Consider the following 89,597-nt stretch of genomic DNA (forward strand, 5'->3'; position numbering starts at 1 on the left):
GCCCGACGAGGTAGAGCAGCGCGATGGCGAGCCCGCCGGCGATCGCCGAAGCGATGGCGAGGAACATCGCCCGGCCCGTACCCGCCACGCCCGCAGTGAGCTCGTTGACCAGCAGCATCGTCAGCCATGCCCCGCTCGCGGGCGCGGCGGCCGCGAGCACGGTGAGCGCCAGGGCGGTTGTGGCGGTCATCGGTGCCGACCGGAAGGGCAGCGTGAGCGCCGCCATGCCCGTGCGGGCGGCGGATCGGGTCATGCCACCTTCGCCGGGGCGGTGGTGGCGTCCGCGAAGTCGTCGAGCCGGGTGCCGGACGCGGTCACCACGCCGCTGTGCGTGTGCAGCAGCGTCGGAAACGCGACAACCTCGAACGCGGTCAGCGCGGGGTCGTCGATGCCGATGACCGTGACCCGGCCGAGGACACCGAGCTTGGCGGCCAGCCGCGCGGTGGCGTCGGGGGCGTCCGGGTCACCCTGCACTATGGATACGAACCGGGCCGCCGGCGGGGCGGTGACGAGCGCGTCGGACAGCATCCGGCACGGGCCACAGCCGACCTGGAGGAACCCGACTTGGACTGGGCCGTCGAGGTCGGCCTCGGTGATCGTGGCGCCGTCGGTGTCGGTGACCGAGAACGGGCGGATGACCGTTCCGGGCCTCGGCACCTGCGTGTTGTGGGCGTGGGCGCCGCCGTGCTGCTGCAGTTCGCGGATCCTGGCGACCAGCGCGAACGTGAACAGCAGGTGCACCGCAACCACGACGGCGACCAGGACGACCGCGGTGGTGAGCAGGATCAACGGTTCCTCCCGGCGGGAAAGAGGAGGAACGCGACATCCTCCCAGCGGGTCGTGAGTAGGCCGAGAAACGCTCCGGTGACCAGGGCGACCAGCATGGCCGGGGCGGACATGGGCACGCCACCGGCGAGCGCACCGGCGACGGCGACGGCGACCAGCAGGCCGTTGCGGACGAGGTGCCGCGGGCCGAGCAGGCCGCCGGTCGCGCCGAAGCACTGGCAGCGCACGGACTGCCTGGCGAGGACCGCACGGGCAATGCCAGCGCAGAACACGATGAGGAGCACGGCCGCGAGGGCGTAGCCGGGGAGCCGCGTGCCGGGGACGGCGAGCAGCACCACGGTGGCGGCCTCCCCCGCGACGACCGCGACGGCGGCCGGACCGGCGGGCAGCCACCGTGGTCCGATCGCCGCGACCGAGTCGTGGAACTCGGCGAACCCCTGCCGGGAACGCGTCTTCCCCACGACCGCCGTGCAGAAGACGATGCCGAGCAGCACGCGAGCGAGCAGGTCGAGCACGGCAACCTCCGGACGGATACGGTGGCCGGGGGACACGCGGTGGCCTCCCCGCCGACCGCTCCGGTCAGTGCGTGTTCAGCAGTTGGATGAGCGGGAGGTGCAGCTGCCGTAGCAGTCGAAGCGGTAGCCCTTCTTGCAGCACTGGCCGTGTTCCGGCACGCACGCACCGGCTTCCACTTTGGGCAACACCATCCCGACGAGCCGCTCACCCGCCTGCCGCACGAGTCGCTTCATTCCAACTCCTTCCGTGATCAACAACGCGGACGCCGACCAGGAGATCAGTCATCCCAGCGCCGCGGCCGCGGCAAGTGCCGCACCGTTCGGGATTGCTAGAATTCGAGGCTGTTGCGTCCCCCGGTGGTTGTTGACAAGGCTGCTGTAATTCCCGCGGAATATCGTTAGCGGACAGTCCACATCTTCTTGACGATGTGTCTACGACGCTGCAACCGCGCCATCCTCCAAGCTTGGGGCCGCCGACCGGGGCAGCCACACGGCGGCCGTTCCCGGCCTGCCGGCGATGGATGATGACCAGGCGTATCGGGCAATGGACCTGCTGGCGTCCGCGTCGGCGCGCACATGCGCGCGGAACTCGAAGGAACGGTTTGATGGCCGCCGAGAGCCCCGAGCACGCCATCGAAGTGCACCTGGACCGGCTGCTCGAAGAGCGCGGCATGACTCTGGTCGAGCTGGCCGACAAGGTCGGGATCACCAACGTGAACCTGTCGATACTCAAGAACAACCGCGCCAAGGCGATCCGGTTCACCACGCTGAGCAGGATCTGCGAGGTGCTCGACTGCCAGCCTGGCGACCTGCTGTCCTTCACCCCCGGATCAACCGCCTCCTAGCCTTCCCCCTGCCGCCCGCCTCGCCGCGGCGACCACCCCCCGAGGCCCGCTGTTCATCGACGGCGGCGACCCGGTCCGCGAACTACTCATCCCACGGACCTGAACCACCGCCCACCCGACCTGCCCAGAAAACCGCCGCCAGCCCAAAGATCTTGCTTGCAGCCTGCTAGCATTCCTGTATGGCAACGCTCTACATTCGCGATGTCCCAGAGCAGGTCGCCGAATCGTTGAAGGAACGCGCGGCAGAAGCCGGCATGTCGCTTTCCGCCTATGTCGCCAGAGAACTGACCGATATCGCAGCCCGGCCCACCAACACCGAGATCGTCCGACGGCTGAAGGCTCGGGACCGATCTGACGGGCCTTCGACCGCCGACATCCTTGAGGCCGTAGCGGAGGGCAGACGGTGATCGTCATTGACTCATCCGCGATGGTAGAAGCGCTTACCGGCCGTGAGGCGGACGTGGAGCTCATCGACGCCCTCCAAGCAAGCGTCCATGCCCCGCATCTGCTCGATGTGGAAGTTCTCTCAACGCTGCGAGGGCTCACGCTCGGCGGCAAGCTGAGCGCGACCGCCGCGGAAAACGCGCGGGCCGACTATCTCGGGCTCAACATCGCCCGCTACGAGGGCAAGGGAATCGCGGAGCGGGTTTGGGAGTTGCGACACAACCACACCGCCTACGACGCCTCCTATATCGCACTCGCCGAGGCGCTGGAAGCGCCCCTCTACACTTGCGATGGCAAACTCGTGGGCAGTGGGCACGATGCCGAAGTACAGGTGTTTCCGCGGAGCTAGCCTGGCTCAGCCCAGGGCGGCGCCGATTCCGGTCATGATCGGGATGGACAGGGCCGTGGTCAGCAGGATGGCGCCGCGGGCCAGGCGCCGGCCGGTGTCGTAGGTCACCGCGTAGACGTAGATGTTCTGGGCGGTGGGCAACGCGGCGAACAACGTGGCGGCCAGCAGCGCGCTCCCGTCGAGCCCCAGCGCGAAGCGCGCCGCCAGGTAGGCGACGGCCGGCTGGACGAACGCCTTGAGCCCGACCGCCAGGAGGACGTCCTTACCTGCGCCCTTCGGCCTCCCCGGTGCCTCCTTCTCGCCGGTGGCGTCCGGTGCCTCGGGGGCTCGGCGCTGGGAGCCGTACAGGCTGAGTCCGTACGCGAGCAGCGCCACGGGAACGGCCGCGCCGCCGAGCAACTCGATCGGGCGCATCACCATGACGGGCAGCGAGAAGCCGCTGAGCGCGAACGCCAGCCCGACCAGCGAGGCCACCGTGAGCGGATTCCGCAGCGGGATCAGCAACGCCTCCCGCACCGACCTGGCCCCCTGGTCGAGGATGAGGAAGGAGACCGGGGTGAGCACGAGTAACTGGAACAGCAGGATCGGCGCGACCAAGGCGCCGTCGCCGAGCACATAGATGGAGATGGGCACGCCGAGGTTGCCCGCGTTCACGTACGACGAGGCCAGCGCGCCGACCGTGGCCTCCCGCCGATCCCGCCGCCAGACCAGCCTGGCCACCAGGACGTACACGAGCTGGACGGCTACCACGGCGGCGATCTGGGTCAGGAGCACCGGTGAGAAGAGCGACGTCAGGTCCGCCCTGGACACGGTGGTGAACATCAGGGCGGGAGTCGCCACGAAGAACGCCAGCCGCGACAGCACGAGCTCGTCACTGGTACGCAACAACCCGCCCATGCCGACCAGGTAACCGATCACGGCAACGGACACCAGCGCGACGAACGCCGCAACAACCCCCGACAAGCTCCAACCTCCAAATTTGGACATTCGGAGCGTATCGGGCCACCAACGATCGCCAACGACCGCCCGGCCTACACGCTGTGGGCAGAGCCGCGCCGGGCCGGTCACACCGCCACAACACGGGGCGGCCGACATCTCATTGCCATGTGGATCGTGCCAAATCAGCAACCGACGGCTGATCGCCGGGTCCCTGATGCCAACTCGCCCCCTTTTCCCTCCTTCTCGGCCACCCCGACCCAGCGCAATACGTCCTGGAGCTCACGCAGGAAGCAATCGAGGCCACGACGGACCTTTTCATCGCGCACAAACTCTCAGGAGACGCTGACGACTGGGCGGTGGTCGCCCTACTTGCCACCCAAACCGAGATGCCCGACGTCGCGACCATGTTGAAGTCGGACCAGCTCACGCTCGAGCACATGGCTGGATACGATCAAGGCATCTGGGTGAACTACTTCGCTGTGACGGCGCACGAGGCCGACGTGAGCACGCTGCGCAGACTGGGATTCTTGCTGGCGAGCCGGCCCCTCTCCCCTGCCCTGCGGGCCTACGCGGCCCTGGCCCAGTCCGCCGACAAGGGCGCCGTACGCGAGATCTGACCTCGGGTCAGGCCCAGCCGGCCTCCCCGGCTGGGCCATGCCCGTGCAGCAGGAGTTGGATGGCGGCTCGCTGCCCTGAAGGGGGCGGGCAAATCCGTCAGCCGCTCGGCCCCGAACGCACGCAACAGCTCGTACTCGCGGTAGCGGGGCCGGTTGAGCGGGTCGGCGGAGGTCGCGGCGAGCAGGCCGTGCCGGGTACGCCCAGCGTCGTACAGCCGCCGGTCAGCCGAGCTGGGTCGGGTCGTGCACCGGGACGCACGGCTTGACAGGGCCCTCGATCACCGACGCCTTGAGCTGCGACTTGTACGGCCCCTTCGGGTTCTCGGTGAACTCCAGCGCCACGGTCTGCCCCTTCCCGACATAGCGGGGATCGATGAGGAAACCCTTCGGCCCCGGCCTGGCGACCTTGTAATGCGCGGACTTGCGCCACTCCTCCGGAGTGTCGTATCCGCCGCCGACGAGCGCGCCCCGGTCGTTCTGGCACTTCGTGTAGGGCTTGAGGTACGTGACGTCGGCGGTCACGCCCAGATCCTTGAGGTCCTGCTCCAGCTGGTCGGCGTCCCTGAACTCCTTGAGCTCCACCGTGATGGTGCCGTTGGCGTTCTCGCTCACCGCGTACGCCGGCTCAGGCCCGGTCAGCAGCGGCACCGCCACCGCCGCCACGGCCGCCAGTCCGGCCACCGCCGCCCCCGCGAGCAGGCGGCGGCCGACACGGCGGCTGCGTTCGTTCCGGGCGTTCATCTCGGTTTTGAGGTCCATCAGCAACTGCTCCTCGAATCTCATCGTGGGGTTCCTTCCATGACGAAGGGCAGGTCGCGGAGCGTCTTGCGGGCGCGGTGCAGCCTTACCATGGCGGTCCCCGGCCGGATTCCCAGCGCTACCGCCGCCTCCGACGGCGTGAGCTGCTCCAGAACCACCAGTTCCAGGACAGCGCGCTCTCCGTCGGGTAATCCGGCCATGGCCTCGAAGGCCGCCCTGGCGGGCTGTTCCGCGTCGATCTGCTCTTCCAGCCGGGACATGTCGTCGCCGTCGAGCGGACGCCGCCCGCTCACTCGATGGGTGAGCTGGGACTCCCGCAGCGCCCGCCGCCGCTCGGCCGACAGCGTGTTGCGCGCGACGCCGTACAGCCACGCGATCTCGCTGCCCTTGCCCGGGCGGTACGTGTGCGCCGAGTCGAAGACCGCGAGGAACACATCGGCCGCCAGGTCGGCGACCGTGTTTGGGTCGTCGACCCGGCGTGACAGGAAACGCGTGACAGCATCGATGTGCCGCCTGTAGAAGGCTTCGAACACCACGGGGTCGGTGGCGAGCTTCCCCCGTCTGAGACGCACCGGCCTTGCTCCCTTCGTCGATCTACACCCGTACTTGGTAAGAACCGGCTGAAGGCTTACAAACCAATGGTCAGGACATTCTGGCTGTCGATGGCGCCGCACCGAGATGCCAGAACACATCTCGGCTGGTAAACCGGTTTTGAGCGCGTCCACGGACCGCCGCGCTCGCGTCACCGGCACGGTCGGCGCCTCGAGTACGTGCGCTGCTCGGGGTGGGCTCCCGCCGGCCCACACTCCAGGCGGGCAACGGGCGAGGGCTTGCAAGGGCGCCCGATGCCCCGTTCGGGTTCTCAATACTTCGACGGTCGATATATAGTCGGATGCCATGGCGGGTATGACGGAGGCGACCTACTTCATCCTCGTCGCCTTGATGGAAAAGCCGCTCCACGGATACGGGATCATCAAACAGGCCCGGACCCAGTCGCTTGGCGACGTCGACCTCGCCGTCGGCACCTTGTACAGCGCGCTCGACCGGCTCTCCGAGACCGGCTGGGTGACTCTGGATCACGAGGAGACCGTCAACGGGCGTCTGCGGCGCTACTACCGGATCACCGATGAGGGCGTGTCCGCCGCCCGCGCTCACGCGGCCCGGCTGCAGCGCGCCGCCGCACTCGTCCTGCGGCCGAACGAGGTGACGAGCTGATGAGCCACGTTCTCGAACTACGGTACCGTCGCCTCCTGCGCGCCTACCCCAAGGACTACCGCGCCAAGCACGGCGAGGAGCTGATCGGCACGCTGATGGAGGCGGCCCGGCCGGGGGTGCACCGGCCGTCGGCCCGCGAGGCGCTGCACCTCCTCGCCGGCGGGTTCACCGCCCGTGTCCGGGCCACCCGCGCTTACGGTGTGCCGCCGTGGGCCGATGGCCTGCACCTCGGCGTGCTGATCGTGGCGGTTCTCACCTTTGCGCGACTTCCCGTCCTGCCGTACTTCATCTACCCGGTGTGGACGGCGCTCGGGATCGTCCTGATGGTGGCGCTCGTACGGGGATGGATGCGTGTCGCGGCTCCTCTTGCGGCGGTCGCCGCGGTGGCGACGAGCTGGCCCATGATCCCGGTGCTCGGCAGCCCGGTGCTCGCCCTCGGTCCGCTGTACGGTGACCTCGCGCCGGTCGCGCCCTACTGGGTGGTCGCGGCCGGGTCGGCGGTGCTGGCCGTTCGGCGGGTGGGGGCGGGCCCCACATCCGGGAAGGCCCGGTGGCGGGGCGTGACGATGCCCGCCCGGTCGTCTTGGTGGCTGCTCGTCCCGCTGGCCGGCTGGGCGCTGCAGCTCACGCAGGTGCCGACGTGGGAACCTGTCTGGGTCGTCGCTCGGTCCGGCGTCGAGGTGGTGGCCCTGCTACTGGTGCTGGCCGCCACACTGGCCGTCAGGGACGGCCGCTGGGCGCTGGCGGCCGCCGTCTACCTGCTTCCCGGCCTGGTCTACCTGGCCGAGAACCTGCTTGTGACCAGCGCCCGCGGCTTTCTGTACTGGGGTGTGCTCACCGCCCTCGTCGCGGCGTCCTTGGTCACCGCCCGTCGGGTGCACGCCAAGGCCTGACCTCCTTCCGCAGTGGGCGGTGGTCGGGGGCTCGTTTACAGTGTGCGCATGCGAGTTGTGGTGATTGGCGCCAGTGGGCATATCGGGACGTACCTCATTCCTCGGCTGGTCGACGGGGGGCATGACGTGGTGGCCGTGAGCCGGGGGAAGCGGGAGCCGTACAGCCCGCACGGGGCCTGGCAGCACGTCACGCACGTCACCGCCGATCGGGATGCCGAGGACGGCGACGGGACGTTCGGGCGGCGGATCGTCGAGCTTGAGGGCGATGTCGTCATCGACCTGATCTGCTTCCAGGAAGGTGCGGCCCGGCAGCTGGCCGAGGCGCTCGCCGGGCGGGTGCGGCACTTCCTGCACTGCGGGACCGTCTGGACGCACGGGCACAGCGCCGTCGTCCCGACCACCGAGGACCGCCCGAAGCGGCCCTTCGGTGAGTACGGGCTGCAGAAGGCCGCCATCGAGACCTACCTGCTGGAGAAGGCTCACCGGGACGGGTTCCCGGCCACGCTGATCCATCCGGGGCACATCACCGGGCCGGGATGGGTGCCGGTCAACCCGGCGGGGAACGTCAATCCCGCCGTCTTCCAGACGCTCGCCGACGGGGCCGAGTTGGCCCTGCCCAACTTCGGCATGGAGACCGTGCAGCACGTACACGCCGACGACGTCGCGCGATTGTTCGTGGACGCCATGAACAACCGGGCCGCCGCCCTGGGTGAGAGCTTCCACTCGGTGGCCACCACCGCCCTGACGTTGAGGGGGTACGCCGAGGCGGTGGCGGGCTGGTTCGGGCAGGAGGCGCGGCTGGCGTTCCTGCCCTGGGAGGAGTGGCGGGCCACGGTGTCCGAGAAGGACGCACAGGTCACGTACGACCACATCGCCCACAGCCCGCACTGCAGCATGGAGAAGGCCGAGCGGATGCTCGGGCACCGGCCCCGCTACACCTCGCTCGAGGCCATCTCCGAGGCGGTCGATCGGCTGCTCGAGGCGGGCACCATCACCCGGTGAGAGGCTGTTACCCGACCGTCAGCTGTGGCGCCCCGGCCTCCCCTCCGCGACCGGGCGGGGGGCGTTTCGTCATGTCCCGGCTCGGCGGAGCACGTTGTCCGGCCTGTCCAGCCATATCGACTGCCCATCCGGCGTGACGGTCATCCCGTACCTGTCCCTGCCGGGCTCACCCCACGACACCCACCGGAAATAGGCGTCGGTCACCTCGTCCCAGACGGGCCGGTCGCCGATCTGGAACACGGGCCACTGGCCGGGGTCGGGATCCCACACGGTCATGGCCCGCTCGTCGCCCCGGTCCGGGTTGAGGACCCACACCCGTACGAGGTCATCATCCTGCTCGGCGCTAACGTGCAGTCCAGTGAGCGCCGCGATCGTCAGCGCCGCTCCGGGCGGGGCTTCAGCGATGGTACGCGGATCCACCCGCGTGCTATGCCGGGCAGGCTCGACGTCAGGCTCGGGCGGGTACTCGACGCGCTGCGCCCGGATGGGCATGTACGAGGCGCTGCCACGGAACCGGCCGACCGCTGTCCCGTCGGCGCTGACGACCAGCCGTATCGCGCGACCACAGCCGACGCCCGTCTCGAACGGCGCCACGATCAACCCACCCGGGCGGCATTGTTCCACCCACGTGTACGGCACCCGATAGACGGAGCAGGTGACGTGCACCCGATCGTAGGGGGCGCCGTCGGGGTAGCCGGTCGCGCCGTCGCCGACGACGAGATGTGGCTCGTATCCGGCGACTGAGACGTTCTTCGCCGCCCGCTCGGAGATCGCCGCGTCTATCTCGACAGACGTCACCCGCTCCGCGCCGACCATGTGTGACAGCAGCGCAGCGGTCCACCCGGTTCCGGTGCCCACTTCGAGCACCCGGTGGCCTGGTTTCGTGGACAGCAGTTCGAGCAGTTCCGCGACCGTGTCCGGTGCCGAATTGGAAGACGTGTAGGCGCCGTCGCTGTCGAAGCCCCTGGTGCCGTCGTCGATCTGCGTAATGATCGGGTCCGTCGCGGTATTGACGGCTTCCCACCAGGCGTCGGGGTCGGAGCCGCGGTCGATGACGTACGCCTCGTCTCGGCAGCCCGGGGAGGCCAGGGCGACGTCCGGGATGAACAGGGCACGCGGTACGGCCCGCAACGCCGCCTCAATCGGGGGCAGGAGCGGGCCGACGCGGTCCTCGATGTCGGCGATGAACCGGCCGAGCCGGTCGTCATGGACGGTCACTTGCCACCCTTACCGCCCTTGTCGCCGGATTCGCGTTTGCCACCGCCCTGGGCGAGCCCGTCTCCTTGGTGGGGATCCCGCTTGGGGGTGACCTTCTTGTACTCGTGGGGTTTGCCTTCATGCTTGCCTTCGCTCTTGTCGCCTATTCACCCTCCCCTGTCACTTAAAGTGATGGTACAGCTACATCAGGGGCCGAGTAAGAGCAAGGAAGCAAGCTACACCGGCCAGGGAAGGCGATAACCTTGCACAGCTCGGCGAGATCGAGACACCTGGCCAGGTGGTCGGCGGGGCGTTCCGGGTTCCCTGCGCACTTCCGCGCTCGGCGCGTACCGTGGGCAGTGGTGATGGAACTGCTCTCCCGAGGTTGAACCATGTCGCGCCCTGACGAAGGCGCAAAGCGGATCGGCCGGAACGTACGCGCCGCCCGCCGCGCCAGAGGAACAGGTCTGGTGGACGGCCCGCCTGCGCCATGAGGCCACACCCGAGCTGGTGGTGGCGGGCGTCTGTCCGTACGTCGAGCAGTCCGACCCCATCGCCCTTGCGGCCACGCTCGCGTGGCAGACCTACCTGTTTCACCAGTGGCAGGCGCGCGCCGCGCCGCCCCCATAGTTCCCGCGCCCGGCGTTCGCGGGCATAGGCGCTGGCCGCGGCCGTGTCGGTGTCCTCCGCGTGAGTCCCGGCTCTTCGAACAACGTACGGCGGCGACAAACCAGGCGCCCGCCGCCACACCACAACAGCAAGGCGAGTTCCATTACATGACCACCGGACGCAAAGCGTGCCGCCGCTGCCATCGCGAAGTGATCGTCATCCACCTGCTCAACCGAGACGGGCTCCGGGTGGAGCTCGACCCCGAGCGGGTGGTCGGCGGCCACTACACATTCTGGAACCCCACCTACAAGCTCGACGTCCAGCAGTGGGTGGGGAAATCGAGGCCCGAACGGGTGTCGCCGCCGAACCACCTGTCACATGATCGCCGCCCTCGGCGGGTACTCCGCGCCGCCAGGCCCAGGACCGGCGTCGCAGCGGAGCGGACCCCCTCCGAGGGCGGCCACCCGTCCTTCGGCGGCCAAAAGGAGGACCATGCTGTCCCCGATCAGCCCGTCAGGGGGCCGAATTCCTTGCGGGTGTCGATCACCTGGCCGAACAGTTCCCAGCGTTCGCCCTTGAAGGTCATGAGTTGCATCGACTCGATGGGGAACCCGTCGCCCTGTGCCGTGTCCAGTGTGATCCCGGGCAGCAGCATGTCCACCTTGACGCCCTTGAGGTTGCGCACCGAGTCTCGGAGCCCCTCGCGGGTCATGCAGGTGGCCGCCTCCATGGCCTTGTGGAAGCTGCTGGCGACGGCCCAGCCGAACGTGTGGTAGGGGATGTTCGGGTCGGCGCCGGGCGCGTACTGCTGCATCTTCTGGCGGTACAGCATCATCTCGGGGTCGTTCGCCCAGGTCGGGTCGTTCGGGTCCTTGTAGTACGAGCTCGACACCACCCCCTGGACGTTCTCGAACCCGACGGGCTTGAGGACCGTGATCGAGGAGGCCACGTTGTTGACGATGTGCAGCGGGTTCCAGCTCGTGTTCTTGGCGTCGGCGGCCAGCGCCTGCGAGCCGAACTTGGGCGTGGTGATGTTGAGCAGCACGTCCGCCTTGGAATCGGCGAGGTTGCGCATCTGCGGGTCCACGCTGGGGTCGGACACCTCGTAGCTCTGCTCGGCGACGACCTTGATCTGGGTGCCCTCGATGGCCCGGGTGAACCCGCCGAACAGGTCCTTGCCGAAGTCGTCGTTCTGGTAGAGGACGGCGACCTTGGCCTCGGGCTTCTCCGTCTTGAGGTACTGGGCGTAGACGCGGGCCTCGGAGATGTAGTTCGGCTGCCAGCCGATGGTCCACGGGTGCGCGGTGTCGGTGCCCCACTGGGAGGCGCCGGTGGCGACGAAGACCTGCGGCACCTTCCGCTGGTTCGTGTAGTCCCAGGTGGCCGTGGTGGAGGGGGTGCCGAGGGTCTGGAACAGGGCGAAGACCTGCTCCTGCTCGACCAGCCGGCGTGCCTCCTCGACGGCCTTGGGCGGCTGGTAGCCGTCGTCGCGCACGACGAACTCGACCTTGCGGCCCTTGATGCCGCCCTTCTCGGCGTTGATGTAGTCGAAGTACGCCTTGATGCCCTTGGGGATGTCGCCGTAGGCGGAGGCGGGGCCGGACAGCGGGTAGATGCCGCCCAGTTTGATGCTCGTGTCGGTGATGCCGGTGGTCTGCTGTCCCTGGCACTGGCCCGACGCGGCCGTACCGGTGGTGCCGCCGCCGCTGTCCCGCCCCCCGCAGGCGGCGACGGCGAGCAGGAGCAGCGCCGTGCAGCCGATCGCAGATACTCGCATCCCTCTTACTCCTTCCGGGGAATCTTCTTGATCAAGCGCTCGGCCAGCCCGGCCAGGCCCGTGGGGGCCACGTACATCACCGCGATGATCAGCAGGCCGAAGATGACGCCGGGCGCGGCGTCGTTGATGTCCTGCGAGATGCTGGGCACGAACATCACGAAGAGCGCCCCGAGCAGCGGTCCGAACAGCGAGCCGAGCCCGCCGACGACCAGCCCGGCAAGCAGGGTGATCGAAAGGTTGACGGTGAACGAGTCCGGCGAGACGAACCCGATCACCCACGTGTAGACACATCCGGCGGCCCCGGCGAACATCGCGCTCCACGCGAACGCCAGCGTCTTGTACGACGACAGCCGCACCCCCATGACCTCGGCCGCGATCTCGTTGTCCCGCAGGGCGTGCAGCGCCCGGCCCACGCGCGACCGCAGCAGGCTGTGGGCCAGCAGGAACGCGGCCACGGCGACGGCCAGCGTGAGGAAGTACAGCCACTGGTCCTCGGCCAGGCCGCTCCACGCGGGCGGCACGGGTTTGGTCAGCGTCAGGCCCATCGACCCGCCGGTCAGCTCCTCGAACCGCTTGAGCAGCGGGGCCAGGAAGATCGCCATGGCGAGCGTGACCAGCGCCAGGTACAGGCCGCGCAGCCGTACGGCGGGTACGCCGAAGGCCAGGCCGAGCAGGAACGCCACCCCGGCCGCGACCGGCAGGGTGGCCAGGTGTGGCAGGCCGTCCCAGCGGTCCAGGAGGATCGCGGTGGTGTAGGCGCCGACGGCGAAGAACGCGCCGTGGCCGAGGGAGATCTGCCCGGCGTGCCCGACGAGCAGGTTCAGGCCGAGCAGCGCGACGGCGTAGACCAGCACCATCGTGAGCTGGAAGACGTGGAAGGGGACGAGTTGGAAGGGGGCGTAGCAGGCGGCGGCGAGCAGCAGCGCGACGGCGGCCCACCGCAACCGCGCCGGCACGGGGGAGGCGGGGGCCGGCGTCCCGGGGGTCGCCGGCGGCACGGGCGGCCGCTTGACCTGCGCGGAATCGGTCTCGCTCATGCCCGCCCCACCTCGCACCGGCCCTGCGCGGAATCGCTCTCGCTCATGCCCGTTCCACCACCGCTCGCCCGAACAGTCCCTGCGGTCGCAGCAGCAGCACCACAACGATGATCACCAGGGGTACTCCCACCTTGAGATCGGACCCGATGACCTGGATGTAGGCCCCGGCGAGCGTCTCCGCCACCCCCACGATCAGCCCGCCCACGACCGCCCCGAGCGGGCTGTCGAACCCGCCGAGCGTCGCCGCCGCGAAGGCGTAGATGAGGACGCCGCCCATCATGTTGGGCTCCAGGAACAGCACCGGCGCCACCAGCACCCCGGACACCGCCCCGACGGTGGCCGCGAGCCCCCAGCCGAGCGCGAGCATCCACCCCACCCGGATCCCGACCAGCCGCGCCGAGGACGGGTTGGTCGCCACGGCCCGCATCCCCAGCCCGATCTTGGTGTAGCGGAACAGCGCGTACAGGAGTCCCATGACCACCGCCACCACGCCGAGCACGCCCAGCGTGGAGACGCTGACGTGGATGCCGCCGGCCTCCAGCACACCACCGGGGAACGGGTTCGGGAAGTCCTTGATGAGGAACGTCCAGATCCACCCGGCGGCGGCGTTGACGAAGATGAACAGCCCCACGGTGACGATCACCAGCGTGAGCTCGGGCGCGCCCTCCACCGGCCGGATGATCACTCGTTCGATGAGCATCCCGCCCGCGAACGACACCGCCAGCGTCAGCACCAGCGCCAGCCAGAACGGCAACCCGGCCGCCACGCACTGCCAGGCGATGTAGGTCGAGAACATGGCCAGCTCGCCCTGGGCGAAGTTCACGATCCCGGTGAACTGGTAGATCAGCACCAGGGCCAGCGCCAGGCTGGCGTAGATCGCGCCCGCGCCGAGCCCCTCGACGACCTGCTGCAGGAATCCGGCCATGGGGCTACACCCGGTACCCGAGGTAGGACTGGGCGACCTGCTCGTCGGCCCTGATCTGCTCGGCCGTGCCCGACAGGACGATCCGCCCGGTCTCCAGCACGTGCGCCTGCTGGGCGATGCCGAGGGCGAGATGTGCGTTCTGTTCGACGACGACCACTGTGGTCTGCTCCTCTGCGTTGATGGCCTGGACGATGCGGAACAACTCCCGGGTGACCAGCGGCGCCAGGCCGAGTGACGGCTCGTCGAGCAGCAGCAGCCGGGGGCGCGACATGAGGGCCCGGCCGATCGCCAGCATCTGTTGCTCGCCGCCGCTGAGGCTGCCCGCGGCCTGTTTCATCCGCTCCTTCAGCGCCGGGAAGTAGCCGTGGATGCGCTCGATGTCGGCGCTCACGCCGGCGCGGCCGCGCCGGACGTACGCGCCCAGCCGCAGGTTCTCCTCGACGGTCAGCGGCATGAACGTGCCCCGGCCCTCGGGGACGTGCGCGATCCCCTGCCTGGCCAGGGCGTCGGGCGAGCGGCCCGCCAGGTCCGTCCCGCCCAGCCTGACCCGGCCGCGCGCCTTGATCATGCCCGACAGCGCGCGCAGCAGGGTCGTCTTGCCCGCGCCGTTGGGGCCGAGGATCGCGCAGATCTCCCCCTCGCCCACGGTCAGGCCGATGCCGTGCAGCACCCGGGCGTCGCCGTATCCGGCCGTCAGATCTTCGACCACCAAGGTGCTCATGCGCCCTCCTTCGTCGGCCGCATGGGCGAGTCACCGTCGCCCACGGCCGTCCCCAGGTAGGCCTCGATGACGCCGGGGTCGCGTTGCACCTCGCCCGGTGGCCCCTCGGCGATCTTGCGGCCGAAGTCCAGGCAGACGATCCGCTCGCAGATCCCCATGACGAACCCCATGTGGTGCTCGACCACGATCACGGTGAGGTCGTACTCGGAGCGGATCGCGCCCAGCGTGCCCGCGAACTCCTCCACCTCGGCCGCGTTCAGCCCGTTCACCGGCTCGTCGAGGAGCAGCAGCCGGGGCCGTCCCAGGAGGGCGCGGGCGAGCTCGACCCGCTTGAGCGTGCCGAACGGCAGCCCGGTCGCGGGGTGATCGGACACCCCGGTCAGGCCCAGCCGTTCCAGCACGGCGTCGGCGTCGGCGCGCAGCGCCCGCTCCTCCCGGCGCACTCCCGGCAGCCGCAGGCCGGCGGTGAGGAACCCGGCGCGGCCCCGGTGGTGCGCGCCGACCAGGACGTTGTCGCGGACGGACATGCGCGGGAACAGGCCCAGGTTCTGGAAGGTACGCGCGATGCCCAGTGAGGCGATGGTGTGCGGGGCCACGGACGTCAGGTCCTCGCCCTCGTACGAGATCGTCCCGGAGTCGGCCCGGTAGCGCCTGGTCAGGCAGTTGAACAGGGTGGTCTTGCCGGCGCCGTTCGGCCCGATGAGTCCCACCATCTCGCCGCGCCCCACGTCGAAGCCCACGCCGTCCAGCGCCGTGATGCCCCCGAAGCGAACGGTAAGATCGTGTACCTCCAGCATCCGGCCTCCTGGAGAACAATGTTCTGAAGTTGGGCTCAGCGTAGGATCCGCTCGTCACGGGCCGCATTGGGCACGGTGACCCAAGATGTCTCAGGCGAGTTGTCCTCTGAGCACAGCGCTGGTCTCGGACCGGTTACGACCCGTTGACCGCCCGGCAACGGGCATGGATCATCCCGGCATGGTCAGTGTTCTCAGCACGGAGATGGTCCGCGCTGAACGCGCCCGCATCCTGTCCGAGCTTCTCGGCGATCTGCAGTCGCTGGCCGACGCCGCCGTCGCGGCGATGCGCGAGGAGATCCCGGGCTACGCGGCGCAGGGGCCGGACTTCCACGCCGACGTACGGGATCAGGTGGTCAAGCACTACGGTGCCAAGCTGGCCGTGCTGCTGGAGGAGCGCACGGTGACGTTCGAGGACATCTCGTTCACCCGGCGGGCCGCGATGCGCCGGGCCCGGGCGGGAGTGGCGCTGGCCGACTACATCAACGCGTTCCGGGTCGGGCAGCAGGTGTTCTGGGAGTCGGTGGTCGCGCGGGCCGGCGAGAGGCCCGCCGGGCGTGAGGCGGCGCTGACGCTGGCGGCCCCGCTGATGCGTTACTGCGACTTCGCCAGCACGCACGCGGCGAACGCGTACATGGAGTTCCAGCAGTACGCGGCCGCCGAGGCGGTGCGCGAGAGCCGTGACCTGCTGGAGACGCTGCTGGCCGGCGGGGTGCCGACGCGCGGCACGGAGCTGGCCGCGGCGCAGGCGCACGGCCTGGCGCCGGACGCCCGCACGCCCCTGCTGGTGGTGATCGCGGTGCTGCTCGGCCCGCCCACGGCCGTGGCCGCCGGACCCGACCGGGGCGCCGACGCCCGGCACGCGGCCTGCGCGGCCATCGCCAGGACCGGCGGGAACGGCACGCGCACGCTGTCCGTCGTACGCCAGTCGGAGATCGTCGCGATCCCCGTGCTGGGCCCGCACGCCGGCCCCGAGGAGTTGTGCGACCGGCTGCAGGCGGTGCTGGAGAGCCTGGCGAGCGAGGGCATCCGGCTGGCCATGGGCATCAGCACGGTGTCGGCCGGCCCGGCGCAGATCCCGCAGGCCTACCAGGAGGCCAGAGCGGTGCTGGACTTCGTGCCCGAGGAGGGCGGCGTGGCGGCGCTGCCCAGGATCACGCCGTTCGAGTATCTGGCGCTGAAGGCCGACGACACCGCCCGCCACCTGGTGGACCCGCGCATCACGTCGCTGCTGGCCGAGGACCGGGCGCGCGGCGGCGTGCTCACCGCCACGATCAGGGCGTTCGCCGCCGCCGACCTGAACCTGCGGGCCGCGGCCGAGCGGCTCCAGATCCACCCGAACACGGCCCAATACCGGCTGCGCCGGATCCAGGAGCGTACCGGGCGCAGTCTGCGCTCGATCAACGACCTCGTCGATCTGCTCGTGGCCATCGCGCTGCAGGACGCCCAGCCGGCTCTCGCCGTGCCCGCGCCGAACACCGGCGGGCCGACCAATACCGGGCGAGAAAGACTGGCCACCGCGACCAATGAGAGACGTGGGAGCGCGGACATACGGTCTTTCCATGAACCTCGCTGACCGGCTCCACATCTCCGCCGAGCGGCTCGGTGGCAGGGCGGTTCTCACGCTGGACGAGGCGGAGCTCACCTACGGCACGCTGGAGGAGCTGAGCGCCCGGCTCGCGGGGCTGCTGCTGGCTCGCGGGATCGGGGCGGGCGACCGGGTCGCGATCATGTTGCCGAACGTGCCCGAGTTCGGCGTCGTCTACTACGGGGTGCTGCGGGTCGGGGCCGTGGTGGTGCCGCTCGACCCGCTGCTGAAGCGCCGCGAGATCGCCGCGTACCTGGGGGACTGCGGGGCGCGGCTGCTGGTGGCCTGGCACGCGTTCGCCGAGGCGGCCGAGGCGGGCTCGGCGGGCACGAGGGCCGACTGCTTCTTCGTGGTGCCGGAGGAGTTCCGGCGGCTGCTGCGCGGGGTGGCGGCCGCGCACGAGATCGTCTCCATGGCTCCGGACGACACCGCCGTCATCCACTACACCTCCGGCACGACGGGCCGGCCCAAGGGCATCGAGTTGACCCACGCCAACCTGGGCGGCAACGCCGCCGCCGTGGCCCGCATGCACGCGCTCGGCGTGGACGACGTGGTGCTCGGGGCGCTGCCGCTCTATCACACGTTCGGCCAGACGTGCTCGCTCAACGCGACCGTGCAGGCGGGCGCGCGGCTGACGCTGCTGCGGCGGTTCGAGCCGGGGCGGGCGCTGGAGGTGATCAGGCGCGACGGGGTGACGGTCTTCCAGGGCGTGCCCACCATGTTCATCGCGCTGCTCGACCATCCGGGCGCCTCGGACATGTCGATGTTACGGGTCTGCGCGTCCGGCGGGGCCGCGCTGCCGCTGGACGTGCTGCGCGCGTACGAGGCCCGCTTCGGCTGCGAGATCATCGAGGGGTACGGCCTCAGCGAAACCTCCCCCGTGGCCGCCACCAACCGGGGCGGCGACCACCGCAAACCGGGCTCGATCGGCTGGCCGATCAGGGACGTCGAGATGAAGATCCTCGACGAGGAGGGCGCGGAGGCCCGCCGCGGCGAGATCGGCGAGATCGTCGTACGCGGCCCCAACGTGATGAAGGGCTACTGGAACGACCCGGTGGCCACCGCCGAGGCCCTGCGCGACGGCTGGTTCCACACCGGCGACCTCGGCCGGGTCGACGAGGACGGCTACTTCTTCCTGGTGGACCGCCGCCGCGACGTGATCATCCGCGGTGGCTACACGGTCTACCCGCGCGAGGTGGAGGAGGTCCTGTACGAGCACCCGGCCGTGCGCCAGGCAGCCGTCTTCGGCGTGCCGCACCCCGAGCTCGGCGAGGAGATCGAGGCCGTGGTCGCCCTGCGCGCCCCGGTGAGCTGCCAGGACCTGCGCGACTTCGTCCGTGAGCGGGTGGCCGCCTACAAGTACCCCCGCCACCTGTCGTTCGTGGACGAACTGCCGATGAGCCCCACGGGCAAGATCCTCAAGCGGGCGCTCGCCCGGGAGCCACGAGCCGCGAGCCGCGCCGATCAGAACGCGTGAGTGCGGTTTCCGCGCGCCGGAGAGGCGCCGGAGACGCGCCGGAGAGGCGGCCGAGACACGCCTGAGCGCACAGGTGACGCGCCGACGACGCAGCGGTTACGCAGTTACGCGGTTACGCGCCGAATAGACCACATTATCGGCATTGCCTATCCCAAACCTCCAAACGCGACAAATGGTGAATCAAGCCTTCCGCCGAAGATATGCTGACATAATTCAGTCGGCAAGCATGTGCTACCGGCATAAAACCTTGACTCGGCGAATGGGCGATCTATAGTTCTGGGCAGCCGGCCCTCCGACAGGAGAAGTCCATGCGCGTGCTCATCACCGGCTCCGCAGGCTATGTCGGAGCTGTGCTGACCAGAATGCTAAAAAAGTCCGGCCACGAAGTGACTGGTGTGGACACCCACTTCTTCCGGGACGCCTGTATATTCGATCGAAATAACGGGACAAATCAGAAATCTAGTGACATCCGGCAGTTGCAGGTTACTGATTTACACGAGGTCGACGGCGTAGTCGATCTCGCAGCCCTTTCCAATGACACCCTGGGCAATGTCTGCGCCGCTCTCACGTTCGAGGTCAACCACCTGACGGCCGTACGCACCGCCCGGCTGGCACGGGAGGCGGGCGTCTCCCGCTTCATCTTCTCCTCCAGTTGCAGCATCTACGGGCTCAGCAGCCGTGAGCCGCTGACGGAGGCCGACCCGGTGCGCCCGATGACCCCGTACGCGGTCGCCAAGCACCTGGCCGAGTGCGACATCGCGCGGCTGGCCACCGACGACTTCACCCCCACCTTCCTGCGCAACGCCACCGCCTTCGGCCCCTCGCCCAACATGCGGCTCGACCTGGTGGTCAACTTCCTGACCGCACTCGCCTGCGTCCGCAAGGAGGTGCGGCTGCGCGACGACGGCCTGGCCTGGCGTCCCTTCGTGCACGTGGCGGATCTCTGCGCGGCCATCATGGCCACCCTGGAGGCTCCCCGCGAGGTCGTGCACAACGAGATCTTCAATGTCGGCCGCTCCGACCACTGCCATCAGATCAGCGAGATCGCCGAGCTGGTCACCGCCGTGGTGCCGGATTCGACGCTCGGCGCCACCGTGGAACGCCTGCACGACAACCGCTCCTATCGGATCGACTCCACCAAGATTTTCCGGGCCATTCCGGGCCTCCGGCTGGACCGGACCGTAAGGCACGGCATCGAGGAACTGGTGGAGTTCTACCGGTCGATCGACCTCGACGAAGAGGACCTGGCGAGCGGCAGGTTCGATCGGCTCGCCAGCATTCTCCGGCACCAGCGCACAAAACGGCTGGATGACCGACTGTATTGGACCGGTGCGGCCTGACCGGGCCGATCGCGCAGAAAATGACTTCAGATGCCGTACGCGAACCCGAGCAGATTCAAGCTCCCCATCGTCAGCCCCTATCGCCTCACGGACGACCGGCAGGCGGAGTTCCTCGCCGCCATGGAGGCGATCATGCACTCCGGCACCTACCGCACCGCGGGCGGCTGGTCCCGCCGGGTGGCCGGCTGTGTCGCGGCCGAGCTGCGGCTGCCCGGCTCGTGGACCGTCGTGCCCACCCGCTCGGGAACGGACGCGCTGGTCATGGCACTCGCGATGGCGGGCGTGCGCCCGAACGACCACGTGGCGGCGCCGGACCTGGCCTATCACGCTGTGGGCGCCGCCATCTCGCAGATCGGCGCCGTGCCCCGGTGGATCGACGTCGATCCGGGCTCGTTCAACATGGACGTCGGCGACCTCGCCGCCGCCTGCGACGCGGCGCCGGTGGCCGCAGTGGTCGCCGTGGACAACTACGGCACTCCCTGCGACAGGTCCGGCATCGCCCGCGTGTGCGCGTCCAGGCGGATCCCGTTCGTGCTCGACGCGTGCGAGAGCCTGGGCACCCCGCCGAACACGGAGAACTCCGTGTGCCAGGCCGACTTCGTGGCCCTGAGCTTCAGCTTCACCAAGCCGATCCACGCGGCGGGAGCGGGCGGAGCCCTGTGCGCGCCGCGGCACGTCGTCGAGGAGCGCGGCGGGCATCCCGGGCTCCTCATGCACCCCAGGCGGCTGCCCGAGCTGAACGCCGCCTATCTGGCCCTGGCCTGGCCCGACCTGTCCAAGGTGGTCGGCAAGCTGCGACTGGTCTACGACGCCTACCGCGAGCGCCTGGCCGGGACCCCGCTCAGCGGCCAGGCCGACGGCGGCGAATCCAACAGGATCCACGCGCCGTTCCTGCTGCCGCCGGACGCCGGCCGTTCCGAGCGGGACGCGCTCATCTCCCGGCTGGCCGCGAGCGGGTTCGAGGCGAGGGCCTATTTCGAGTCGCAGAGCAGGCTCTGGGGAACGGCCTCGCCGCTGGTGTCCGCCCGGCTCGCAGGGCGCGTGATCTGCCTGCCGACGGGACCCGGATTCCCCCTCGAGTGCGTCGAAAGCGTGACGTCGGAGCTGAAGCGGGCCCTGGGGGCACGACGGACATGATCGGGCCGCGTTACTGTACGACCATTTTCGCCACCCCTGGCGAGATCCCGCAGGCCCCGCAGGTCTCGGAGCTGTTCGTCAGTGGCGTGAGCCTGATCACCTACACGGCGCTGCGCCTGAAGCCCAACGTGCTCACCTCCGCCCTCGACACGGGCAAGATCGACCAGAACCACGGCGAGAACTCCTATCTGGCCAAGCTCATCGACCACCACGGGCTGCACTACTCCGAGCTGCTCCCGGCCGGCCGGCTGCCCACCGAGATCGCCCTCGCCGCCCACGCGCAGGCCGACGACCTGCACCAGTCGATCATCTGGATGGACGACGAATACGCCCTGCTCGTCATCCCGTGGGTGTTCGCCACGGCCAACCGTACCGACGCCCTGGGCAGCCTGCGGCTCAGCCACGCGCTCCACCTGGACGAGCTCATGCAACTGGTGAGCGTGATCACCAGCAGGAGCGTCTGCGAGAAGGTCGCCAAGCAGGCGGTGACCGCGCTGTACGACCAGGCGATCCTGAGCGACGGCGACGTCATCGAGGCGCGACCGATGTACGCGTTGCCCGCCATCCAGATCTGGGACCTCAACGGGTCCGCGAGGAAGGAGGCCCCCTACGACGGCGTGAACGAGTCCCGGCGCTTCTGCTGGGAGATCTCCACGCTGATGTCCTACGCCACCGACCACGTCAGCAAGGACGGACTGTGGCGCAGGCGCAGCCCGGACCAGGTGTTCAACGACGTGGCCATGGGATACACGGTGCTCGGCGACCACATGGTCTTCGTCAACCCGAACTGCTGCCTGGAGATCTCGCACCTGCCCGTCGACCTGCGGTCGCGATCCGAGTTCAGAATGCGCTACTACGGTTTCGACTCCTCCTCCATTTTCGTGTGGGCGATCGCGAACCTTCGGCAGGCGGTGTCGGAGGGCCTGGAACGGCACTACCGGGCCACGATGGAAACTCTGGTAACAGAGCCCACCATCGCCGCGAAGCGCAACATCAGCATCGCCAAGTCCCAGCTCCGCCATTCCGCCATGCTGACCGAAATCCATAATTTCCGGGACTTCCTGCACGAGGCCCGAAACCGGGCATTTGACGAGGAGCTCTGTCTTTTGCGCAAGTCGGATGAGGCCGCGGCCCGCACGGCCAAGGAGATGGACCGCGTGATCCAGCTCGCCTCCGAGCTCAGCCGGGCACGCGACCAGGTGGTCACGTCGAATTCGAACACGCTGCTGGCGGCCCTGGCCGCCGGTCTGGCCATCGGTGGAATCCCTGAGCTGGTCGAACAAGTGGACGTCTGGGCCCGCCATAAGGATTGGCTGAAGTTGTGCGTCGCGTTGCTCTTGGCAATAATCATCATCGCTGCGATCCTCAGAATATGGAAAGGGCGTAGATGACTATCTGAGCGCCCTTCATCATTTAGGCGGCCATAAAATGACTGTCACGGACAATGCCATCAACGCGATCCCCCGATTCAGCCGCTCATGGACCGAGCGGATCAGGGCCTTCGACAAGTCGGTGACGGAGGTCCGCGCGGTCTCGTCCGCCGACAGCGCCCAGCAGGCCCCGTCCGGCCCCGCATCCGACCCCGCATCCGACCCCGCATCCGACCCCGTGGCCGTCCTGGTGGCCGCGATGGCCGCCGCCGCGCGGGCGGGCCGGCTGGCGGCCGATCCCGGCGGCGACCCGGTCCAGGCGGACGGCGCCCCGCGTCACCAGAGCCAGGGGGCGGTTGCGGCGCGCAAGCGCCGCATCGACGGGCAGGCCACCGCCGCCGCCGAGTCGATTTTGCGCGGCTTCGCCGAGCGCCTGGTCATCGTGGCCGGTGAGGGGCCCGGCGAGCAGATGCCGGGGGCCTTCGTCGGGCAGGAGCTCGGCGGCGACGCGAGCTCCCCGCGCACCTGGAGCGGCGTCTTCGACTACATCGACGGCACCACGCTGACCGCCCTCGGGCTGCCCGGAGCCCTGTCGCTCGGCGGCCTCGGCGAGGGCTTGCGCTCCGTGCCCGACCTGCAGGCCTACGCGGTGCTCGCGCCCGTGTCCATCGCCGACCGGCTGGACATCAGCACCCCGCCGGAAGAGCACGCACTCGACCTGATCGACGCGATCGGCTCCGAGTGCGGCCTGCGCCGGCTCGGCGACCTCCGGGTCGTCACCCACAGCCACGACACCGGGCCCTTCCACCAGACGCTGATCCGCCGGTTGCGGGAAGGCGGGGTCGGCGACGTGGTCGTGCCCGACCCCGTCATCATCGAGCCGCCCTATGTGCTGGCCCGGGCCGGGCTGGTCGAGCCCAGGGTGGACACGATGATCGGGGTGTTCGGCTTTCCGGAGCTGATGTTCGCCTGCCTGATCCTGGAGCTGATCGCGCCGCAGTTCACGTTCGTCTTCAGGCCCGCCTCGCTGAGCGGGCTGCGCAGCGAGTCCAGCACACTCGCGCCGCTGTTCGACTTCGAGGACGAGGAGGTCGGGCAGCTGGCCGACGTCGGGCTCCGGCCGCACGAGCAGTTCGTCGGCTCGCACCTGGTTCCGGCCGGCACGGGGCGGGCGGCCGCGATGTTCTCGGTGACCGGCAGCCCGCTGCTCCACCTGGATCCGCCCGAGTGCCACGACGACTCTGTGTCCGTGGCCGGCCTGCTGCTGGAAAGGGGCAGGATGACCCGGCTGCGGATCACCAGCGAGGTGTAGAGGGGCCGACCGGCGGACCGGGGATCAGTAGACCTTGGCCAGGATCCCGCCGTCGACCACGATGTCCGTGCCGGTGATGTAGGAGGCGTCGTCGGAGGCGAGGAAGGCCACCGCGTTGCCGACGTCGCGCGGGCTGGCGAAGCGGCGCATCGGATATTGGGCGGTTATCGAGCGGCGGGCCGCCTCCGGGTCGGGCTGGAAGTCGAAATAGTCCTTCAGCCCCGGCGTCTCCACGTCGCCGGGGCAGACGGTGTTGAACCTGATGTTCTCCGGCCCGTACGCCACCGCGAGCGAGCGGCACATCGACCGCAGTCCCCCCTTGGTGGCCCCGTACGCGGGCAGGTCGGGATCGCCCACCAGGCCGAGCACGGAGGCAGTGATCACCACCGAACCGCCGCCGGCCGCGCGCATGACCGGCAGCACCTCCTTGATCCCCAGGTAGACGCCCTTGAGGTTGAGGTCGTGCAGGTGGTCCCAGGTCTCGTCGGAGAAGTCCTCCACCCGGCCGAGCAGCGTGACCCCGGCGTTGGCGTGCAGGACGTCGATGCGCCCGTATTCAGCGCAGGCGCGGCGCACCCACTCCCGGTTGCCCTCCCGGGTGGACACGTCGGCCGACACGCCCACGGCCTCGCCCGCGTTACCGCGGATCATCTTGACGGTCTCGTCGAGCGTCGTGGGGTTGATGTCCACGCACACGACGGCCGCGCCCGCCTCGGCCAGCCGCAGCGCGCTGCCTTCGCCGATGCCCTGGCCCGCGCCCGTCACCACGGCGATCTTTCCGCTGAGGTCCATGCCCGCTCCCACCTGAGAGATGCTTCTCCGTGCACCACGGTTATAGCCGCCGAGCTCGTCAACGGGGCTCCCCCCGAGCGCCAAACTCTCCCCCTGATAACGCGAGTACAACCTGCCGGGTGGAGAAGTTTGCCCTGACGGGCTTCAGCGAGGCTCGTTGACGCAGCGCAGCACCGGGTAGGCGGTGAGCGCCGCCGGGTCCAGGTCCCGCTCGGTCGTGACGTGGAAGGTGCGGCTCTCCCCGGGCAGCAGCGTGACGAGCTGCTCGTCCACGCTCGCCGCCGGGTCCAGCCGGTCAGGGAAGAGGGCCAGCTCGCGCAGGATCGTGGTGGCGGTGACGGTGACCGCCAGCCCGCCCTCCTCCGGCTCGACGGCCGCCGCGTACGCCGCGGGCGGGTAGGCCAGCTCCGGGTCCTCGGCCAGGGCGAACAGCGCGCGCTGTCCGTCCAGCTCGGCGGTGAGCAGGGCGGCGTCCGGTTGCCGGGCCTGGTCAGGGTCGATACGGAGCGTGGCGCGGGCCGGGACGGTGACGGGCTCGTCGTTCGCCGCCAGGACCCGCCCCGACAGGTCGCGCAGGGACAGGCCGAGGGTGCCCGCCCACTCCTCGTCCGTGTCGTTGACCAGCACGACGGCCCCGTCCTGCCGGGTGATGAGCCGGTCGGCGAAGGCGCGGCGCAGGGCGTACCAGAGGGGTTTCCTGCGGCCCGCGCCGTCCACGGCGGACCAGGACGTCACCGGCCAGCAGTCGTTGAGCTGCCAGACGATCGTCCCCATGCAGTACGGCATGAGCGAGCGGAACCGCTCCACCCCGAACGCCATCGCACGGGCCTGGTTGAGCTGCGTGTAGTAGTGCCAGTCGTCGAACGTCTCCGGCCGCGGCAGGTGCGCGCCGAGGCCGCGCAGCAGCTTGGCCTCGCCGTCGTCCGCTTTCTGGTGCGAGGTGTCCGGGGTCGGCGGCTCGTCGGAGGAGGCCGCGCGCAGGGTGGCATAGGCGGGCGGCCCCTGGAAGCCGAACTCGGCCACGAACCGCGGCTTGTGGTCGGCGTAGCGGGTGTAGTCCTCGCGGTTCCACACGTCCCAGAGGTGCACGGTGCCGGTCGAGGGGTCGCGCACGTCGCGGTCGGGGGCTCCCGAGTAGGGGGTGCCCGGCCAGTACGGGCGCGTCGGGTCCAGCTCGGCCACGACGCCCGGCAGCAGGTCGTAGTAGAACGCGGCGCCCCAGCTCCGCCCGCCGAGCGGAGCCCGCCAGTCCCAGTGCTGGTGGCCCTCGATGTTCTCGTTGTTGCCGCACCACAACGCCAGGCTCGGGTGGCCGGCCAGCCGCGCCACGTTGTCGCGCGCCTCGGCCTCGACCTCCGTCCTGAACGGCTCCTCCTCGGGGTAGGCCGAGCAGGCGAACGGGAAGTCCTGCCAGATCAGCAGGCCCAGGCGGTCGGCCAGGGTGTAGAAGTCCTCCGACTCGTACAGGCCGCCGCCCCAGACCCGCAGCGCGTTGGCGCCGCCGGCGGTGGCCTGGCCGAAGCGCTCCGCCAGGCGTTCGGGGGTGATCATGGCGGGGAAGCAGTGGTCGGGGATCCAGTTGTAGCCGCGTACGAAGACGGGGCGGCCGTTGACGATCAGGCGGAAGGCGTCCGGGTCGAGCTCGATCGTGCGGAAGCCGATCTCCCGCTGCCACCGGTCGCCGCCCGCGTGGACGGTGAGCGCGTAGAGGCGCTGCCCGCCGTACCCGCGCGGCCACCACCGCTCGGCGTCCGGCACGTCCAGGCGCACCACGGCCGTGCTCTCCCCCTGCTCCAGCTTGGTCTCGGCACGCACGCCGGCCACGTCGGCGGTGACCGTCACGGGCGCGTCCCCGGTCCGCTCGACCCGCACGTGCACGTCCACGCCGTCGCCGCGCACCAGCGGGCGCACCTCCGCCAGGCGCGCGCCCGACCAGGAGTGCAGGCCGATGTCCCGCCAGATGCCGCTGGTCACCAGCGTCGGTCCCCAGTCCCAGCCGAAGTTGCAGGCCATCTTCCTGATGAACGGGTACGGCTCGTCGTACGGCCCGGGGCGCTCCCCGTGCAGCTCGCGCTGCTCCTCGGCGTAGGCGTAGGGGGCGCGGAAGGCCACCCGGAGCGTGTTGGCCCCGGCGCGCAGCAGGCCGCGCACCTCGAACCGGTACGTGCGATGCATGTTGGCGGTGCGGCCCACCTCCTGCCCGTTCACGCTGGCCACGGCGATCGTGTCCAGGCCCGCGCACACCAGGTCGGCCCGCTCGTGCCCGTCGTCCTGCCAGTCGAACGTGGTCTCGTAGACCCAGTCCGTACGCCCGATCCAGCCCAGCCGCGTCTCGTTGTCGTCCTGGTAGGGGTCGTCGATGAGGCCGGCGGCCAGCAGGTCGGTGTGCACGCTGCCCGGCACGCGCGCCGGAATCGCGGCTGGCCCCGCGGGGGCGTCACCGGCTGCGCGGAGGGTCCAGCCGTCGTGCAGCGGACGGTACACGTCGTCTCCCGGTGGTCACTAAACCGAGTAAGCGAGCCGAACTTTACGTCCGTACCCCTAGGTCGTCAACGGTTGGTTAACCGTGAAAGCAAGATCCATGAGAGGCGGATACCAGCTCCGGGTATCGCCCCTGCCCGGGGCGAGCTGTGGGACCCGGACTACCATGGCCATGTACGAGGGCTTGACGGCCCTATACGGGGGCTTGACGTGGAGGGCTGATGGGGGGCGGCAGACGACGATGAGCGACCTCGCCCGTCGTGCCGGCGCCTTCCGCGTGGCCGTCTCCCACGCGCTCGACGGCCGGTCCGGCCGGTTCGTCCGTGGCCTCCACGCGGAGCCGGCGCTCGTGACCAGGGGCGGCACCACCCCTCCCGGACGTTGATCTCACCCATCGATACGATTGGTCTTAACCGGTAAGACATGATCTATAGTCTCGCGTCATGACGCCCTGGGAGATGGTCGCGGTCCTCGCGGCCGGCATCGCGGGCGGCGGCATCAACACCGTCGTCGGATCCGGATCGCTGATCACGTTCCCGACATTGCTCGCCATCGGGCTGCCGCCGATCACGGCCAACGTGTCCAACAACATCGGCCTGGTGCCCGGCGGGCTGGCCGGGGTCCTGGGCTACCGGACCGAGCTGGCCGGGCAGCGGGCCCGGCTGCTCCGGCTGGCCCCCGCCTCCCTGGCGGGCTCGATCATCGGCGGGCTGCTGCTGCTCAACCTGCCGGAGCAGACGTTCACGGCGGTCGTCACCGTGCTGATCGCGTTGTCGTGCGCCATGGTGGTGATCCAGCCCAGGCTCAGCAGGATGCTGGCCAGCCGCCCCCGGCACGCGCACGGCGGCCCCTGGCTGCTGCTGGGCGCGCTCTTGGCCGGCGCGTACGGCGGCTATTTCGGCGCGGGCCAGGGCATCCTGCTCATCGGCCTGATGGGCCTGCTGCTGGACGAGGAGCTGCAGCGACTGAACGCGGCCAAGAACGTGCTCGTCGTGCTGGTCAACGGCGCGGCCGCCGTCCTGTACATCTTCATCGCCGACATCGACTGGGTGGCGGTGCTGCTGGTGGCGATGGGCTCGATGATCGGCGGCTTCCTCGGCGCCCGCATCGGCCGCCGGCTTCCCGCCCCGGTCCTGCGTGCCGTGATCGTGTGCATCGGCGTCGTGGCGATCGCCAAGCTCCTCACCGATTAGCCAGGTATGCCCCCAGCACTACCACCGCCTGGTAGAGGTGGCTTTCGGTAGTCTGCCTCGTTTTGGGACGCAAATCTGCGACGAAGGGACCAGGAACGTGCTCGACGACGCCGGCCTCCAGGCGCTCCGGGAGGCGGCGCGCCTGTCCCCGGACAATCTCCCCCTCCGGCGGCACCTCGCCGAGCAGCTCCTCGCCAAGGGCTACCTGGCCGACGCGGAGGCCGAATTCCGGGCCGCGCTCGTGCTCGCGCCCAAGGACCCGCACGTCACGGCCGGGCTGGCCGAGGCGTTCGTCCGGCAGAGCGCGTACGGGGCGGCGCTGTCCGCGCTGGAGCCGTTCCTGGCCGAGACCGGCTACCCGCCGAGGCTGGGCGTGCTCGCGGCCCGGGCGCTGCTCGGCGAGGGTGACACGGGCAAGGCCGGCTACCGCTACCACGAGGCGGTCTCCCGCGATCCGTCGGTGGCCGACCCCGAGCTGGCCGCCCGCCTGGTGGCCCCCGTGGCGGCAGCGCAGCCGGTCACGTCCTCTCCGGCTCCCGGGCCGGTCGCTCAGGAGGCCGACGGGAAGGTGGACCAGGCGGAGGTCACCTTCGCCGACGTGGCCGGGATGGAGGCGGTCAAGGAGACGCTGCGGGTCAAGCTGCTGCTGCCGCTGCAGCAGCCGGAGCTCTTCGCCGCCTTCGGCAAGCGGGCAGGCGGCGGCGTCCTGCTGTACGGGCCGCCGGGAGCGGGCAAGACCCACCTGGCCAGGGCCGCCGCCGGCGAGCTCGGGGCATCGTTCCTGAGCGTCGGGCTGGCCGACATCCTGGACATGTACATCGGCTCCAGCGAGCGCAACCTGCGTGCCACGTTCGACCAGGCCCGCCGCAACCGCCCGTGCGTGCTGTTCTTCGACGAGGTGGACGCGCTCGCCGCCCGCCGCTCCGACATGCGCCAGGCGCACAACCGGCAGATCGTCAACCAGTTCCTGGCCGAGCTCGACGGCGTGGACCAGCACGCCAACGAGGGCGTCCTGGTGCTGGCGGCCACGAACGCGCCCTGGTACGTCGACGCTGCCTTCCGCCGCCCGGGCCGGTTCGACCAGCTCGTGTTCGTGCCGCCGCCGGACGCCGCGGCCCGCGCGGCCATCCTGCGCATCCTCTGCCGCGACAAGCCGCTGGCCGAAATGGACTTCGACGCGGTGGCGAAGGTCACCGACCAGTTCGTCGGCGCGGACCTGAAGGGCCTGGTGGACCGGGCGGTGGAGGTCAAGCTGCAGCAGTCGATCAGCGCGGGCCGCCCCATCCCGATGTCGACGCCCGACCTGCTGGCCGCCGCCAAGGGCGCCCGGCCCACCGCGGTACGCGAGTGGCTGGCCACCGCGCGCAACTACGTGCTGCACGCCAACGAGTCCGGTGCGTGGGACGAGCTGCTCCCCTACATCAAGCGCAAGTGGTGAACCCGAGTGAGGTGATCCTGCGGGCGGGCACGCTGCTGCGGATGGAGCGCCTGGCCGACGCCGAGCGGGAGCTGCGCGGCCTGCTCGCCGTCCAGCCGGAGCACGTCACGGCACATGCGATGCTGGCGCTGGCGCTGGTGTGGCAGGGCCGGCCGGTCAAGGCGGTGTCGGAGTCGCAGGAGGCGATCCGGCTGGCGCCCGACCACCCGTACCCGCACTACGTCGCCGGCGTGGTGTACCACCGCATCGGCCACACCGACCTTGCCATCGGCGCGATCGAGGCCTCCCTGGCACTGAACCCCGCGGACGCCAGGACCTGGAAGCTGCTGGCCAACGTGCGGCTACAACGGGACCGGTATCACGAGGCGGCCGACGCGGCCCGGCGCGGGCTGGCGCTGGATCCGGAGAATTCCGACCTGGTGAGCCTGCTGGCCAAGATCCACATCAGTCTCGGCGAGGGGGAGCCGGCCAGGGCCGCCGCCGCGCACGCCGTGCGGCTCGACCCGGAGAGCGCCACGGCGCACTTGACGCTCGGCCAGGCGGAGCTGGCTTTCGGCGCCCCCCGGCGGGCCGCCGAGTCCTTCCGCGAGACGCTGCGGCTGGATCCCGGCTTCGACCCGGCCCGGGAGCTCCTGGTGACGGCGCTCAAGCTGCGCAACCCCCTCTACCGGGTGCTGACGAAGTCACGGGGCCACCTCGGCGGGTGGGGGATGCTGGGCCTGCTGCCCCTGCTCCCCCCGCTCATCGCCGTCTTCGTGCTCATCGCGCTGCTGCACTGGGCGGCGTGGGTGGCCGAGTCGGTGACCATGCTGCGGCTGACCCTGGGCCGGGCGACCCGGCTGCTGTTCGCGGGGGTCGAGGCCCGTACGGCGCTGGTGTGCTGCCTGCTCGTCGTGGCCGGCGCGGGAGTGCTCGCGCTGGGCATCGGGCTCGGCCGGGACACGGTCGGCACCGCGGGAGTGGCGGTCATGACGCTGGTCACCGCCGTGCAGGAGGCCGCGCACACCGGCTCGGCGCGGGGGCGCGCGATCCTGTACGGGTGGACCGGCCTGCTGGGGGTGACGATCGCCGGGTCGGTGGCGCTCGGCTCCACGTCGGCCGCGCTGCTCAGCGCCTACGCGGGGCTGGGCACGATCTGGGTGGCCGCCGGGGTACGCCGCCTGCTGCGCGGGCGCCAGGCCGCCACCGTTCAGCCCCTGCGCTGACCGAGCACCTCGGGCGGTCGCTCGGCTACCGCCCGATCCACCGCGACGTCGTCCTTTCCGCCGAGCAGATGGTCGTACATCCGGGCCGGGCTCGGGGCCGCCGGATCGACGCCGGGCGGAACGCGTTCTAGCTCGGGTCACGAGGCCTGTCCCCTTCGCCGCGTACCAGTTGGACGCCACACTACTCGCCAGTACGGACGGGCGGAGCAGCCCGTTAAAGCCCGATCAGCAGGCAAAACAGAACGTGTTCTCGCCTAATTCCGACACAGAGTGACTTTCCATGTCGTACCGGAAATAAGGCCGACTGACCGATGCGCTCAGGGCCGCCGCTGTGCATCCTGGTTGTGGACGGGTCCGGTGCGGGGCCTGCACCAGAGCCGAGAGGAGTTACGAGGGCATGGACAACACGGCAGGCCGCCCTACCGTGATCTTGGACAATGGCGTCGTCGGCAGGGTCATGCTGGCGCATCCGTCCCGGCGCGATCTCGTGCTCGTGCTCGGCATGGACGGCACCCTGCTGAGCTGCGAGCTCGACGAGATCGCCTGCGTGGTGGGGGGCAGGCCGCTCTGCCGCGACGGGTGAGGCGGGATCAACGATGACGCCATACCGAACACCGCGTCGTCGTTCAACAGGTCGGCGGCTGCCGTGCTGCCGCCGATCTTCGTCACCCCCCTCGCGATCATCGCGTACTCCGCCCGCGAGCCGAGCCAGGGCCCCGAGAGCCCGCGTTGGCGCTTTGTGAGGCGTCACAGATTTGACCGCCCATCTTTACCGCGCTGTCCAGTTCACAGAATGACGAGCATCGCTCATCGTTTGTCTGCGACTGAACTGCGACCGGTGGAGACGCGATGCGGCGCCGTACTTTCATCAGCCTTGGAGCAGTGGCGTTCTCGGGGGCGGTGTGGCACGAGGCGGCGGCGTCCGTCTCCGTGTCGGCCGGGGCGAGCCCGTACGGGCCGCTCGGCGTGCCCGACGCGAACGGGATGGCGTTACCGGCGGGCTTCACCGGCGCACGTCGGCCAGCCGGTAGGCGCCCGGCGGCTGCTCGAAGAGCCGTACCACCTCCAGCACCTCCTCGGCCAGCTTCGCCGCGGCGGGCACGCCCGCGGGGTCGGCGAACCCCGCCGCCGCCCACACGGACACGCCCGCCGCCTTGCCCATCGCGGCGGCCAGGTCGGCCACCTCGCACCACCCGGGTTCCGCGCCGGGGAGCGGGACGAGCGCGAACCCGCCGCTGGTGTCCAGCGCCGACAGGACCGGCTCCGCCACGTGTCGCTGGAGGGCGGTCCTGATCCGGCGCAGCTTGCGCCGCCCGGCGATGGCCCCGCCCGGCTCGTCCTCGTCGGGATGCCGGTCCACCGCGACGGCCAGCACCAGGTAGCGGGGCGCGAGCCGGACCCCGGCCAGCGCCGCCCGGTCGCCGCCGAGCAGCGCGGAGACGGCGGCGTGCATCGTGTGCTGCTCGTGGCTGAGCATGCTCTCGCGCTCCTCCAGGTAGGCCGTGCACACGGCGGCCGTGGCCGAGCCGACGTAGAGGAGGACGAGCCGGCTGGCGGCCAGGGCGTCGTCGAGGTCGGCGGGCGTGGCACCGGCGATCAGGTGCTCCCAGACCATGCGCGCCCCCAGGTGGTAGGCCGCGAGCAGGGCCTCCAGCGGCACGCCCTCCTGGGCGCGGAGGGCCGCCGACTCCCGCAGCGGCGCCAGCTCACCCCTGGTCGGTGGGCGGCGGTCGCGGAACATGCGCGAGACCAGCCGCAGGTTGTGCTCGGTGATGGCGGTGATCTCACCGTCGAGCTCTTCCTTCGGTAATCGCCGGTAGAGGGGTATCTGCTCGGCGAAATCGCGGACGAGCCGCCTGGCCAGCTTGGCTGTCTGGCGTTCGAGCAACTCGTACACGGGGCACCCGGCCAGGGTGAGGGCGCGGACCACGCTCGAACCCTGTCAAACGGGTCACCGATCCGCAACGGACGCCGGGCGGGCCCCCGATGAAAGTTTCAGGGTCTCCCGGACCGATGGAGCGAGGCCGTTGACGGGGCGGCGGCGGGAAAGGAGGATCGGATCGCTCCGTGTTATGGGAGCGCTCCCATCCTCCGAAGGACCTCCATGACCCGATGCCGGGCCGCCTTACTGGCCCTCCTCACCATGGTCGCCCTGTCCCCCGTGATCTCGCCCGCCGTGGCGGCGCACGCCGACGAGGGACCCGAGCAGATCGTGAACGGCACCTTCGACGCCGGCACCGCCTCCTGGTGGAGCACCGGCAACCTGACCCCCGCCGTGGACTCCGGACGGCTGTGCGCCGACATCCCCGGCGGCACGGCCAACCCCTGGGACGTCATCATCGGCCAGAACGACCTCGCCCTGGTCGAAGGGGAGACCTACGCCTACCGGTTCAGTGCCTCGGCCACCCCCGCGAAGGTCGGCAGGGCGCTGGTGCAGCTTCCGGTGGACCCGTACACGCAGTATCTGTCGGCCGCCCCCGAGCTGAGTGTCTCGGGCAACGACTACTCCTACACGTTCACCGCCCCCGTGTCGCTGCCGAACGCCCAGGTGGTCTTCCAGTTGGGCGGCAGCGCCGAGCCGTGGAGGTTCTGCATGGACGACGTGTCGCTCAAGGGCGGCGCCGAGCCAGAGGTCCACGAGCCGGACACGGGCCCGCGCGTGCGCGTGAACATGGTCGGCTATCTCCCCGCGGGCCCCAAGAACGCCACCGTCGTCACCGCCGAGACCGCGCCCCTGGACTGGGAGCTGAAGAACGCCGACAAGAGGACCGTGGCCACCGGCCGGACCACCCCCAGGGGCGTGGACGCCAGCTCCGGCCAGAACGTGCACACGCTCGACTTCGGCTCCTACCGCAAGCCGGGCAAGGACTACACGCTGACCGCGGACGGGGAGACGAGCAGGCCGTTCGACATCTCGGCCGGCATCTACGACGAGTTGCCGGCCGACGCGCTGAAGTTCTACTACACCCAGCGCAGCGGCATCGAGATCCTCGACAGCCTCAGGCCGGGCTACGGCCGGCCGGCGGGCCACGCGGGCGTGGCGCCGAACCAGGGCGACGTGAGCGTGCCCTGCCAGCCCGGCGTCTGCGACTACTCCCTCAACGTCAAGGGCGGCTGGTACGACGCCGGCGACCACGGCAAGTACGTCGTCAACGGCGGCATCTCGGTCTACCAGCTCATGGCCGCCTACGAACGCGACAAGGCGGCCTTCCGGGACGGTCAGCTCGACATCCCGGAGAGCGGCAACGGCCAACCCGACATCCTGGACGAGGCCCGTTGGGAGCAGGAGTTCCTGCTGAGCATGCAGGTGCCGGACGGCAAGCCGTTCGCGGGCATGGCCCACCACAAGATCCACGACCAGAACTGGACCGGCCTGCCCCTGCTGCCGCACCTGGACCCGCAGCTCCGCGAGCTGCACCCGACCTCGACCGCCGCCACGCTCAACCTGGCGGCGACGGCGGCCCAGGCGGCTCGGCTGTTCGCCCCGTACGACGCCGCGTTCGCCGCCAGGAACCTCACGGCGGCCCGCAAGGCGTGGGCGGCGGCCAAGGCGAACCCGGCCAGGTACGCCGACCCCAACGACGGCAACGGCGGCGGCGCCTACAGCGACGGCGACGTGAGCGACGAGTTCTACTGGGCGGCGGCGGAGCTGTTCATCACGACGGGCGAGAAGGAGTTCAAGGACTTCGTGCTGGCCTCGCCGCACCACACGGGCGACATCTGGCGCGATCGGGGCTTCGACTGGGGCAACACCGCCCAGCTCGGCCGGCTGGACCTGGCGACCGTGCCCAACGCCCTGCCCGACCGGGCGCGGGTGCGGCAGTCGGTGGTGGACGGGGCCGAGAAGTATCTGGCGACCCAGCGCGCACATGCGTATGGCCTCCCGTACAACCCGCCGGACTTCGACTGGGGCTCCAACAACCTGGTGCTCAACAACATGGTCGTGCTGGCCACGGCCTACGACCTGACCGGGCAGGAGAAGTACCGCGCGGCCGTACGTGAGGGCATGGACTACATCCTGGGCCGCAACGCGCTGAACCAGTCGTACGTGACCGGCTACGGCGAGGTGGCCTCGAAGAACCAGCACAGCCGCTGGTACGCCCGCCAGCTCGACCCCGCCCTGCCCAACCCGCCGCGCGGCACGCTGGCCGGCGGCCCCAACTCCGCCATCCAGGACCCGCTCGCGCAGCGGCTGCTGCAGGGCTGCAAGCCGCAGTTCTGCTACATCGACCACATCGAGTCGTGGGCGACGAACGAGCTGACCATCAACTGGAACTCCCCGCTGGCCTGGATCTCGGCGTTCCTGGCCGACAAGAGCGAGCGGGCCGGCTGCCGGGTGCGTTACTCCGCGCACGGAGCCGGTCCGGGCGCCTTCAACGCCCAGATCGTGATCGAGAACACCGGCAAGGAGAGCGTGGACGGCTGGAGCCTGCGCTGGTCGTTCCTCAGCGGCCAGCGCGTGCGCGCCGGCTGGGGCGCCGCGCTGGCGCAGTCCGGCGCGGTGGTGACGGCCAGGAGCCACGAAAGGATCAAGCCGGGCAGGTCGGCGGTGTTCGGCTTCACCGGCACGGCCGCTTCGGGCCCGAACCCGGCACCCGAGGTCTTCCACCTCGACGGCGACCGCTGCGGGTGATCTGAACGCCCGGCGGCCCATCAGGGGGCCGCCGGGCGTTTGCCGACGCTCCGTTGAACGGAATACTGTTGCCCCCATGCCCAGGGGAACCTCTGAAGTCAGCGAGCCGATGTACTTCGTGCTCACCGCGCTCCGCTCCGGACCACTGCACGGGCACGCGATCAGCAAGTCGATCAAGGAGCTGTCCGGGGGCCGGGTCCAGCCGTCGGTCGGCACCCTCTACGGGATCCTGGAACGCCTCAACGAACGCGGCGTGATCACCGTGGACCGCGAGGAAACGGTCAACGGCCGCAACCGGCGCTATTTCCGGATCACCGACGAGGGCCAGGCCCTGGTGGAGGCCGAGGCGAGGCGGATGCAGGCGGCCGCCTCCCTGGTCCTGCGGCCGCAGGAGGCCGTCGCCCTCGTCCCACGGCTGCCGGGCCTGTGACGGCCGTCGAAACGGTGGGCGGTATGACGGCCCTGGAACGGCGTTACCGCCGGCTGCTGCTCGCCTACCCCAGGAGCTATCGCGCCGCGCACGGCGACGAGCTGCTCGACGTGCTGCTGGAGTCGGCCGAGCCCGGCAGCACGGTCCCGGCGCTCAGGGAGGCGTGGGGGCTGCTGCTGGGCGGCGTACGCAGCCGTATCGCGCACCAGGCGGCCGGCACCCCGTGGGCGGACGGCCTGCACCTGGGCGTCACGGCCGTGGCGGCGGCCAACCTTGCGGCACTGCTGCCGTACGCGGGCACGCTGCCGCTGTGGACGGTGCTGTCGGCGCTCGCGCTGCTGGCCGTCCAGCGGGGATGGGTGCTCGCGGCGTTCCCGCTCACCCTCGCCGCGGGCGCCAAGTCGGTCTTCCTCGCGAGCGGCCAGCAGCCGTTCGACGTGACCCTGATCCCGGTCTACCCGTCTTTCCTCACCGACCGGCCGCTCTACTCGGACAGCAGCCCGTTCGTGGTGGCCGCCGGTTACGCGGTCGTGCTGGTGGGCCTGCTCGTGCTCGCCTCCCGGCAGCGCCCGCGGGCCAGGTCATGGTGGTGGTGGGCGGCGGTCGTGGGGGCGGCGTGGGCCGGTCCCGCGTGGCTGGCGGACGATACGTCGTACCCGCTGAGCCTGAGCAGGATGGCCGTCGAGGCAGCGGCGCTCGGGCTGGCGGCGGCCGCCGGCTACCTGGCGCGCGACCACCGGTGGGCGCTCGCCTCGGGCATCTACCTGCTGGTCGCCTCAGGCGAGCCGGCCCTGCACGGCGAGGAGCTGACCAGGCAGCACCTCGCGTACTGGGGCGTACTGGTCCTGCTGGCCCTGTGGGCGGTCCTCGCGCCCTTCCGTCCCCGGCGGCACTGCCTGGATTGACCATGCTACGTTAAACAGAGTATGGTCCCGCCATGCCCAGAAGATCCACCTTTGCCCTCGCCCTGTCGTTCTCGGCGACCCTGCTCTGCGGCTGCGGGGGCGCCACGGAGAGCCCCCGCCCCGCGCCGGTCGCGACCGCCGGCATGGACAAGAAGCACCAGATTGAGGCGGTCAAGGCGGACTGCATGAAAGAGCGCGGATTCAAGTACGTCGCGTGGGTGCAGCCAAAGGAGAAGACCGAGGAGGAACGCAGCCGCGCCTCCGGCAATTACCAGGCCATGCGGAAATATCGCCAAAAATATGGCTTCGGGATCTGGTCCATCCCCGTCTATCGCGAGGAGATGAACAGGCTGGCCGGAGTCCCCGAACCGGGCTCCGACCCGAACATGCAGGTGGCGCTCAACCTCTCCCCGACCCAGCAGGAGGCCTGGACGAAGGCTAGGGACACCTGCACGAGCGAGGCGGTCACGCAGGTGCTCGGCCTGACCGTGAAGTCGCATGGCGACCTTATCCAGCAGATGCTCGCGGCCCGGAAACGGGCCATGACCGCCGAACTCGACGGCGACCCCGAGCTGCGGGAGCTGACCGCCGCCATGTCCGACTGCCTGAGGAGCAAGGGCTACGCCGTCAGCGACACCGCGCCGACGGCCCTCGCGGGTCGCGGCGGGGACGTGTTCGACCTCCAGCGGGTCGAGATAAACAAAAAGCAGCATGTGGAGGCCTTCGTGGAGTTCACCCCTCAGCAGGCCAGGCCCTACCTGAACCGGGAGATCAAGGCCGCGCTCGACGACCTGGAATGCGGCAAGGACTTCTACGCGGCCTACATGGCACGGGAGTCGGCGATCGAGAATCGGATCAGCGACCAGTTCGCCTTCCGTCCCTGATGAAGTCCCCGCGCAAGCTGCTCGCCGGCGTCGTCGCCGGCGTCGTGGTCATCGCCGGTGCGGGCTGGGCGGTCGGCACCCGGCTGCGCTCGCCCGCCGACGAGGCCGCCCGCCGCGCCGCGCCCACCCCCTCACTCGTCACCGCCGCCGTCGAGCGCCGCAAGCTCGTCAGCACGGTCGTGCTCAGCGGCACCCTGGAGTACGGCTCGCCGCTGCCTGTCAGCCTCGCCGGAGTGGTCGGCGGCACCTCCGAGCTGCAGCGGGCCACCCGCGCGCCGCACGTCGGCACCCTCAAGGAGGGCTCCGTGCTGATGGAGGTCAACGGCCGCCCGGTGTTCGCGCTGCGCGGCACGGTGCCGATGCACCGCGCCATCGCGCCCGGCGGCAAGGGCGACGACGTCAAGCAGTTGCAGCGGGCGCTGCGCAGGCTCGGGTACGGGGGTCCCACCTCGGGCGTGTTCGACCAGGCCACGATCGCGGCGGTCACCAGGATGTACCGGAAGAAGGGGTACGAGGCCCAGCGGCCGACGCTGGTCGACCGGCAGGCGTACGACACGCTGCGCCGGGCCGTACAGACCGCCGAGGAGACCCTCGCGACCGAGCAGCAGGCGCTCGACCAGGGGCGGGACGTGCTGCCGTTGAAGCTCAAGGTGGACAACGCCAAGGCCGACCTGAAGGCGGCCGACCGGGCGCTGAAGGAGACCGAGGCACAGCGGCTTACCCCCGACGACGACGCCGCGCTCGTGGCGGCGGACGCGGCGGTGCGCGCGGCGGAGGAGAAGCTGCTGGCGGCCGAGCAGGCGCTGGAGGCGGCCAGGAGCCACCCGGCCGCCACCCCGACGGCCACGCCCACCCGCACGGTGGCTCCCGTCGCCGTTCCCAGCAGCGAGCCCACCGCCGACACGGAGCTGCTGGAGATGCGGGTGGCCAACGCCAGGGCGGATCTGGCGGAGGCCACCGAGCAGCACGGCCGCATCCTGGAGAAGGCCCGCCAGGCCCGCGAGAAGAGCCTCGAAGACCTGAGCAAGGCCCGCCGCACCGCGCAGGAGGCGCTGGCCACGGCCGAGCAGGCGCTGCGCCGGGCCAGGCAGCTCTCCCCCGCCAGGCTCAAGGTGTCCCACGCGAAGACGAACGTGGCGGCGGCGAAGTCGATGCTGGCCGAGTACAGCCGTACCTACGGCACTTCCGTCCCGCCCGGCGAGATCGTGTTCCTGCCCAAGCTGCCCGCCCGGGTGCAGAAGACCTCGGTGAAGGCCGGCGGGCGCATCGAGGAGGAGGTCGCCACGGTGACCAGCGCGACGTTCATGGTGACGGGGTCCGTCGAGGCCACGGAGTCGGAGCTGCTGCGCACGGGCATGGAGGCGAGCATCGAGCTCGACACGGGCAGGTCGTACCCCGCCAGGCTCACCGCGGTCGGCGCGCGGGCCGAGGTGCCGGGCGGCGAGAAGCCCGCGGACGGGGCCCAGCCCGTGCTGCTCACGCCCGCTTCGGCGAAGGGGCTCAAGCCGGGGACCGCGGTGACGGCGCGCGTGACGGTGGGAGCGACCGACGAGCCCGTGCTGGTCGTGCCGGTGGCCGCGGTGATCACCGCGGCGGACGGCAGGGCGCGGGTGCGGGTCGAGTACGCCACCGACCAGACCAGGGATGTCGAGGTGCGCACGGGGCTGACCGCGGACGGCAACGTCGAGGTCACCGGCGCGCTCAAGGAGGGCGACCGGGTGGTGGTCAGCGGTGCCTGAGCCAGTCATCGAGCTGACCGGGGTCCGCAGGGAGTTCCCGGCCGACCCGCCGGTGCGGGCGCTCGACGACGTCTCGCTCCGGGTGGAGGGCGGCGACTACCTGGCGATCGTGGGCCCGTCCGGCTCGGGCAAGTCCACACTCCTGAACGTGCTGGGCCTGCTGGATCGGCCCGGCTCGGGCAGCTATCGGCTGGATGGCACCGAGACCACCGCCCTGGGCGACGGGGCCAGGACCCGGTTGCGCGGCGACCGGATCGGCTTCGTCTTCCAGTCCTTCCACCTGCTGGCCCACCGTACCGTCGCGGAGAACGTCATGCTCGCCGAGATCTACGGCAGGCAGCCGCGCAGGGGCAGGCGGGAGCGGGCCCTTGCGGCGCTGGAACGCGTCGGGCTCGGTCACCGGACGGACTTCCGTCCCGACCGGCTGTCCGGCGGCGAACGCCAGCGCGCGGCCATCGCCAGGGCCCTCATGGGCGAGCCGTCCCTGCTGCTGTGCGACGAGCCCACGGGCAACCTCGACAGCCGCAACACCGAGGCGGTGCTCGACCTGTTCGAGGAGTTGCGGCGGCAGGGCCTGACGATCGTGGTCATCACGCACGAGCAGGAGGTCAGCGAGCGCGCCGGGCGGCGGGTGCGGATCACCGACGGCGTGCTGGTGGAGGAGAAGTGATGCACGTACGCGACCTGGGCGGCGAGGCGCTCGCGGGCATGCTCGCCCGGCCCGTACGTTCGGCGCTGACCACGCTGGGCACCGTGCTCGGCATCACCACCCTGGTCGTCACGCTCGGCGTCGCCGCCACCGCGGGCAACCAGATCGTCGGCCGCTTCGACGAGCTGGTGGCCACCGCCCTCACGGTGGAGGTGCCGGAGTCGGACAACGTGCCGCTGGTGGCGTGGGACGCGATCGACCGGGTGACCAGGCTGCGCGGGGTGGAGTCCGCCGCCGCGGTGGCCGAGTCCAAGGACAGCACGAACCTGTCCGTACGCTCCAACGACCCTCGTGGACCCGACCAGGGTGACCGCGCAGTCCCTGACCGTGCTGGCCGCCTCCACCGGGCTGCCGGAGGCGGCGCGCGGCCGGATGGTGCAGGGCAGGTTCTACGACGTCGGGCACATCCGGCGGGGCGACCGGGTGGCGGTGATCGGGGACCAGGCGGCCAAGCTGCTCGGCGTCACCCGGCTCGACCGGGCTCCGGCGATCTTCATCGGCGAGCACGCGTACACGGTGATCGGGATCCTCGGCGACCTGCGCCGCGAGCGGAACCTGAGCACTGCCGTGATCGTGCCGCCCACCGTGGGCGCGCGGTTCGGGCTGCGCGACGTCACCAGGGTGCTGGTCAACACCAGTCTGGGCGCCGCCGACCTGATCGCGGGCCAGGCCCCGGCGGCGCTCAGCCCCGGCAACGGCGACATGCTCCAGGTCGTCGCCCCGCCCAGCCCCACCAGGGCGCGCGACCAGGCGCAGGACGACGTCAACGCGCTCTTCCTGATCCTCGGCCTGGTCTCGCTCGTGGTCGGCGCGGTCGGCATCGCGAACGTCACCCTCGTCACCGTGATGGAACGCGTCCCGGAGATCGGCCTGCGCCGCTCGCTCGGCGCGGCCCGGCGGCACATCGCCGCGCAGTTCCTGCTGGAGTCGACGCTGATCGGGCTGACCGGCGGGGTGATCGGGGCCAGCCTGGGCGTGGTCACCATCGTCGCCGTCTCGGCCGCCAAGCAGTGGACGCCGCTGCTCGACCCGTGGCTGGCGGTCGCCGCGCCGGTCGCCGGGGCCGTGGTGGGACTGCTGGCCGGGCTCTACCCGGCGCTGCGCGCGGCCCGGATGGAGCCGGTGGACGCGCTCAGATAGGTGTCCTCCCGGTTGAGCCGCTCGGCGCTCGGGCACGTCCAAAGGACATGAGGAGAATCTGGCGGATCGTGCTGCCGCCGGCGCTGGTTCTGGTCTTGGCCTTGACCACGAGCACGTGCGCGGCACCAGCGGCCATGACAGGGACCCAGGGGCGCGCGGACGTCGCGGAGGCTCCAGCCTCCTCCGCAGGAACACCTGCGCCCTCGGTGAGCGCGACCCGACCCCACCAGGCCCCGCAGGGCCGGCAGGACTCGCAGGACCTGCAGAACCGCCTGGTCGAGCTGCGCGAACAGGGCGGCTTCGCGGGCCTCGACAACAGGGTGATCGTCGCCGCCGACGGCCGCGCCAAGTTCAGCCGCCGCACCGGCCCGGTCGTGGACCTGCCCCTGACGTCCGAGGAGCTGACCGAACTGCGCGGCCACCTCGCCAAACTACGGATCGGCCCTTCCGAGGCGCAGCCCCAGGGCGCCGACTTCATCGCCTACACCCTGACCTACCAGGGACGCCGCGCCACCCGCTACACACTCCCCGCCGACTGGCAGCCGGTGGTCCGCTTCCTGGAGGAAGCACTGGAGAAGTACTGGGCACCGGACTGACGAATGCCCGACTGACGAATTGCCCAGCCCGGGAATTACCGGCCATCGTCATGACGCGTCGCCGCCGACCCCAAGCACCAGGTCTGCCCACACCACGCGGTGACAGCGCTCGATGACGTGCGTTCCGCAACGGATGCTCAGCCCGGCCACGATGCCGAGGCCACGACCTGACTCCGCCATGGATTCGAGCTGGAGCGGCAGGAAGCACGGCGCCGGCGTCCGGGTGCCCGGGTCGATCACTTCCAGCCGGACGAAGCCGCCGCCGAACCCCAGCCGCACCGTGACCCAGTCCCGCCCCCGACCCCCCGGCACGTGCTGGATGACGTTGGTCACCAGCTCGGTGACGATCTGGAGCGCGTCCGCCCGGACATCCGGATGGCTGTCGACCAGCCACAGCCCGGTGGCTTGCCGGGCGTGCCACGGCGCCCGTTCACTTCGGCACAGCGTCGCACTTCTCCAAAGGACGATGTCTGCCGCTTCGATTTCTGTCCGCATAAAATCACCGACTTGTCTGGGTTTGCCGCCGTCCTATCCGGACAGCCATGTGTCCGGACGCCTCCTGATTGCTTTTCGGAAGCATTTACAAGAGTGCCAACTCCCAGCTAGCTTGCAATCAGCACGCAACTGTCCGTATTCAGACAGACTAAAATGTGGTTTGTGCGGATGCCCCCGAAAGGGCGTGACTGCCAATGCACGAGCAACCGGAATCCCCGGTCGAGGGGTATGGAGCGGTATTGAAGGCGGCGCGGGACGCCGCCCACCTTTCCCAAGCGGCCTTGGGAGAGGTGCTCTCCTGCAGTGAGAGCCTCGTCGGGCTGATCGAGCGCGGTAAGCGTCGGCCGACCAAGAAGTTCACACTCGCCGCGGAAGCCGCTCTGGGGCTGAACGGAGACCTCTATCGGCTACTGCCCAACACATCGGTCATGTCCACGGAGAAGTGGTTCAGCGAATGGCCGAGGGTGGAAGCGAAAACGGACACGATACGAACGTGGGAACCCCTTGTTGTCCCGGGACTTCTACAGACACCTCGCTACGCGCAAGCCCTCTTCGCGTCCGAACCTGGGGTCACAGAACAGTGGAGAGAGGAAGCCCTCACAACACGACTCCAGCGGCAGTCCGTGTTCGAGCGCAAGGACCCGCTCATATATTGGGCGCTGATTGACGAGTGCGTTCTCCTTCGGCCCGTCGGCGGAAAGGACGTGATGCAGGAGCAACTGGAGCACCTGCTGGTGATGGCTGAACGGCCGAACATCTCGATCCAGGTCGTACCGCTGGACGTAGGCGCTACGGCGGGCCTGGTCGGAGGCTTCGCCATCGCTCAAGGCGAAGGCATGCGGGACCACGTCCACCTCGAAGACGCCGCACGAGGCTCCGTCTCCGCCCAGGATGAGGCGGTACGGCGCGTGACCCTCAAATACAATGAGATTCACAAATGGGCGCATCCCGTACACGTGAGCAAGCGGCTGATACGCGAGGTGACGGCGAGATATGAAGATCAGTGACGAGCTGGGCGTCGAACTGAAGGCCGCACAGTGGACCAAATCCACGCTTTCCAGCTCCCAAGGAGGTAACTGCCTTTACGCGGCCAAGCTGAGCGGCGACCGATACGCGATCCGAGACTCCGAACAACCCGACGTCGAGCCGATGATCCTCCGGGGCAGCGTCTTCCGCGCCTTCGTGGGCGGCGCCAAACTCGGCGAATTCGACTTCTAGCCGTCCTTGATCGTCATACCAATGGTATGATGGGACCTATGGACGCTGCAGCGAGCGAGCCCGTGCGCGACGACTCGGAGCCTTCTCGGGCCGCGCTGTACATTGCTCATGATGCGCCTGGCCCAAAGGTCAAGAAAGCCATCACCATGCCACAGCAGCTTGCCGCTGAGATCGACGCGCACGTCGGACGTGGCGAGTTCTCCGCCTTCATGTCCAGTGCCGCCCAACACTGGCTGGCCCTGATAAAGACCGGCGAGATCATCGATGAGTACGAGCGGCAGCACGGCCCGATCAGCGAAGAGCGCTTGGAGCAGGCGAGGCGTCGGTGGCGCGACGCCTGAGGAACGTCCCGATCACGGCTACTGGCCCGCTACTGGTGCTCGACGCTCAGGCCCTCTCGCTGCTGGCTGATAACCATGCCGAAACCGTGGACCTGGTGGAAGCTTCCCGTGAAGACGGTTATGCCGCGGCCATCAGTGTCGTCACACTCGCTGAGCAGCGTAGGACCGGGCAGGCAGCGGCCCGCATGCGCTGGCTCCGATCTCGGCTGGTGATCGTGCCCGTCACCGAGCAACTGGCCGACCTGGCAGCAGGGCTGCTGGACTGCGCAGGGCTCGATGGTCACGACAACGTCGTCGACGCGCTCGTGACGGCCACAACGGCCTCCACCAACGCACCCGGACGCCTGCTCTCTTCCGATGGCTCCCATATTCCCGCGTTGTGCAAGGCCGCCGTCGAACTCGGAGCACGGCAGATCCAGTGGCTCAAAGTCTAGGAGAACGGCACGTTCCAGCGTTCGGGGCGATTGTCTTGTCAACCGACGGACCTACCGCCGTCTACTCGACCACCCGGTCGGGGGAATCCCGCCAAATCCGCTGCCCTTCGGGCGTGATGGTCATGCCGAAGCGTTCGCGCTCGGGCTCCCCCCAGCTCACCCACCGGAAGTAGGCGGACACCACCTCATCCCAGAGCGGCCGGTCGCCCACCTGGTAGATCTCGTACTCCTCGGCACCCGGGCGCCAGTCCACCACCGCCCAGGAGTATGGGTTGCCCGGATCGGACAGCCACAGTCGGCAGAGCTCCCCGTCCTCGTCGGGTTCGGCGCTGCCGTGGGAGGCCAGGCCGGTCAGCGCGGCGATGGCGAGGTCCGCCCCGGCCGGGGCGTAGGCGATCGTGCGAGGGTCGATGTGCGTGGTGAGGTGGTGCTTGTCCGCAGACGTGCGCGGCGGCCGGCCTGGGGCTCTGCGCTGGGAGCGCATCATCATGTAGTCGGCGAAGCCGGGGAAGCGGCCGTACGCCGTACCGTCCGGCATGACGACGAGCCGCAGCGCGTGACCGGTGCCGAAGCCGGGACGGTACGGCAGGACGATCACGGCGCCGGGCCGGGACTGCTGGACCCATGTGTACGGCACGGTCTGGATGCCGCAGGTCACGTGAACCCGGTCGAATGGCGCGCGCGACGGACACCCGTGCGCGCCGTCGCCCACGATGAGGCAGGGGTCGACCCCGGCGGCGGCGAGGTTCTTGCCGGCCTGCTCGCCGACGGCGTCGTCCACCTCGATGGAGGTGACGTTGTGCCCGCCGACGAGATGGGACAGCAGCGCCGCTGTCCAGCCGGTTCCGGTGCCGATCTCCAGCACCCGGTGGCCGGGCTCGGGATCCAGCAGCCGCAGCAGGTTGGCGACCGTGCTGGGCGCCGAAGCCGAGGACGTGCACTCACCCGAGCCCGTGGCCAGGTCGGTGGCACCGTCGTCGAGCTGGGTGACGATGCTGGTGTCGGAGTAGACGGCGTTCCACCAGTCATCGGGATCGCCGTCGTGGTCGATGACGCGGATGCCTCCGTCCGGCGCCCATGCCTGGCCTACGTGCGGAATGTACTGATGGCGGGGCACCGCCCGGATGGCGTCGTAAACCCACGCGGCGTCCGGAACGAGGGCGGTGACCTGGCCGATCAGCGCTTCGGTCCGTTTGGCGAGGTCTGTCACTTCTTGCCTTTGCCGCCGCTGTTGCTGTTGCCCTTGCTGTGCTTGCCGTCTCCGCCTTGTGCCTTGTCCGGGCCTTGTGGCTCAGGCTTGAACGGCTTGTCGCCCTTCTTGCCGCCCTCGTGCTTGCCCAAAGTGAACCCCCAGGCGATCGAATCGTACGCTTATCGTGAGTGCGAAACTACGCAACGTACGCTATCCGTGAGCCGGCCTGAGGGCCCATTACCCATTTGGAGACTTCACAATGCCGTCCTTGCTCTGTCCCTGGGCATACCGAGGGACACCGGGTTGTCAGCGGACACGGCAGACTTCCCGTTGGGGGACAATTCTCCCCGGTGGGCCCGTCCGGGCCCGTCAGAGTGGGCGGTCGGCAGCATGGTTGTGCGAGGACGCTGGTGGCATGGAGCAGGCGGAACTCCGGACTGACGTGAGCCTATGAAGAGTGTCCTGAAGACCTTGACGGCCTTTCGGACTGGAACCGACGATTCAGACTCGGGTCATGATGGGCCGTCGGAAGGTTCCGGCCGGGCCTGAGGCGTGGGTCCTGTGCCGGGAACTGATCCCGGCCGGGAGCGGCAGCACGGCCCATCGGGAGTCATGCCCCAGCGCTCGCGCCCGGCCCCCAGCTCATCCGCCGAAAGTAGGCATCCACCACCCATCCCACAGCGGTTGGTCGCCCACCTGGTAGATCTCGTACTCCTCGGCACCCGGCCGCAGTCCACCACCGCCCAGGAGGGCGAGCCGGGTTGATGGCCGGCGCTCCTGGAGGCGGTCAGGGGCGGCGCTGTTCGGCCTCGGGTGAGAGCGCCGCGGCCACAGAACCGGCGGCGTAGCCGTTGCCGGTAAGGCCTTCCTCGTCCTCGTCCTCGTCCTCGCCCTCGTCTTCCTGCACGTAGTCGAAGTAAATCGTCACGAACGGCCAGGGATCGCCGTCGTCGTCGGTGTCGTTATGGAAGACCAGATCGCGGATCTCGATCTTGCCCATCCCCTCGATCGTGCTGGCGAGCCTGCGTAGCAGGTTGGGCACGTTGTCTTGCTCTTCGCCCCGTGGATTGTTCAGGGAGAAGTGCCGAGCCTGAAATCCAAGCTGGTCGGCCATCTGTTCCTACCCCTTCCTGCCCCGCTTCTGTTTGTTCCGATCGCCGGAGAACTTCTCGGCCTTCCGGACCTTCCCCGCTGCTCTGTTGAACAAGCTCCGGTCGTAAGGCAGCCCTTGTTCCTTGGCCTCGAGCGCCTCCAGCTCCTCGTCAGTGAGGTTGGCGTCGGCCTCCGTTCGCCCGCGGCCGCCTCCGCGCCCACCGCGGCCGCCACGCATCTCCATCACTTGAGGCCGTTCTATGGGGTTCCTGACCCCCGCCAGCCTTGTGCCGCCTGAGCTGGGGACACCCGCGAAGGCCGGGCTGCCCGGAGGGCCGAAACGAGAGCGGCTTTCGAGGAGCTCTCGTATCGGGCGCGTGATCCTGTGCTCAACCCCTCTGGCCAGGTGCCGGCCGCTGCCCTCGGCCGCCTGGCGGAAGGCCTTGACGCCCGCGCGCCGGATGGCCAGCAAAGTGGCCATCGTGCGAGGTCCCGCGGCCGGACCGGACAGCGCAGCCTGGAGCAGTCGTGCCGTACCGATGGCTGCGATCGTGCCCACGACGACCTTGGTGCCTGTCACCACCGTACCCATGCCGTGCAGCAGGGGAGGCGCCAAGCGCATCGCGTGCGAAGCCTGTGCCATGCGCGCGGAGTTGTGGTCGGTGGAGCGTTGCATCTCGGTCGACGAGTCGCCCTGGTAGACGGCTGAGGCGGCACCGACGGTGGAGTCGACCTCGGCTGCCGCCAGCGTCGTGCCGCGTTGGACGATGTCGGCCGCGTCGCCGTCCAAGTTGACCTCGTCCTCGTCGACGTTCGGCCACCAGAGGCCGGCCATCTCCAGCGTCGCGTCGTACTCCGGTGGCAGCATTATGCCCATGCGTCGCGCTCCGGCATGATGCTTGCGGCATCCGCGGCATCGATGTTGGCGGGCACGGCCATCATGCGGTCCCCCTGGTCGGTCAGCGTGCCACCCAGACCCGGCCCGGCATCGAGAATCGTCTGACGGCAGTCAATCCATGCCATCTCGATCTCGGCGAAGAGCCCGTCGTCCCCCCACCTCCCGCTTCGTTCCCGTAGCCGCTGCACCGCCGCCTCATAGTCGTCCCCGTGCGAGTGCATGCGCGACGCCTGCAGCCTCAGCGACTCCTTCGAGATCTCGAACCCCGTGTTCATAAGAGAGACGATAGCGCCCGTTAGTTATTAATGTGATTGACGGTGATAATTCACGCAGCTAGTCAAGGAACCGGCTCAGTTGCTCCTGAAGTGCGATGGGATCAAGGGATACGTCCGGGACGGCCTGCTGGAACTCCTCGCGGAGCATGGTCTCTGCCTGACGCCGGGCATCGTCCTGCGCCCGGCCCACGGCCGCGAGTATTTCCTCGGAGAGCGCTTCGCTGCCCTTCTTCACCGCCTGCTGCCCGAGCACGACCTCCAGGATCCTGCCTTCGGCGGTAGCGGTCGCACGTACGTGACCGCTATCCCCCACGCCGATGATCTCGCTCAGGCTCTCCTCCACGCCCGCGAGCAGCGCCTCGGCCTGGTCCACCTGTTCCGTGGCCAGGTCGAGGTCCTGGGAGCGAATGTTTCGCGGATCGATGTCGTAGCCGAACATCACAGTCCTCCCGAGTACAGCTCGCGGGCCACGGCCTCCACACGATGCTCGATGAGCCTCTCGTCGAGTGGTTCCGGCAGCGCTCCGACGCGGGCGGTGACACCGTCCAGGATCTCCTGGGCGCGCCGCGCGGAGTCTTCCTGCGCCGCCTGGATCGCCCTGGTCACCTCGCGACCGAGCGCCACCGTGTCGAGCCGCAGCGCGCGGGGATTGATCTTGAGTTTCCTGATCGAGCCGCCCCCGTCAGCCGTTGCCCGGATCATCCCGTCGGCGGCTTCTCCCGTACTCTCGATCTCCCCGATCGTGTGCTTGGCCTGGCGAAGGTCGTGTATCGCCTCCCGCGTCCGCTGGAAGACCTCCTCCAGATATTGGCGATCTTGTTCAGGTGCCGGCCATGACACGTGAGACCTCCCTGTCAAGTCATTTCTAGGAAATTTATACATATCAGACGGCCGGAGACCCGTGATGAGAGATTCACCGTCAACGCTCCCGAACGAAGTGCTGTGACGTGCTCCTCGGCGGCCAGTGGCGCCGAGGCTCAGCTCGTGGGGAAGACGGCCTCGACGCGGAACCCGCCGCCCTCTTGCTCGCCCGTCTCCAGCGTGCCGCTGATCAGTTCGACCCGCCGCCGCAGGTCGAGCAGGCCCATCCCAGGGCCGGCGCCGGAGACCCAGGCGTCCGGCAAGCCGGGCGTGTTGCGGACGGTGACCCGTACCGAACCGGGCAGGTAGCGGACCTGCACCCGCACCTCCGCGCCGGGCGCGTGCTTGCGCACGTTGGTGAGGGCCTCCCGCACCACCAGATACGCGGTCCGCCCCACGGCGCCGGGAACCGGCACCGGAACACCGGCCACCACCAGCTCCACCGGTATCCCGGCGGCTGCCGACTCCGTGATCAGCGGCCGCAGGTCGGGCAGCGGCAGCCCCCGGTCGAACCCCTCCCCGGGGCCCCGCCGGAGCAGCGCCGTCATGTGCCGCAGCTCCTCCAGCGCCTCACACCCCGTCGCGCGCAGCTCCTCGGCCGCCGCCCTGGCGCGCTCGTCACGCGAGGCCACGGCCAGCACCCCTGCCTGCAGCACCATCCGGCTCACCCGGTGGGTGACCACGTCGTGCATCTCGCCCGCCAGCCGCTCACGCTCCACCCGCTCGGCCCGTTCCGCCAGCTCGCGCCGCAGGCGTTCCCTGACGGACGTGTACATGCCGTACAGGGCCGCCAGCGCGATCACCGCCTCGGTCCGGAGGAGCAGGGGCAGGTCGGGATAGGCCAGCGCGGCCAGGGCAAGGATGATCACCGGCGACCACTGCGGCACCCCGCGGTGCCGCTCGGCCGCGAAGGCGAGCGCGCCGTAGACGGCGAACGGGCACGCGGGCGGCCAGAGCAGCAGCTCGCCGGGCAACGGCGCGGCGAGCTGCTGCGCCGGCACCAGCACCGACGACACAGGCAGCGCGATGGCCGTGCCCGCGCCGATCCAGGCGACGGTGAGCGGCGCGCGGCGCATCCACAACACCGGCAGCGCCGCCGCCACCAGGACCACGAGTACGGGCCCCGGATAGCCGGTCGCCATCGTCAAGCCGGCCGCGACCAGGACCGCGACCGCGTCGATCGGCCGCGGGCGGGCACCGTCCACCGGCTCATCGTACGATCATCCGACGACTCTGCCCAGACTCCTGCGGGGGTCAGACCTTGCTGATCCGCACGGCGTCGGCGATGACGTAACCGGCCGTGGCGGTCCAGCGGCTCACCCCCACGACGTTGTACGTCCCGGCCGCGAGCTGGTACGTGCCGAGCACCCGCCACTGCCCCCCGCCCGAGCGCTGGTCCACGGTGACGGTCTGGTTGCCACCGGCCGCGGCCACGATGTACGGCGTCGCGCTGTTGTACCCGGAGTCGCCCGGGTACCACACCTCCACCCGGTAGCTACCGGCACTCGGGATGGCCGCCCGGTACCAGGCCGGGTCGCTGGCCGAGACCGGCTCGGCGAAGCGGTAGTCGGTGCCGTGCGACTGCCCGGAGAAGGCGGAGGTGCCCCAGTTCGCGCCGGCGGTGAAGCCGGGGTCGGCGTTGTCGATCACGACGCTGAACGAGCCGCCCGACGAGCCCACGACCCGGCCCGCGCTGGGCGGGCTCTCCCGGTGCTGCCGGTTGAGCGCGGCCACATAGTACGTGTACGTCCCGGTGGCGGCGGACGTGTCGGTGAACGTGGTCTGCCGGGTGGTCCTGACGAGGTTGCGGGCGTCGGCGAAGAAGCACGGGTCGGCCGTGGACTGGGAGCCGTCCACCCGGTAGACCGCGTACGAGGTGTCCGAGCCCGTCCAGGCGAGCTGGACGCCGTTCGAGACTGGGGTGGCCGAGGTGATCGCGGGTGCGGCGGGCGCGCCGCCGGTGCCACGCGCGGGCAGCAGGGCGGGCCTGGTGTAGTGGGTGTTCACGAGCCGGGTCATGGCCCCGATGCGGTCGGCCCTGACGTCCTTGGCGCTGAAGTAGATGTCGCCGGCGACCTCGGGATGCCGCCGGTTGTCGGACAGGTGGTCGCTCAGCTCGGCCGGATCCTGCCAGGCGGCGTCCTGCCCGGAGGCGCCGGCGCGGTAGGCGGCCTGGCCTATGACGAGCTGTACGCCGCTGTCCCGGACGACGTCGGACCACCAGGCGGTGAGCACCTCGTAGGCGGCCGTCGGGAAGCCGATGTGCCAGTAGATCTGTGGCGCTATGTAGTCCACCCAGCCCTGTTTCACCCACTGCCTGGTGTCGGCGTAGATGGCGTCGTACGACTGCAGGCCCGAGGTGCGCGAGCCGAGCGGGTCGGTGCCGGCGTTGCGCCAGATGCCGAACGGGCTGACGCCGAAGGACACATGCGGCTTGGCCGTGTGGATGCGCTGGTCCAGCTCGCGTACGAGCTGGTTGACGTTGTCGCGGCGCCAGTCGGCGACGTCGCCGAACGCACCGCCGTACCTGGCGTAGGCGGCGGCGTCGGGGATGGTCTGGCCGCTCACCGGATAGGGGTAGAAGTAGTCGTCCAGATGCACGCCGTCCACGTCGTAGCGGGTGACGGCGTCCATGATCGCGTCCTCGATGAACTCGCGGACCTCGGGAATGCCCGGGTTGTAGTACAACTTCCCGTCGTAGGCGAACCGCCAGTCGGGGTGCTGCCGCGCCGGGTGGGTGGACACGAGCCGGGCGGGGTCGGCGTGGTTGGCGATCCGGTACGGGTTGAACCAGGCATGGAACTCCAGGTTCCGGGCGTGGGCCTCGTTGACCATGAACGCCAGCGGGTCGTACCCGGGGTTGCCGCCCTGGGTGCCGGTCAGCCACTGGGACCACGGCTCGTACGGCGAGGGCCAGAACGCGTCGGCCGTCGGCCTGACCTGCACCACGACGGCGTTCATCCGTTTCTGCACGGCCAGGTCCAGCCAGGCGCGGAACTCGGCCTGCTGCGCGGACACGCTCAGCCCGGTGCGGCTCGGCCAGTCGATGTTCGACACGGAGGAGATCCACATGGCCCTGAGCTGCCGTTTCGGCGTCGCCGGATCGGTCGCGCAGGCGGTGGAGGAAGCTAACGAGGAGGTGGGGGCCACGATGCTGACGACTGCGGCGGTGAGCGCCGCCAGGACGGTACGCAGGAGCGCGGTCACGAAAGGAAGTTTCAGCGTGATCACGATTATGCGCAATAGTTTTCACAACTTCGTGGGGGCCCAATCTTCCGGCGCCCCTCGACGAAACCCCGCAGGCCCCCGGAGGCCATTCCCCGGCCACCCGCCGGACGCCTCTGGTCGCGGGAAGCTGGGGCGAAAAGTTTCACCTAACACGGAAGTAATGTCAATTATCGACAATTGTCAGGGAGTGCCGTAGCGTGCTGGCCGTTATCGCCAACGAGGAGCCCCCCATGACTCTCGCCCGCACGCGATTAACCGCTTTCGCCACCTCTGTGCTCGCCGCTCTCCTCATCACCGCAGGCCAGCCCGTCCTGGCACAGGCCGAGGAGCCCGCGCTGCCCGCCGCGTTCGCCAAGGCGGCGGCCGACCACGACGTGCCCCGCGATCTGCTCGTCGCCGTGGCCTACGCCGAGACCCACCTCGACGGCCACAACGGCGAGCCCAGCGCCAGCAACGGCTACGGCCTGATGCACCTGGTCAGCAACCCCACCAACCACTCGCTCGAAAAGGCCGCCGAGCTCACCGACCTCCCGGTCGAGCAACTGCGCAATGACGACGCGGCCAACATCCTCGGCGGCGCGGCCGTCCTGCGCTCCCACGCCGACGCCCTCGGCCTCGACGACGCGGCCCGGCAGGACGTGGGCCGCTGGTACCAGGCCGTGGCCAAGTACGCGGCCGCCTCCTCCCCCGAGGCCGCCCGCCTCTACGCCGACGCCGTGTACGGGCAGCTCGGCCTCGGCATCGACACCCGCGGCGTGCAGGTCAAGCCGCAGGAGGTCACCGCCGACCGCGGCGAGTACGCCAAGGTCCGCGACCTGAACGCGCGGGCCGCGGTGGCCAGCCCCGACTACCCGCCCGCCGCCTGGGTGGCCGCCAGCACCAGCAACTACCGGGTCTCCAGCCGCGAGTCCAGCTACAACATCGACCGGGTGGTCATCCACGTCACCCAGGGCTCGTACGCGGGGACCATCTCCTGGTTCCAGAACCCCGCCGCGCAGGTCTCGGCCCACTACGTGGTCAAATCCTCCAACGGCGCCATCACCCAGATGGTGCGCGACAAGGACGTCGCCTGGCACGCCGGGAACTCCACCTACAACAACCGCTCCATCGGCATCGAGCACGAGGGCTTCGTCGACGACCCCTCATGGTTCACCGACGCGATGTACCGGGCCTCCGCCGCGCTGACCCGCTACCTCTGCGACAAGTACGGCATCCCCAAGACCCGGACCGGCATCATCGCCCACAGTGAGGTGCCCGGCGCGACCCACACCGACCCGGGCCGCAACTGGAACTGGACCACGTACATGAACTACGTGACCGGTGGCACCACCAACCCGCCGACGTGGACGACGACCGTCGACAACACCACCGCGGGCCAGTTCACCGCCAGCGCCAACTGGGGCACCTCCACCTACTCCACCCAGCGCTACGGTGCCGACTACCGCTTCGCCGACCCGGTCGCCTCCAGCGACCCGGCATGGTACTCGGCCGCGATCCCGAGCGCGGGCAGCTACCAGGTGGAGGTCTGGTATCCGGACGATCCCGGGTACAACAGCTCGGCGCCGTACATCGTGGCGACGTCGAGCGGCAACCAGACCGTCTACGTCGACCAACGGGCCGGCGGAGGCGCCTGGCGCAACATAGGCACCTTCACCCTCAACGCCGGCACCTACAACGTCGTCGGGGCGAGCCGCTGGACCTCCGGCACGGGGTTGGTCATCGCCGACGCCGTCCGGATCAGCCGCCTGTCCTGACACCTGATCGTGCGGCCCGCGCCCTCCTGGCGGCGCGGGCCACACCCTCAGCACCGCACCCTCAGCACCGCACCTGCGGATCAAGCGGTGGCGCCGCCGTCGATCACATGGTCCTGGCCGACCACGAAGCTCGACTCCGGCGACGACAACCACAGCACCGCCGCGGCGATCTCCTCGGGCGTGGCGACCCGGCCGATCGGCAGCGCGGTCCTCATCCGGGCGGCCCGATCCTCGGGGGTCTCGCCGGGGCGCATGGACATGGGCGAGTCGACGGGCCCGGGGCTGACGGCGTTGACGCGCACGCCCTCGCCGATGCACTCCCTGGCCGCGGTGCGGGTCAGGAAGCTCACCCCCGCCTTCGAGGCCACGTAGGCACCCGCTCCGGCCAGCCGCCAGTGCGCGCCGAGGTTGGAGGCCACGTTGACGATGGCGCCTCCGCCGTTCGCCCGCATATGCGCGATCTCGTGCTTCATCGATAGGAACACCCCCTTGAGGTTCACCGCCAGCACCTCGTCCCAGATGTCCTCGTCGTAGTCGGCCACCGGGGCCGCCTGGCCGAAGATCCCGGCCGCGTTGCAGGCCACATCCAGCCCGCCGAACCGCGAGACGGCGGCCTCGACCATGGCCGCCGCCTCCGCCGACCGGGTGACGTCCGCGACGAACGCGCCGGCCCGCCCGCCGGCCTCCTCGATGGGTTTCACCACCTCGGCGAGTTTGGCCGCGTCCCGGCCCACGGCCAGCACCGCCGCACCCTCGGCGGCGTACGCGAGCACCGCCGCCCGCCCCACGACCCCGCTCGCCCCGGTCACCAGCGCCACCTTGCCGGCGAAACTCCCAGCCATCGTCTGTCCCCTCGATATAAGATCGATCGTTCTCAAATTTGCACTGCCTTCATGGCCTGATCGACCGCGTCACGCAACCGGCGCGGGTCCGGATCGGCCCGGCCGAGCACCCTGATCCCCTGCAGCAGCACGAGCAGGAACCTGGCCAGCGCGTGCGGGTCCTTCCCCGCCGGGATCTCCCCCTGCGCACGCGCCCTGACCAGTGAAGAGGCGAGCGCCGTCTCCAGCTCCGCCCAGCTCGCCGCCACCTTGCGCGCCGCCACCGGGTCCCGCCCGGCCAGCTCCACCGCCGTGTTGACCACCAGGCAGCCCCGCCGCAGCTCGTCGGCCAGGCACTCGGCCACGTAGCGGTCCAGGAAGGCCCGCAGCGCGGGCAGCGCGGGGCCCGGCTGGGACAGCGGCTCGACCACGTCGCCCTGCTCCAGATAGCGCTCCAGCGCCTTCAGGTAGAGCTCCCGCTTGCCGCCGAACGTCGCGTAGACGCTGGCCCGGGCCACGCCGAGCCGCTCCACGAGATCCGACATCGAGGTCGCCTCGTATCCGCGCTCCCAGAACAGCTCGAGAGCCCGCTGCAGGGCGACCTCCGGATCGAACTCCTTTGTCCTCGCCACGGCGGCCAAGCTAGCATATTCAAGAACGAGCGGTCTAATTTTCTCACTCGGCGGCGAGCAGGTCCCTGGCCTGCTCCAGCACCGCGCCCACCGGGATGTCGGTCACCCACGACACGTCGTGCGGGCAGCGCTCGGCGGCCGGGTCCACGCAGCTCGCGCCGCACACCGGGCAGGCCGTGGTCCACGAGATCAGCGGCCGGTGCCTGGTCCTGCTGAGCGGTCCCGCGTTGATCAGGTTGCCGCACCAGTACACCGCGACCGTGGGCGTGCCGACCGCGGCGGCCAGGTGGCGCGGGCCCGTGTCGTTGGCGATCACCAGGTCGCAGCGCTCGTAGAGCGCGGCCAGCCCGCCGAGACCGAGCGCGCCCACGACGGGGATCGCGGGCCGGCGCATCAGGGTGACCACGCGCATCACCAGGTCCTTCTCCTCCCGCGTACCCGTCACCACGACGGGCCGCCCGACCTGGTCGGCCACCTCGGCGAAGCGCTCCACCGGCCAGCGCCGCCGCGGATCGCTCGCGCCCGGATGCACGGCCACCAGCCGCCGCGCCGGCTCGCCGAGTGCCCGGGCCAGCTCGGCCCGGTCGTCACCGGTGACCGCCACCCGCGCCTCCAGCCCGTCCGCGACCCCGCCGACCAGCGCGGCGACCTGCAGAAAGAGCAGCGTCTCGTGGTGATAGGCCAGGTACGGCACCCAGCGGTCCAGCGCCTGCGCCCCGGGCGCCCGCAACCCCGCGCTCACCCTGGCCTCCAGCCGCCGGATGAACGGATTGGAGTAACGCCCGCCCCCGTGGATCTGCATCGCCAGGTCGAAGCGGCGCCCCCGTAGCTCCTCGCACAGACCGTCGGGCGCCGCTCGGCCGATCTCGCGCGTGGACACGCCCGAGATCGGCGGCAGCACCACCACGTCGTCCACCGGCCCTGGCCGCCCGGCCAGGAAGCCGGCGTGCCAGGAGGTGCCGAGCAAGGTCAGCCGAGCGCCCGGGTAGGCCCGCTTGAGCGCCTCCAGCGCCGGCAACGCCAGCAGGAAGTCGCCGATCGCGTTGGCCCGCAACACAGCGATCCTCCGCACCCCGCCGACCAACGCCGTCTCGGCCCCCTCAGGCCGCCGGACGCTGCGCACATCCGCATGCGCGGGGTTGTGCGCCTCCGGCTGAGCCGGGGTGTGCACGTCCGGATGCGCGAAACTCATCACGCCCTCGTCCACAGGGCTGTGGACATCCGCGTTGACGGAACGGCGCGCGTCCGCGTGCGTGGAACGGCGTGCGGACGCATGCGCGGAGCCATACGGATCAGTGGGCGCGGAGTGGCGGGCATCCGCGGGCGCGCGGTGGTGCATAGCCGCCTGGCTACCCCGAGACCTCACCCGGGTAACTGGTTTGAGCTGGGCTTTTGCTGGTATTCGCTCCTCATGGGCACTGAGAAGGCCGTCAATGCGGTGGTCGTCGGAGATGTCATGCTCGACTCCTGGTTGCTCGGCTCGGCCAAGCGCCTGGCTCAGGAGGCGCCGGTGCCCGTGATGAGCCTGGAGGCGACCGAGGACGCGCCCGGCGGAGCCGCCAACACGGCGGCCAACCTGGTGGCGCTGGGTGCGCGCGTCCGGCTCGTCGGCGTCGTGGGCGACGACGACTGCGGGGACAAGCTGGTGCGGTCACTGCGGCTGCTCGGGGTCGAGACGGACCTGCTGACCGTGCCGGGACGGCGTACCTCGCACAAGTGGCGGCTGGTGGCCAGCGGCCAGCTCACCGCGCGCTTCGACGAGGAGGACCTCGACCTGCTCTCCGGTGAGGCCGAGCGGGATCTGGTCGAACGGCTCGCGGCGGCCCTGCCCGGCGCGGACGTGGTCGTCGCGTGCGACTACGGCGGCGGCGTGTTCACCCCCGCCGTACGCCGGGCGCTCACCGGGCTCCCGCTGCTGGTGGTGGACGCGCACGCGGTGGCACCATGGCGCGAATGCGGTCCGGCCGCCGTCCTGCCGAACTACGCGGAGGTCGTCCGCCTGCTCGGCCACACGGACGGGACGGCCGACCGGCTGGCGTACCTGACGTCGTGCTCCGACCGGCTGCTGGAGCTGACCGGGGCCGGGATCGTGGTGACCACGCTGGACGGCGAGGGCACGTTGCTGCACAGGGGTGGGCGCCGGCCGTACCGGACCTATGCTCAGCCCGCGCCCCATCACATGGCGACCGGCGCGGGTGACACCTACACCGCCGCGTTCGCGCTCTGGCTGGCCGACGGCGCGACGCCGGAGGAGGCCGCGGAGGCCGGCCAGGCGGCGGCCGGCGTCGTGGTGCGCCGCCAGGGCACGGCCGTCTGCACCCGGTACGAGCTGCTGCGCGCCCTGCGCCGCCAGGAGGGCGCCGTGCAGAGCGCCGAGCGCCTGGCCCAGCTCCTGGACGAGCACCGGCGCAGGGGGGAGCGGGTGGTGTTCACCAACGGCTGCTTCGACGTGCTGCACCGGGGGCACGTCAGCTACCTGGAGCAGGCGGGTCAGCTCGGCGACGTGCTGGTGGTGGCGGTCAACAGCGACGCCAGCGTGGCCAGGCTCAAGGGCCCGGGGCGGCCGGTCAACCCGTGCGAGGACCGCATGTCCGTGCTCGCGGCACTGAACGACGTGGACTACGTGACGGAGTTCGACGAGGACACGCCGGAACGGCTGCTCCGGATGATCCGGCCCGAGCTCTACGTCAAGGGCGGCGACTACACGCCGGAGATGCTGGCGGAGGCGGCGCTCGTCCGCTCGCTGGGCGGCGAGGTGCGCGTGCTCGACTACCTGCCCGACCGCTCCACCACCGCCATCATCGGCCGCCTGCGGTCGCTCCCCGACCGGCTTGACAGCGCGTGACGGATCACGGCGAGCGGGGCGCCCCGCAAGCGACCGGTCACAGCGCGCGAGATCGCAGGCGCTTCACCGGTCACGGCGTGCCAGGTCTCAGCGGATTGGGCACCGGGACGCAGCGCATGGTGCCGCCGTCCGCGCCCAGCCAGCGCAGCAGCAGGTTGGCCTTGGCCGGGACGTGCGTGGCCGCCAGCAGGTCACGCAGCTCCTCCGGGTCGTCATGGTCCTTCCCGCAGGCCGCGAACACGGCCCTGGCCCGCCCCCACAACTCGCCCCGTACCCCAGGATGGCGGGCGGCGACGGCACCGGCGATCTCGCAGAGGTTGTTGGTCAGCAGGCAGCACACCAGCCGCTCCCAAGCCCGGGCGCGCCCCAGCACGTGGCCGCCGCGCGGCAGCGGGTGGCGATCGGCGACGAGCTTGACCCCCTCGTGGTCGCGGAAGATCGCCCGCGCGGGGGTCCCGTACCCGTCCACGGCGATCAGCACGTTCTGCAGGTGGCATTCGAGCACGACCCCGTGGCGGAGGAAGGCGTGCAGCACCGGGGGCACCACGTGGTCGAGATAGCGCTCCCACCAGGCGAGCGCGCCCTCCTGGCCCAGCCCGTCGAGCGGGTTGCCGGTGAAGCCCTCGCTGACGCCGGCCGCCAGCAGCGCCGTGAGCCCGGGGCGCAGGTGCTCGCGCAGGCCGTCCCGGACGATCACCGCCAGCGCCTCGCCGCCGTCCTTCCCCAGCTCGGCGCTGCGGTAGCCGCGGTCGCGCAGCACGGCGGGACGCGGCACGTGCTCCGGCAGGTCGTCGAAGGCCGCGCCCAGCAGGTCGGCGAGCACGGCCAGCCGGCGCAGGTCGCGCAGCCACAGGCGCCGCACGTCGTTCGTGATCCGCACGTCCAGGCTGAACTTGCAGAACAGGTCCCACTCCGGCAGGTACACCGTGCGGATCGAGGAGGTCGGCACCGCCCTGGCCGCGCCGGCGCCCAGGTGGCGCAGCCGGCCGTCGCGCAGGCCGCCGAGCAGCTCCACCTGCCAGGGGTGGGCGGGCAGCAGGGCCAGCCCGTCGCCCGCGGGCGGCCCGAGCCCGTCCAGCGCCCCCGCGTCCCCCTCCTCGATCAGGTCCCCCACGGGCACGCCCAGCAGCGGCAGGGTGAAGCTCGCATGCGCTTCCGGCGCGTACGGGAGCCAGGCCCCCGCCCCCGCCCCGCCGCGGGCCTTGGGCGCGGGGTGGTAGCGGTGCCCGGCGACCAGCGCCTGCTCCGAACGCACGTACGGGTCCGCCGGCGGCACGGCGCCACGCCTGGTCGCCAGCAGCGTGGCCATGACGTCGCGGCTGTGCCGGATCTCGGCGGGCAACGCGTCGTTGGCGACCCCGGTGCCCGCGCGCAGCTCGGCCGCTGTCAGGCCGATCAGCTCCTCCAGCGGCAGCGGACGCCAGCCGGCGGGCGTACGCAGCGCCGGGTCGGTGGGGAAGCGGTCACCGCCGGCACGCAGGACGCGGCCGGTCGCGGGCAGCAGGTAGCCGCCGTCGCCCAGGTGGGTGGCGATCTCGCGGATGAGGCAGTTGAGCAGCGCCGTCGTCGCGAGAGCTTCGGCGTCTCTGTGTGCCTCCTGGTCCGTCCCGAAGGGCGGGAGGAGGCCGTCGGTGGTTGCCATGGGGACTTGCTCCTACCTTTTGTACCCGGTGCTGCCCACAGGGGTAGTTACCAGGCATATTTCTGTAGACAGGGGGGCATATGCGGCGGCTGGAGGCTGATTTCGCGGCGCAACTGGCCGCTGTACGCCCCGACCTGTCGGCGGCGTACGCGGCGGCGCTCCCCGGCGCCCGCGCCGCCGTCCTGGGCCGCCTCTGGCGCGGCCTCCTGTACGAGCCCCTTCCCGGCACCACCCCCAACGGCTCTGCCCGCAACCGGGCGGCGAGCGGGGAGCCCGGGCCCGCACCGCCTCCGATCGGAGAGCCCGGGGCCGTAGCGCCCGCAGGCCGGGAGGCGAGTAGGGCCGTGCCGCCTCCGGGGCGGGAGGCGGAGATCCTCCTGGCCGGCGGGCGCAGGCTGACCGGACGGGCGCGGTCGCCGCACGACCTCGGCGGCGAGCCGTGCCTGTGGCTGGACGGCCGGCCGCACACGCATCCGGCCGAGCTGATGTCCGCCCTCGACCTGCCCGGCGCCGCCCGCCTGGTCGAGGACCTGGACAACAGCGTCGCCTCCCTGGCGCTGTCCCGCGCGGGCGCCCTCGCGGGCCCGCACGCGGGCTTCGCGGACCACGAGCAGGGGGTGGTGGACGGTCATCCGTACCACCCCGGGTGCCGCAACCGGCCGGGGATATCGGTGGCCGAGCAGCTCGCGTACATGCCGGAGCACCGCCCCGTCGTCCTGCTGGACCTGCTCGCGGTGCCCGCCGGCGAATGCCTGGTGACGGGCTCGTGGCCGGCCGCCCTCACGGACGGCGACCGGCTGCTGCTGCCCGTGCACCCCTGGCAGACCACGCACGTCCTGCCCGCCCTGGGCCTGCGTCCGTACGCCACCGGGGCGATACCGGCACGGCCGCTGATGTCCGTACGAACCCTCGCCCCGCTCGACGGCGGCCCGCACGTCAAGACGGCCCTCAGCACCCGCATGACCTCGGATATCAGGGACATCTCCCCTGGTTCCGTACGCGACTGCGTCCCCCTGTCACACCTGCTCGCCACACTGTCGGCGCGCCGGGGCGGCCGCCCGCGCATCGCCCGCTACCTGGCCGGCGCCGCCGCCAGGGTCAACGGCGAGCCCAGTGCCGACCTGTCGGTTCTGCTGCGCGAGCCGTCGCCGGGGAGCGCGATCCCGGTGGCGGCGCTCACCCGCGTGCCGGCCGGCGGGCCGGACCAGTGGCTGGCGGCGTTCGCCCGGCTGGCCCTGACGGACGCGCTGGGCCTGCTGGCCCTCGGCGCGGCGCTGGAGGCACACGGCCAGAACCTGCTGGTCGTGCTCGACCGCGGCGGCTTCCCGGCCCGGCTGGTCTACCGCGACCTGGCCGACATCAGGGTCAGCCCCGCCCGGCTGGCCCGCAACGGCATCGAGGCCCCGCCGATCAGCGCCCGCCTGCTCTCCGACGACCCCGGGGTGCTGCACGCCAAGCTGTTCGGTTCGCTCGTCGGCACCACGCTCGGCAGCCTGATCTCGCTTTTCGGGCAGGGCGACCGCGCCGCGGAATCCCGGCTCTGGGCCGTCGTGGCGGCCGCCGCGCGGGACGCGTTCGACCGGCTCCCGGCGACGCCGGACGTGCGGGCCGACCGCGAGGTCCTGTTCGGGCCGCAGATCATGGTGAAGGGCCACCTGCTCGCCCGGCTGGACGGCGCGGCACCCGGGGACACCTGGGTCGGCGTGCGCAATCCGCTCGCGGCGTTCGCCTGAAGGCGTTCGTCCTCCCGCCGCGAAGCGCCTGGCTCTTTACCCGAGGTGGGAGGAAAATCGCCCTGAAGCGTGGCGCCGGGGGTCCGCAACGCGGGAGGAGGGAGACGGGCGATGATGGAGTTGTCAGTACGCCTCGTTCCCGTGGGTGACAGCACCCTGGTGATCGCCCTGACGGGAGAGCTCGATTCCACGACGAGGCCCGTGCTGGCCGCGTTCCTCGCCCCGCTCCCGCGGTCCCTGGTCAAATTCGTGATCGTCGCGGCGGCGGACCTGCGGTTCTGCGATCTCAACGGCCGGCACTATGGGATGAGGTCGGCGAGGGGGATCCGGCGGAAGGCGATGCTCTCGTACGGCCCGAAGTCGCCGGTCTCGAAAAGCAGGCCCACCGTGTCCGTGTCCAGCCGGACCAGGTCCGAGTAGGCCGCGGGCAGGCCTGACACCGTGTGGGCGACCCGCCAGGTGACGCCGAAGTCGGCGCTGGCGCGTACCGTCATCAGGGCCCGCGCGTCCGGGGCCGCCGGGCCCGAGAACAGCAGAACGTCGGGCGACGCGCACCACAGCACGCTGCCCTCCACCACCGGCCCCACCAGCCCCGTCTGCGGGCGGAAGGGGTGTTCCAGGCTCTGCCCGCCGTCGGCGGAATAGGCATCGGCCCTGACGCCCGGGGCGGTGGACTCGGTGCGGGTGTTGAGGTAGAGGCGCCCGTCCGGCAGCTCCGTGCCGGTGGTCTCGTTGACGTTGATGTAGCCGTCCGGCTTGTCGTCGAGGTAGCCGATCCGCCAGGTCCGGCCGCCGTCGTCGCTGAGCAGCGAATGGCCGCCGTTGTACTTGCCCTCCGTGCCGTTGTCGGATCCACTCGGGGGCAGGGAGTGGTTGGCGGGCACCACGAGTCGCCCCGCGTTCGGGCCCTGGCGCAGCTCCACGGCGTGCCCCGGGGTGGTCGCGTACCAGCGCCACTCGGGCCGCTTCACGCTGGCGGTGATCTCCGTGGGCGCCGACCAGGTGACCCCGTCGTCCGAGCTGACCTGCACGAACACGCGACGCCCGTCGGCCGCCGCCACCTGCCCGCGCCTGATCTTGTCCTCGGTCGCCGTCGGGCACTGCCTGACGAACACCAGCACGATCCGGCCGTCGCTCAGCACCACCGGCGCCGGGTTACCCGCGGTCCCCCTGCGCGGCTCCGTGGCGACCACCTGCAGAGCCCCCCACGTCGCTCCCCCGTCGGAGGACCGCCTGAGCACCAGATCGATGTGCCCGGAGTCCCCGGCCGACCCCCGCCGCCCCTCCGCGAACGCCAACACCGTGCCCTTTCCGGTCACCACCACAGCGGGAATCCGGAAGGTGTGGTATCCCTCGGTCGCCTGCCGAAACGGCACTGACGTGGGGTAACGATCCGCCATGCGAGCACGCTACGACGCCAGGGTTAACACCCCTTGACGTAGGACCGACGTAATGGCGAATGAGGCCACCGATACCAGTGCAACCCAAGGTACAAAAGTGCCCAAACCTCGCTACCCAGGGGGATTCGTGGCATGGCTGTGCCGCCGGGGAGGGGCTCCTCGGCGGCACAGGTGGTGAGGCCCGGTCGCTGGACCCGGCTCCTGGGCGTGAAAGAGTTGCACAGCATAGGCGAGTGCATCTGGGAGGCTGGGGTGGCTGACGAATTCGACGTCATCGTGATCGGCGCCGGTCCTGCCGGTGAGAACGTGGTGGATCGGGCCGTACGCGGCGGTTTGACCGTGGCGATCGTCGAGGCCGAGCTGGCCGGCGGCGAGTGCTCCTACTGGGCCTGCGTCCCCAGCAAGGCGCTGTTGCGCCCGATCGACCTGGCGGGCGAGGTACGCAGGGTCGCCGGCCTGTCACTCGGCGACATCGACGCGGCCAAGGTGCTGGCCTGGCGCGACGAGGCCGTCAGCAACTACGACGACGCCGGCCAGGTGAGCTGGATCGAGAACGTCCCGGGCGAGCTCGTACGAGGCCACGGCCGGCTGGACGGCCCCAAGCGGGTACGCGTCACCTCCCCCGAGGGCGAGCGCACGCTGACCGCCCGGCAGGCGGTCGTGCTGGCCACCGGCAGCACCCCCGTGATCCCGCCGGTGCCCGGGCTGGCCGAGGCGGCACCGTGGGGCAGTCGTGAGGCGACCGGGGTCAAGGAGGTCCCCGAGCGGCTGGTGATCCTGGGCGGCGGCGTGGTCGCCTGCGAGATGGCCCAGGCCATGCACGGGCTCGGCGCCCGCCAGACCACCCTGCTCGTACGCGGCGGCCGCCTGCTGGCCCGGATGGAGCCGTTCGCGAGCGAGATGGTCGCGGAGTCGTTCGCCGAGGCGGGGATCGACGTGCGCACCCGTACCGAGACCGTCAGGGTCGAGCGCCCCAAGCCCGGCGGGCCGGTGACGGTGCACCTGGCGGAGGGCCCGCCGCTGGAGGCCGACGAGCTGCTGGTGGCCACCGGCCGCCGGGCGGCGACGCGTGACCTGGGGCTCGACACGGTCGGCCTGCCCGAGAACACCCCCGTCGAGGTGGACGACAGCATGCGCGCGACCGGGGTGTCCGACGGCTGGCTGTACGCCGTGGGCGATGTCAACGGGCGGGTGCTGCTCACCCATATGGGCAAATATCAAGCCAGGATCGCCGGCGACGTGATCGCGGCGAGGGCCCGCGGCGACGAGCTGCCCGCGATGCGCGACCTGGCCGGCGGCTACGGCTCCCCCCAGGTGGTGTTCACCGATCCGCAGATCTGCGCGGTCGGCCGCACCGAGGCGGCGGCCCGCAAGGAGGGCTTCCGGATTCGCGTGGTCGACTACGACATGGGCGCGGTCTCCGGGGCTTACCTGCTGGGCGAGGGCTATCGCGGCCGGGCCAGGGCGGTCGTGGACGAGGACAGGAAGGTGCTGCTGGGCGTGACGTTCGCCGGCCCGGGCGCGGCCGAGCTGCTGCACGCCGCCACGATCGCGGTGACCGCCGAGGTGCCACTGGACCGGCTGTGGCACGCCGTGCCGTCCTTCCCGACGGTGAGCGAGATCTGGCTGCGGTTGCTGGAGACGTACGGGCTGTGAGCCGAGACGGCGCGCCCAGGCAGTACAAAGCACCCAGGCACCACCAAGCGCGCTCGGCGGAGCCTGCCGGGGACCTCGGCAGGCTCAGCGCGGCCCGCCCAGGCGCAGCACCACAGGTGGCGGAAGCGGGGCAGGGGCGGCCGGATCACCCGATCGCGTCGTCAGCTCCGCCACCGTCTCCTCGACGCTGTCACGCAGCTCCACATGTGACAGCAGGTCCGTCAGCCGCAATACGGACAGCAGATGACTGGTGGGGCGGACCAGGATGATCCGGCCGCTGCCCTCCTCCTCCATCCGCTGCATCGCCATCGCCAGCACACCGATCACCGACGAGTCGTAAAATTCGAGGTCGGCCAGGTCGAACACGAGCACGGGCCCCTCAGACCAGTCCCACACGGCCATGATGCACGCGCTGAACCGTATCCGGCCCGCGTGGTCGAGTTCGCCCTTGGCTCGTATGACCGTGCAACGCAGGTGCCGGATGGTCTCGATCTGCAAACCACTCGTCCCCACACTGTGAAACTTCCCGCTGTGCGGCGTAATCACGGGAAGGAGCAATTTTTTCCGGCCTATCGCGTCCCGGCGTCCTCTGAGCTGCCCAGGGGCCCGTCGAGCAGTTTGCCCAGGATCTCGGCGAGTGCCCGCGCGTCCTCGGCGGTGAGCGGAGAGGCCAGGAGCGCCAGGTTGGCGGCGTGCTCGGTGAGCGTCTCGTCGATGATCCGCAGGCCCTCGCCGGTCAGCCGGACGCGGAAACTACGCCGGTCGGCGGGGTCGAGGCTGCGCTCGACCAGGCCGGCGGCCTCCAGCCGGTCGAGCCGGTTGGTCATGCCGGCCCGCGACATCATCAGCACCGCCGACAGCTCCGACGGGATCAGCGTGTATGGAGGCCCGGACCGGCGCAGCGCGGCCAGCACGTCGAACTCGCCCTGGCGCAGCCCGTGCCGGCCGAAGACCCGCTCGACCCGCGGCTCCATGATCCGCATCACCTGGGCGAGCCGCGCGAACATCCCCATGGCCGACAGGTCGAGATCGGGCCGCTCGCGCCGCCACTGCTCGAGAATCCTGTCGATCGGGTCGCCCATGACCCGCATCCTATTCGGGCCGCGACCGGCCGGCCGCGCGTGCGGGCCGGCGCCGCGGGATCACTCCCGTACCCGGGCGGACTCCAGGGTGGGCACGACGCCGCGGCGGGGCGCGATGAGCACCAGCAAGGGCCACTGCGCCTGGTCCGGCAGCGTGAGCTCGGTGATGTTCGAGCGCGCGCTCTGCTCCGGCACCCCCATGTCCCCGCCCCGGATGCCCAGCACCCGCTCCACGAGCGGCGACGCCGCGCCGCACATCTTCCGGCCCGCGTGGCCCAGCCAGCGCAGCTCGCTGCTCATCCGCCGCCACGTCACCGGCAGCAGGCTCGCCGCCTCCGCCTTCGCGCCCAGCCTGAGCGTGAGCCGGCCGCTCGACCCGAACGTGTCCCTGAACACCGGGTTGATCACGAGCATGCCGGAGCGCAATACGCGCAGCCCCTGCCTCCGGTTCCAGTTGGCCAGCCCGCCGGCGCTGACCAGCGAGGAGAACTCGCAGCGCAGGCCGTCCAGCGTGTCGGGGTCGAACTCCGACTCCGGGATCAGCTCGAACACGACCTTGTTCAGCCGCAGCCCGGCCACCCCGTCGGGCAGGACGCGGCCGGAGGCGGCCTGCCTGACCTGCTCGGAGATGCCCTCGCCCTCCATGATGTCGAGCACCTCGACGCAGATCAGCCCGTCGTCGGGGATCTCGTCGGCGGACAGCTCGAAGGCCACCTTGGCGTGCGCCCGCCGGCCCTTCAGCAGCACGCACTGGCGCAGCCGTCCCTGGGAGCGGACCTGCACCAAGCGCGGCAGCGCCGGGCCCTGGGGCTCAGTCTGACCGTTGTGCCAGCCGTTGACGGACATGTCGTCCGTGGACAGCGACACCTGCACCCGCAGCGGCCGCCCGTGCGCGGCCACCTTGAACCCGACCAGCCCCGACGCCTCGAACCTGCCCACGATGTGACCGCCCCGCTGCAGCCGGTCGGTCACCTGCAGGGCGGAGATCTGCCCGCTGAGCAGATGTACGGGCGGGATCGCGGGGAGGATCACCTGGTCCAGGTCGGTCGAGGATTCTGAGCTGTTCATCGGGGGCTCCCCTCGGAGGTGAAGGCGACGTCGAGATCGTGGAAGTCGAATCGGGTGAGGACGGGTTCACGCCTGTCCCACATGCGGCGTACCGCGGTGTAGAGCGGATCACCGTCCCGCTCGGCGTACGCCAGGCTGACGGCGAGCGCGCGGGCGTAGTCGTCGCCGTGCGCCCAGTGCGGCAGGAGCTGGGTGGGCACGTCGGCACCGCAGCGGCGGAGCCAGAGCCACAACCGGGCGCGCTCGCGCTGCTCGGGCCCGAGGATGCTGTCGCCCTTGGCGTGCCTGCCGATGGCCGCGTCGAGCAGCCGGCCGAGCTCGGCGGGCGAGCGCACGACGTGCGTGGCGCCGCAGGCGCCGCCCTCCGACCAGCCGGCCTGGATGACGGGGATGCCGTACGCGGGCAGGTCGCTGTCGCCGAACGTGACGCCCACGTCCGTCAGGCTCCAGAGGATGTTCGCGCTCAGGGAGCCCGTCACGGACCTGATCCGCGGGCGGTCGTGCCCGACGGGGTCGAGGAAGAGCCAGTTGGCGGACTCGTTCCCGGCCGCGTACTCCGCCGCCGCCTCGAACAGCTCCCTGTCACCCGGCTCGTGGCCGAACACGGTGATCGTGGCGCGGTCGGGGTCGAGGCCCAGGCGGGCGCAGCCGTAGTAGCGGAGCTGGCGGCGCTCGGTCTCCGTACGGATCTGGTAGCCGCTCTTGGAGCGCCAGGCCGCCCGCTCCGCGCTGGGCCTGATGGCCTGCCTGCGCGGCCAGACGTGCCGCTCGAAGAACTCGCCGACCCTGGCGGGCATCTCGTCCTGGTACGAGACCGGGCCCTGATCAGGGAACAGCGTGTACGCCCGTAGCCCGCCCGTGCCGTGGACGTGCACCACCGGCACGTCCCTGACCTCGGCGGCCTCGACCCGGCTGGTGACCACCGCGGCGGGCGGCGCCTCCGGCCTGGCGTCCCCGGTGGACCCGAACGCCTCGGCCAGCCGCTTCCACTCCGGCTCCGCCAGCACGACCAGCCGCGCCGAGAGCAGGCCGCAGACGGCCTTCGCGACCATGAGGGTACGCGCCACGACCCTGATGTCCTGGCCGTGCGCCTCCGCCACGACGTATCTCGCACCGCCGTGGCGTTCGCCCCAATATGTCCTGACGGCGGAGAGCAGAAGATCGGCGGGCTCGCCATCTCCGGCATGACGCATTAGACCCTCCCCCACGCAAGAAAACGACCCCGTTGATGTTCCGTTGACGTTGCCAGAGCCGCGGCCGCGCGACCCGCCGACAACCCGCTTCTTTGCCCGGGGCTGGCGGAAACTCGCCCCGCCGCACACGACCCGTCCCGGGGCGGACGCCCAAAAGTGACCAAAAACACCGCGTCAACACCGAACTAAACAGCCCCGCGGCGGGTCCTAGTTTTTACATGGAGCACGTATGGCGGGGTTTAGGATGCACCCTATTGCCACGAATGGGAGGAATCACCAGCATGGGTTCCCGTATGTCGAGTCTCGGTCGCCTGACCGCCGCGGCGGTGGCGGCCGGCGTGGTGGCCGCGGCCATCGCCATCCCCGCGGTCGGCGGCACGGGCGCGATGTTCGTATCGGCGTCGGAGGACCTGGGCATCCAGCCCGAGGAGTTGAAAGAACCCCCACTGGCTGAGAAGACTACCGTGCTCGACGCCAAGGGCAATCAGATCGCGCAGTTCTACGAGCAGTACCGCGAGAACATCACGCTCGACCAGGTGGCCGACATCATGAAGAAGGCCATCATCTCGATCGAGGACTACCGCTTCTACGAGCACGGCGCGATCGACATCGAGGGCACCATCCGCGCCCTCGCCAAGAACATGGCCTCGGGCGGCATCGCCCAGGGCGGCTCCTCCATCACCCAGCAGTACGTCAAGCAGGTGCTGCTCAACTCGGCGACCTCCGAGAAGGAGAAGAACGCGGCGCTGGCGGCCAGTTACGCCCGCAAGCTCCGCGAACTCCGGTACGCGCTGGCCGTCGAGGAGAAGTACACCAAGGACCAGATCCTCGAGAAATATCTGAACATCGCCTACTTCGGCGCCGGCGCCCACGGCATCGAGGCGGCCGCCAAGCGCTTCTTCGGCGTGAAAGCCGCCGACCTCACCCTGGTGCAGGCGGCGACCCTGGCCGGCGCCGTGCAGGACCCCAACATGACCGACCCCGCCCGTGGCAAGGATTACCGGGCTCGGCTGCTCGCGCGGCGCAACGTGGTGCTCGACCGGATGGCCGAGCTGCAGAAGATCACGAAGGAGCAGGCCACCGAGGCCAAGGCCAAGCCGCTCGGCTTCAAGGACACCCCGCTGCCGGGCGGCTGCGAGGCCAGCCCGTATCCGTACTTCTGCATGTACGTCCGCAACGAGGTCCTCAGTAACAAGGTCTTCGGCGAGACGAAGCGGGCCAGGACGCAGCTCCTCAACACGGGCGGCCTGACGATCCAGACCTCGCTCGACCCGAGGATGCAGAAGGCCGCCGAGCGGGCCATCAAGAAGCACGTTCACCCCTCGGACAGCCCGGTCGCCTCGGAGGCCCTGGTGCAGCCGGGCACGGGCCAGATCAAGGCCATGGCGGCCAGCCGCACGTACGGCACCAGCAAGCGCAGGAACGAGATGTCGTACAACGTGGTCGCGAACGCCGCGCACGGTGGCGGCATCGGCTTCCAGGCCGGCTCGACGTTCAAGACGTTCACCCTGCTCACCGCGCTCGGGCAGGGCATGAAGATCAATGATGGGTTCACGGTCGGCAGCGGCTACCGTGCCCCGTACTACTCCTCGTTCAAGAACTGCAAGGGCGAGAACATCGCCGACCCCACCTTCACCGTCACCAACGACGAGGGCGGCGGCGGCTTCAAGTCGCTCGCCACCGGCACCTGGGGGTCGGTGAACACCTTCTTCATGCAACTGGAGCAGAAGGTGGGCCTGTGCAACGTGGTCAGGACGGCCAGGTCGCTGGGCATCAAGCGTTCCGACGGCAACCCGCTGCAGGAGTATTCGACGTTCACGCTCGGCATCAACGAGATGGACCCGGTGACCGTCGCCAACGCCTACGCCGCGATCGGCGCGCGCGGCAAGTACTGCACGCCGATGGCCATCACCAAGATCACTGACCGCTACGGCAAGGTGAAGACCTACCAGCCGCAGTGCAAGCAGGCGATCGACGCCGAGGTCGCCGACGCCGCGGCGAACATCCTGTCCGGCGTGTTCACCAAGGGCACCATGAGCAGCGTGGGCGGCATCGGCCGTCCGGCCGGCGGCAAGACCGGCACCACGGACGCCCAGTCCACCGCCTGGTTCGCCGGGTTCACCCCCGACCTGGCAGGTGCGGTGAGCATCGGCGACCCGCGCGGCGCGGTCAACCACAAGCTGAACAACGTCACCCTCGGCGGCACCTACTACGCCTCGGTGTTCGGGGCGTCCGTGCCTGGCCCGATCTGGAAGGACACCATGATCTCGGCGCTGAAGGGGATCCCGCCGACCGAGTTCACCCCCGTCAACACCGCCCGCTTCGGTGGCTGCGGCCAGAGTTGCGCTCCCGTCCAGTCGGAGCGGCCCGACGAGGGCGATCAGGGGGACGGCGGCAACGTGGCGGACAGCCCGCTCGACGAGGCGGACCGCGGCGACGCCACCTTCGGCTGAGCCGCGATCGGCGGTTCGCGCTCCTTGGTCCGTCGCGGTCGCGACGGACCGGCGCGGCCATGACGGTCCGTCGCGGCCGTGCACGGCAACCCGATGCCGTGCACGGCCGCGATCGTGACGGGCCAAGGGGTGCCGGGCCCAACCTGGTCGCCAACTTTTTTCGCCGGAACGCCCTGAGGCGGACCGCCCTCCGCCGACCGGACCACCACGTCGGCGGAAACAGTGGCCGATCCATGGAATCCCCGCTGCAGAATGTCCCGCCGGAACCCCCGGACGCGCGGAGAACATTTATCCAGAGGGGGTTTCGAGATCGTCAGATTTGACGAATCGGGTGGGGAAATATGGCGTGATCCACATTCGGCTCAGAAACCACTGACGGTCACCACCGCCCCTAGCTGAGCAGATTCGGCGGGCGTCCGTACAGTCGGACGCACTCGCTGCAAAGGCCCTATTAACAGCGGCGAAACATTGGTAACGTGGGAGCGCTCCCAGGCTCTCTCCGCGAGGTGCTCCATGACCGAGCAGCCCACACTGGCACAGGTGGCGGCCGCTGCCGGGGTTTCCCCCGCGACCGCATCTCGGGTCCTCACGGGCTCGGTGCGGGTCAGTACCTCGACCCGCCGCCAAGTTTACGACGCCGTGTCCCGCATGGGATACGTCCGACAACGCGCACCACGGGGAACGGCCGCCAAGACCATGGCCGACGGCGTGACCGCAGTGATCTGCGACCACCTTCCCCGTCTCTTCTCCGAGCCCTACTACGCCAGGCTCCTGTCCGCCGCGGGCGGGGTGATCACCGAACACGGCACCCACCTCATGGTGACCACCGTCACCCCCACCTCCTCGACCCTGCCCGCGCTGTCGGGCGCGGTGCTCATCGTCGGCGCCAGAGAGCGCCATCCCCTGGCGATCAAGTTATCCACCTCGGGCGTCCCGGTGCGCAACATCGGCCGTCCGCCCCACGACCTCAAACTCCCCTACGCCGACGTCGACAACCTCGACGGCGGCCGCCAGGCGGCCGAGCACTTCCTGCTGACCGGCCGCCGCAACGTCGCGGCCATCGGCGGCCCACCGTCCCTGCCGGCGGCCCGCGACCGATTAGAGGGCCTCGTCCGCACACTGCAGGCGGCCGGCGCCCCCGACGTACCGGTGGCCTACGGTGACTTCACCGCCGCCTCCGGCACCCACGCCATGCAGTGGTTGTTACGCCACGCCCCCGGGCTGGACGCCGTGTTCGTCGCCTCCGACCTGATGGCCGCGGGCGCGATCCAGGCACTGCGCCGCGCCGGGCGCAAGGTTCCGTCGGACGTCGCGGTGATCGGGTTCGACGACGCCCCGGTCGCCAGGCACACCGTCCCCGCCCTCACCACCGTCCGCCAGCCCGTCGAGGAGCTCGCCGCGGTCGCCACCAGGCTGCTCCTGACGGGAGCCGCGGGGATCGACCCCGTCCTCCCCACGGAACTGGTCGTCCGTGAGTCGGCTTGAGCCTGGGGACGTGCTGGCCCGCCGGTACCTGTTGCTGGATCCGCTGGCCCGGGGGGGCATGTCGGTCATCTGGCGTGCCTTCGACCAGTCGCTGCACCGGATGATCGCGGTCAAGGTGCTCATCGCCTCGCTGCACGCCGACCTCGACGAGCGGGTCAGCGTACGCAGCGAGGCCCGCGCCGCCGCCCGCTTCATCCATCCGGACTCCATCGAGATCTACGACTACGGCGAGACCGTGACCACGAACGGCGGTGTGGCGGCCTACGTGGTCATGCCGCTGCTGGACGGCACGCCGCTGGGCGAGCGGATCGAGGCGGGCCCGCTGCCGTGGCCCGAGGCTGCGGCCATCGCGCTGCGGCTGGCCCGGGTCCTGATGGCCGGGCACGCCCGCGGCCTGGTGCACCGGGACGTCACGGCGGAGAACGTGCTGCTCACCGCCGACGGCCCCAAGCTGCTCGACTTCGGCATCGCGGCCTGGGCCGGGGACCCCGACGACGACCGCGGCACCCCTCCCTACGTCGCGCCCGAGCGGTTACTGGGCGCGCCGACGCATCCCGCGGTCGACGTCTACGCCCTGGGCGTGCTGCTGCACACCATGCTCACCGGGCGCACGCCGTATCCCGAGACCACGTGGGAGGAGATCGAGGCGGCGCGCAGGACGGCTCCCCCGCCCCGGGCCGCCGGCGTGCCGAACGCCGTCGCCTCGCTCTGCCAGCGCTGCCTGGCGCACCGGCCGGAGGACCGGCCGACGGCGGCGGAGATCGTCAAGGCGCTGAACTCCGCGCTCGGCGCCGCGACCCTGGGGCGGCACGTCAGGCGCGGACTCACCGTCGCGGGCTCGGCGGCCCTCGCGCTGTCGGTCCTGCTGTGGTTCCAGCAGACGGGGCTACGGCAGCCGGAGCGGGCGGCCGAACCGGAGCGGGTGGCCGAACCGGCGAGCTCGCCCACGGACAGGCTGCTGGCGAGCTCGCCCGCCGCGGCGAGCACCGTCGAGCAGGCCATGGCCGGCTTCCAGACCGTGCTGGAGGCCAGGACGCCGTGCGGCGCGACCGACGCCGACGTCGTGCTCGACCTCAAGCAGGTGCTGCACGCCACCGTGACGCCGCAGGGCCCGTACGAGTCGGACACTGGGGGCCTGCGCCAGAAGCTCTCCGACAGGCTGCGCGAGGGCCGGCTGGAGCCGGCCTGCCTGAGCGAGCTGCAGGCCAGGCTCGACGAGATCGACGTCGCCCTGGAACGGGACTGAGGAGGGGTACGGCAGCACCAGCCGTACCCCTCGATCGCCCGGCGGCGCCCCTCGCAAAGCACCCCGGGCGAGCCTCAGGCGCAGGTGTAGCCGGTGGGCACCTGCGTGTTGCCGTTCGGCCTGCTGGCCTGGTAGCCGAAGCTGACCGAGGCGTTCGGCCCCAGGTCGCCGTTGTGGGCGAGGTTCCTGACGGTGACGGTGCCGCCGCTGACGGTGTAGCTCGCGTTCCAGATACCGGTGATCGTGTGCCCGGACGGAAGCGGGAAGGTGACCGTCCAGCTCGTCCTGCCCGCGGAGCCGTTGGTGACGGTCACGGGCTGGATCACGTAGCCGTTGTTCCAGCTCGTCTGGGTGGTGGCGGTGGCCGTGCAGGCGCCGCCGCTCCCGCCGCCGGTGAGCGTGGTCACGGTGACCGGGGCGGAGGACTGCGAGAGGTTGCCGGCGCCGTCCCTGGCCTGGATCTGGTAGCGGTAGGTGGTGGCGGGGCTCAGGCCCGTGTCGGTGAAGGAGGTCGTGGTGCTGCTGCCGACCCTGGCGAAGGCGTCACCGGTGGCGCGCAGGATGTCGTAGCCGGCCAGGCCGCTGCCGCCGCTGTCGGTGGAGGCGCCCCACCTCAGGGTCGTGCCGGTCGAGGTGGTCCCGGAGGCGGTGGGGGTGCCGGGGGTGCTCGGCGGTGTGGTGTCGGTGCCGCCGCCGCCCGAGGCGAAGGAGAAGGAGTTGACCGCGAGTCCCGCGCCGCCGATCCAGGGTTCGAATCCGGCCTGCACGCTGGTGAGATACCACGACCGCTGCGCGTAGCCGCGGCTGATCGCGTCGGCGTAGAAGGTGTTGATGGCGAAGTCCAGCGACGAGGTGGGCGAGGTACGCACGTACGAGATCACGTTCCAGCCGATGTTGCCGAACCAGACCTGCCAGGTGGCGCCTCCCAGGTTGGCGGTGCCGACCTGGGACCCGACCGGCTGGATGGAGCCCTGCCGGTTGAGCCAGATCATGATCTCGGCACCGGTGTTCTGCCCGTCGGTACGCGGCGTGGGATCGAACCAGAGGTCGTAGGCCGCGTTCCAGGTGCCGCTGCCCGGATAGGTCATGCTCACGCTGCTCCGCAGCCCGCCGAACGAGGAGGAACTGGCCTGCATGGGCAGGTTGCTGCCGGTGCTGCAGGTCGCGTAGTGGCAGCCCGCGTAGATCGACGGATAGGCCGCGGGCGAGCCGTTGGTCGCCTTGTTGTGCGCGGACTGGGTGATCGTGAAGCCGCCGCTCTGGTTGACGTCGATGCACTGGGCGGTGTCGGCGCCCCAGACGTTGTTCATCACGACGTAGCGGCCGCTCTGGATGCTGGTCGAGCCGTACTTCTCGCACAGCACCGGGGCGGCCTGCGCCGGGGCGGCGAACAGGCCGGTGGCGAGTAGCACCCCGATGATGAGGTGGATGTGCGCGTGCCTCATGGCATGTTGCTCCCGCTTCTGCGTTCGGGGGAGGGAGGTGCTGGGAGCGCTCCCAGCATCAGCCTTCCCGGCACGCCCCGGTACGGCAAGCGGGCATGACCGCGGGCGACCCGCATGGGGGCAGGCACCAGGGAAACCGTGACCAAGATCGGCTGAAAGTTTCACCGCGCGTTGTCGGATCAGTGCGCGGCGTGGTTCAATGCGCAGGCCGGGCGGGCTGTTCGTGGGCAGGTTTCCTCTGTCGTCAGCGCAAGGGAATCCCCCCATGAAGTTATTCAAGTCTGCGGCGATCACCGCCGCATTGGTTCTGATCACGAGTGTCCTGATGGTGCCCACGCAGGCACAGGCGCACGGGGTGTCGATGTTCCCCGGTGCCCGGACGTTCCTGTGCTGGCAGGACGGCCTGCGGAGCAACGGCCAGATCCTCCCCTACAACCCGGCCTGCGCGGCGGCCGTCAACCAGAGCGGCGCGACCCCGTTGTACAACTGGTTCGCGGTGCTGCGCTCCGACGGTGCGGGCCGGACCAGCGGCTTCATCCCCGACGGGCAGCTCTGCAGCGGCGGCACCGGTGGGCCCTACGACTTCTCGGCCTACAACGCGGTCCGCTCCGACTGGCCGCTGACCCACCTGACCTCGGGCGCGACCATCCAGATGCGGCACAGCAACTGGGCGGCGCACCCGGGCAGCTTCGACTACTACGTCACCCGTAACGGCTGGAACCCGAACGGGCCGCTGAAGTGGTCGGACCTGGAGCGGTTCGGCACCGCCACGAACCCGCCCCAGAGCGGCGGGGTCGGCGGGCTCAACTACTACTACTGGAACGCCCAACTGCCCTCCGGCAAGAGCGGGCGGCACATCATCTACACGCACTGGAAGCGCTCGGACAGCAGCGAGAACTTCTACAGCTGCTCCGACGTGGTCTTCGACGGCGGCAACGGCAACGTCACCGGGGTCGGCCCCGGCGGCAGCACCCCTGGCCCGACGCCGACGGTCACGCCCACGGTCACTCCGACGCCGGGGGGCCCGAGCGCCTGCACCGCGACCTGGCGGGCGACCGACACCGGCTGGGCCGGCCACTTCCAGGGTGAGGTGACCGTGCGCAACACCGGCTCCAGCGCGATCAGTGGCTGGACGGTCAGGTGGAACTACAGCGGCGGCCAGGGCTTCGAGGGCCAGCCATGGAACGGCGTGCTGAGCGGCCAGCCACCCAACGTGACCGTCCAGAACGCCACTCACAACGGCCAGCTCGGAGCGAACGCGAGCACCACGTTCGGCTTCAACGCGACCGGCTCCGTCCCGAACCCCGCACCCACTCTGACCTGCAGCAGCCCGTGATCAAAACTCGTCGCGGGCTGATCGCGGCAATCGTCACCCTGGCCAGCCTGACCCTGGCCGGGGTGATGTTTTTCGCCGCCAGGCAGCCGTCGTCACAGCTCAACGAGGAGCTCGCCGCCCAGGTGACCCTGATACTCGAACAGGCCTCACCCGACGAGCACCACTCCCACGGGCACAACTTCGACTCCAGCGTCGTGTGCGCCGTGGAACCCTTCGGCACCGAGCCGCCCAACGCCACCTCTCTCGTCGAGGTCACCTGGGTCTACGTCCGGCACATGTGCGCGGTCACCGGGGTGAGCCCCGACTGGGCGTCCTCCGTACGGGCCTCCGGACCGATCGCCGTCAAGATCAGCATCCCGCCGCAGATCCGGGTGCCGGAGGCGGGGCAGGGCTATCCCGACCGGGTCCGGCGGATCATCCCGGCGCGGTACCACGAGCAGGCTTTCGCCGAGTTCACCGACGACGCCGCGATCGACGCGGCCCAGGAGAGGTTCGCCCTGGCCGAGAAGGCCAAGTAGGACCGCGGGGCAGGACCGAACAGGACCGCGGGGACAGGACCGAACAGGGTCGCGGGGCGGTCAGGACCTGCGGGACAGGACAGCCGACTGGACAACGGACGCGGCCGACGGAATGCGCCGGCCGCGTCCGTCCCATCCGGGCGGGATGGTGTTCGTTGAGCAGGGTTGTTGCTTCGCCTCACCTCCTCATACGCGACGCGGGACCGGTCGGTTCGCACGGATTCGTGGAACTCGGAGCTTCTGTGTGGCCTCGGGCTGTGGAACCGCCCCCGCCGCGATTGCGGCGGGGGCGGGGTCTTCGGTCAGGCGGGTGTGCAGGTGATCGGGTCGGGGGTGGTGGGCGTTCCGCCGGCGATGAAGCCGAACGTGGTGGTGGCGTTCGGCGCGAGCGCGCCGTTCCACGTCTCGTTCCGCACGGTGACCGGGCCGCCGGAGGCGGTGTGCCGGCCGCCCCAGAGCTGGGTGATGGCGTTCTGGGAAGCCCAGGAGACCGTCCAGCCGCTGATCGCCGCCGTGCCCGCGTTCCGCACCGTCACCTCGGCCTGGAACGAGCCGCCCCAGGTGCCCGTGACCCGGTACGCCGCCACGCACCCGCCGGTCGGCGCCGGCGTGTCCGAGGTGGTGAACGTCGTGGCCTCCGACCCCGCCGAGCTGTTGCCCGCCGCGTCCCTGGCCACCACGCTGACGGTGTAGGACGTGTCAGGGGTGAGCCCGCTCAGGTCGAAGGACGCGCTCGTGGCCGTGCCTGCCTTGGTGGACCCCAGGTAGACGTCATAGCCACTCACACCCACGTTGTCCGTGGCGGCGGTCCAGCTCAGCCGCGCGGTGGAGCCCGTGATCCCGGATGCCACGGGCTTGCCCGGCCTGCTGGGCGCAGTTCCGTCCTCTTCCTCCGGCCCGGGGAGCTCACCCCAGATCTTGGTGGCGCCGCTGAAGAGTGCGATGTTCTGGGTCCGCACCGGCGTCGCGCCGGGCGTGGTCGGGATGCCCTGGTACGACCAGTCGTTGGCCGGGTCCCAGGTGCCCGCGCTGGTGATCCTGAACTGCACCTCCCTGCGGTGCTGAGACTGCCCCGCCGGCGCGATGACCTGGCCCGAGCAGTCGATGTTGACGTAGTAGACGTTTCCGCCGGCCGGGTTCAGCGTGGGCGGCCGGCACTGCGTGTAGGCCGAGGACACGCTGAGCTGCGCGGCGGTGGTGGCGCCGTCGAGCGTGAAGTAGTAGCGGAACGACCCGTCGGACAGGACCCTGGCGGGCCAGGCCGACTGGTTGCGGACGAGGGCCTTGATCTCGGTGAAGGTGGTGCCGGAGGCGTTCACCCCGGCCTCGACGAAGATCTCGGGCCCGTCCGGCGTCTCCGCCACGGGGAAGTTCGCCGCCGGAGTCCCGCCGTACTCCCGGTGGAGCCGGGCCAGCGCGCTGGTGAAGCCGGCGTTGTAGTCGGTGGCGACCTCGTTCATGACGTAGTCGTCGCGGCGGTCGGTGTAGGCGTCGTTCGGGTCGGGCGGGCCGCCGACGAGGGCGCCGTACAGGGTGTGGCGGGTCTGCTCGGGGAAGGTGAGCTGGTCGGTCCACGAGCCGTGCGCCGTGCGGTGATGCGGGTTCTTCGGCGGGTTGGCGCCGAAACCGATCAGGTACGAGGAGTTGCGCGGGTTGTCGCCGAGCGCGTAGTTGATCTGCCGGACCGCGAAGTCGTGGTAGCGGGCCTTGCGGGTGGCGTCGCTGATCGAGTCGCTGTGCACGAGCGCCGCGAACGCGGTGTTGGCCGCGTACCGCAGCGAGCCCCAGCGGTCGAGCACGGCCTGGCCGCCCGGCGAATACCGCACCTGGGAGCCGTTGACGCCGACCGTCCACCAGTCGAGCCAGCGGTTGGCGTCGTCCAGGTAGCGCTGCTTGCCGGTCAGCTTGTGCAGCAGCACGTACGCGCCGTAGGACTTGTCATCCCACGCGATCGTCCATTTGTACGATTTGGTGGTGGTCTGCGGCTCGTTGCCCAGGCTGTCGTAGCCCGTCTCGGCCCTGGCCAGGTAGGAGGCGTCGTTGGTGGCCCGGTAGAGCCAGATCGCGCCCCACACCAGCTCGTCGTTGAAGCCGCTCCACGAGTTGTAGTAGCTACTGGCGTCGGTGATGCACTCGCTGTACTTCCGCCGGACGGTGTCGGCGAAGGAGTAGAGCTGCTTGGCATGCGTCACCAGCGTGTCAGCATAAGACGGGTTTGTCGGGCGGAAGACGATCGAGGAGGCCGCCATCGCCGCCGCCGTCTCGCCCGCCAGGTCCGACCCGCCGCACGAGGTGTCGATCCGGTACGCCGGCCGCGCCATCTGCATCGCCTCGGCCGGCCCCCACCAGGCGTGGTCCGTGCCGCCGTTGCCGACCTGGCCATAGAGCACGTTCGCCGACGGGTGGGCCTTGATGAAGTAGTCGTTGACGAACTTGAGGTTGTTGAGCAGGTGCGTGAGCTGGCCGGAGGAGCCGTAGGCGTCGCGGTACTCGACCGCGCCCCAGGCCAGCATCGTGGCGGAGAAGGCCATCGGGAAGCCGAACTTGACGTGGTCGCCCGCGTCGTACCAGCCGCCCGTGAGGTCCAGACCGGCGTCCCGGCCGTCGTTCATGCCCGAGTCGCCGCGCCAGCCGACACGGCTCCACGCGGGCTTGGCGCCCGACTGCTGGGCCTCGTAGAACCACAGGGACTTCTGCAGCGCCTCACCGTAGTTGAAGGCCGGTGCGGCGTGGGCCGCCGGCCCCGCCCACAACAGGGGCAGGACCAGCGACGCCACCGCTATCAGTGCTTTTCTCACGGGAAGAGCCGCCCGTACTCGGCCAGGGCGACGGCGACATCCACCTGCGCCCAGAATCGGTGGTAGTTGAAGGTCGGCGCGGGGCCGGTGCCGTTCAGGAAGGCACTGACCTCCGGCCAGTCGGGGTCGTCCTCGTAGAACGACCTGATCGACAGGAATGTCGAGTTGGAGTTGATCGGATCGCCGTTGGGCATCTCGCCGGTCCAGCCCGACGGCACGAAGACGGGGTCGTCGATGCGCTGGTAGTCGGTCTTGGTCTCCGGCACCGACACGCCCCTGGCGTCGCGGTTCTCCCAGACGCCGTCGAGCAGCGCCTTGGCGGTGTCACGCGCCTCGGCGTGGTTCGCCCTGGCCGCGTAGTACATCAGCACCTTGGCGTACGCGCCGGCAACGCCCACGTCCTGCGTGTGGTCCACGACGGTCACGTGCAGGTTCGGGTTGTTCGCCGGCATGCCGGAGGTGGAGCTGAAGTCCCCGGCCGGCTGGCCGGTCCAGCGCAGCGTGGAGGGGATCTGGTAGCTGCCGTCCGAGCCGATCGTGGTGTTGTCCAGCGCCCAGGTCACCCACTTGTCGAGCAGGGCCTTGGCGTCGGCGTTGCCGGTGACGTTGTAGAGCTCGGCCACCCGCTCCATCGTCCAGGCCTGGAAGCCGAACCACTGGTTGGACGGCGGGTCGTGGTAGACCGGCTGCCAGTCGTAGGCCATGCCGAAGAACTTCGGCAGCCCGGACGGCGGCGCGCTGTAGTTGCCGTTCCAGCTGTTGGTCGCGCCACCGGCGATGGCGCCCTCGGCCGACTGCAGCCACCTGTAGAACTGCAACTGCCTGGTGAGGCTGGTGCTCCAGTCGGTGGCCGCGGTCGAGCTCCTGGGCCGCAGCGCGGTCACGTTCGACAGCACATAAGCGGCCATCGGGTTCTGGTAGCCGGAGTGGTTGTGGCTGGAGCCGATGCGCCAGGCCCAGCCGGCGTTCGAGTCGGTCGCCCCGCCCCAGGCGTAGTACCAGTTCAGCAGGTAGGCCGACGAGTCCTTGCCGGTGCCCGCCGGGCACGAGGGGCTCGTGCAGCCGGGCCGCTTGAAGTACTTGTCGTACATGGCGTACCGCAGGTAGTCACCCATCCTGGCGGCCTTGGCCACCGTGGCGGAGATCTGCGAGGCTCTGCCCTGCGCCGTGGCCCAGGTCTGCGCCCAGTACGCCACCTGCACGGCCCGCGCGTCGGCGTCGGGGGCGTTGGTGTACTTCCACTGCCTGGCGTAGGAGCTGTCCCTGACGAACAGGTCCAGGTAGCCGTTGGTGCCGCCGTGGGCGAAGGTGTCGCAGGACGGCTGCGGGATCGTCTCGAAGACCGACTCCTCCGGGCCGCGCTGGTAGGTGTTGATGTAGGCGGGCTTGGTCGTGCCGTCGCCGCAACGGCCGAAGCCGTAGGTGTTGTCCACGTCGAGCAGCCAGTGCATGCCGTAGATGTCGCGGGTGCCGTACGTGCTCTGCAGCTCGTTGGCCAGCGGGTCGACGCCGGGGGTGACACCGGTGTCCATCTGGCTCGGGTAGTTGCTGATCGTCAGGTGCTCGGGCGCGTACGTGGCCGGGTCCGACGGGTTGTAGAAGGAGTTGGTCGGCTGGTCGGCCGTGGCCGGGATGATGTACCTCTCCAGGGAGGTCCAGGCGTTGTTGAACTTCGTCCAGTCGCCGGTGACCTGCCCGTAGACCGCCTCCAGCCACAGGTAGTAGCTGTAGGCCTCGGACGTGGTCTCGTGCCCGTGGTCCGGCGCCTCGACCATGAACGTCTCGACCGAGTGGTACGGCACGCCCTCGGGCGAGAAGTAACCGTTGGCCGGGTCGTGGATCTCGTTGTAGAGCTCGACGAAGCGCTGGACGTACTCGTTGTCGCCGCCCACGTCGTCGTCCGCCTCGGTGGCGGTGACGTCCACCGACGGATACCCGGTGGCGCTCACCCGGAAGACGGCCGAGCCGGCGGTCGTGTCGGAGTCATTGGCCGCGGCCAGCGGCACGTTCTGCACGGTGTTCCAGTTGGTCGGGCTGAAGGTCCTGGTGGCGCTGCCCGAGACCGTCAGGTCGGTGTCACCGCTGACGCGGGCGACGGTGACGGTCACGTTGGAGGTGGGCGCCTGCGACAGCCGTACCCCGATGTTCGCGGTACCGGACTCCGGCACGGACAGGCTCGTCGGGCTCACGTTGAGCCCGGGGCCCGTGCTCTGGGAGACGGTGATCCCGACCGGCGACGACGTGGTGGTCGCGCCGCCGTTGTCGGTGGCCCTGGCGGTGATCGAGTAGCTGCCCGCCGCCACGTTCGTCCAGTTGTAGCTGTACGGGGACGAGGTGTCGGTGCCCAGCAGCGTGGAGCCCTGGTAGAAGTCGACCCTGCTGACCGTGCCGTTGGCGTCGGCGGCGTTCGCGGCGATCGGCACGGTGGCCGGGGCGGTGAACATCTGCCCGGCGCTCGGCGAGGTCAGCGACACGGTGGGCGGTGTGTTGGTGCCGGTGCCGCCGCACGTGGTGCCGTTGACGCTGAACGAGGTCGGGTTCGGGTTGCTGCCGGTCCAGGTGCCGTTGAAGCCCATGGTGACGGAGGCTCCGGTGGCCAGGTTGCCGTTGTAGGACATGTTCGTACCCGTGACGCGGGTGCCCGACTGGCTCCAGTTGGCGCCCCAGCCCGTCGGAGTGTACCGCTGGCCCGTGGTCGGGTAGTCGAAGGCCAGCGACCAGGACGTGAGCGGGTCACCGGTGTTGCGCAGCGTGATGTTCGCGGTGAAACCGCCCTGGCCGGGGCTGCTCGTCCACTGGTTGGCCGCGTACGTCACGTCGCAGGCCACGGCCGCCTGGGCGGGGACCGCCGCCACGGCTGCGGTCGCGCTCGCGACGAGGACGAGGGTCGTGGCCACGGCGAGCCGCCTCGTTAAGCGCGTAATAAGGGGTGGAGGTCTGTACTTCACGGGGTCTCCATGGGAGTAGGGGTGTGGGAGCGCTCCCAATGGGGATTGTCTGTGCCGTCCGGCGTATGTCAACGGAATGGCGCTTCGGTAACCCTCGCGTTTCCTCTCACCAGGCTGCCCGGGATGAAAGTTTCATCCGCATTCCAGGGCATTCGGCGAGCATGCGGGGCAGCGAACACCTCCGCAAAAGACGCCCTCTGTACAGGGCTCCGAGTGCGGCTCACCATGGGAGCGCTCCCACCATCTAACACTGGAGATGATCGCTCGTGAGACTCCAACGCGGCCTCCGCAAATGGGCCGTGACCATGACCGCCGCGAGTGTCGCGGCCATGGGACTCGTCGCCGGCCAGAGCACGGCCGCCAACGCCGCCGTCGCCTGCGACGTGACCTACTCAGCCAACTCGTGGACGAGCAGCCCTGGTCAGGGCGGTTTCACCGCGAACATCACGCTGCGCAACACCGGTGACCCGCTCACGTCCTGGTCGCTGGCCTTCGACTATCCGACGACCACGCAGAGGTACAGCCCCACCGGCTGGGGCGCCAACTGGAGCCAGTCGGGCAGCCGGGTGACCGGTACGAACATGTCCTACAACGGCAACCTGGCCACCGGGGCCTCCCTCACCATGGGCTTCAACGGCACCTGGTCGGGCACCAACCCGAACCCGACCTCCTTCAGCGTCAACGGCACCACCTGTGGCGGCACCAACCCGACCGTGCCGTCCGTGGTCACCTCGGCCAGCTCGGTCGCGGTCAACGAGGGCGGCACGGCCACGTTCACCGCCCGGCTGTCGGCGGCGCCCAGCTCCAACGTGACCCTCACCACCAGCCGGACCAGCGGCGACACCGACCTGTCCGTCAGCTCGGGCGCCTCGCTGAGCTTCACCACGTCCAACTGGAACACTCCCCAGACGGTGACCCTGGCCGCGGCCCAGGACAGCGACACCGCCTCCGGCTCGGCCGCGTTCACCGTCGGCGGCACCGGCGTCACCTCCGCCACGGTCAACGCCACCGAGGTGGACGACGACTCCACCACGGCGCAGTCGATCGTCGTGACCCCGACCTCGGTCACCGTGCCCGAGGGCGGCACCGCCGGTTACACCGTGGCACTGGCCAGGCAGCCCAGCTCGAACGTGAGCGTCACCTCGACCGCGGGCAGCGGTGACACCAACATCACCGTCTCCTCGGGCGGCAGCCTCACGTTCACCACGTCGAACTGGAACACCCCCCAGACGGTGACCCTGGCCGCCGCGCAGGACTCCGACACGACCAACGGCAGCCGTACGTTCACGGTCGCCTCCAGCGGCCTGACCTCCAGAACGGTCACCGCCACCGAGGCCGACGACGACGGCGCGCCGCCCACCGGCCACGTCGAGAACCCGTACGCCGGCGCCACCGGCTACGTCAACCCCGACTGGCGGGCCAAGGCCGCCGCCGAGCCCGGCGGCGCAGCGGTGGCCAACACCTCCACGGCCGTGTGGATGGACCGCATCGCGGCCATCGCCGGCCCGAGCGGGGTCATGGGCCTCCGAGCGCACCTGGACGAGGCCGTCACGCAGGACGCCGCCAACGGCTCGGCGCCGCTGACCATCCAGATCGTCATCTACAACCTGCCCAACCGCGACTGCTCCGCGCTGGCCTCCAACGGCGAGCTGCTCATCGCGGAGAACGGCTTCAACCGCTACCGCACCGAGTACATCGACCCGATCGCGGCCATCCTGCGCGACAGCGCCTACCGCAACCTGCGCATCGTCACGATCATCGAGCCCGACTCGCTGCCGAACCTGGTCACCAACCTCAACAGCTTCCCCAAGTGCCAGGAGGCCAACGGGCCCGGCGGCTACGTGGACGGCGTGCGCTACGCGCTGAACCAGCTCCACGCCATCACCAACGTCTACACCTACGTCGACGCCGCCCACCACGCGTGGCTGGGCTGGGACTCGAACTTCAACCCGTCGGTCAACCTGTTCTACAGCACCGTCGCCGGTACGACCGCGGGCGTGGACAGCGTGGACGGCTTCATCGTCAACACCGCCAACTACTCCGCGACCACCGAGCCGTACTTCAGCGTCAGCGGCTCAGTGGGCGGCCAGCCCATCCGGCAGTCCACCTGGGTGGACTGGAACTACTACATCGACGAGATGACCTTCGCCAGGGACCTGCGCTCCGCGCTCGTCAGCCGGGGCTTCCGCAGCGGGCTCGGCATGCTCATCGACACCTCGCGCAACGGCTGGGGCGGCAGCGCCCGCCCGAGCGGCCCGAGCAGCTCGACGGAGCTGAACCCCTTCGTCGAACAGTCCCGCGTCGACCGCCGCATCCACGCCGGCAACTGGTGCAACCAGAACGGCGCGGGCCTCGGCGCGCGGCCGACCGCCAGCCCGGCCTCGGGCTTCGACGCCTACGTCTGGATCAAGCCGCCGGGCGAGTCCGACGGCGCCAGCACGGACATCGAGAACGACGAGGGCAAGAAGTTCGACCGGATGTGCGACCCGACCTACACCGGCAACGACCTCAACAAGAACAACATGAGCGGCGCCCTGGCCAACGCCCCGTTGTCGGGCCGCTGGTTCTCCGCGCAGTTCAGGCAACTGCTCGCCAACGCCTACCCGCCCGTCAACTGAGATCGGCCCGCGGGGCCGGAATCCGGCCCCGACCCGGGAGACCCGCCTGACCCGGGTCCCCCGGCAACCGGAAGGGGTCCCGGCCGCGTGCCGGGGCCCCTTCACCGCCAGGTCCGGGCCGCGCTGCGCGGCAAGCCGGCGGAGACGATCGGGATCGGCGATCGAGCGGGCCGCCGCGCTATCCCTGCTGCCGCTCGCGCCACTCGGACACGATCCGGTCGGCGTCGAAGGGCATCAGGTTGAGCGGCGGCCCAGACAGGCCCGTCCTGATCGCCTGGCGGATCCTGTCGTTGATCTCCTCGATGATCTGCCGCGCCTCGGTCTCCGACCTGGCCCCGAGCGCGCCGGCCAGCGCCTCCTCCGCCTCCTTGCGTAGCGCCAGCGTGGGCGGAAGGGGCATGGTCAGCCCCTCGCTCTCCACCTTCTGCTTGATCCACCACATCTCGCTGTGCTCGCGGTGCAGGTTGGGCAGCGGCTTGCCGGAACCCGGCAGGTTGTCGAACTCGCCGCGCTCCTCGGCCTCGCGGACCTGCCTGTCGACCCAGCTCTCGAAGGGGACGCCGGCGGGTTTGCGATCGGGCATGTGCGCCTCCTCAGGCGAGGTTGTGGGCGGGGGCGAGCGGGCCGCGCCAGCCGAGCACGGCCTCGGTCATGCGTACGGACGCGACCGTCGCGGCCACGTCGTGCACCCGCAGGATGCGGGCGCCCTTGAGGATGGAGACGACGTTGGCGGCGATCGTGCCCTCCTTGCGCTCCCCCTGGGGGAGGTCGAGGGTCTCGCCGATGAAGTCCTTGTTGGACAGCGCCACCAGGGTCGGATAGCCGATCGAGGTGATCTCCTCCAGCCGGCGCGTCAGCTCCAGCGAGTGGAAGGTGTTCTTGTTCAGGTCGTGACCGGGATCGATGATGATCCGGTCGGCGGCGATGCCCGCCTTGAGCGCGGCCGAGACCCGCTCGCGCAGGAAGTCCGCCACCTCGGAGACGACGTCGGCGTAGCTCGGCCGGAAGACCCGCCGGCCGGGGCCGCCGAGACTGTGCGTGACGACCACGCTGACGCCGGCCGCCGCGGCGACCTCGGCGATGCCCGGCTCGCGCAGGCCGTTGGTGTCGTTGAGGACGTCGGCGCCGGCCTCGATGGCCGCCCGCGCCACCTCGGGCCGGTGGGTGTCCACGGAGATCACGGCGTCGGTGGCGGCCCTGACCTCGGCGATGACCGGGGCGACCCGCTCGATCTCCTCCTCCACGCCGATCGCCGCCTGGGCGGCGCTGAAGGCGAATCCGCCGATGTCCACCCAGTCCGCCCCGTCCTCCACCGCCTTGATGGCCGCCGCGACGGCGCCGTCGAGGGCGTAGGTGCGGCCCTGGTCGTGAAAGGAGTTGGGCGTCCTGTTGACGATGGCCATGACGGCGACCTGGCGCTCGAAATCGAACTCCCGCCGCCCGATGCGCCGCACAGGAGAGATGATCTCCGGAAAAGGCCGCTCGCCGCTCACGGCCTTGAGCCTACCCGGCCACCGGCCAGGCCAGACGACAGGCTGTCACCCGGACCCGCACGCGGAGGGCTCGGCATTGAGCACGCGGTAAGGCCCGGCTTCGGCGTCGGTCGCTCGGAGGGCTTGACCTCAGGCGTTGAAGTCGCCGAGCGAGCGCCCGCCGGCCGTCATCACCCTGATCCGCCTCATGGTCATGTGGTCGCCGACGTCGAGCTTCCTTGGTAACCGCATGGTGAGCCGGACCGTCGTGCCACCCGGCCCGGTACGGAGGTCCACCGCGTCGCACAGCCGGCGGATGAGATAGATCCCCCGGCCGGTGGAGGTCTGGTCGGACGGCCTGCGATGGCCTTTGACGTAACCGTCGGGGATGCCCGGCCCCCGATCGATCGTCTCGGAGCGGATGACACCGTCAACCGCCCACAACCGGAAATGCCCGTGCCCGCCCGCGTGCTCCACGGCGTTGACGACGCTTTCGTGCACGGCCAGGACGAAGTCGTCCAGCCGGGGACCGCTCAGGCCACAGGCCTCAGCCTGCCCGGCCACCGCGTGCCGCAGCTTCGTGATGTCGAGAAGCGTAAAAGACTGGGTCAATAGGGTGCGCATGGCAGGCTCCTCCAACCTTGCCTTGGTACGCCGACGCGCAAACAAACGAAGGGCTGTCGCCTTTCGCGGGAAAAAAGTGAACGACTGCAAGAAACGGCTTCACAGTGAAAGTCCATGCGCTCCTCCACGTCATTCCGCGTGCGGGCCGCGCTTTTGGACCTCCTGATCTATCGCCTTCCCCGACAAGGAGAAAGTACACTCCGTTGAGATTTACGGATGTCCGCCAACCCCTGTTGCGAGCTCCCGAATCCGCCCGACCGGCCCGGCGTCGGGAGCCAGCGGCGCGGTGTCCATCCCGGCGCCGTCGTGCAGCCCCTCGATGAGCTCCCGGATCGCCTGCCACGACGAGTGCCGTGGCGTCCAGCCCAGCACATCCCTCGCCCGGCCGGTGCTCATGACCGGGATGCTCAGGGCCAGCTCCAACAGCCCCGGCGCGGCGGGCACGAGCCGCAGGTGCCAGCCCGCCGCCATGACCGCCCTGGCCAGCGCGTACGGCACCCGCATCGTACGGGTGCCGAGCAGCTCGGCCAGGTCGGCCGGATCGAGCACCGGCTCGCCGGCGAGGTTGAAGGCCCCCCGCACCGGCCGGGTGACGGCCAGCCGGTAGGCCTCCGCCGCGTCCTCGGCGTGCAGGATCTGCAGCCGCAGTCCCGGCACATCCGGCACGAAAGGGATGCGGCCCTCCCTGATCAGCCGCCGTGGCACGAACGGCCCGGCGAACAAGCGGCGCTGCTCCGAGGCCGCCGCACGCTGGAAGATGAACCCGGGCCGCATGCGCACCACCCGGATGCCCGGATGGTCGTGCTCGAACACGTCGAGCACCCGCTCCACGTAGGCCTTCTCCCGCCCGTACGCGGCACCCGGCCAGCCGTGCGTGGGCCAGCTCTCGTCCACGGGCCGGTCCTTGGGCCCCGGCGAGTACGCCCCCACGGACGAGGCGTGCACCAGCGCGGGCACCCCCGCCTCCGCGACCGCTCGGAAGACCCGCATGCTGCCCAGCACGTTGGCCCGCCAGGTCACCGCCGGGTCCCTGGTCGGCTGGAACAGCCAGGCCAGATGCACCACGGCGTCCGCGCCCTCGAAGATCGGCGCCAGGTCGTCGGTCGCCACGTCGGCCCGGTGCCAGTCGGTGCGGTCGACCCGCCACTCGGGCAGCCGCCGGGCGATCCCCACGATCGAGGTCACGCCTTCGTCCGCGGCCAGCGCGCGCACCACGCAAGTGCCGACATTCCCGGTGGCACCCACCACAACGACTCTCATGGCGCTTCGCTGCCCGCCGAGCGGCCGGCGAAACACCCTGACCTGCGTGTTCTACGGCTGGAGCAGGATCTTGACGGCCCCGTCGGCCTTCCGCTGGAACATCTGGTAAGCCATCGGCGCCTGCTCCAGCGGCAACCGGTGCGTGGTCAGGTCCATCACGCCGAGCGGGTCGGCGGCGTCGGTCACCAGTGGCAGCAGCGCGTTGGTCCACCGGCGGACGTGGGCCTGCCCCATGCGCATGGTGATGCCCTTGTCGAACATGCGCAGCATGGGCATGGGGTCCGCCATGCCGCCGTAGAGGCCGGTGACGGAGATGACGCCGCCCCTGCGTACGGTGTCGATGGCGTGGTGGAGCGCGGCGAGGCGGTCGACGCCGGCGTTCGACATGAGCGGCGCGGCCACGGCGCTGGGCAGCAGCCCGGTGATCGTCTGGGCGATCTTGGCCGCGGGCGAACCGTGCGCCTCCATGCCGACCGCGTCGATGACCGAGTCGGTGCCCCGCCCCGACGTCCGCTCGCGGACCTCCGCGGCCACATCGAGGATCTCACCGGCGTCGATCACCTCGATGCCATGGCGGCGGGCCATCTCCAGGCGCTCGGTGACGCCGTCCACGCCGAACACCCGATGGCCGAGGTGGCGGGCGATACGGGCGCACATCTGGCCGATCGGGCCGAGGCCGAAGACGGTGACGCTGCCGCCCTCGGGGATGTCCGCGAACTCGACGGCCTGCCAGGCGGTCGGCAGCACGTCGGACAGGTAGAGGAAGCGCTCGTCCGGCGGCCCCTCGGGCACCTTGATCGGGCCGAACTGGGCCTCGGGCACCCGCAGGTATTCGGCCTGACCGCCGGGGATCTGCCCGTACAGCCTGGTGTAGCCGAACAGCGCGGCACCCATGCCCTGCTCGCGCACCTGGGTGGTCTCGCACTGTGCGTACAGCTCCTTGCCGCACATGTGGCACCGGCCGCAGGAGATGTTGAACGGGATGACCACGCGGTCGCCGGGCTTGATGTTCGTGATCGCGGACCCGACCTCCTCGACGACGCCCATGGGCTCGTGCCCGAGAATGTCGCCCTCGGCCATGAACGGCCCGAACAGCTCGTAAAGGTGCAGGTCGGAGCCGCAGATCCCGGTGCTGGTGACCCTGATGACCGCGTCGTTGGGCTCCTTGACGGCCGGGTCGGGGACTTCCTCGACGCGTACGTCACGCTTGCCGTGCCAGGTGACTGCCTTCATCGTGTCTCCTCGTTGCCGGGGGCACAAATGCCGCATACCCCCACATAGGGCCCCAAACGACTTCGAAGGCCGCCCCCCACCACCGTCCCGGACTGCGGCGCCTCGGCAGCCGACGGCACCCGGGCCTACGGCTGCTCCTCCGCGAGCCGCAGTGCCTCCTCGACCAGCGTCTCCACGATCTGCGACTCGGGCACGGTCTTGACCACCTCGCCCCTGACGAAGATCTGCCCCTTGCCGTTGCCCGCGGCCACTCCCAGGTCGGCCTCGCGGGCCTCGCCCGGGCCGTTGACCACGCACCCCATGACCGCCACCCGCAGCGGACGCGCGTCGCGACCGGCGCACCGACGGAAGTCCAAGATCTACAGCGGCCACGATCGCAGCTCCTAATGAGTGTTGGGAGTAAGCCATCCGGCAGACTCCGTAGTGGGTAGTGGCTGCCGGCAGGTGAGCACTTTCGGCTCCTGGACATCGAGTCCTGACGAAAGACCGTGCCCCTGCCGGGTGGTCG

General features: G+C 70.4%; 84 protein-coding genes and 2 pseudogenes (1 of these 86 running past the window's edge). 40 read left to right on the forward strand and 46 right to left on the reverse strand.

The window, feature by feature from the left end:
• From ABGB18_RS36690 to ABGB18_RS36705, 4 genes are all read right to left on the reverse strand, one after another.
• A protein-coding gene (locus ABGB18_RS36690; protein ID WP_347700263.1) for an ABC transporter ATP-binding protein crosses the window boundary here: on the reverse strand, positions 1–253 show its 5' end (the start). The gene continues 1,547 nt to the left of window position 1, outside the view; the window shows 253 of its 1,800 coding nt (coding positions 1–253); it begins with the start codon at positions 251–253; the stop codon falls past the left edge of the window.
• The gene (locus ABGB18_RS36695) at positions 250–789 is read right to left on the reverse strand and encodes a hypothetical protein (protein ID WP_347700264.1); all 540 of its coding nucleotides are present in this window, start codon (positions 787–789) and stop codon (positions 250–252) included. The genes ABGB18_RS36690 and ABGB18_RS36695 overlap by 4 nt, the downstream gene beginning before the upstream one ends.
• Positions 786–1,301, reverse strand: a complete 516-nt coding sequence (locus tag ABGB18_RS36700) for a MauE/DoxX family redox-associated membrane protein (RefSeq protein ID WP_347700265.1) — start codon at positions 1,299–1,301, stop codon at positions 786–788. Before ABGB18_RS36700 ends, ABGB18_RS36695 begins: the two co-directional genes overlap by 4 nt.
• Positions 1,302–1,376: 75 nt before the next feature.
• Positions 1,377–1,535, reverse strand: a complete 159-nt coding sequence (locus ABGB18_RS36705) for a hypothetical protein (protein WP_347700266.1) — start codon at positions 1,533–1,535, stop codon at positions 1,377–1,379.
• Between the two features lie 371 nt (positions 1,536–1,906).
• Here ABGB18_RS36705 and ABGB18_RS36710 point away from each other — a divergent pair, with 371 nt between their 5' ends.
• The 3 genes from ABGB18_RS36710 to ABGB18_RS36720 all read left to right on the forward strand — a co-directional run bounded on the left by ABGB18_RS36710 (position 1,907) and on the right by ABGB18_RS36720 (position 2,939).
• Positions 1,907–2,146, forward strand: a complete 240-nt coding sequence (locus ABGB18_RS36710; protein WP_347700267.1) for a helix-turn-helix transcriptional regulator — start codon at positions 1,907–1,909, stop codon at positions 2,144–2,146.
• A gap of 179 nt (positions 2,147–2,325) precedes the next feature.
• Positions 2,326–2,553: an antitoxin gene (locus ABGB18_RS36715; RefSeq protein ID WP_347700268.1), complete on the forward strand. Its 228-nt coding sequence runs from the start codon at positions 2,326–2,328 to the stop codon at positions 2,551–2,553.
• A complete protein-coding gene (locus tag ABGB18_RS36720; RefSeq protein WP_347700269.1) occupies positions 2,550–2,939 on the forward strand; it encodes a type II toxin-antitoxin system VapC family toxin in 390 nt (129 codons plus the stop codon). Before ABGB18_RS36715 ends, ABGB18_RS36720 begins: the two co-directional genes overlap by 4 nt.
• A 6-nt stretch (positions 2,940–2,945) precedes the next feature.
• Here ABGB18_RS36720 and ABGB18_RS36725 read toward each other — a convergent pair whose 3' ends face one another.
• Positions 2,946–3,902: an AEC family transporter gene (locus ABGB18_RS36725; RefSeq protein WP_347700270.1), complete on the reverse strand. Its 957-nt coding sequence runs from the start codon at positions 3,900–3,902 to the stop codon at positions 2,946–2,948.
• Between the two features lie 413 nt (positions 3,903–4,315).
• Between ABGB18_RS36725 and ABGB18_RS36730 the strand changes: the two genes are divergently transcribed.
• Positions 4,316–4,495, forward strand: coding sequence for a hypothetical protein (locus ABGB18_RS36730; RefSeq protein WP_347700271.1), 180 nt, complete (start codon positions 4,316–4,318; stop codon positions 4,493–4,495).
• A gap of 222 nt (positions 4,496–4,717) precedes the next feature.
• On the opposite strand, the gene ABGB18_RS36735 is transcribed toward ABGB18_RS36730, so the two are convergent.
• Both ABGB18_RS36735 and ABGB18_RS36740 read right to left on the reverse strand, forming a co-directional pair.
• Positions 4,718–5,278 carry a hypothetical protein gene (locus ABGB18_RS36735; RefSeq protein WP_347700272.1) on the reverse strand — a complete coding sequence of 187 codons (561 nt, stop codon included), beginning with the start codon at positions 5,276–5,278 and terminating at the stop codon, positions 4,718–4,720.
• Positions 5,275–5,826 carry an RNA polymerase sigma factor gene (locus ABGB18_RS36740; RefSeq protein WP_347700273.1) on the reverse strand — a complete coding sequence of 184 codons (552 nt, stop codon included), beginning with the start codon at positions 5,824–5,826 and terminating at the stop codon, positions 5,275–5,277. The genes ABGB18_RS36735 and ABGB18_RS36740 overlap by 4 nt, the downstream gene beginning before the upstream one ends.
• Before the next feature lie 334 nt (positions 5,827–6,160).
• On the opposite strand from ABGB18_RS36740, the gene ABGB18_RS36745 reads away from it, so the two are divergent.
• From ABGB18_RS36745 to ABGB18_RS36755, 3 genes are read left to right on the forward strand one after another with little or no spacing between them, the layout of a single operon-like run.
• Positions 6,161–6,469: a PadR family transcriptional regulator gene (locus ABGB18_RS36745; RefSeq protein WP_347700274.1), complete on the forward strand. Its 309-nt coding sequence runs from the start codon at positions 6,161–6,163 to the stop codon at positions 6,467–6,469.
• Entirely contained in the window at positions 6,469–7,362 is an 894-nt protein-coding gene (locus ABGB18_RS36750; RefSeq protein WP_347700275.1) for a hypothetical protein, read from the forward strand. The genes ABGB18_RS36745 and ABGB18_RS36750 overlap by 1 nt, the downstream gene beginning before the upstream one ends.
• Positions 7,363–7,410: 48 nt before the next feature.
• Positions 7,411–8,364 carry an NAD(P)-dependent oxidoreductase gene (locus ABGB18_RS36755; protein WP_347700276.1) on the forward strand — a complete coding sequence of 318 codons (954 nt, stop codon included), beginning with the start codon at positions 7,411–7,413 and terminating at the stop codon, positions 8,362–8,364.
• Positions 8,365–8,433: 69 nt separating this feature from the next.
• Here the strand turns inward: ABGB18_RS36755 and ABGB18_RS36760 are convergent, their stop codons facing one another.
• The 6 genes from ABGB18_RS36760 to ABGB18_RS36785 all read right to left on the reverse strand — a co-directional run bounded on the left by ABGB18_RS36760 (position 8,434) and on the right by ABGB18_RS36785 (position 15,427).
• Positions 8,434–9,582 carry a methyltransferase domain-containing protein gene (locus ABGB18_RS36760; protein ID WP_347700277.1) on the reverse strand — a complete coding sequence of 383 codons (1,149 nt, stop codon included), beginning with the start codon at positions 9,580–9,582 and terminating at the stop codon, positions 8,434–8,436.
• A gap of 1,093 nt (positions 9,583–10,675) precedes the next feature.
• Complete coding sequence (locus ABGB18_RS36765) at positions 10,676–11,947, reverse strand: ABC transporter substrate-binding protein (protein ID WP_347700278.1); 1,272 nt, start codon at positions 11,945–11,947, stop codon at positions 10,676–10,678.
• A 5-nt stretch (positions 11,948–11,952) separates the two neighbouring features.
• Positions 11,953–12,984, reverse strand: coding sequence for a branched-chain amino acid ABC transporter permease (locus tag ABGB18_RS36770; RefSeq protein ID WP_347700279.1), 1,032 nt, complete (start codon positions 12,982–12,984; stop codon positions 11,953–11,955).
• A gap of 43 nt (positions 12,985–13,027) precedes the next feature.
• Complete coding sequence (locus tag ABGB18_RS36775; protein WP_347700280.1) at positions 13,028–13,909, reverse strand: branched-chain amino acid ABC transporter permease; 882 nt, start codon at positions 13,907–13,909, stop codon at positions 13,028–13,030.
• A gap of 4 nt (positions 13,910–13,913) precedes the next feature.
• Positions 13,914–14,630, reverse strand: coding sequence for an ABC transporter ATP-binding protein (locus tag ABGB18_RS36780; protein ID WP_347700281.1), 717 nt, complete (start codon positions 14,628–14,630; stop codon positions 13,914–13,916).
• Positions 14,627–15,427, reverse strand: a complete 801-nt coding sequence (locus ABGB18_RS36785; RefSeq protein ID WP_347700282.1) for an ABC transporter ATP-binding protein — start codon at positions 15,425–15,427, stop codon at positions 14,627–14,629. The genes ABGB18_RS36780 and ABGB18_RS36785 overlap by 4 nt, the downstream gene beginning before the upstream one ends.
• Before the next feature lie 178 nt (positions 15,428–15,605).
• On the opposite strand from ABGB18_RS36785, the gene ABGB18_RS36790 reads away from it, so the two are divergent.
• The 6 genes from ABGB18_RS36790 (at position 15,606) to ABGB18_RS36815 (ending at position 23,648) form a co-directional block, all read left to right on the forward strand.
• The gene (locus ABGB18_RS36790; RefSeq protein WP_347700283.1) at positions 15,606–17,000 is read left to right on the forward strand and encodes a helix-turn-helix domain-containing protein; all 1,395 of its coding nucleotides are present in this window, start codon (positions 15,606–15,608) and stop codon (positions 16,998–17,000) included.
• A complete protein-coding gene (locus ABGB18_RS36795) occupies positions 16,987–18,489 on the forward strand; it encodes a long-chain fatty acid--CoA ligase (RefSeq protein ID WP_347700284.1) in 1,503 nt (500 codons plus the stop codon). The genes ABGB18_RS36790 and ABGB18_RS36795 overlap by 14 nt, the downstream gene beginning before the upstream one ends.
• A 308-nt stretch (positions 18,490–18,797) precedes the next feature.
• Positions 18,798–19,829 (forward strand): SDR family oxidoreductase, encoded by a 1,032-nt coding sequence (locus ABGB18_RS36800; RefSeq protein WP_347700285.1) that lies wholly within the window; start codon positions 18,798–18,800, stop codon positions 19,827–19,829.
• 30 nt (positions 19,830–19,859) lie between these two features.
• Complete coding sequence (locus tag ABGB18_RS36805; protein WP_347700286.1) at positions 19,860–20,966, forward strand: DegT/DnrJ/EryC1/StrS family aminotransferase; 1,107 nt, start codon at positions 19,860–19,862, stop codon at positions 20,964–20,966.
• Positions 20,963–22,357 carry a hypothetical protein gene (locus tag ABGB18_RS36810; protein ID WP_347700287.1) on the forward strand — a complete coding sequence of 465 codons (1,395 nt, stop codon included), beginning with the start codon at positions 20,963–20,965 and terminating at the stop codon, positions 22,355–22,357. Before ABGB18_RS36805 ends, ABGB18_RS36810 begins: the two co-directional genes overlap by 4 nt.
• A gap of 37 nt (positions 22,358–22,394) precedes the next feature.
• The gene (locus tag ABGB18_RS36815; RefSeq protein WP_347700288.1) at positions 22,395–23,648 is read left to right on the forward strand and encodes a fructose-bisphosphatase class II; all 1,254 of its coding nucleotides are present in this window, start codon (positions 22,395–22,397) and stop codon (positions 23,646–23,648) included.
• A gap of 24 nt (positions 23,649–23,672) precedes the next feature.
• On the opposite strand, the gene ABGB18_RS36820 is transcribed toward ABGB18_RS36815, so the two are convergent.
• Both ABGB18_RS36820 and ABGB18_RS36825 read right to left on the reverse strand, forming a co-directional pair.
• On the reverse strand, positions 23,673–24,440 hold the full coding sequence (locus ABGB18_RS36820) for an SDR family oxidoreductase (protein ID WP_347700289.1): 768 nt from the start codon (positions 24,438–24,440) through the stop codon (positions 23,673–23,675).
• Positions 24,441–24,584: 144 nt separating this feature from the next.
• Positions 24,585–26,924 carry a glycoside hydrolase family 2 protein gene (locus ABGB18_RS36825; RefSeq protein WP_347700290.1) on the reverse strand — a complete coding sequence of 780 codons (2,340 nt, stop codon included), beginning with the start codon at positions 26,922–26,924 and terminating at the stop codon, positions 24,585–24,587.
• 238 nt (positions 26,925–27,162) lie between these two features.
• On the opposite strand from ABGB18_RS36825, the gene ABGB18_RS36830 reads away from it, so the two are divergent.
• The 4 genes from ABGB18_RS36830 (at position 27,163) to ABGB18_RS36845 (ending at position 30,757) form a co-directional block, all read left to right on the forward strand.
• Complete coding sequence (locus ABGB18_RS36830; protein WP_347700291.1) at positions 27,163–27,306, forward strand: hypothetical protein; 144 nt, start codon at positions 27,163–27,165, stop codon at positions 27,304–27,306.
• A gap of 58 nt (positions 27,307–27,364) precedes the next feature.
• Entirely contained in the window at positions 27,365–28,114 is a 750-nt protein-coding gene (locus ABGB18_RS36835; protein ID WP_347700292.1) for a sulfite exporter TauE/SafE family protein, read from the forward strand.
• 97 nt (positions 28,115–28,211) lie between these two features.
• A complete protein-coding gene (locus ABGB18_RS36840) occupies positions 28,212–29,552 on the forward strand; it encodes an AAA family ATPase (protein ID WP_347700293.1) in 1,341 nt (446 codons plus the stop codon).
• On the forward strand, positions 29,546–30,757 hold the full coding sequence (locus tag ABGB18_RS36845) for a tetratricopeptide repeat protein (RefSeq protein ID WP_347700294.1): 1,212 nt from the start codon (positions 29,546–29,548) through the stop codon (positions 30,755–30,757). Before ABGB18_RS36840 ends, ABGB18_RS36845 begins: the two co-directional genes overlap by 7 nt.
• Here ABGB18_RS36845 and ABGB18_RS36850 read toward each other — a convergent pair.
• Positions 30,742–30,858: pseudogene (locus ABGB18_RS36850) on the reverse strand (SAM-dependent methyltransferase); the annotation flags it as partial. The gene ABGB18_RS36845 and the pseudogene ABGB18_RS36850 overlap by 16 nt on opposite strands.
• Before the next feature lie 296 nt (positions 30,859–31,154).
• On the opposite strand from ABGB18_RS36850, the gene ABGB18_RS36855 reads away from it, so the two are divergent.
• The gene (locus ABGB18_RS36855) at positions 31,155–31,340 is read left to right on the forward strand and encodes a hypothetical protein (RefSeq protein ID WP_347700295.1); all 186 of its coding nucleotides are present in this window, start codon (positions 31,155–31,157) and stop codon (positions 31,338–31,340) included.
• A gap of 420 nt (positions 31,341–31,760) precedes the next feature.
• Here ABGB18_RS36855 and ABGB18_RS36860 read toward each other — a convergent pair whose 3' ends face one another.
• On the reverse strand, positions 31,761–32,687 hold the full coding sequence (locus ABGB18_RS36860) for a hypothetical protein (RefSeq protein ID WP_347700296.1): 927 nt from the start codon (positions 32,685–32,687) through the stop codon (positions 31,761–31,763).
• Between the two features lie 174 nt (positions 32,688–32,861).
• Here ABGB18_RS36860 and ABGB18_RS36865 point away from each other — a divergent pair, with 174 nt between their 5' ends.
• From ABGB18_RS36865 to ABGB18_RS36890, 6 genes are all read left to right on the forward strand, one after another.
• A complete protein-coding gene (locus ABGB18_RS36865; protein ID WP_347700297.1) occupies positions 32,862–35,390 on the forward strand; it encodes a glycoside hydrolase family 9 protein in 2,529 nt (842 codons plus the stop codon).
• A gap of 76 nt (positions 35,391–35,466) precedes the next feature.
• Positions 35,467–35,820 (forward strand): PadR family transcriptional regulator, encoded by a 354-nt coding sequence (locus ABGB18_RS36870; RefSeq protein WP_347700298.1) that lies wholly within the window; start codon positions 35,467–35,469, stop codon positions 35,818–35,820.
• A 23-nt stretch (positions 35,821–35,843) separates the two neighbouring features.
• The gene (locus tag ABGB18_RS36875) at positions 35,844–36,725 is read left to right on the forward strand and encodes a hypothetical protein (RefSeq protein ID WP_347700299.1); all 882 of its coding nucleotides are present in this window, start codon (positions 35,844–35,846) and stop codon (positions 36,723–36,725) included.
• A gap of 32 nt (positions 36,726–36,757) precedes the next feature.
• Complete coding sequence (locus ABGB18_RS36880; RefSeq protein ID WP_347700300.1) at positions 36,758–37,609, forward strand: hypothetical protein; 852 nt, start codon at positions 36,758–36,760, stop codon at positions 37,607–37,609.
• Positions 37,609–39,348 (forward strand): peptidoglycan-binding protein, encoded by a 1,740-nt coding sequence (locus tag ABGB18_RS36885; protein ID WP_347700301.1) that lies wholly within the window; start codon positions 37,609–37,611, stop codon positions 39,346–39,348. The genes ABGB18_RS36880 and ABGB18_RS36885 overlap by 1 nt, the downstream gene beginning before the upstream one ends.
• The gene (locus tag ABGB18_RS36890; RefSeq protein WP_347700302.1) at positions 39,341–40,018 is read left to right on the forward strand and encodes an ABC transporter ATP-binding protein; all 678 of its coding nucleotides are present in this window, start codon (positions 39,341–39,343) and stop codon (positions 40,016–40,018) included. The genes ABGB18_RS36885 and ABGB18_RS36890 overlap by 8 nt, the downstream gene beginning before the upstream one ends.
• Here ABGB18_RS36890 and ABGB18_RS36895 read toward each other — a convergent pair.
• A complete protein-coding gene (locus tag ABGB18_RS36895) occupies positions 39,987–40,319 on the reverse strand; it encodes a hypothetical protein (protein ID WP_347700303.1) in 333 nt (110 codons plus the stop codon). The two genes, ABGB18_RS36890 and ABGB18_RS36895, sit on opposite strands and share 32 nt — an antisense overlap.
• A 29-nt stretch (positions 40,320–40,348) precedes the next feature.
• On the opposite strand from ABGB18_RS36895, the gene ABGB18_RS36900 reads away from it, so the two are divergent.
• Positions 40,349–41,197, forward strand: coding sequence for an FtsX-like permease family protein (locus ABGB18_RS36900; protein ID WP_347700304.1), 849 nt, complete (start codon positions 40,349–40,351; stop codon positions 41,195–41,197).
• A gap of 206 nt (positions 41,198–41,403) precedes the next feature.
• Positions 41,404–41,793 carry a hypothetical protein gene (locus tag ABGB18_RS36905; RefSeq protein ID WP_347700305.1) on the forward strand — a complete coding sequence of 130 codons (390 nt, stop codon included), beginning with the start codon at positions 41,404–41,406 and terminating at the stop codon, positions 41,791–41,793.
• Positions 41,794–41,841: 48 nt separating this feature from the next.
• Here ABGB18_RS36905 and ABGB18_RS36910 read toward each other — a convergent pair whose 3' ends face one another.
• Positions 41,842–42,288 (reverse strand): ATP-binding protein, encoded by a 447-nt coding sequence (locus ABGB18_RS36910; protein ID WP_347700306.1) that lies wholly within the window; start codon positions 42,286–42,288, stop codon positions 41,842–41,844.
• Between the two features lie 194 nt (positions 42,289–42,482).
• Here ABGB18_RS36910 and ABGB18_RS36915 point away from each other — a divergent pair, with 194 nt between their 5' ends.
• The 4 genes from ABGB18_RS36915 to ABGB18_RS36930 are packed head-to-tail and all read left to right on the forward strand — an operon-like array spanning position 42,483 to position 44,281.
• Entirely contained in the window at positions 42,483–43,295 is an 813-nt protein-coding gene (locus ABGB18_RS36915) for a helix-turn-helix transcriptional regulator (protein ID WP_347700307.1), read from the forward strand.
• A complete protein-coding gene (locus ABGB18_RS36920) occupies positions 43,282–43,506 on the forward strand; it encodes a DUF397 domain-containing protein (protein WP_347700308.1) in 225 nt (74 codons plus the stop codon). The genes ABGB18_RS36915 and ABGB18_RS36920 overlap by 14 nt, the downstream gene beginning before the upstream one ends.
• 38 nt (positions 43,507–43,544) lie before the next feature.
• Complete coding sequence (locus ABGB18_RS36925) at positions 43,545–43,847, forward strand: hypothetical protein (RefSeq protein ID WP_347700309.1); 303 nt, start codon at positions 43,545–43,547, stop codon at positions 43,845–43,847.
• A gap of 35 nt (positions 43,848–43,882) precedes the next feature.
• On the forward strand, positions 43,883–44,281 hold the full coding sequence (locus ABGB18_RS36930; RefSeq protein ID WP_347700310.1) for a hypothetical protein: 399 nt from the start codon (positions 43,883–43,885) through the stop codon (positions 44,279–44,281).
• A gap of 61 nt (positions 44,282–44,342) precedes the next feature.
• On the opposite strand, the gene ABGB18_RS36935 is transcribed toward ABGB18_RS36930, so the two are convergent.
• From ABGB18_RS36935 to ABGB18_RS36975, 9 genes are all read right to left on the reverse strand, one after another.
• Entirely contained in the window at positions 44,343–45,491 is a 1,149-nt protein-coding gene (locus ABGB18_RS36935) for a methyltransferase domain-containing protein (protein WP_347700311.1), read from the reverse strand.
• A complete protein-coding gene (locus ABGB18_RS36940; protein ID WP_347700312.1) occupies positions 45,488–45,622 on the reverse strand; it encodes a hypothetical protein in 135 nt (44 codons plus the stop codon). The genes ABGB18_RS36935 and ABGB18_RS36940 overlap by 4 nt, the downstream gene beginning before the upstream one ends.
• Before the next feature lie 638 nt (positions 45,623–46,260).
• Entirely contained in the window at positions 46,261–46,587 is a 327-nt protein-coding gene (locus ABGB18_RS36945) for a hypothetical protein (protein WP_347700313.1), read from the reverse strand.
• 6 nt (positions 46,588–46,593) lie between these two features.
• Positions 46,594–47,442 (reverse strand): hypothetical protein, encoded by an 849-nt coding sequence (locus ABGB18_RS36950; protein ID WP_347700314.1) that lies wholly within the window; start codon positions 47,440–47,442, stop codon positions 46,594–46,596.
• Positions 47,433–47,738, reverse strand: coding sequence for a hypothetical protein (locus ABGB18_RS36955; RefSeq protein ID WP_347700315.1), 306 nt, complete (start codon positions 47,736–47,738; stop codon positions 47,433–47,435). Before ABGB18_RS36955 ends, ABGB18_RS36950 begins: the two co-directional genes overlap by 10 nt.
• A gap of 58 nt (positions 47,739–47,796) precedes the next feature.
• Positions 47,797–48,177, reverse strand: coding sequence for a YbaB/EbfC family nucleoid-associated protein (locus ABGB18_RS36960; protein WP_347700316.1), 381 nt, complete (start codon positions 48,175–48,177; stop codon positions 47,797–47,799).
• Complete coding sequence (locus ABGB18_RS36965) at positions 48,177–48,578, reverse strand: YbaB/EbfC family nucleoid-associated protein (protein WP_347700317.1); 402 nt, start codon at positions 48,576–48,578, stop codon at positions 48,177–48,179. Before ABGB18_RS36965 ends, ABGB18_RS36960 begins: the two co-directional genes overlap by 1 nt.
• A gap of 137 nt (positions 48,579–48,715) precedes the next feature.
• Positions 48,716–49,804, reverse strand: coding sequence for a histidine kinase (locus ABGB18_RS36970; RefSeq protein ID WP_347700318.1), 1,089 nt, complete (start codon positions 49,802–49,804; stop codon positions 48,716–48,718).
• 49 nt (positions 49,805–49,853) lie between these two features.
• Complete coding sequence (locus ABGB18_RS36975; protein WP_347700319.1) at positions 49,854–51,806, reverse strand: family 10 glycosylhydrolase; 1,953 nt, start codon at positions 51,804–51,806, stop codon at positions 49,854–49,856.
• Between the two features lie 251 nt (positions 51,807–52,057).
• Here ABGB18_RS36975 and ABGB18_RS36980 point away from each other — a divergent pair, with 251 nt between their 5' ends.
• The gene (locus ABGB18_RS36980; RefSeq protein WP_347700320.1) at positions 52,058–53,581 is read left to right on the forward strand and encodes an N-acetylmuramoyl-L-alanine amidase; all 1,524 of its coding nucleotides are present in this window, start codon (positions 52,058–52,060) and stop codon (positions 53,579–53,581) included.
• An 80-nt stretch (positions 53,582–53,661) separates the two neighbouring features.
• Here the strand turns inward: ABGB18_RS36980 and ABGB18_RS36985 are convergent, their stop codons facing one another.
• Genes ABGB18_RS36985 through ABGB18_RS36995 form a run of 3 tightly spaced genes read right to left on the reverse strand, consistent with a single transcriptional unit; the run spans position 53,662 to position 56,226 of the window.
• On the reverse strand, positions 53,662–54,423 hold the full coding sequence (locus ABGB18_RS36985; protein ID WP_347700321.1) for an SDR family oxidoreductase: 762 nt from the start codon (positions 54,421–54,423) through the stop codon (positions 53,662–53,664).
• Positions 54,424–54,455: 32 nt separating this feature from the next.
• A complete protein-coding gene (locus ABGB18_RS36990; RefSeq protein ID WP_347700322.1) occupies positions 54,456–55,034 on the reverse strand; it encodes a TetR family transcriptional regulator in 579 nt (192 codons plus the stop codon).
• A 43-nt stretch (positions 55,035–55,077) separates the two neighbouring features.
• Positions 55,078–56,226: a glycosyltransferase family 9 protein gene (locus ABGB18_RS36995; RefSeq protein ID WP_347700323.1), complete on the reverse strand. Its 1,149-nt coding sequence runs from the start codon at positions 56,224–56,226 to the stop codon at positions 55,078–55,080.
• Positions 56,227–56,445: 219 nt separating this feature from the next.
• On the opposite strand from ABGB18_RS36995, the gene rfaE2 reads away from it, so the two are divergent.
• Positions 56,446–57,879, forward strand: coding sequence for a D-glycero-beta-D-manno-heptose 1-phosphate adenylyltransferase (gene rfaE2 / locus ABGB18_RS37000; protein ID WP_347700324.1), 1,434 nt, complete (start codon positions 56,446–56,448; stop codon positions 57,877–57,879).
• A gap of 70 nt (positions 57,880–57,949) precedes the next feature.
• On the opposite strand, the gene ABGB18_RS37005 is transcribed toward rfaE2, so the two are convergent.
• Positions 57,950–59,521, reverse strand: coding sequence for an IucA/IucC family C-terminal-domain containing protein (locus ABGB18_RS37005; protein ID WP_347700325.1), 1,572 nt, complete (start codon positions 59,519–59,521; stop codon positions 57,950–57,952).
• A gap of 80 nt (positions 59,522–59,601) precedes the next feature.
• On the opposite strand from ABGB18_RS37005, the gene ABGB18_RS37010 reads away from it, so the two are divergent.
• The gene (locus ABGB18_RS37010) at positions 59,602–61,254 is read left to right on the forward strand and encodes an IucA/IucC family protein (RefSeq protein ID WP_347700326.1); all 1,653 of its coding nucleotides are present in this window, start codon (positions 59,602–59,604) and stop codon (positions 61,252–61,254) included.
• A 299-nt stretch (positions 61,255–61,553) separates the two neighbouring features.
• On the opposite strand, the gene ABGB18_RS37015 is transcribed toward ABGB18_RS37010, so the two are convergent.
• Complete coding sequence (locus ABGB18_RS37015; protein ID WP_347700327.1) at positions 61,554–62,654, reverse strand: sialidase family protein; 1,101 nt, start codon at positions 62,652–62,654, stop codon at positions 61,554–61,556.
• 252 nt (positions 62,655–62,906) lie between these two features.
• On the opposite strand from ABGB18_RS37015, the gene ABGB18_RS37020 reads away from it, so the two are divergent.
• On the forward strand, positions 62,907–64,310 hold the full coding sequence (locus ABGB18_RS37020) for an NAD(P)/FAD-dependent oxidoreductase (RefSeq protein ID WP_347700328.1): 1,404 nt from the start codon (positions 62,907–62,909) through the stop codon (positions 64,308–64,310).
• A gap of 84 nt (positions 64,311–64,394) precedes the next feature.
• Here ABGB18_RS37020 and ABGB18_RS37025 read toward each other — a convergent pair whose 3' ends face one another.
• The 4 genes from ABGB18_RS37025 to ABGB18_RS37040 all read right to left on the reverse strand — a co-directional run bounded on the left by ABGB18_RS37025 (position 64,395) and on the right by ABGB18_RS37040 (position 67,653).
• Complete coding sequence (locus ABGB18_RS37025; RefSeq protein WP_347700329.1) at positions 64,395–64,808, reverse strand: STAS domain-containing protein; 414 nt, start codon at positions 64,806–64,808, stop codon at positions 64,395–64,397.
• 71 nt (positions 64,809–64,879) lie between these two features.
• Entirely contained in the window at positions 64,880–65,392 is a 513-nt protein-coding gene (locus ABGB18_RS37030; RefSeq protein WP_347700330.1) for a MarR family transcriptional regulator, read from the reverse strand.
• Between the two features lie 60 nt (positions 65,393–65,452).
• Positions 65,453–66,460 (reverse strand): hypothetical protein, encoded by a 1,008-nt coding sequence (locus ABGB18_RS37035; protein ID WP_347700331.1) that lies wholly within the window; start codon positions 66,458–66,460, stop codon positions 65,453–65,455.
• Positions 66,457–67,653: a hypothetical protein gene (locus tag ABGB18_RS37040; protein ID WP_347700332.1), complete on the reverse strand. Its 1,197-nt coding sequence runs from the start codon at positions 67,651–67,653 to the stop codon at positions 66,457–66,459. The genes ABGB18_RS37035 and ABGB18_RS37040 overlap by 4 nt, the downstream gene beginning before the upstream one ends.
• Positions 67,654–67,946: 293 nt before the next feature.
• Here ABGB18_RS37040 and ABGB18_RS37045 point away from each other — a divergent pair, with 293 nt between their 5' ends.
• The 3 genes from ABGB18_RS37045 to ABGB18_RS37055 all read left to right on the forward strand — a co-directional run bounded on the left by ABGB18_RS37045 (position 67,947) and on the right by ABGB18_RS37055 (position 72,837).
• The gene (locus ABGB18_RS37045) at positions 67,947–70,106 is read left to right on the forward strand and encodes a transglycosylase domain-containing protein (protein WP_347700333.1); all 2,160 of its coding nucleotides are present in this window, start codon (positions 67,947–67,949) and stop codon (positions 70,104–70,106) included.
• A 513-nt stretch (positions 70,107–70,619) separates the two neighbouring features.
• The gene (locus ABGB18_RS37050; protein ID WP_347700334.1) at positions 70,620–71,591 is read left to right on the forward strand and encodes a LacI family DNA-binding transcriptional regulator; all 972 of its coding nucleotides are present in this window, start codon (positions 70,620–70,622) and stop codon (positions 71,589–71,591) included.
• A 10-nt stretch (positions 71,592–71,601) separates the two neighbouring features.
• Positions 71,602–72,837 (forward strand): serine/threonine-protein kinase, encoded by a 1,236-nt coding sequence (locus ABGB18_RS37055; protein ID WP_347700335.1) that lies wholly within the window; start codon positions 71,602–71,604, stop codon positions 72,835–72,837.
• 74 nt (positions 72,838–72,911) lie between these two features.
• Here ABGB18_RS37055 and ABGB18_RS37060 read toward each other — a convergent pair whose 3' ends face one another.
• A complete protein-coding gene (locus ABGB18_RS37060) occupies positions 72,912–74,282 on the reverse strand; it encodes a cellulose binding domain-containing protein (protein ID WP_347700336.1) in 1,371 nt (456 codons plus the stop codon).
• A 265-nt stretch (positions 74,283–74,547) separates the two neighbouring features.
• Between ABGB18_RS37060 and ABGB18_RS37065 the strand changes: the two genes are divergently transcribed.
• Positions 74,548–75,618, forward strand: coding sequence for a lytic polysaccharide monooxygenase (locus ABGB18_RS37065; protein WP_347700337.1), 1,071 nt, complete (start codon positions 74,548–74,550; stop codon positions 75,616–75,618).
• On the forward strand, positions 75,615–76,136 hold the full coding sequence (locus ABGB18_RS37070) for a hypothetical protein (RefSeq protein ID WP_347700338.1): 522 nt from the start codon (positions 75,615–75,617) through the stop codon (positions 76,134–76,136). Before ABGB18_RS37065 ends, ABGB18_RS37070 begins: the two co-directional genes overlap by 4 nt.
• A gap of 302 nt (positions 76,137–76,438) precedes the next feature.
• On the opposite strand, the gene ABGB18_RS37075 is transcribed toward ABGB18_RS37070, so the two are convergent.
• A complete protein-coding gene (locus ABGB18_RS37075; protein ID WP_347700345.1) occupies positions 76,439–78,922 on the reverse strand; it encodes a glycoside hydrolase family 9 protein in 2,484 nt (827 codons plus the stop codon).
• An 8-nt stretch (positions 78,923–78,930) separates the two neighbouring features.
• Positions 78,931–81,831: a glycoside hydrolase family 48 protein gene (locus ABGB18_RS37080; protein WP_347700339.1), complete on the reverse strand. Its 2,901-nt coding sequence runs from the start codon at positions 81,829–81,831 to the stop codon at positions 78,931–78,933.
• A gap of 356 nt (positions 81,832–82,187) precedes the next feature.
• Between ABGB18_RS37080 and ABGB18_RS37085 the strand changes: the two genes are divergently transcribed.
• Positions 82,188–84,500 (forward strand): glycoside hydrolase family 6 protein, encoded by a 2,313-nt coding sequence (locus ABGB18_RS37085; protein ID WP_347700346.1) that lies wholly within the window; start codon positions 82,188–82,190, stop codon positions 84,498–84,500.
• Positions 84,501–84,678: 178 nt separating this feature from the next.
• Here the strand turns inward: ABGB18_RS37085 and ABGB18_RS37090 are convergent, their stop codons facing one another.
• The 6 genes and pseudogenes from ABGB18_RS37090 to ABGB18_RS37115 form a co-directional block, all read right to left on the reverse strand.
• Positions 84,679–85,083: a DUF1992 domain-containing protein gene (locus ABGB18_RS37090; RefSeq protein ID WP_347700340.1), complete on the reverse strand. Its 405-nt coding sequence runs from the start codon at positions 85,081–85,083 to the stop codon at positions 84,679–84,681.
• Positions 85,084–85,093: 10 nt separating this feature from the next.
• Positions 85,094–85,993, reverse strand: a complete 900-nt coding sequence (gene folP, locus ABGB18_RS37095; protein ID WP_347700341.1) for a dihydropteroate synthase — start codon at positions 85,991–85,993, stop codon at positions 85,094–85,096.
• 129 nt (positions 85,994–86,122) lie between these two features.
• A complete protein-coding gene (locus tag ABGB18_RS37100) occupies positions 86,123–86,596 on the reverse strand; it encodes an ATP-binding protein (RefSeq protein WP_347700342.1) in 474 nt (157 codons plus the stop codon).
• A gap of 210 nt (positions 86,597–86,806) precedes the next feature.
• Positions 86,807–87,856, reverse strand: coding sequence for an NAD-dependent epimerase/dehydratase family protein (locus tag ABGB18_RS37105; RefSeq protein ID WP_347700343.1), 1,050 nt, complete (start codon positions 87,854–87,856; stop codon positions 86,807–86,809).
• 51 nt (positions 87,857–87,907) lie between these two features.
• Positions 87,908–89,089 (reverse strand): zinc-dependent alcohol dehydrogenase, encoded by a 1,182-nt coding sequence (locus ABGB18_RS37110; RefSeq protein ID WP_347700344.1) that lies wholly within the window; start codon positions 89,087–89,089, stop codon positions 87,908–87,910.
• A 125-nt stretch (positions 89,090–89,214) separates the two neighbouring features.
• A pseudogene (locus ABGB18_RS37115) lies at positions 89,215–89,409 on the reverse strand (flavodoxin-dependent (E)-4-hydroxy-3-methylbut-2-enyl-diphosphate synthase); the annotation flags it as partial.
• Between the last annotated feature and the right edge of the window lie 188 nt (positions 89,410–89,597).

The sequence above is a fragment of the Nonomuraea sp. B12E4 genome, from assembly GCF_039871825.1.
Lineage (GTDB): Bacteria > Actinomycetota > Actinomycetes > Streptosporangiales > Streptosporangiaceae > Nonomuraea.

What these genes read in the sequence shown, in the direction of transcription:
- ABGB18_RS36705 (WP_347700266.1), bottom strand. Translation starts at nt 1,535, where the DNA reads ATGAAGCGACTCGTGCGGCAGGCGGGTGAGCGGCTCGTCGGGATGGTG.
- ABGB18_RS36710 (WP_347700267.1), top strand. Translation starts at nt 1,907, where the DNA reads ATGGCCGCCGAGAGCCCCGAGCACGCCATCGAAGTGCACCTGGACCGG.
- ABGB18_RS36715 (WP_347700268.1), top strand. Translation starts at nt 2,326, where the DNA reads ATGGCAACGCTCTACATTCGCGATGTCCCAGAGCAGGTCGCCGAATCG.
- ABGB18_RS36730 (WP_347700271.1), top strand. Translation starts at nt 4,316, where the DNA reads ATGGCTGGATACGATCAAGGCATCTGGGTGAACTACTTCGCTGTGACG.
- ABGB18_RS36735 (WP_347700272.1), bottom strand. Translation starts at nt 5,278, where the DNA reads ATGAGATTCGAGGAGCAGTTGCTGATGGACCTCAAAACCGAGATGAAC.
- ABGB18_RS36745 (WP_347700274.1), top strand. Translation starts at nt 6,161, where the DNA reads ATGACGGAGGCGACCTACTTCATCCTCGTCGCCTTGATGGAAAAGCCG.
- ABGB18_RS36750 (WP_347700275.1), top strand. Translation starts at nt 6,469, where the DNA reads ATGAGCCACGTTCTCGAACTACGGTACCGTCGCCTCCTGCGCGCCTAC.
- ABGB18_RS36755 (WP_347700276.1), top strand. Translation starts at nt 7,411, where the DNA reads ATGCGAGTTGTGGTGATTGGCGCCAGTGGGCATATCGGGACGTACCTC.
- ABGB18_RS36765 (WP_347700278.1), bottom strand. Translation starts at nt 11,947, where the DNA reads ATGCGAGTATCTGCGATCGGCTGCACGGCGCTGCTCCTGCTCGCCGTC.
- ABGB18_RS36770 (WP_347700279.1), bottom strand. Translation starts at nt 12,984, where the DNA reads ATGAGCGAGACCGATTCCGCGCAGGTCAAGCGGCCGCCCGTGCCGCCG.
- ABGB18_RS36775 (WP_347700280.1), bottom strand. Translation starts at nt 13,909, where the DNA reads ATGGCCGGATTCCTGCAGCAGGTCGTCGAGGGGCTCGGCGCGGGCGCG.
- ABGB18_RS36780 (WP_347700281.1), bottom strand. Translation starts at nt 14,630, where the DNA reads ATGAGCACCTTGGTGGTCGAAGATCTGACGGCCGGATACGGCGACGCC.
- ABGB18_RS36785 (WP_347700282.1), bottom strand. Translation starts at nt 15,427, where the DNA reads ATGCTGGAGGTACACGATCTTACCGTTCGCTTCGGGGGCATCACGGCG.
- ABGB18_RS36790 (WP_347700283.1), top strand. Translation starts at nt 15,606, where the DNA reads ATGGTCAGTGTTCTCAGCACGGAGATGGTCCGCGCTGAACGCGCCCGC.
- ABGB18_RS36795 (WP_347700284.1), top strand. Translation starts at nt 16,987, where the DNA reads ATGAACCTCGCTGACCGGCTCCACATCTCCGCCGAGCGGCTCGGTGGC.
- ABGB18_RS36800 (WP_347700285.1), top strand. Translation starts at nt 18,798, where the DNA reads ATGCGCGTGCTCATCACCGGCTCCGCAGGCTATGTCGGAGCTGTGCTG.
- ABGB18_RS36805 (WP_347700286.1), top strand. Translation starts at nt 19,860, where the DNA reads ATGCCGTACGCGAACCCGAGCAGATTCAAGCTCCCCATCGTCAGCCCC.
- ABGB18_RS36810 (WP_347700287.1), top strand. Translation starts at nt 20,963, where the DNA reads ATGATCGGGCCGCGTTACTGTACGACCATTTTCGCCACCCCTGGCGAG.
- ABGB18_RS36815 (WP_347700288.1), top strand. Translation starts at nt 22,395, where the DNA reads ATGACTGTCACGGACAATGCCATCAACGCGATCCCCCGATTCAGCCGC.
- ABGB18_RS36820 (WP_347700289.1), bottom strand. Translation starts at nt 24,440, where the DNA reads ATGGACCTCAGCGGAAAGATCGCCGTGGTGACGGGCGCGGGCCAGGGC.
- ABGB18_RS36830 (WP_347700291.1), top strand. Translation starts at nt 27,163, where the DNA reads ATGAGCGACCTCGCCCGTCGTGCCGGCGCCTTCCGCGTGGCCGTCTCC.
- ABGB18_RS36835 (WP_347700292.1), top strand. Translation starts at nt 27,365, where the DNA reads ATGACGCCCTGGGAGATGGTCGCGGTCCTCGCGGCCGGCATCGCGGGC.
- ABGB18_RS36855 (WP_347700295.1), top strand. Translation starts at nt 31,155, where the DNA reads ATGGACAACACGGCAGGCCGCCCTACCGTGATCTTGGACAATGGCGTC.
- ABGB18_RS36865 (WP_347700297.1), top strand. Translation starts at nt 32,862, where the DNA reads ATGACCCGATGCCGGGCCGCCTTACTGGCCCTCCTCACCATGGTCGCC.
- ABGB18_RS36870 (WP_347700298.1), top strand. Translation starts at nt 35,467, where the DNA reads ATGCCCAGGGGAACCTCTGAAGTCAGCGAGCCGATGTACTTCGTGCTC.
- ABGB18_RS36875 (WP_347700299.1), top strand. Translation starts at nt 35,844, where the DNA reads ATGACGGCCCTGGAACGGCGTTACCGCCGGCTGCTGCTCGCCTACCCC.
- ABGB18_RS36880 (WP_347700300.1), top strand. Translation starts at nt 36,758, where the DNA reads ATGCCCAGAAGATCCACCTTTGCCCTCGCCCTGTCGTTCTCGGCGACC.
- ABGB18_RS36885 (WP_347700301.1), top strand. Translation starts at nt 37,609, where the DNA reads ATGAAGTCCCCGCGCAAGCTGCTCGCCGGCGTCGTCGCCGGCGTCGTG.
- ABGB18_RS36910 (WP_347700306.1), bottom strand. Translation starts at nt 42,288, where the DNA reads ATGCGGACAGAAATCGAAGCGGCAGACATCGTCCTTTGGAGAAGTGCG.
- ABGB18_RS36915 (WP_347700307.1), top strand. Translation starts at nt 42,483, where the DNA reads ATGCACGAGCAACCGGAATCCCCGGTCGAGGGGTATGGAGCGGTATTG.
- ABGB18_RS36920 (WP_347700308.1), top strand. Translation starts at nt 43,282, where the DNA reads ATGAAGATCAGTGACGAGCTGGGCGTCGAACTGAAGGCCGCACAGTGG.
- ABGB18_RS36925 (WP_347700309.1), top strand. Translation starts at nt 43,545, where the DNA reads ATGGACGCTGCAGCGAGCGAGCCCGTGCGCGACGACTCGGAGCCTTCT.
- ABGB18_RS36945 (WP_347700313.1), bottom strand. Translation starts at nt 46,587, where the DNA reads ATGGCCGACCAGCTTGGATTTCAGGCTCGGCACTTCTCCCTGAACAAT.
- ABGB18_RS36950 (WP_347700314.1), bottom strand. Translation starts at nt 47,442, where the DNA reads ATGGGCATAATGCTGCCACCGGAGTACGACGCGACGCTGGAGATGGCC.
- ABGB18_RS36955 (WP_347700315.1), bottom strand. Translation starts at nt 47,738, where the DNA reads ATGAACACGGGGTTCGAGATCTCGAAGGAGTCGCTGAGGCTGCAGGCG.
- ABGB18_RS36960 (WP_347700316.1), bottom strand. Translation starts at nt 48,177, where the DNA reads ATGTTCGGCTACGACATCGATCCGCGAAACATTCGCTCCCAGGACCTC.
- ABGB18_RS36980 (WP_347700320.1), top strand. Translation starts at nt 52,058, where the DNA reads ATGACTCTCGCCCGCACGCGATTAACCGCTTTCGCCACCTCTGTGCTC.
- ABGB18_RS36985 (WP_347700321.1), bottom strand. Translation starts at nt 54,423, where the DNA reads ATGGCTGGGAGTTTCGCCGGCAAGGTGGCGCTGGTGACCGGGGCGAGC.
- ABGB18_RS36995 (WP_347700323.1), bottom strand. Translation starts at nt 56,226, where the DNA reads ATGAGTTTCGCGCATCCGGACGTGCACACCCCGGCTCAGCCGGAGGCG.
- rfaE2 (WP_347700324.1), top strand. Translation starts at nt 56,446, where the DNA reads ATGGGCACTGAGAAGGCCGTCAATGCGGTGGTCGTCGGAGATGTCATG.
- ABGB18_RS37005 (WP_347700325.1), bottom strand. Translation starts at nt 59,521, where the DNA reads ATGGCAACCACCGACGGCCTCCTCCCGCCCTTCGGGACGGACCAGGAG.
- ABGB18_RS37010 (WP_347700326.1), top strand. Translation starts at nt 59,602, where the DNA reads ATGCGGCGGCTGGAGGCTGATTTCGCGGCGCAACTGGCCGCTGTACGC.
- ABGB18_RS37015 (WP_347700327.1), bottom strand. Translation starts at nt 62,654, where the DNA reads ATGGCGGATCGTTACCCCACGTCAGTGCCGTTTCGGCAGGCGACCGAG.
- ABGB18_RS37030 (WP_347700330.1), bottom strand. Translation starts at nt 65,392, where the DNA reads ATGGGCGACCCGATCGACAGGATTCTCGAGCAGTGGCGGCGCGAGCGG.
- ABGB18_RS37035 (WP_347700331.1), bottom strand. Translation starts at nt 66,460, where the DNA reads ATGAACAGCTCAGAATCCTCGACCGACCTGGACCAGGTGATCCTCCCC.
- ABGB18_RS37040 (WP_347700332.1), bottom strand. Translation starts at nt 67,653, where the DNA reads ATGCGTCATGCCGGAGATGGCGAGCCCGCCGATCTTCTGCTCTCCGCC.
- ABGB18_RS37045 (WP_347700333.1), top strand. Translation starts at nt 67,947, where the DNA reads ATGTCGAGTCTCGGTCGCCTGACCGCCGCGGCGGTGGCGGCCGGCGTG.
- ABGB18_RS37050 (WP_347700334.1), top strand. Translation starts at nt 70,620, where the DNA reads ATGACCGAGCAGCCCACACTGGCACAGGTGGCGGCCGCTGCCGGGGTT.
- ABGB18_RS37060 (WP_347700336.1), bottom strand. Translation starts at nt 74,282, where the DNA reads ATGAGGCACGCGCACATCCACCTCATCATCGGGGTGCTACTCGCCACC.
- ABGB18_RS37065 (WP_347700337.1), top strand. Translation starts at nt 74,548, where the DNA reads ATGAAGTTATTCAAGTCTGCGGCGATCACCGCCGCATTGGTTCTGATC.
- ABGB18_RS37085 (WP_347700346.1), top strand. Translation starts at nt 82,188, where the DNA reads ATGACCGCCGCGAGTGTCGCGGCCATGGGACTCGTCGCCGGCCAGAGC.
- ABGB18_RS37090 (WP_347700340.1), bottom strand. Translation starts at nt 85,083, where the DNA reads ATGCCCGATCGCAAACCCGCCGGCGTCCCCTTCGAGAGCTGGGTCGAC.
- ABGB18_RS37100 (WP_347700342.1), bottom strand. Translation starts at nt 86,596, where the DNA reads ATGCGCACCCTATTGACCCAGTCTTTTACGCTTCTCGACATCACGAAG.
- ABGB18_RS37105 (WP_347700343.1), bottom strand. Translation starts at nt 87,856, where the DNA reads ATGAGAGTCGTTGTGGTGGGTGCCACCGGGAATGTCGGCACTTGCGTG.
- ABGB18_RS37110 (WP_347700344.1), bottom strand. Translation starts at nt 89,089, where the DNA reads ATGAAGGCAGTCACCTGGCACGGCAAGCGTGACGTACGCGTCGAGGAA.